Origin of the sequence: Hyphomicrobium sp. 2TAF46, from assembly GCF_052114865.1 — a bacterium.
GTDB lineage: Bacteria > Pseudomonadota > Alphaproteobacteria > Rhizobiales > Hyphomicrobiaceae > Hyphomicrobium_B.
The window spans coordinates 53885-169227 of sequence record NZ_JBFRFO010000007.1 but is presented as its reverse complement, the minus strand read 5'-3'; the positions used below and the strand labels follow the sequence as shown (position 1 = coordinate 169227).

The 115343-nt window shown below is 58.4% G+C and carries 95 protein-coding genes and 2 riboswitches (2 of these 97 running past the window's edge); of the genes, 45 read left to right on the top strand and 50 right to left on the bottom strand.

Annotated features, from left to right (window positions below):
- The 5 genes in view from AB4Z24_RS15775 to AB4Z24_RS15755 are tightly spaced (at most 48 nt apart) and all read left to right on the top strand, a layout consistent with a single transcriptional unit that may run on beyond the window.
- A protein-coding gene (locus AB4Z24_RS15775; RefSeq protein ID WP_441709752.1) for a DUF2946 family protein crosses the window boundary here: on the top strand, window positions 1-214 show its 3' portion. Its footprint begins 179 nt before the window's first position; the window shows 214 of its 393 coding nt (coding positions 180-393); its start codon lies off the left edge, out of view; its stop codon occupies window positions 212-214.
- Window positions 215-262: 48 nt separating this feature from the next.
- Window positions 263-1201: a hypothetical protein gene (locus tag AB4Z24_RS15770; RefSeq protein ID WP_441709751.1), complete on the top strand. Its 939-nt coding sequence runs from the start codon at window positions 263-265 to the stop codon at window positions 1199-1201.
- A gap of 11 nt (window positions 1202-1212) precedes the next feature.
- On the top strand, window positions 1213-1572 hold the full coding sequence (locus tag AB4Z24_RS15765) for a copper resistance CopC family protein (RefSeq protein ID WP_441709749.1): 360 nt from the start codon (window positions 1213-1215) through the stop codon (window positions 1570-1572).
- A 14-nt stretch (window positions 1573-1586) separates the two neighbouring features.
- Window positions 1587-2501 carry a copper homeostasis membrane protein CopD gene (gene copD / locus AB4Z24_RS15760; protein WP_441709747.1) on the top strand — a complete coding sequence of 305 codons (915 nt, stop codon included), beginning with the start codon at window positions 1587-1589 and terminating at the stop codon, window positions 2499-2501.
- Between the two features lie 24 nt (window positions 2502-2525).
- Entirely contained in the window at window positions 2526-3044 is a 519-nt protein-coding gene (locus AB4Z24_RS15755) for a copper chaperone PCu(A)C (RefSeq protein ID WP_441709745.1), read from the top strand.
- 314 nt (window positions 3045-3358) lie between these two features.
- Here AB4Z24_RS15755 and AB4Z24_RS15750 read toward each other — a convergent pair whose 3' ends face one another.
- The 4 genes from AB4Z24_RS15750 to AB4Z24_RS15735 form a co-directional block, all read right to left on the bottom strand.
- Window positions 3359-4132 (bottom strand): ferredoxin--NADP reductase, encoded by a 774-nt coding sequence (locus AB4Z24_RS15750; RefSeq protein WP_441709743.1) that lies wholly within the window; start codon window positions 4130-4132, stop codon window positions 3359-3361.
- Window positions 4133-4134: 2 nt separating this feature from the next.
- Window positions 4135-4845 (bottom strand): pyridoxamine 5'-phosphate oxidase family protein, encoded by a 711-nt coding sequence (locus AB4Z24_RS15745; RefSeq protein ID WP_441709741.1) that lies wholly within the window; start codon window positions 4843-4845, stop codon window positions 4135-4137.
- Between the two features lie 140 nt (window positions 4846-4985).
- Entirely contained in the window at window positions 4986-6461 is a 1476-nt protein-coding gene (gene pdxR / locus AB4Z24_RS15740; protein WP_441709739.1) for a MocR-like pyridoxine biosynthesis transcription factor PdxR, read from the bottom strand.
- Window positions 6462-6607: 146 nt separating this feature from the next.
- A complete protein-coding gene (locus AB4Z24_RS15735) occupies window positions 6608-7669 on the bottom strand; it encodes an AraC family transcriptional regulator (RefSeq protein WP_441709737.1) in 1062 nt (353 codons plus the stop codon).
- Window positions 7670-7783: 114 nt separating this feature from the next.
- Between AB4Z24_RS15735 and AB4Z24_RS15730 the strand changes: the two genes are divergently transcribed.
- Window positions 7784-8857: a class I SAM-dependent methyltransferase gene (locus AB4Z24_RS15730; protein WP_441709735.1), complete on the top strand. Its 1074-nt coding sequence runs from the start codon at window positions 7784-7786 to the stop codon at window positions 8855-8857.
- Here AB4Z24_RS15730 and AB4Z24_RS15725 read toward each other — a convergent pair.
- The gene (locus AB4Z24_RS15725) at window positions 8854-9102 is read right to left on the bottom strand and encodes a hypothetical protein (RefSeq protein WP_441709733.1); all 249 of its coding nucleotides are present in this window, start codon (window positions 9100-9102) and stop codon (window positions 8854-8856) included. The two genes, AB4Z24_RS15730 and AB4Z24_RS15725, sit on opposite strands and share 4 nt — an antisense overlap.
- 193 nt (window positions 9103-9295) lie before the next feature.
- Window positions 9296-10822, bottom strand: coding sequence for a hypothetical protein (locus AB4Z24_RS15720; protein ID WP_441709731.1), 1527 nt, complete (start codon window positions 10820-10822; stop codon window positions 9296-9298).
- 218 nt (window positions 10823-11040) lie between these two features.
- Here AB4Z24_RS15720 and parS point away from each other — a divergent pair, with 218 nt between their 5' ends.
- Window positions 11041-11517, top strand: a complete 477-nt coding sequence (parS, locus tag AB4Z24_RS15715; RefSeq protein WP_441709729.1) for a type II RES/Xre toxin-antitoxin system antitoxin — start codon at window positions 11041-11043, stop codon at window positions 11515-11517.
- Window positions 11514-12017, top strand: coding sequence for an RES family NAD+ phosphorylase (locus AB4Z24_RS15710; RefSeq protein WP_441709727.1), 504 nt, complete (start codon window positions 11514-11516; stop codon window positions 12015-12017). The genes parS and AB4Z24_RS15710 overlap by 4 nt, the downstream gene beginning before the upstream one ends.
- Before the next feature lie 230 nt (window positions 12018-12247).
- Here the strand turns inward: AB4Z24_RS15710 and metE are convergent, their stop codons facing one another.
- Genes metE through aceA form a run of 4 tightly spaced genes read right to left on the bottom strand, consistent with a single transcriptional unit; the run spans window position 12248 to window position 16581 of the window.
- Complete coding sequence (gene metE / locus AB4Z24_RS15705; RefSeq protein ID WP_441709725.1) at window positions 12248-14605, bottom strand: 5-methyltetrahydropteroyltriglutamate--homocysteine S-methyltransferase; 2358 nt, start codon at window positions 14603-14605, stop codon at window positions 12248-12250.
- Window positions 14606-14637: 32 nt separating this feature from the next.
- Window positions 14638-15024 carry an acyl-CoA thioesterase gene (locus AB4Z24_RS15700; protein WP_441709723.1) on the bottom strand — a complete coding sequence of 129 codons (387 nt, stop codon included), beginning with the start codon at window positions 15022-15024 and terminating at the stop codon, window positions 14638-14640.
- A 2-nt stretch (window positions 15025-15026) separates the two neighbouring features.
- Window positions 15027-15272 carry a hypothetical protein gene (locus AB4Z24_RS15695; RefSeq protein ID WP_441709721.1) on the bottom strand — a complete coding sequence of 82 codons (246 nt, stop codon included), beginning with the start codon at window positions 15270-15272 and terminating at the stop codon, window positions 15027-15029.
- Window positions 15273-15291: 19 nt separating this feature from the next.
- Complete coding sequence (gene aceA / locus AB4Z24_RS15690; protein ID WP_441710056.1) at window positions 15292-16581, bottom strand: isocitrate lyase; 1290 nt, start codon at window positions 16579-16581, stop codon at window positions 15292-15294.
- 150 nt (window positions 16582-16731) lie between these two features.
- Here aceA and AB4Z24_RS15685 point away from each other — a divergent pair, with 150 nt between their 5' ends.
- The 6 genes from AB4Z24_RS15685 (at window position 16732) to AB4Z24_RS15660 (ending at window position 25195) form a co-directional block, all read left to right on the top strand.
- On the top strand, window positions 16732-18150 hold the full coding sequence (locus AB4Z24_RS15685) for a short-chain fatty acyl-CoA regulator family protein (protein ID WP_441709719.1): 1419 nt from the start codon (window positions 16732-16734) through the stop codon (window positions 18148-18150).
- Window positions 18151-18173: 23 nt separating this feature from the next.
- Window positions 18174-18668, top strand: coding sequence for a ribonuclease E activity regulator RraA (rraA, locus tag AB4Z24_RS15680; protein ID WP_441709717.1), 495 nt, complete (start codon window positions 18174-18176; stop codon window positions 18666-18668).
- 174 nt (window positions 18669-18842) lie between these two features.
- Window positions 18843-20027, top strand: coding sequence for a bifunctional 2-methylcitrate synthase/citrate synthase (prpC, locus tag AB4Z24_RS15675; RefSeq protein WP_441709715.1), 1185 nt, complete (start codon window positions 18843-18845; stop codon window positions 20025-20027).
- 95 nt (window positions 20028-20122) lie between these two features.
- Window positions 20123-20342, top strand: a riboswitch (cobalamin riboswitch).
- 104 nt (window positions 20343-20446) lie between these two features.
- Window positions 20447-23305, top strand: a complete 2859-nt coding sequence (locus AB4Z24_RS15670) for a ribonucleoside-diphosphate reductase subunit alpha (protein ID WP_441709713.1) — start codon at window positions 20447-20449, stop codon at window positions 23303-23305.
- Window positions 23306-23331: 26 nt separating this feature from the next.
- Window positions 23332-24456, top strand: a complete 1125-nt coding sequence (locus tag AB4Z24_RS15665) for a ribonucleotide-diphosphate reductase subunit beta (protein WP_441709711.1) — start codon at window positions 23332-23334, stop codon at window positions 24454-24456.
- 481 nt (window positions 24457-24937) lie between these two features.
- The gene (locus AB4Z24_RS15660) at window positions 24938-25195 is read left to right on the top strand and encodes an EF-hand domain-containing protein (protein ID WP_441709709.1); all 258 of its coding nucleotides are present in this window, start codon (window positions 24938-24940) and stop codon (window positions 25193-25195) included.
- A gap of 99 nt (window positions 25196-25294) precedes the next feature.
- Here the strand turns inward: AB4Z24_RS15660 and AB4Z24_RS15655 are convergent, their stop codons facing one another.
- Window positions 25295-25936, bottom strand: a complete 642-nt coding sequence (locus AB4Z24_RS15655; protein ID WP_441709707.1) for a Hint domain-containing protein — start codon at window positions 25934-25936, stop codon at window positions 25295-25297.
- Window positions 25861-26406 (bottom strand): hypothetical protein, encoded by a 546-nt coding sequence (locus tag AB4Z24_RS15650; RefSeq protein ID WP_441709705.1) that lies wholly within the window; start codon window positions 26404-26406, stop codon window positions 25861-25863. Before AB4Z24_RS15650 ends, AB4Z24_RS15655 begins: the two co-directional genes overlap by 76 nt.
- A gap of 628 nt (window positions 26407-27034) precedes the next feature.
- On the opposite strand from AB4Z24_RS15650, the gene AB4Z24_RS15645 reads away from it, so the two are divergent.
- Window positions 27035-27520, top strand: a complete 486-nt coding sequence (locus AB4Z24_RS15645) for a hypothetical protein (RefSeq protein WP_441709703.1) — start codon at window positions 27035-27037, stop codon at window positions 27518-27520.
- Between the two features lie 775 nt (window positions 27521-28295).
- Here the strand turns inward: AB4Z24_RS15645 and AB4Z24_RS15640 are convergent.
- Window positions 28296-29180, bottom strand: a complete 885-nt coding sequence (locus AB4Z24_RS15640) for an alpha/beta fold hydrolase (protein ID WP_441709701.1) — start codon at window positions 29178-29180, stop codon at window positions 28296-28298.
- Between the two features lie 368 nt (window positions 29181-29548).
- On the opposite strand from AB4Z24_RS15640, the gene AB4Z24_RS15635 reads away from it, so the two are divergent.
- The 3 genes from AB4Z24_RS15635 (at window position 29549) to AB4Z24_RS15625 (ending at window position 35431) form a co-directional block, all read left to right on the top strand.
- Window positions 29549-32215 (top strand): hypothetical protein, encoded by a 2667-nt coding sequence (locus AB4Z24_RS15635; protein WP_441709700.1) that lies wholly within the window; start codon window positions 29549-29551, stop codon window positions 32213-32215.
- 85 nt (window positions 32216-32300) lie between these two features.
- Window positions 32301-32876 (top strand): hypothetical protein, encoded by a 576-nt coding sequence (locus AB4Z24_RS15630; protein ID WP_441709698.1) that lies wholly within the window; start codon window positions 32301-32303, stop codon window positions 32874-32876.
- Between the two features lie 281 nt (window positions 32877-33157).
- Window positions 33158-35431 carry a TonB-dependent receptor domain-containing protein gene (locus tag AB4Z24_RS15625; RefSeq protein WP_441709696.1) on the top strand — a complete coding sequence of 758 codons (2274 nt, stop codon included), beginning with the start codon at window positions 33158-33160 and terminating at the stop codon, window positions 35429-35431.
- Between the two features lie 41 nt (window positions 35432-35472).
- Here AB4Z24_RS15625 and AB4Z24_RS15620 read toward each other — a convergent pair whose 3' ends face one another.
- Window positions 35473-35787 (bottom strand): hypothetical protein, encoded by a 315-nt coding sequence (locus AB4Z24_RS15620; RefSeq protein WP_441709694.1) that lies wholly within the window; start codon window positions 35785-35787, stop codon window positions 35473-35475.
- A 229-nt stretch (window positions 35788-36016) separates the two neighbouring features.
- Between AB4Z24_RS15620 and AB4Z24_RS15615 the strand changes: the two genes are divergently transcribed.
- On the top strand, window positions 36017-39379 hold the full coding sequence (locus tag AB4Z24_RS15615) for an AAA family ATPase (protein ID WP_441709692.1): 3363 nt from the start codon (window positions 36017-36019) through the stop codon (window positions 39377-39379).
- A gap of 69 nt (window positions 39380-39448) precedes the next feature.
- Here AB4Z24_RS15615 and AB4Z24_RS15610 read toward each other — a convergent pair whose 3' ends face one another.
- Entirely contained in the window at window positions 39449-40060 is a 612-nt protein-coding gene (locus AB4Z24_RS15610; protein WP_441709690.1) for a MarR family winged helix-turn-helix transcriptional regulator, read from the bottom strand.
- A gap of 254 nt (window positions 40061-40314) precedes the next feature.
- Here AB4Z24_RS15610 and AB4Z24_RS15605 point away from each other — a divergent pair, with 254 nt between their 5' ends.
- The 4 genes from AB4Z24_RS15605 to AB4Z24_RS15590 all read left to right on the top strand — a co-directional run bounded on the left by AB4Z24_RS15605 (window position 40315) and on the right by AB4Z24_RS15590 (window position 49764).
- Window positions 40315-42147 (top strand): putative bifunctional diguanylate cyclase/phosphodiesterase, encoded by a 1833-nt coding sequence (locus AB4Z24_RS15605; protein WP_441709688.1) that lies wholly within the window; start codon window positions 40315-40317, stop codon window positions 42145-42147.
- 996 nt (window positions 42148-43143) lie between these two features.
- Window positions 43144-45936, top strand: a complete 2793-nt coding sequence (locus tag AB4Z24_RS15600; RefSeq protein WP_441709686.1) for an autotransporter domain-containing protein — start codon at window positions 43144-43146, stop codon at window positions 45934-45936.
- A 989-nt stretch (window positions 45937-46925) separates the two neighbouring features.
- Window positions 46926-49211: a TonB-dependent receptor gene (locus AB4Z24_RS15595; protein WP_441709684.1), complete on the top strand. Its 2286-nt coding sequence runs from the start codon at window positions 46926-46928 to the stop codon at window positions 49209-49211.
- 271 nt (window positions 49212-49482) lie between these two features.
- Entirely contained in the window at window positions 49483-49764 is a 282-nt protein-coding gene (locus AB4Z24_RS15590; protein ID WP_441709683.1) for a phosphopantetheine-binding protein, read from the top strand.
- Here AB4Z24_RS15590 and AB4Z24_RS15585 read toward each other — a convergent pair.
- Window positions 49751-50692 carry a hypothetical protein gene (locus AB4Z24_RS15585; RefSeq protein WP_441709681.1) on the bottom strand — a complete coding sequence of 314 codons (942 nt, stop codon included), beginning with the start codon at window positions 50690-50692 and terminating at the stop codon, window positions 49751-49753. The two genes, AB4Z24_RS15590 and AB4Z24_RS15585, sit on opposite strands and share 14 nt — an antisense overlap.
- A gap of 212 nt (window positions 50693-50904) precedes the next feature.
- Here AB4Z24_RS15585 and AB4Z24_RS15580 point away from each other — a divergent pair, with 212 nt between their 5' ends.
- Window positions 50905-51993: a hypothetical protein gene (locus tag AB4Z24_RS15580; RefSeq protein ID WP_441709679.1), complete on the top strand. Its 1089-nt coding sequence runs from the start codon at window positions 50905-50907 to the stop codon at window positions 51991-51993.
- A 4-nt stretch (window positions 51994-51997) separates the two neighbouring features.
- Window positions 51998-52789, top strand: coding sequence for a hypothetical protein (locus AB4Z24_RS15575; protein WP_441709677.1), 792 nt, complete (start codon window positions 51998-52000; stop codon window positions 52787-52789).
- Window positions 52790-52886: 97 nt separating this feature from the next.
- Here AB4Z24_RS15575 and AB4Z24_RS15570 read toward each other — a convergent pair whose 3' ends face one another.
- Window positions 52887-54545: an arylsulfatase gene (locus tag AB4Z24_RS15570; RefSeq protein ID WP_441709675.1), complete on the bottom strand. Its 1659-nt coding sequence runs from the start codon at window positions 54543-54545 to the stop codon at window positions 52887-52889.
- Between the two features lie 413 nt (window positions 54546-54958).
- Here AB4Z24_RS15570 and AB4Z24_RS15565 point away from each other — a divergent pair, with 413 nt between their 5' ends.
- On the top strand, window positions 54959-55825 hold the full coding sequence (locus tag AB4Z24_RS15565; protein WP_441709674.1) for a hypothetical protein: 867 nt from the start codon (window positions 54959-54961) through the stop codon (window positions 55823-55825).
- 61 nt (window positions 55826-55886) lie between these two features.
- Here the strand turns inward: AB4Z24_RS15565 and AB4Z24_RS15560 are convergent, their stop codons facing one another.
- Window positions 55887-56708: an LssY C-terminal domain-containing protein gene (locus tag AB4Z24_RS15560; RefSeq protein ID WP_441709672.1), complete on the bottom strand. Its 822-nt coding sequence runs from the start codon at window positions 56706-56708 to the stop codon at window positions 55887-55889.
- Between the two features lie 201 nt (window positions 56709-56909).
- A riboswitch (cobalamin riboswitch) is annotated at window positions 56910-57133 on the top strand.
- Between the two features lie 239 nt (window positions 57134-57372).
- Here AB4Z24_RS15560 and AB4Z24_RS15555 point away from each other — a divergent pair.
- Window positions 57373-59391 carry a TonB-dependent receptor plug domain-containing protein gene (locus AB4Z24_RS15555; RefSeq protein WP_441709670.1) on the top strand — a complete coding sequence of 673 codons (2019 nt, stop codon included), beginning with the start codon at window positions 57373-57375 and terminating at the stop codon, window positions 59389-59391.
- Window positions 59392-59475: 84 nt separating this feature from the next.
- Complete coding sequence (locus tag AB4Z24_RS15550) at window positions 59476-60027, top strand: hypothetical protein (protein WP_441709668.1); 552 nt, start codon at window positions 59476-59478, stop codon at window positions 60025-60027.
- 3 nt (window positions 60028-60030) lie between these two features.
- Here AB4Z24_RS15550 and AB4Z24_RS15545 read toward each other — a convergent pair whose 3' ends face one another.
- Together AB4Z24_RS15545 and AB4Z24_RS15540 are read right to left on the bottom strand one after the other, a co-directional pair.
- Window positions 60031-60780, bottom strand: coding sequence for an adenosylcobinamide amidohydrolase (locus AB4Z24_RS15545; RefSeq protein ID WP_441709666.1), 750 nt, complete (start codon window positions 60778-60780; stop codon window positions 60031-60033).
- Window positions 60781-60929: 149 nt separating this feature from the next.
- On the bottom strand, window positions 60930-62243 hold the full coding sequence (locus AB4Z24_RS15540; protein ID WP_441709664.1) for a lipopolysaccharide biosynthesis protein: 1314 nt from the start codon (window positions 62241-62243) through the stop codon (window positions 60930-60932).
- A 288-nt stretch (window positions 62244-62531) separates the two neighbouring features.
- Here AB4Z24_RS15540 and AB4Z24_RS15535 point away from each other — a divergent pair, with 288 nt between their 5' ends.
- From AB4Z24_RS15535 to AB4Z24_RS15525, 3 genes are all read left to right on the top strand, one after another.
- A complete protein-coding gene (locus tag AB4Z24_RS15535; protein ID WP_441709662.1) occupies window positions 62532-63644 on the top strand; it encodes a glycosyltransferase family 4 protein in 1113 nt (370 codons plus the stop codon).
- An 18-nt stretch (window positions 63645-63662) separates the two neighbouring features.
- A complete protein-coding gene (locus AB4Z24_RS15530; protein ID WP_441709660.1) occupies window positions 63663-64424 on the top strand; it encodes a WecB/TagA/CpsF family glycosyltransferase in 762 nt (253 codons plus the stop codon).
- Window positions 64425-64587: 163 nt separating this feature from the next.
- Window positions 64588-65694 carry a hypothetical protein gene (locus tag AB4Z24_RS15525; RefSeq protein ID WP_441709658.1) on the top strand — a complete coding sequence of 369 codons (1107 nt, stop codon included), beginning with the start codon at window positions 64588-64590 and terminating at the stop codon, window positions 65692-65694.
- Here the strand turns inward: AB4Z24_RS15525 and AB4Z24_RS15520 are convergent.
- The 3 genes from AB4Z24_RS15520 to AB4Z24_RS15510 are packed head-to-tail and all read right to left on the bottom strand — an operon-like array spanning window position 65691 to window position 69372.
- On the bottom strand, window positions 65691-66947 hold the full coding sequence (locus tag AB4Z24_RS15520) for a polysaccharide biosynthesis/export family protein (RefSeq protein WP_441709657.1): 1257 nt from the start codon (window positions 66945-66947) through the stop codon (window positions 65691-65693). The genes AB4Z24_RS15525 and AB4Z24_RS15520 overlap by 4 nt on opposite strands.
- On the bottom strand, window positions 66944-68617 hold the full coding sequence (locus tag AB4Z24_RS15515; protein ID WP_441709655.1) for a nucleotide-binding protein: 1674 nt from the start codon (window positions 68615-68617) through the stop codon (window positions 66944-66946). Before AB4Z24_RS15515 ends, AB4Z24_RS15520 begins: the two co-directional genes overlap by 4 nt.
- Before the next feature lie 41 nt (window positions 68618-68658).
- Entirely contained in the window at window positions 68659-69372 is a 714-nt protein-coding gene (locus AB4Z24_RS15510; protein WP_441709653.1) for a sugar transferase, read from the bottom strand.
- A gap of 549 nt (window positions 69373-69921) precedes the next feature.
- Between AB4Z24_RS15510 and AB4Z24_RS15505 the strand changes: the two genes are divergently transcribed.
- Complete coding sequence (locus AB4Z24_RS15505) at window positions 69922-71043, top strand: glycosyltransferase (protein WP_441709651.1); 1122 nt, start codon at window positions 69922-69924, stop codon at window positions 71041-71043.
- 28 nt (window positions 71044-71071) lie between these two features.
- Here the strand turns inward: AB4Z24_RS15505 and AB4Z24_RS15500 are convergent, their stop codons facing one another.
- The gene (locus AB4Z24_RS15500; protein ID WP_441709649.1) at window positions 71072-72067 is read right to left on the bottom strand and encodes a glycosyltransferase family 2 protein; all 996 of its coding nucleotides are present in this window, start codon (window positions 72065-72067) and stop codon (window positions 71072-71074) included.
- Window positions 72068-72537: 470 nt separating this feature from the next.
- Between AB4Z24_RS15500 and AB4Z24_RS15495 the strand changes: the two genes are divergently transcribed.
- Window positions 72538-74316 (top strand): glycoside hydrolase family 5 protein, encoded by a 1779-nt coding sequence (locus AB4Z24_RS15495; protein ID WP_441709647.1) that lies wholly within the window; start codon window positions 72538-72540, stop codon window positions 74314-74316.
- A gap of 54 nt (window positions 74317-74370) precedes the next feature.
- Here the strand turns inward: AB4Z24_RS15495 and AB4Z24_RS15490 are convergent, their stop codons facing one another.
- On the bottom strand, window positions 74371-75276 hold the full coding sequence (locus tag AB4Z24_RS15490) for a glycosyltransferase family 2 protein (protein WP_441709645.1): 906 nt from the start codon (window positions 75274-75276) through the stop codon (window positions 74371-74373).
- Between the two features lie 212 nt (window positions 75277-75488).
- Here AB4Z24_RS15490 and AB4Z24_RS15485 point away from each other — a divergent pair, with 212 nt between their 5' ends.
- Together AB4Z24_RS15485 and AB4Z24_RS15480 are read left to right on the top strand one after the other, a co-directional pair.
- Window positions 75489-75677 (top strand): hypothetical protein, encoded by a 189-nt coding sequence (locus AB4Z24_RS15485; RefSeq protein ID WP_441709643.1) that lies wholly within the window; start codon window positions 75489-75491, stop codon window positions 75675-75677.
- Window positions 75678-75698: 21 nt separating this feature from the next.
- Window positions 75699-75983: a hypothetical protein gene (locus tag AB4Z24_RS15480; RefSeq protein ID WP_441709641.1), complete on the top strand. Its 285-nt coding sequence runs from the start codon at window positions 75699-75701 to the stop codon at window positions 75981-75983.
- Between the two features lie 106 nt (window positions 75984-76089).
- On the opposite strand, the gene AB4Z24_RS15475 is transcribed toward AB4Z24_RS15480, so the two are convergent.
- Window positions 76090-76461: a hypothetical protein gene (locus tag AB4Z24_RS15475; RefSeq protein WP_441709639.1), complete on the bottom strand. Its 372-nt coding sequence runs from the start codon at window positions 76459-76461 to the stop codon at window positions 76090-76092.
- Between the two features lie 514 nt (window positions 76462-76975).
- On the opposite strand from AB4Z24_RS15475, the gene AB4Z24_RS15470 reads away from it, so the two are divergent.
- Both AB4Z24_RS15470 and AB4Z24_RS15465 read left to right on the top strand, forming a co-directional pair.
- Window positions 76976-79495 carry a TonB-dependent receptor gene (locus AB4Z24_RS15470; RefSeq protein WP_441709637.1) on the top strand — a complete coding sequence of 840 codons (2520 nt, stop codon included), beginning with the start codon at window positions 76976-76978 and terminating at the stop codon, window positions 79493-79495.
- Window positions 79496-79935: 440 nt separating this feature from the next.
- The gene (locus AB4Z24_RS15465; RefSeq protein ID WP_441709636.1) at window positions 79936-80607 is read left to right on the top strand and encodes a DUF2076 domain-containing protein; all 672 of its coding nucleotides are present in this window, start codon (window positions 79936-79938) and stop codon (window positions 80605-80607) included.
- A gap of 12 nt (window positions 80608-80619) precedes the next feature.
- Here the strand turns inward: AB4Z24_RS15465 and AB4Z24_RS15460 are convergent, their stop codons facing one another.
- The gene (locus AB4Z24_RS15460) at window positions 80620-80784 is read right to left on the bottom strand and encodes a hypothetical protein (RefSeq protein WP_441709634.1); all 165 of its coding nucleotides are present in this window, start codon (window positions 80782-80784) and stop codon (window positions 80620-80622) included.
- Window positions 80785-81043: 259 nt separating this feature from the next.
- Here AB4Z24_RS15460 and AB4Z24_RS15455 point away from each other — a divergent pair, with 259 nt between their 5' ends.
- Window positions 81044-81277 (top strand): general stress protein, encoded by a 234-nt coding sequence (locus AB4Z24_RS15455; protein ID WP_441709632.1) that lies wholly within the window; start codon window positions 81044-81046, stop codon window positions 81275-81277.
- Between the two features lie 65 nt (window positions 81278-81342).
- On the opposite strand, the gene AB4Z24_RS15450 is transcribed toward AB4Z24_RS15455, so the two are convergent.
- From AB4Z24_RS15450 to AB4Z24_RS15420, 7 genes are all read right to left on the bottom strand, one after another.
- Window positions 81343-81780 (bottom strand): diacylglycerol kinase, encoded by a 438-nt coding sequence (locus AB4Z24_RS15450; RefSeq protein WP_441709631.1) that lies wholly within the window; start codon window positions 81778-81780, stop codon window positions 81343-81345.
- Window positions 81781-81864: 84 nt separating this feature from the next.
- Window positions 81865-83289 (bottom strand): coniferyl aldehyde dehydrogenase, encoded by a 1425-nt coding sequence (locus AB4Z24_RS15445; protein ID WP_441709629.1) that lies wholly within the window; start codon window positions 83287-83289, stop codon window positions 81865-81867.
- Between the two features lie 456 nt (window positions 83290-83745).
- Window positions 83746-84987 carry a response regulator gene (locus AB4Z24_RS15440; RefSeq protein WP_441709627.1) on the bottom strand — a complete coding sequence of 414 codons (1242 nt, stop codon included), beginning with the start codon at window positions 84985-84987 and terminating at the stop codon, window positions 83746-83748.
- A complete protein-coding gene (locus tag AB4Z24_RS15435; RefSeq protein ID WP_441709625.1) occupies window positions 84968-87613 on the bottom strand; it encodes an ATP-binding protein in 2646 nt (881 codons plus the stop codon). The genes AB4Z24_RS15440 and AB4Z24_RS15435 overlap by 20 nt, the downstream gene beginning before the upstream one ends.
- 4 nt (window positions 87614-87617) lie before the next feature.
- A complete protein-coding gene (locus AB4Z24_RS15430) occupies window positions 87618-89015 on the bottom strand; it encodes a class I SAM-dependent methyltransferase (RefSeq protein WP_441709624.1) in 1398 nt (465 codons plus the stop codon).
- Window positions 89016-89151: 136 nt separating this feature from the next.
- Complete coding sequence (locus AB4Z24_RS15425) at window positions 89152-90285, bottom strand: response regulator (RefSeq protein ID WP_441709622.1); 1134 nt, start codon at window positions 90283-90285, stop codon at window positions 89152-89154.
- Window positions 90286-90588: 303 nt separating this feature from the next.
- The gene (locus AB4Z24_RS15420; RefSeq protein ID WP_441709620.1) at window positions 90589-91989 is read right to left on the bottom strand and encodes a glutamine synthetase family protein; all 1401 of its coding nucleotides are present in this window, start codon (window positions 91987-91989) and stop codon (window positions 90589-90591) included.
- 510 nt (window positions 91990-92499) lie between these two features.
- Between AB4Z24_RS15420 and AB4Z24_RS15415 the strand changes: the two genes are divergently transcribed.
- From AB4Z24_RS15415 to AB4Z24_RS15395, 5 genes are all read left to right on the top strand, one after another.
- Window positions 92500-93612, top strand: a complete 1113-nt coding sequence (locus AB4Z24_RS15415; RefSeq protein ID WP_441709618.1) for a polyamine ABC transporter substrate-binding protein — start codon at window positions 92500-92502, stop codon at window positions 93610-93612.
- A 97-nt stretch (window positions 93613-93709) separates the two neighbouring features.
- Entirely contained in the window at window positions 93710-94906 is a 1197-nt protein-coding gene (locus AB4Z24_RS15410; RefSeq protein ID WP_441709616.1) for an ABC transporter ATP-binding protein, read from the top strand.
- 8 nt (window positions 94907-94914) lie between these two features.
- Window positions 94915-95817 (top strand): ABC transporter permease subunit, encoded by a 903-nt coding sequence (locus tag AB4Z24_RS15405; protein ID WP_441709614.1) that lies wholly within the window; start codon window positions 94915-94917, stop codon window positions 95815-95817.
- Window positions 95814-96638: an ABC transporter permease gene (locus AB4Z24_RS15400; protein ID WP_441709612.1), complete on the top strand. Its 825-nt coding sequence runs from the start codon at window positions 95814-95816 to the stop codon at window positions 96636-96638. Before AB4Z24_RS15405 ends, AB4Z24_RS15400 begins: the two co-directional genes overlap by 4 nt.
- Before the next feature lie 55 nt (window positions 96639-96693).
- Window positions 96694-97971, top strand: a complete 1278-nt coding sequence (locus AB4Z24_RS15395) for an NAD(P)/FAD-dependent oxidoreductase (protein WP_441709610.1) — start codon at window positions 96694-96696, stop codon at window positions 97969-97971.
- A 6-nt stretch (window positions 97972-97977) separates the two neighbouring features.
- Here the strand turns inward: AB4Z24_RS15395 and AB4Z24_RS15390 are convergent, their stop codons facing one another.
- The 7 genes from AB4Z24_RS15390 to epmA form a co-directional block, all read right to left on the bottom strand.
- Window positions 97978-98619, bottom strand: coding sequence for an NrsF family protein (locus AB4Z24_RS15390; protein ID WP_441709608.1), 642 nt, complete (start codon window positions 98617-98619; stop codon window positions 97978-97980).
- Window positions 98616-99173 carry a sigma-70 family RNA polymerase sigma factor gene (locus AB4Z24_RS15385; protein WP_441709606.1) on the bottom strand — a complete coding sequence of 186 codons (558 nt, stop codon included), beginning with the start codon at window positions 99171-99173 and terminating at the stop codon, window positions 98616-98618. Before AB4Z24_RS15385 ends, AB4Z24_RS15390 begins: the two co-directional genes overlap by 4 nt.
- A gap of 161 nt (window positions 99174-99334) precedes the next feature.
- A complete protein-coding gene (locus AB4Z24_RS15380) occupies window positions 99335-99721 on the bottom strand; it encodes a DUF3307 domain-containing protein (protein ID WP_441709605.1) in 387 nt (128 codons plus the stop codon).
- Window positions 99722-99913: 192 nt separating this feature from the next.
- Window positions 99914-102061, bottom strand: a complete 2148-nt coding sequence (locus AB4Z24_RS15375) for a molybdopterin-containing oxidoreductase family protein (RefSeq protein WP_441709603.1) — start codon at window positions 102059-102061, stop codon at window positions 99914-99916.
- Window positions 102062-102217: 156 nt separating this feature from the next.
- Complete coding sequence (locus tag AB4Z24_RS15370) at window positions 102218-103288, bottom strand: lysine-2,3-aminomutase-like protein (protein WP_441709602.1); 1071 nt, start codon at window positions 103286-103288, stop codon at window positions 102218-102220.
- Window positions 103285-103761, bottom strand: coding sequence for a GFA family protein (locus AB4Z24_RS15365; protein ID WP_441709600.1), 477 nt, complete (start codon window positions 103759-103761; stop codon window positions 103285-103287). Before AB4Z24_RS15365 ends, AB4Z24_RS15370 begins: the two co-directional genes overlap by 4 nt.
- A gap of 33 nt (window positions 103762-103794) precedes the next feature.
- Complete coding sequence (gene epmA, locus AB4Z24_RS15360; protein WP_441709599.1) at window positions 103795-104817, bottom strand: EF-P lysine aminoacylase EpmA; 1023 nt, start codon at window positions 104815-104817, stop codon at window positions 103795-103797.
- A 151-nt stretch (window positions 104818-104968) separates the two neighbouring features.
- Here epmA and efp point away from each other — a divergent pair, with 151 nt between their 5' ends.
- The gene (efp, locus tag AB4Z24_RS15355) at window positions 104969-105538 is read left to right on the top strand and encodes an elongation factor P (RefSeq protein WP_441709597.1); all 570 of its coding nucleotides are present in this window, start codon (window positions 104969-104971) and stop codon (window positions 105536-105538) included.
- Between the two features lie 244 nt (window positions 105539-105782).
- Here efp and AB4Z24_RS15350 read toward each other — a convergent pair whose 3' ends face one another.
- From AB4Z24_RS15350 to AB4Z24_RS15320, 7 genes are all read right to left on the bottom strand, one after another.
- Entirely contained in the window at window positions 105783-106622 is an 840-nt protein-coding gene (locus AB4Z24_RS15350) for a transglutaminase-like domain-containing protein (RefSeq protein WP_441709595.1), read from the bottom strand.
- Between the two features lie 157 nt (window positions 106623-106779).
- Window positions 106780-107991, bottom strand: a complete 1212-nt coding sequence (locus AB4Z24_RS15345; RefSeq protein ID WP_441709593.1) for a molybdopterin molybdotransferase MoeA — start codon at window positions 107989-107991, stop codon at window positions 106780-106782.
- A 3-nt stretch (window positions 107992-107994) separates the two neighbouring features.
- Window positions 107995-108489, bottom strand: a complete 495-nt coding sequence (moaC, locus tag AB4Z24_RS15340) for a cyclic pyranopterin monophosphate synthase MoaC (protein ID WP_441709592.1) — start codon at window positions 108487-108489, stop codon at window positions 107995-107997.
- On the bottom strand, window positions 108486-109289 hold the full coding sequence (gene trpC / locus AB4Z24_RS15335; protein ID WP_441709590.1) for an indole-3-glycerol phosphate synthase TrpC: 804 nt from the start codon (window positions 109287-109289) through the stop codon (window positions 108486-108488). Before trpC ends, moaC begins: the two co-directional genes overlap by 4 nt.
- A gap of 2 nt (window positions 109290-109291) precedes the next feature.
- On the bottom strand, window positions 109292-110290 hold the full coding sequence (trpD, locus tag AB4Z24_RS15330) for an anthranilate phosphoribosyltransferase (protein WP_441710054.1): 999 nt from the start codon (window positions 110288-110290) through the stop codon (window positions 109292-109294).
- A 54-nt stretch (window positions 110291-110344) separates the two neighbouring features.
- Window positions 110345-110941, bottom strand: coding sequence for an anthranilate synthase component II (locus AB4Z24_RS15325; protein WP_441709588.1), 597 nt, complete (start codon window positions 110939-110941; stop codon window positions 110345-110347).
- Window positions 110942-111071: 130 nt separating this feature from the next.
- Window positions 111072-111689 carry a SixA phosphatase family protein gene (locus tag AB4Z24_RS15320; RefSeq protein WP_441709586.1) on the bottom strand — a complete coding sequence of 206 codons (618 nt, stop codon included), beginning with the start codon at window positions 111687-111689 and terminating at the stop codon, window positions 111072-111074.
- A gap of 5 nt (window positions 111690-111694) precedes the next feature.
- Here AB4Z24_RS15320 and AB4Z24_RS15315 point away from each other — a divergent pair, with 5 nt between their 5' ends.
- Window positions 111695-112087 carry a hypothetical protein gene (locus AB4Z24_RS15315; protein WP_441709584.1) on the top strand — a complete coding sequence of 131 codons (393 nt, stop codon included), beginning with the start codon at window positions 111695-111697 and terminating at the stop codon, window positions 112085-112087.
- 20 nt (window positions 112088-112107) lie between these two features.
- Here AB4Z24_RS15315 and trpE read toward each other — a convergent pair whose 3' ends face one another.
- Together trpE and AB4Z24_RS15305 are read right to left on the bottom strand one after the other, a co-directional pair.
- Window positions 112108-113691 carry an anthranilate synthase component I gene (gene trpE / locus AB4Z24_RS15310; protein ID WP_441709582.1) on the bottom strand — a complete coding sequence of 528 codons (1584 nt, stop codon included), beginning with the start codon at window positions 113689-113691 and terminating at the stop codon, window positions 112108-112110.
- A gap of 7 nt (window positions 113692-113698) precedes the next feature.
- Window positions 113699-115343, bottom strand: partial view of a SurA N-terminal domain-containing protein gene (locus tag AB4Z24_RS15305; protein WP_441709581.1) — the 3' portion only. 245 nt of this gene lie beyond the right edge of the window; 1645 of the gene's 1890 nt are visible here — the last part of the coding sequence; the start codon falls outside the window, past its right edge; the stop codon is at window positions 113699-113701.

Genomic DNA, 115343 nt, shown 5'->3' with positions numbered 1-115343 from the left:
CACGGGGGCGCCGGACGAGAAGCCGGCATCCCAGAAAAGCTGTCCTATTTGCTCCGGCTTGGCTGCCCTCGACTTTGGGATTGCTAGCGAGCCGTTGCTGCACGTTGCGCCGATGGCGGTCGGCGGCGTTCAAATCAGCAACACGAGCGACGAACTCGTCGCCGATCATCGTCCGGAGCAAATCCTCAACCGAGGACCACCTCGCCTCGTCTGATTGTAGCACACGCTTGTAGATCAGTCGTTCAAACAGGAGAGTGGTCCCATGGCTCGCATGCCCATGCGGGTGGTCGCGGTTGCGACCGTCGTCGCCTGCCTACCCGTATCCCACGCATCAGCGCATTGCTTCGTGGGCAATAGATTTTTCCCAGCAACACTCAATGTTGACGACCCGTGTGTCGCCGACGAACTATCCCTTCCGACGGTCTCTGCATTTCGCAATGGAGATGATCCGTCCGCACGCGAAGTCAATATTTCGGCTGAAATCTCCAAAAGAATAACGGAGACCTTCGGAATTTCCGTGGGGGATACGTGGGTGCATCTCAAGGGCCCCAGCGGCGCGACGGCTCAGGGTTTCGACAATCTCGAAACGAGCTTCAAATTTCAGTTTGTGACCGATCCCGCCGATGAGTTCGTCATGTCGGCCGCTCTCGACGTTGATTGGGGAGGCACCGGCAGCAGTGCAATCGGCGCCGAACCCTTCACAACTTTCGCGCCAACGCTCTTCGTCGGGAAAGGCTTCGGATTTCTACCTGAGGAGTTGAAGTACTTGAAGCCGCTCGCGATCACTGGCCAAGTCGGCTACGCAATTCCGACTGAATCCATGACGATCGAAGATGGTGAGACGACGTTCAACCCACGCTCCATCGTGTGGGGTGGATCGCTTCAATATAGCATGCCCTATCTGAAGTCGGCCGTCGAAGACGTCGGCTTACCGGATTTCGTCAACCGTCTGATCCCCCTCGTGGAGTGGAACCTGTCCACGGAAACGGACCATTTCGTGGAAGGAGAACGGACGACGGGCACCATTAATCCCGGGATCATTTATGTGGGTGACAAGTTTCAGATCAGCGGTGAGGCGATCATTCCTGTCAATCGCGCGAGCGGGGACGGCGCTGGCGGCATGGGTCAGCTTCATTTCTATCTCGATGATATCTTCCCCGATACCTACGGGCGGCCTTTGTTTGCCGCTGCAAGTCAATAAGGAATACAGCAATGATAAGGAATCTTCTCGCGAAATTCGCGATCATCTCGCTGGCGGTTGTCGCGACTGCGTCGTTCGCCGAAGCCCATGCGAGGCTTGATAGTGCCAGCCCAGCGGTTGGAAGCACTATAGGCAGCTCGCCCGGACAAGTGACGTTGCGCTTTACGGAAGGGCTTGAGCCAAAATTTAGCGGGGCTCAGGTACACAATTCGACGGGCGCTCGCGTCGATACAGGTAGTTCTGTTTCCGGCAGCACGATGCGTATTGGCGTCAAGAATCTTGGCCCAGGCGCCTACACCGTCGAGTGGCATGCGCTGTCGGTCGACACTCATAAAACGCAAGGAAGTTTCTCCTTCCACATCGGAAAGTAATTCGAGGCCGAGGCGTGGACTATTCGCTAATCTTTTGGCGTACGCTGCATTTCCTAGCCACGTTCCAAGCCGCAGGCTCAGTGCTGTTTTGCGGCTTGGTCGTGCGCGATCTTTCGGCCCTCCGAATTGTCCGATCGTTGAAATGCGTTTTCTGGCTCAGCCTAACACTCGCATTTGCATCTGCGCTCGGCTGGTTCCTAGCCGTGGCTGCAGCCATCGATAGCTCCAGTTACTTGGCGACGCTATCGGACGGGACTGCTGCGGCCGTCATTTCCGATACGCAGTTTGGTAAAGCCTGGCTCATTCGATTTATTGCGGGCGCGCTGCTTGCGGTGCTTGTGGCGTCCCCCAAAAGCGACAGTGGTTGGCTCGGGACGGTGATCGTCATCACAACGGCAATATTGGTCGGGGGCCTGGCGTTTGCCGGACATGCCGTGAGCTCGCCCGGTTTGAGCATTCATCTCACGGCCGACGTTCTTCATCTGATTGCAGTCAGCGCATGGCTCGGAGGATTGCTGCCTTACCTGATTTTTCTTCGGAGGCCAAAGTCTCAAGCGGGTCAGCATTCGAATGAGAGAGCCCGTGAGATTACTCGACGATTTTCCGACGTTGGTGTCTTCGCCGTTCTGACAATTGCAGCGACAGGTATCATCAACACATGGAGTCTCGTTGGCAGCTTTCACCTCCTCATAACCACTGACTATGGCCGATTGCTTTTGCTGAAAGTGTTTATCTTTCTGATCATGGTCGCGATCGCCAGCATCAACCGATTTCGTCTCGCTCCCCGACTTGACGAGGGGAGTACAATCGACGCGCTCAGACGCAATGTGATGATCGAAGCCGTATGCGGCGTCGCTGTATTAGCGCTGGTCGCGGCATTGGGCACGATGCCTCCGGCGCTTCTGGGTTCTTCTGCAATGCAAAATTGATCTTAGCCAGCGGAGAGAAAGAAAATGAAACGAGCGATCGTTGCCGTAACGGCCTTGTTCGCGTTGTTTGGCATGGCTTCGGCGCACCAATTCGAAAAAGGCGGTCTCCTCATCGCGCATCCCTGGACACGCGCGACGCCCGAGGGCGCGACCGTTGGTGCCGGCTACCTCACAATCACGAATAACGGCAAAGATGCCGACAAGCTCAACGGCGGCACCTTCGAAAACGCCGATCATGTCGAAATCCATGAGATGAAGATGGACGGAGACAAGATGATAATGCGCCAGCTTAAGGACGGCCTGGAGATCAAGCCCGGCGAGACCGTAAAATTCAATCCCGGTGCGTATCATCTGATGTTTGTCGGCTTGAAGAAGTCCATCGCTCAGGGAACAAACATCAAGGGTTCGTTGACTTTTGAGAAAGCGGGCACGGTCGACGTCGACTACAAAGTGGAAGCAATCGGAGCAATGGACAGTTCTGATGCAGATCACGCCGGGATGCAGATGGACGACTCCGAGATGAAGCACGATCACGCGCAATAGCGACGAGCTATCAATGGCAGAACGTTCGTTTCGATTTCGACAAGCTCTATTGCCTGCCCCTCGGCGGCGCCGACGCTCGTAGCGGAGGCAGGGACGTTCGTTCTCAATGCGGACGTGACGGTAAGCTTCTAGTCAGAAAGCAGCGTAGCCGGCGATGGGATTCGTCAGCTACGCAATACTCTCGATCAGGAGTTCAGGCATCAGCCGCACACGTCGATCCACGCGCGACGGTGATGCGCTGGGTCCCAGTCCGCTTCACATAGAGCCTGACGGCTCCCGGCATTCGATGTCCTGAAAGCGCCCGGCAGAACGGCTCATTTGTCAACGAAAGCCCGTTCGATGACATATGCTCCCGGGGTGCTCGTATTACCTTCCGAAAAATCGCGCTCCTTCAAGAGTTGCGCGATATCCATGAGCATCGAGGGGTTGCCACACACCATGATCCGATCATGCGCCGAATCTAACTCGGGGACGTTCAATACCGTACGCAAAGTGCCGTCATGAATGGCAGTCGTGATACGACCCTGATTACGAAAGGGCTCGCGGGTGACTGTCGGATAATAAAGCAGCTGGCGGCGGGCGAAGTCTCCGAGGAACTCGTCATCCAAAAGGTCTCGTGTGATATAGTCGTGATAGGCGAGTTCCGCGACCCACCGCACCCCATGCACGAGAATCACTTGTTCGAACCGTTCGTAGGTCGCTGGATCCCGTATGATTGCCAGGAACGGCGCGAGGCCCGTTCCCGTTGCCAAAAGATAGAGGCGTTTCCCCGGTAGCAAATAATCAAGAACAAGCGTTCCTGTGGTCTTGCGTCCGATGACGAGCCGATCGCCTGCGGAAATACTTCGGAGTTGCGATGTCAGCGGACCTCCCTCGACCTTGATGCTGAGGAATTCGAGATGATCGGCATGGTTGGCGCTGGCGATGCTATAGGCACGCTGCAACAGTTTTCCATGGATCATCAGACCGAGCATGGTGAACTGACCATTGTTGAAGCGAAAACCGGCGTCGCGAGTTGTCGTGAAACTGAAAAGGCGGTTCGTCCAATGATGGACGCTCAACACCGTCTCCTCGTGATGCGTAGCCAAATTCAGTCGTCCTTCAAAGGAGTTGTTGTCCAGGCCGATTTATCGCCGGCTACACTTGCATAACAAAAGTGTGTCACGCAATCGGGCGTCGCTACTGTGCTCGCCAACCGAGGATCTGCGATGGGAGCCTTCTGCGACAGTTCCAATGGCACCATTCCTGCCCACCGGTCGGATGCGAGGTCTGGATCTTCATCGCCAGGAAGGGCATCGTTCACTTTCGCGGCGACTTCATCGAGCTTGAGCTTGACGACCTTCGTCGCTTTCCATTCCTGTTCGCTCGGCTTTCTTGCATAGTCCCAAAGACCCGGTGCCAATCTGTTTGTGAAGACCGAGAGAACATGCCGCTTCTCGTCCTCTTCGGTCAACGACGCATTTCCGAAGGCCATGACGGAACGATAGAGAACATTGTGGTTCATGGCTGCGCGCGCGAATACGATGCCGTCGATGTGCGTCACGCTGAAGCAAACAGGGATATTTTTTTCCTGAGCCCTCAGCATCCGGCTCGCCGATGACCCGTGCCAGTAGACGTGGTCATCGATACGCCAATGGCTCGTTGGCGTCACATAGGGCGCCCCGTCGAAGACGTATCCCACCTGGCAAATGATGCCCGCGTCGATAATTTGGTTGATGCTCTCGCGATCAAATTTGGCGAGCCAGTGATAACGCCGTAATTTCGTGCGGTCGGAAGGTGGGGAGAGGGCGGGTTTGTCCATGGTGCGCATCCGTCAGATTCGTGCTCAAACGACGAAAAACCGTACTCACGAAGTGGAATGTTGCATTCATCCACTTTGGCTATACGGTGCAGACCACATTGGAAGGGTGCAGTCGGTGCCAAGGAAAGGCGGCAGCACACTTATTTTGGCCGGACGTTTTTGATGATCCGGGCGAGCCGCTTGACGGCCGCATCGCACTCTTGAGGCGTCAATCCGCCAAAGCCGAGGACGAATCCGGGGGCATTCCTCCGCTTTATGAATAGGTTGCCGAGCGAAGGGAGGATGATGCGCTCTTGTTCGGCTCTTCTCCTCACCTCATCTTCCAGGTGCCCATCGTGAAGATACCAGGTCGCCTGAAATCCCCCGGCCGGCACCCGCAACGCGCCGAAGGGCGCGAGATGGCGTTCTGCCGACTCGACGAAAGCGTCCCGTCTTGCTTTGAACAGTTGGCGCATACGTCGTATGTGCGCCGTAAATTCTCCCGTCGCCATGAACTCCGCCAAGACGGCTTGATTGAAGACCGCAGAATGACCGTCGACGAGCGTCCGCATCCCGACGAACGCCGGCACGAGATGATAGGGAGCAACCAAATAGGCGAGACGAACTCCCGGAAAAAGCGTTTTCGTGAAAGTCCCGACGTAAAGGACGTTGCCTGAAGTATCCAATCCCTGAATGCAAGAAATCGGGGCGCCGTCATAGCGATATTCGCTGTCGTAATCGTCCTCGATGATAAAGCTTCGATGCACTTTCGCCCATTCAATAAGGGCCAGGCGGCGCTCCAGGCTAAGAGTCGCCGTGGTTGGATATTGGTGCGAAGGGGTCACGTAGGCGCCGCGCGGGGCTGGCGTCCGCCGTAACAGCGTCTCGACGACCATCCCGTTGTCGTCAACATCGATAGGTACGGGAACCGCTCCAGAAACTGTGAGCGCCGAGCGGATACCTGGATAGCAGGGATCCTCGACCGCGACGGCATCTCCGGCATCGAGCATCATCGTCGCGATGAGTAACAGGGCTTCTTGGGAACTCGTGAGGACAACGATGTTATCAGCATCACAGCTGACGCCGCGATGAGCCCCGAGGTAACGGGCGATCTCCTCCCGCAGATGGTAAAATCCCTGAGGATCGCAGTAAGCGAGCGCATTCGATCCGAGACGGCGCGAAATCCGGGAGGCGGTTTGCTGCCAAAGCCGGATCGGAAATGATCTCACATCGGGAAAAGCAGCCGAAAAGGGTAGTGGAAGTGGGTCCTGAACGCCTCCCGCACGCTGAATTTTCTTGCCCCTGTCGGAGAGATGCAAATTGCGTAATTTTCGACCTGGTGAGGCCTGGAATATCGCCAGCTGGGCGCCGGTTTCAGAAACGAATGTGCCGCTTCCCCTTTCACGGATGAGATAGCCCTCAGCTTCGAGGTGCTGGTAAGCGAACTCCACTGTCTCACGCGCCACCGCAAGTTCTTTCGCCAGGAGGCGGGTCGACGGCAAGCGATCGAATGCCTTGAGGCTCCCGTTTCCGAGTTGCCGGCGAATGGCGTTTTGAATGCGGATACTAATCGGCAGTTCGTCAACCGCATGCTCTTCCAGCAACGCAATAAGGGTTCCGCTGAACTGACTTCGCATTTTTCAAGTGGCCTGTAGGTATCGGGTAAAATGGCGGGATCTGCGATCCACCCATGCTACTATTTTAAGGCCGCGGAAGGTATAGCGGATCGGAAAATTCGTTCGCCTGCCTTCTTGACGTAGCAACGCGAAGAAATGAAAGCAGCTTACGACTTGGTTCGGCGTCGGCGATAATCGCTAGGCGATTGGCCGGTCCAGCGCCGGAAGGCGTGATTGAAGGCGCTGACTTCGGAGTAGCCGAGGGCGAAGGCAATTTCGGCCAGTGCCATCGTCTCGTTTTCCAATAGGTTCAGCGCCAGCGTCTTGCGCACATCATTCTGCAAGTCAGAGTAGCTGACGCCGGCTTCCTTTAGCCGCCGCTGAAGCGTCCGCACGGAGACGCCGGTCGCTTCGGCGATGTGCTCGATGCCACTTTCGCCTTTAACCAGCACGGAGGCTATTTCGCGACGCAGTTGTTCGATCCGGCCACGTTGGTCCGGCAGTGCAGCGAGCCGAAGATCACCATAGTGACGCATCAGACTCCCGATCACGGTGTCGGCCGTCACCATGGGCCGCTTCAACAAACTGGCATCGAAACGGATGCCCGCCCAAGGATGGCCGATCCGGATGCTATTGCCCATGATGTCCGCACGTGTGCGCCGTTCCACAGGCGTCTCGTCTGGCAAATTCGGCAGCAGGACTTCATGCGGGACCCAACGCGGATCTGCAATGCCGACACGCACGAGATTACACGCGAAGGCAACAGCCCAGTCCCCTTTCTGCCGATATGACATCATCAGCGGGTCGATATAATAGAAATACACAAACGCCATGCCGTCGGAGACTTCCATACCGTGCACGGCTGCGTCGACGACCGTCGGCAAATACCGCCCTATGGCTTCGAAAGCTTCGCCAACCGTACGTGAGGCCAGGGCGACATTACCGATCACACCGGCGTGTCTCAGCTCGTACTGCGCACCAAACTTTAGTCCGAATTGCGGATCGGACAGGCGCCCGGCACAGATTTCCAACAGCTCGAGATAGCGGATGAGCGGCACGCGCCGATCAGGATCGGTCAGATCTCGGACCTCGAGACCGGCTCGGCGCAAAGCATCCTCCGCGTCGACCCCACGCKAGCTTAAGTAAGAGTCGAGACCGTAGACGACGCTCGCCAGGTTGATCGTCGGCAGCCCGATTTTCTTGGTTGGAGCGCGTCCCTTCGTTGTCATTGGCGCCAACTCGCAAGCTTTTGGCGGATTATATCAAGACCGCCTGAATTTTTGCCGACTATTCAGACCGCATAGACGTTCGCTTTCGGCGATGCCATGCGAAGGGACGAGACCATGACGCAACCTATACCACCACCATCACAGCGCGACATTGAAGCCTTCATCGGCCGGGTCATTTGCGATCTAGGCGCCGCTTTTTCAGGTGTACTGGTCAATGTCGGGCGAAAGCTCGGCCTCTATGAAGCAATGCTCGATCTCGGCGACTGCACGACGGCGGAACTCGCCAAGAAGACCGGCGTTCGGGAGCGCTATGTGCGCGAGTGGCTCGCCAACCAGGCAGCCGGCGGCTACGTTGTGTACGATCTCGAGAGACAGACTTACAGCCTGCCGCCGGCGCAGGCGATGGTGCTGGCGAACGATCAAAGCCCCATTTTTATGGTGTCCGCCTTTGAGGTCGCGTCTTCGTTTTGGTTGGACGAGGACCTGATCGTCGAGACGTTCCGGTCGGGCGAAGGTCTAGGCTGGCACGCCCACAACCATCGCCTGTTCTGCGGCACCGAAAGCTTTTTCCGCACCGGCTATCGCGCGCATCTGGTCAACGATTGGCTGCCGGCGCTCGATGGCATCATCGGGCGTTTGCAAAGCGGCGCCCGCGTTGCAGACATTGGCTGCGGACACGGCGCCTCCACCATTATGATGGCGCAGGCCTTCCCCAAGTCGAGCTTCTTAGGGGTCGATTATCATGATGCGTCGATCGTGACCGCCCGCAAGCGCGCCACTGAGGAAGGTGTGGTCACCAACATCGCTTTCGAGGTCATGACGGCGACCGAGTTCCACGGCCGCGACTTCGACCTGATCTGTTTCATGGATTGCCTGCACGATCTCGGCGATCCGGTTGGGGCGCTCGCGTCTTGCCGCAGGGCGCTCAAGCACGATGGCAAGGTGCTCTTGGTTGAGCCTTATGCCGGAGACCGGTTGGAGGAAAATCTAAATCCTATAGGCCGGATGTATTACGCCGCATCCGCCATGGCGTGCACGCCAAACTCGCTGTCGCAGAATGTTGGGCTCGGTCTCGGTGCCCAGGCGGGCGAACAACGCCTCCGCGAAGTGGCACGGCAAGCCGGATATTCCAATCTGCGACGGGCGTCGCAAACGCCCGTCAACCTGATCCTCGAACTAACCCCTTAGTTTGCACGCGGACCGGCCGCGGATTTGGGTCCGTAGAGGTGCCGAAGCATAGCTCGTATGGCCGACGGGCTCGTTCTGAATGGTACGAAGATCTCTTGCCGGCGTCCTGAAGTGTCCTTGAAACGGAAGTGCAGTGCATCACGCAAAATCGATGATGGTGCGATCTCCAGCGTGTCGATGCCGAGGCTGTTGGCGGCCTGGCGGACGAGTTTTTCGTATTGGATGACTTTCAGGGTGTTCTGCATGTCCGCGCTCCCATGTGCGCCAAAAAGGGACGACATGTGACTGGAAGCAAAACTCAAGCCACTTACTTGCTCGGAATATTAACCTGTGTCGAAATCGGGCCGCGCACATCCCATTGGGACCGAGCGTTGACGTGCGAAGCACGCGGTGAACCTCACGCTCTACTCCAGCCAATTTGACCAGACGTCAACACAACTACTCCGGTTTTATCGGCGCACCACCGACACCGGGCGTGCCGAACACTTGGACAGCGCCGATTGCCTTCTGTTGCAAGCGCACCCACTCGGCGAGCTGAACGCACAGCATCGGACGGGGCAGAGTTGCATCCTTCGCGCAGCGGCGCGATGCGAAGTTCTGTAGCCCCATAGCAAGTTGAAGTGAATAATCGCTCGAATAGAGCTGCGTATCGCTGAAGACCGAGCCACCCGGGACGTTGCCGAAGTAGGTCATTCGGAGACCTTGTGCCGTTTCAGGCTGCTTTTCCGCGTCGAGCTTAAGCACGCTGCCGTTAGGAGCGAATTCCGCGAGGATTGGAACCATCGGAAAGCCAGCCGTCTGATGGCAACCCATACAGGAGCTCTTGGGATTGTCGACAGGACCAGCAAGGCGACCGCCGAAGCCCAGATGATTGAAGCTCAGCGGCGGAGTTGCCAAGTCTTTCACAGCTTGGCGATTGATCCACTGTTCGGTCAGCTTATCGTAATCGCATGGACCGTTCGGACCCTTGCAGGATTCGGCGAACGTCACTTTCGGATTGTTGCCCCATTGCAAACCGAGCGGCGTCATCCGCGCCCATGGTGTTTCGCCCTTCGCGTTTCCGTCGTAGCCGTATGTTCCGAGTAGCCATCCCGTCGTGCTGCGCTCGTCGCGAACCTGAAGATCGATCTGGATAAGGCGCACCTTACCAATGCGGCGTTCGTAGCGGGACAACGGGCCCTCGTTGCGGAAGTGAGGGCTCTTGTTGACGAAGATGTCGGCATCCCATTCCAAAGCGCCCTTGACCGTGGGCAGTTCTGCCTCGGTCACGGTCGAAAAGAGAAGTTTGATGACGAAGGCACCGTCCGGCATGGTGTTCAAGCCAGTCGGGTCAGGATTAAGCGCACCCGGCTTTGGGTCGTCGGGATCGCAATAAACCTGGCCTAACGCAAACGCGTATCGATCATTGACGTAAGCCTGTGCCCAAGTATCGACGAACTCCAATTGCTTTTCGCCGAAGGTATTGCCGGCGGAGTCGAACTCATGAGTCAGGCCGTGAACAAATTCGCGGCCGTCGGTTCCAGGCCAGTCGGACGCGACTTCCGTGTTCCAGTCCATCCACGGCGAGCCGTACCATTTACGCGTCTTGTTGTCCTCGACGTAGAAATCGACGGCGACGTTGCCTTCAAGGCCATATTCTAACAGCGCACGAAGATAAGCGGCTGGGTCTACCGGACCGCCGTCTTTGAAAGGGATCTTCAGCCATGGATACGCTTCCTTGGCGGGAAGCTCGGTGGGATAGTCCTGGCTGAGTTTATAGACGCGACCTTTGTAATCGGCAGGCGGATCGCCGCCTTCGCCCTGAAGGTAATAGTCCTTGAAAGTTCCGCGCTTGCAGTCCTTTCGTGCCAGAGTGTTGCGCACGGCATCGCTGGTTGCAGCTGCTGACGTGGGTAGCAGGGCTTCGCTCGCGTAGCCGAGGATGCCGACGACGGCTACTACTGAGAGACGCGCGAACAATTTCATTGCTGATCAACCCTCACTCACTTGGCCCCGCGCCAATATCGCGACCCGTGTATCCGAATCTTGCTGGCCTCCTGTTAAAATGATTGCGGCCTACGGACTCGCCTCCAAACGCGGTTAGGAAACCGTAAAGAGGCAAGAAGTCTTCGATCGAATAGCGGAGATCTTGAAGTAGACGACACATGTCGCTAAATTCACGACACGTGTCGAGGAGGCCGGTGATGCCTGGGCAAGCGCATGTAAGTAGAACCGATGAACTCGTCCTCCAGCGAACAGCCAAACTGCTCGGCGGTCGATCTCTGCTAAAGAGAAAGCTAGAAAATCCCATTGATGTTCACGAGATCGTAAGGAAGGGGTTGCCGCCCGGGTCTCTCACGCATCTGCTGAATGCGCTTCGCGTCCTAAGGCGTGACGCCGACCTTGAGCAGGTCGTCGGAATGAGCGTGCGGACGATGCAACGTCTCGGCGGGAGATCGAAGCCGTTAAGCCCCGAACAGAGTGGGCGCACGGTCGAGTTCGCCAAAGTTTTAGCAAGAGCAACTGAGATCTTTGGGTCTCAGGATGAGGCCGAGCGGTGGATGAAGCGGCCGGCACTGGGCCTCGATCGCAAACCGCCGATAGAGCTACTGACGACGAATGCCGGGGCCGACCTTGTCGAAGACTATCTCACGCGACTTGAGTACGGCGTCTACACATGACGCCTTTGCCGACCCTACTAGAGAATGGCAAGTTGGTAGCGTGGCGATTGGACGAGACACGTCATGCAAGTACCTGGAATAGCGGTGAGGGCGCATTCCGAGTTGGCGGCAGATGGAACAATAAGGGAGTGAGAGCTGTCTATTGCGCCCTCGATCCAGGCACGGCGATACTGGAGGTTGCCGCGCACAAAACATTCTACACGCTCGACCGCGTACCGCACACGTTGACCTGCTTAGTGATCGATGACGCCACCGCGGTTCACATTGTTCACCCGACGGATGTTCCGAATGGAAATTGGCTGATACCGGGGATCCCTAGTCGTGCCCAGAAGGACTTTGGCGATGAACTTCTCCGGGCGCACAAATTTATAGCGATCCCCAGTGCCGTCACCAAGTATAGTTGGAACCTTATTTTTGATCCCAGCGTTGCGGCTGGCGCTTACATTTTAAAACTTCAAGAACCCTTCGCGCTGGATACCCGTTTAAATCCGTCAAAATAAAAAAGGCGTTTGACTGGCCGCCTGCGCCCTGCATCCCCGCATCGAATGCGCTATCTATCCGTGGCAGGATGAAAGACTAATAACAAAAGGGCTCAGCCGCGTAATTGATCTCCAGCACGGATTTATACGAAGGCAGGTGCTTGGGGAAGCAGTCGTTGCGTCCGTCAATTGGAAGCCGTGCGGATCGAGGCAAGCGCGCAGGTCTCGACGCGCACGGCAAGACTTTCTGTTTACGCGCTTTCGCGCATCTTCTTGGCTGCTTCAACCATATTCTTGAGGGCGGGCAGCACTTCCTCCCACTTTCGGGTTTTAAGGCCGCAGTCCGGGTTGATCCAGATCTGCTCTGGCACCAGATGGGCGCGCGCTTTGCCGATCAAATCCGTCATGTCGTGGACATGGGGACAGCGGGGCGAGTGGATGTCGTAGACGCCCGGGCCGATCTCGTTCGGATACCGGAAATCCGAGAACGCTTCGAGCAATTCCATCTGCGACCGCGAGGTTTCGATCGAGATGACGTCGGCATCGAGTGCTGCGATCGACGGCATGATGTCATTGAACTCACAGTAGCACATATGCGTGTGAACCTGGGTCTGATCGGCTGCGCCGCCTGCTGCGAGTCGAAAGCACTCGACCGCCCAGCGGAGATAAGCATCCCAGTGTGCGCGTCTGAGCGGCAGGCCTTCGCGGAGCGCGGGCTCATCGATCTGGATAATTCCGATCCCGACTTTTTCGAGATCGGCAACCTCGTCGCGGATCGCGAGTGCGATTTGCCTGCATGTCACCGAGCGGGGTTGGTCATCGCGCACGAATGACCATTGTAGGATTGTCACCGGACCCGTCAGCATGCCCTTAACCGGCCTGCTTGTGAGCGACTGGGCGTAAGCCGACCAGCCGACGGTCATTGGCTTCGGGCGGGAGACGTCGCCAAAAATGACCGGCGGCTTTACATAGCGCGAGCCATAGGACTGCACCCATGCGTTTTGGGTGAATGCAAATCCGGAAAGCTGCTCGCCGAAATATTCGACCATGTCGTTGCGCTCGAACTCGCCGTGCACCAGCACATCAATGTCGAGCTCTTCCTGGATGCGGATGGCCTTCTCCGTCGCCTCGCGCAAGAAAGTATCGTAGGCGGTGTCGCCAAGTTCGTTACGCCGATGGGCAGCGCGGGCCTTGCGCACCTCCTCGGTTTGAGGAAACGAACCGATCGTCGTCGTCGGGAATTTCGGCAACGAAAGCCGCTTCTGTTGCGTATCATGCCGTGTGGCGTACGGGCTTGCACGCTGCGCGTCTCGGGGCGTTACTGCCGCCAGGCGAGCTGCAACGTTGGCATCGTGAACGCGAGGCGAACCCGAACGCGATTTCACAGCGGCATCGCTTGCATCGAAGGCCTCGGCGGCTGACCTGCATTGGCTCGCGGCACGCGTCAGCGCCTGTATCTCGATGAGCTTTTGCTTTGCGAAAGCGAGCCAGGACTTCAACTCGGCGTCGAGTTTGGTTTCGCTGGCGAGATCGACGGGTGCGTGTAGCAGCGAGCAGGATGGCGCAATCTGGAGATTGTCGCGGCCGTGCGAGGCGATTGCTTTTTCGACGAGCTTAAAGGCTTGGCTCAGATCGGTGCGCCAGATGTTCCGGCCATCGACGACGCCAAGCGAAAGAACGCGCGTGCGCGGCCAGACGGATAAAACGGCATCGAGCTGCTCAGGCGCGCGTACGAGATCGACATGAAGCCCTTGCACAGGAAGTGAGGCCGCGAGCGCCAAATTATCGTCGAGCTTTTCGAAATACGTCGCGAGCAGAATTTTCACGCGACCGCGGGTGAGGGCCTGATATGCAACACCAAGCGCCTCTCGCTGGGCATCGGACAAATCGAGCGCAAGAATCGGCTCGTCGATTTGCACCCAGTCGGCACCAGCATCAGCGAGGTCTGCAAGTACTTCGCTGTAGACAGGAAGCAGACGATTGAGAAGGGTGAGCGGCTCAAGATCGGGGCTCTTGGCCTTGCCAAGGGAAAGATAGGTCACGGGTCCGATCAGAACCGGACGCGTATGGATGTCGAGCGCTTTGGCTTCCTTGAATTCATCGATCGGCTTGCGCGAGGCGAGGCGGAATTCCTGCCCCTCGTAAAACTCAGGTACGATGTAGTGATAGTTCGTATCGAACCACTTCGTCATTTCCATTGCGGGCGCGGCGGCCGATCCCCGCGCCATGGCGAAATAGGTATCGAGATCGACGGAGCCAAGAATCTCGGCGGTCTCGGCAACATCAGCCATCATCGCGTAGGCATTCGCGGTGCGTGCCGACGACGCAATCCGCCCGCCGTTCGCAGCGCCGCTAGTGCGATACCGCGGCGGTATGGCACCGACCATCGCGGTGGTGTCGAGGACTTGGTCGTAGAATGAGAAATCGTTCGAGGGAATGACCTCGATGCCGGCGTCCCGTTGCAGACGCCAATGGCGTTCACGTAGCTCTGCTCCGGTCTTGCGGAGCGTCACATAATCGATTTCGCCTTTCCAGTAAGCTTCCGTGGCCTTTTTCAGCTCGCGCTTTAGGCCAATGCGGGGGAAGCCAAGGTTTGCAGATTGAACCATGGGCGTTTGCCTTTCGGGAGATTTAAGGGGAATTATTCGGCGTTCGGTGGTGCTATGGCCAACGGCCGCCCGTTTTCATCGACGGCGACCATCTCGAAGCTGCCGCGCATCGCGACCTTGCGATCTTTCTTGCCGAGCGTTTCGGCGACGACTTCGACACTGACGGTCATCGAGCTGCGTCCAACACGTTCGACGCGAGCGACAAGCTCGACGAGCTGGCCGACCGCGACGGGCATGTGGAAATCGACACGGTCTGATCGCGCCATCACGACGCTGCCGCCGGCCCGGCGCGCGGCGGCGATGGCCGCGGCCTTGCTCATCAGATTGAGAGCCGTGCCCCCGAACAGCGTGCCGTAGTGATTAGCCTGCTCGGGAAACACGATTTCGGCGAAGCGCGTTTCTGCCTGATCGAGGGACATGCTCATTCCTTTGTGGGAGCGTCCGGAACCCTGACGATCGGAACCATCTGATCGCCCCACTGGCCGCGCCCATTGTGAACGCGGTGCGCCCGCATCAACTCGATGGAAGCACCGGCCTCGACGGCTTGATGGATTTGCAGATTGAGCCTGTGGAGCGTGTCGGCAACCTTGCGAATGGCGACGTCGACATCCTGAGTCTTGGGTCCGTTGAAGGGTTCGACCATTTGAATTATGTCCGCTGATTTCAAGGAATTTGCTCCTGTCGCTCTATTCCGCTGCGGGAACCAGCTGTTCGGCGTGAAACTGTGCGGTTTCAGTTGATTCCGACATCGCGGTCGTCGAGGATTTGCCGCCAGTTATGGCAAGCGACACGGCATCGAAATAGCCTGTGCCGACCTCGCGCTGATGGCGCGTTGCCGTGTAGCCATCGGCTTCGCTTGCAAATTCCGCTTGTTGCAGTTCGGAATAGGCGGCCATGCCACGATCGCGATAGCCACGCGCCAATTCGAACATGCCGTGGTTCAGCTGATGGAATCCGGCAAGCGTGACGAACTGGAACTTGTAGCCCATGGCGCCGAGCTCTCTTTGGAACTTGGCGATGGTCGCGGGATCGAGCTTCTTCTGCCAGTTGAAGGATGGCGAGCAATTGTAGGCGAGCTTCTTGCCGGGGAACTTCGCATGTACCGCTTCGGCGAAACGGCGCGCATCGGTTAGGTTCGGCGTAGACGTCTCCCACCACAATAGATCGGCGTAGGGCGCATATGCGAGGCCACGCGCGATGCAGGCGTCGACGCCGTGGCGCAATGTGTAGAAGCCTTCCGGCGTGCGCTCGCCCTTGACGATGAATTCCCGGTCGCGTTCATCGATGTCTGAGGTGATGAGTTTCGCCGATTCCGCGTCGGTGCGGGCGATGATGAGGGTCGCGACGCCCATGACATCAGCGGCGAGCCGGGCTGCGACGAGATTTCGGATGTGCGCGGCGGTCGGGATCAAGACCTTGCCGCCAAGGTGCCCGCACTTTTTTTCCGATGCTAGCTGATCCTCGAAGTGCACGCCGGCGACACCAGCCTCGATGTAAGCCTTCATGATCTCAAAGGCGTTGAGCGGTCCACCGAAACCTGCTTCCGCATCGGCGACAATTGGTGCGAACCAAGTGGCTACGCTTGTCTTGCCTTCCATGTGCTCGATCTGATCGGCGCGCTGAAGTGTCCGATTGATGCGACGCGCCAGCTCCGGCCCGGCGTTCGCCGGGTAAAGGCTTTGATCGGGATACATGGCGCTCGCCGTGTTGGCGTCAGCTGCGACCTGCCATCCGGAAAGGTAAATCGCCTTCAGGCCGGCGCGCACCATCTGCATCGCCTGGTTGCCGGTGACGGCGCCGAGCGCGTGGACGAAAGGCTCGGCATTCAGAAGATGCCAGAGGCGCTTGGCGGCGAGGTCCGCGAGCGTGTGACGGATCGGGACGGAGCCCCGCAGTTTTTTGACGTCGTCAACCGAGTACGGCCGCTCGATGCCATGGAACCGGTCGGGGGCGGCGTCGATCCCGAGTTGAATCATTTCCGACGTCTTCATGGCTTGATCCTCGCTTGCCAAATGATCCGATATTCGCAATATCCGCATTATTGAAACGCGCGAAACGCCTGAATTTGCGGAGATTTGCGAGGGCATGGCTGCGAATTTGCGAATTTTGCGAATGCGGAGGCAGGCATGAGAAAAGCCTTCATGGGTGTCCGCCTGAAACGGCTGCGTGAGGAGCGTGGCTTGACGCAGGTCGCCTTGGCTAGGGCGCTGGAGCTCTCTCCTAGCTATCTCAATCAGCTCGAAAAAAATCAGCGGCCGCTGACGGTTCCGATTCTGCTCAAAATCAACGCCGTGTTCGGCGTCGACGTGCAGCTCTTCTCGGAAGACGAAGAGGCGCGATTGATTGCCGACCTGAAAGAAGTGTTGGCCGATCCGGGGCTTGGCGAGCAGATCGCGTTGACTGAAATTCGCGAGATCGCATCGAACATGCCGGCCATTGGGCGTGCGCTGGTCGCTCTGCACACGCGCGGCCAGCAAGCATCTGAGCGCGCCGATGCGCTCGCATCACGTTTTGGACTTGAGGCGAGCGACATCGAGCCCGCGCCTCTGATGCCCTACGAGCAGGTACGCGATTATTTTTACGCGCACCACAACTACATCGCCGAGTTGGATGAAGCAGCCGAGAAACTGTTTGGGCGTGCGAAGCTCATCGTCGGCGACGTGGCGTCCGGGCTCAAGGACTATCTTCGCGTCAAGCACAGCGTCGATGTCATCGTCGCGCCCGCGACCGATGCGCTCTCGCCGCAACGCCGGTTCCATCGCGCACGGCGAACGCTCGAACTCGCAGCAAATCTCTCTCCCGGACAACAGGCGTTCGAGATGGCGACGCAGCTCGCCTTCATCGAGATGGGGGAGGTTCTCGACGCGCTCGCCGAGGATGCTGCGTCGGGCAGCGAAGAGACTTCGCGCCTGGCGCGCATCGGTCTCGCCAACCACTTTGCCGGCGCGCTTTTGATGCCCTACAAGCCATTTCTCGAAGCAGCGGAAGCGATACGATACGATATCGATCTACTGGGACAGCGGTTCGGTGTCGGCTTTGAAACGGTCTGCCACCGCCTGAGTACCTTGCAGCGTCCGGACGCGCGCGGCGTTCCTTTCTTTTTCGTTCGCGTCGATCGTGCCGGAAACATTTCAAAACGGCAGTCGGCCACGGATTTCCACTTCTCGCGCGTCGGCGGTTCTTGCCCGCTGTGGAACGTCTATGAGGCGTTCTCAACGCCGGGCCGCATTCTGACCCAGCTCGCGCGAATGCCCGACGGGCGGACCTATCTTTGGATTGCTCGCACCGTTTCGCGCGGGCACGGCGGCTACGGGGCCCCGGTTAAGACCTTTGCGATCGGTCTTGGCTGTGACTTGAGCCACGCAGGCCGCCTTGTTTATGCGAAGGGACTCGACCTTTCTGACGCTGAGGCGGCAGTTCCAATTGGTGCTGGCTGCAAGGTGTGCGAGCGGCCGAATTGTCCGCAGCGCGCGTTCCCTCCGATCGGGCGCCGAACTGCCGTCGATGAGAACGAGCGCCGTTTCACGCCCTATCCCGTTATCTAATTCCTGCCAGTCGAGAGATTGCGATGCTTTCAGCGACGACCGATATCAGCGACCGTTTCGGCGACGAGGCACGCGTATTAAGTCCTGATCTTCTCGATTTCGGCGGCAGAACGCGCTTTCGCGGTTTCGCCGTCACGATCAAATGCTTTGAAGACAACTCGCGCATCAAGGAAACGCTCGCAACTCCTGGTCACGGCAAGGTTCTCGTCGTCGATGGTGGCGCGAGCAACCGTTGCGCGCTGCTGGGAGACATGATCGCAAGAGACGCGGTCGCAAATGGCTGGGAAGGCGTCGTCATCAGTGGGTGCGTACGCGATATCGCCGCGCTGAAGACGCTGGATATCGCAATCAAAGCGCTCGGGGCGACGCCGCGCCGTTCGACCCGCCGTGGTGAAGGCACGCGCGATATTCCAATAACCATCGCGGGTACGGCGATAAACGCTGGCGACATCGTCATTGGCGACGAGGATGGTGTCGTCATCCTGACGTCTGAGCAAGGCAAAGAACTGACCGCGTAGTAAGCGTGTGCTCTTCTTCTGTTTGCCGATTTACCGGGCCGGCTTCGCAAATCTTCGCATTTTCAGCGCTTTCGTAAATCGTCGCCGTCGCTTGTACTTCGTGAAACGCATACGCCCCCGGCGGTTGCGGCTGGCAATTTTGCCCAACGTCACGACAGCTCATGGAGAACATCGATGGCTTCTGATCTCGCGAATCTTGAACGACCGGCTCAGAAAAAATCGGTTGCACTCTCGGGTATAGTTGCCGGCTCGACCGCCGTATCCTCGGTTATTCCCGGTGGTGATCATCTCAGGTACCGCGGCTATGACGTTCGCGACCTGGCGCTGGGGTGCTCGTTCGAAGAAGTTGCGCATCTCCTCGTTCATGGCACGCTGCCATCTGCGGAAGAGCTCGCGACGTATCAAAGGAAGTTGCGTTCGCAGCGCAATCTTCCGCTCGCGGTGCGTCGCGCGCTCGAAGCTCTGCCAGCCGCGGCGCACCCGATGGACGTCTTGCGCACGGGCGTATCAGCGCTTGGATGCGTCTTTGCGGAAGCGCCAGATCATAAGGCCGAGAACGCGCGCGCGATTGCGGATCGCTTGATCGCATCGGCGCCTTCGATGTTGCTCTACTGGTATCATTTCTCGGGCAGCGGGCGCAGCATCGACGTCGAGACGGACGACGACACCGTTGCCGGACATTTCCTCACGCTCTTGCACGGACGGGAGTCGCACCACCATCAAGTCCGCGCGTTACAGGCTTCACTGGTGCTTTACGGCGAGCATGAGTTCAACGCATCGACGTTCACCGCGCGCTCGATTGCTGCGACGGGTTCCGATTTCTATTCCGCAATCACCGGCGCTATTGGTGCGCTGCGTGGCACCAAGCACGGCGGTGCCAATCAGGCCGCATACGAGGTTATCGTGCGCTATCGGACGGCGGATGAAGCTGAGGTCGATGTGCGCAACCGCGTGGCCAATAAGCAGGTCGTGATGGGGTTCGGCCATCCGGTTTACCGGATTTCGGATCCGCGCACCGAAGTTCTGCGTACGTTGGCGAATGAGCTGGCCGATCGCTCGAACGATCACAAGGTGATGTCCATCGCCGAACGGATTGAGGTCGTCATGGCGGACTCCAAGAACATGTTTGCCAATGTCGATTGGTACAGCGCCGTGCTTTACGATCTTCTCGGCATCCCGGCTTCGATGTTCACGCCGATTTTCGCAATGGCTCGTATTGCCGGTTGGAGCGCTCACATCATCGAACAACGGGAGGACAACAAGATCATTCGTCCGACTGCCAACTACGTCGGCCCGGAAAGCCGAGCCTTCGTCGCGCTTTCCGAGCGTGGAATGCCTTCCCGCTGGCGCGCCGCGTGAGTGCGCGACGTCTTGCCCTTGGAGAAACGCAACAAGACCTGGGGTAACTTTAAAATCCGCGGCACCACATATTGCGTATGGTCAGTGGAATCTGTCTTAATGAGGACATCATAGGTCGCTGGACTTCAACATTCAGCGCTAAGAGGGAACCCGGTGAGCGTCGCTTTTCCAGCGGTGCAATCCCGGGACTGCCCCCGCAACTGTGAGCGGCGAGTTCCTGTCGGACAAAGGTCACTGATGCTCTGCGCATCGGGAAGGCCAGACAGAGAACAACGACCCGCGAGTCAGGAGACCTGCCTGTGATGGTGTTTTCACGTCCTCGGGCGGGGTGTCCTGATGGATTGGTTCATCCCGCCATCGCGCGTGGATGAATGCGCGTACCATGCGGCCCAAGCCCCCTATTATTCAGGGGTTTGCCGATGTCTATCGTAATCGAAGCACGAAGCTCTCAATCCAACCACGTTTCGGGTATCGGCGCACCGAAGGCCTCTACGGAACAGATGTTCCAGGTCATCCGGCGCAACGGCGGCGTGACTCCATTCGACGCTCGCAAGATCACCGTAGCGCTCACCAAGGCATTCCTTGCCGTAGAAGGCGGCCGCGCGGCGGCGTCAAGGCGCGTTCACGAGACCGTCGAGGGATTGACCGAGCAGATCGTTGCGGCGCTGACGCGCCGCGGGGCTCAGGGCCGCACGTTCCATATCGAAGAGATCCAGGATCAGGTCGAGCTTGCGCTGATGCGCAGCGAGAACCACAAGGTTGCGCGCGCCTACGTCCTTTATCGTGAAGAGCGCGCACGCGAGCGTGCTGCGGCCGTGGAAGTCTCGAAGGCGGAATCTGTTCCGTCGATCAACGTCAAGACGCGGGATGGATGTCTTTCTCCACTCAACGAAGACCGGTTGCGTCTGCTGATCGCCGAAGCCTGCGAAGACTTGCAGGATGTATCGGCGGAAGCTGTGCTTTCCGAGACCCAACGCAATCTCTACGACGGCATAACGGTCGATGAGTTGGCGGAAGCGCCTGTGCTTGCCGCACGGACGCTCATTGAAACGGAGCCGAACTATACCTTCGTCGCGGCGCGATTGCTGATGGATCGTTTGCGCAGCGAAGCGCTGTCGTTCGTGACCGGCCGTGAAGAGTCGGCGCGTCAATCGGAAATGGCGGCGCGTTACCCCGAGTACTTCGCGGCGTTCGTCGCGAAAGGCATCGCCGCCGAGCTGCTCGATCCGGAACTGGCGCGCTTTGATCTGGTGCGTCTCGGACGCGCGCTGAAGCCCGAGCGCGACGGCATCTTCCAGTACCTTGGTCTGCAGACGCTTTACGATCGCTATTTCCTGCAGACGCACGGTATCCGCTTCGAGCTGCCGCAAGCCTTCTTCATGCGTGTCGCCATGGGTCTTGCGGTGCGTGAGATCGACCGCGAGGAGAAGGCTATTGCCTTCTATGATCTCATATCTTCGTTCGACTTCATGTGCTCCACGCCGACGCTTTTCAATTCCGGAACCCCGCGTCCGCAATTGTCTTCGTGTTTCCTGACGACGGTGCCGGACGATCTCGATGGCATCTTCAAGTCGATCAAGGACAATGCGCTTCTCGCCAAATACTCCGGCGGTCTCGGCAACGACTGGACGCGGGTGCGAGGTCTTGGTGCGCACATCAAGGGTACGAACGGAGAAAGCCAGGGCGTCGTGCCGTTCCTGAAAGTCGCCAACGATACCGCGATCGCGGTCAATCAGGGCGGCAAGCGCAAAGGTGCGGTCTGCGCCTATCTCGAAACTTGGCACATCGACATCGAAGAGTTTTTGGATCTCCGGAAGAATACCGGCGACGACCGCAGGCGCACGCATGATATGAATACGGCGCACTGGATCCCTGATCTTTTCATGAAGCGCGTCGCAGAAGACGGAGCCTGGACGCTTTTCTCTCCGGATGAAGTTCCGGATCTTCACGATCTCTACGGCACGGCGTTCGCGGCGCGTTACGAAGAGTATGAGAAGAAAGCCGAGCGCATGGAGATGAAGATCGCGCGGCGCGTCCGCGCGGTCGATCTCTGGCGGAGGATGCTGACCATGCTCTTCGAGACCGGTCATCCGTGGATCACGTTCAAGGACCCATGCAACCTGCGCTCGCCTCAGCAGCATTGCGGCGTCGTGCACTCGTCGAATCTTTGCACGGAAATTACGCTTAACACCTCAAACGACGAGGTTGCAGTCTGCAACCTGGGTTCGATCAATCTCTCCGCCCATGTAACGCCGCAAGGTCTCGATCACGAGAAACTTGCGCGCACCGTCAAGACGGCGATGCGCATGCTCGACAATGTCATTGACATCAATTTCTACACGATCCCGGAAGCGCGGCGCTCGAACCTTCGTCATCGTCCGGTTGGTCTCGGGCTCATGGGGTTCCAGGATGCGCTGCATGCGCTTCGCATTCCCTATGGCTCGGATGATGCCGTAGCCTTTGCCGATAGCAGTATGGAGGCGATCAGCTATAACGCCATTTCGGCGTCGGTTGATCTCGCAGCGGAACGCGGCCGTTATCCGTCGTTCGAAGGGTCTCTGTGGAGCAAGGCCATCCTTCCGATCGATTCCATCGACCTTCTTGGCGACGCGCGCGGTGCAGATCTTCGGCTCGACACGTCCGCCACACGGGACTGGGCCACACTTCGCGATCGCGTGCGGACGACCGGAATGCGCAATTCGAACGTCATGGCCATTGCACCCACCGCGACGATCTCGAACATCTGCGGCGTGGCGCAGTCGATCGAACCGACGTTCCGCAATCTTTACGTCAAATCCAACATGTCGGGCGACTTTACAGTCGTGAATGCGTTCCTGGTTCGCGATCTCAAGGCGCGCGGTCTTTGGGACGAGGTGATGGTGTCGGACCTCAAGTACTTCGACGGTTCGCTCGGCACGATCGACCGCGTCCCGGATGATCTCAAAGAGCTTTATGCCACCGCGTTCGAAGTCGATGCCCATTGGCTGGTTGATGCAGCAGCACGCCGGCAAAAATGGATCGACCAGGGTCAGTCGCTCAATCTTTACATCGCGGCGCCCAATGGCCGAAAGCTCGATACGCTTTATCGCCTCGCATGGGAGCGCGGCCTCAAGACGACCTATTATCTGCGAGCCCAATCGGCGACTCACGTTGAGAAATCGACGCTCAAACGCACCGACGGCAAGCTCAATGCGGTCGCGAACCCTGTTTTGCTTGCGTCGCCAGCCGAGGGCAAAGCCTGCTCGATCGACGATCCGACTTGCGAAGCCTGCCAGTAAGAAAATTTTAGAAACGGAGACATTCCATGCTCGACTGGTCAGAGCCAGCCGCCCCTTCGCCGTTGGCCCGCAAACCTGCGCCGATCCTCAACCCGGAAGTTGCGACCGGCCTCGGCAACATCGATCGTCATGGCGGCCGCGTGCGCGTCGACGACAAGGCGATGATCAACGCCCGCGCCGACGTCAATCAGCTCCTTCCGCTCAAGTATCGCTGGGCCTGGGAGAAATATCTGGCTGGCTGCAACAATCACTGGATGCCGACCGAAGTTTCCATGCAGGCCGACATCGCGCTCTGGAAAGCCAAGGACGGCTTGACGGAGGATGAGCGCCGCATGGTGAAGCGCAACCTCGGTTTCTTTGCGGCGTCGGAATCGCTCGTCGCCAACAACATCGTTCTGGCAATTTATCGCCACCTCACCAATCCGGAATGCCGGCAATATCTATTGCGGCAGTCCTTCGAGGAAGCGGTGCATACCCACACGTTCCAATACATCGTTGAAAGCCTCGGCCTTGATGAAGGCGAACTCTTCAACATGTACCGGGAAATACCTTCGATCACCGACAAGGCGGCCTGGGCGCTGGCGTACACCAAGCATCTCGATGATCCGGCCTTCAAGACGGGCACGAGGGAAACGGATCAGGCGTTCCTTCGTGATCTCGTTGCCTTCTATGTCGTCTTCGAAGGGATGTGGTTCTACACGGGCTTTGCGCAAATCCTGTCGCTCGGACGGCGCAACAAGATGGTGGGCATCGCCGAGCAGTATCAGTACATCCTGCGCGACGAGAGCATTCATCTCAACTTCGGCATCGACGTCATCAATCAGATCAAGGTCGAAAATCCCGATCTCTGGACGAAGGCGTTTCAGGATGAAGTCCGTCAGATGCTTCGCGACGCCGCCGGTCTCGAAGCCGCTTACGGCCGCGATACGATGCCGACGGGGCTTCTCGGTCTTAATGCCGCGCTGACAGAACAGTACATGGAATTCATCGCCAACCGCCGTTGCGCGCAGCTGGGCCTCATGCCGGTTTTCAAAGAACGGGAGAACCCGTTTCCGTGGATGTCGGAAGCGATGGATCTGAAGAAGGAGAAAAATTTCTTCGAAACGCGCGTCATCGAATATCAGAACGGAGGGGCGTTAAGCTGGGAATAGGCATTCGCCTAGTCCTACGCCACAATGAAGCGATCACGGATCAGTATCCGGGGTGGCATTCGCCGAAGCGCAATAAGGCGCGGAAAAGCTCGTCAGGTAGCTCCTCGCAATTCCACTCCCGCGTGTCGTGCAGCCCAAAGATTGTTTTGGGCTGCTCACCTTATATGTCGAGCAGGTATCGCCTGTGATCGATGGCCGGTCGCGCTAGCGATCTCCAGCCTTGAAGCGCCGGTCTCCGGGGCGCTGGTCGCGAACCCGTGACGCAACGGGTGTGCAGCGTATCGTCGACCCTTAGCGTGAGGGATTCGAGAAATCGAAAGGCAGACCCGTTCAATTTAACCCAATTCGTTTTCGCCGCTCTTTGAAATCGGCAATCACAATCAGACAACGCTAGTGCGCGATCGTCGCTTCCCGGCATCTACTCGTAGCATGGGCGCCTGAGATTTGGCTTGGGCGTACTTCCCCTAGGTAGGAGAGTTCCATGCGTAGATCCCTCATCATCTGGTCTCTAGCCTTGCTGCCCTTAGCCGCGGGCGTCGGCACGCAAGCCAAAGCTGGTACTCCATTGAACGATGCCGATTGCGCCGCTGCCTGGAAGGAGGCGGGAGGTGCCGACCTCAGCCCCGACAAAGCGAAACCGTTCATCGCGAGCTTCGATCAGGTGGACGTTGACCACGACGGTGCGATCAACTGGGAAGAGTTCAAGGCCGGCTGTTCGAAAGGCCTGGTGACGAAGTAACCTGGCGGGATGGCATTAAGCGCTGTTTTCTGATCGGAGCGCGAATGTTCGCGTTCCGATACATTGAATGGTGGCTAGGCGGCGCCTTAGGCTAATGCACTACGCAATCGCAAAGCTGGGTTCTGATTGTTCCTCAATGCGATCGCGAATCTTATCAAATTGCGTGCGGGTATCGTACCAAGGTGAGATTGCACTTCTCAGCCGCGAACTTAATTCGAAGCGACGGCCTCCACTCCAGAGTGGTGCGAATGGCGTCATCGTTTCTGCAAGCCGAGACTCGACCGGCGCGCCATTTGCCCAAATCACTTGATGATCTTCCAACTCGATGTGGAAATACGTGATCAAATCGCCGTCGTAATCCGAGCAACGCACGATCGATCTGCCATTGACCAAATTGCCGACCGATATAAGGACGCCATCGACGTATAGAGCGTGATTGGGTGAGAGGTAGAGGTCTCTCTGTGGGACGTTCGGACCGAGCGCACCCCGGCACACCTTGATCGGAGCAACGTCGTCACTCCATTTCTCGTCGGCACGACGTTCAGCCGTCCAACTCCGAATTTTCTTAATCGTCCGAGTGCCTCCCGAAATAGTCGGGAGCGTATCTCCCGCACGAAGGTCCTCGACCGTTCTTTCGAAGTCTGCCGTGAGGATCTTGGTGCCCGCTAGAAAGCAAGCGACGCCACCGCCTCCACCCCAGTTAGAGCCACCGCCGCCGGAACCAGGGCCATCGCCTCCCAAACCCCAGTCCCAGCCATTACCGCCGCCGGAATTCCCGCCGCCACCTGCGTTGCCACCGCCGCCGGAATTCCAACCGCCACCGCCACCGCCACCACTGCCGCCGCCAGCACCGCCACCGCCGGAATTCCCGTCGCCACCGCCGGAATTTTTGCCGCCAGCGTTGGCATCGTCACCGCCAGAATTTCCGCCACCAGTATGGGCACTGTGGCCGCCGGAATTTCCGCCAGCACCGGCACCACTGCCGCCTCCGGCACCTCCGCCGCCTCCGGCATCTCCGCCGCCACCGCCGGAACTCCCGCCACCAGCGTTAGCACCGCCACCGCCGGAACCTCCGCCTCCGCCGCCACCGCTGCCACCACCACCGCCGCCTTGGCAGGCGCGGGGGGAAGAGTTGCAAAACCGATTATCAGCGCCATTCCCAGGACCGTCGGCCGGAGGGCTCCAGCCGGCGAAGGCGCTTTTCGCTGCAAAAGTCGATGCGAGAGCCGTCGAAGTAACTATACCCGCAATTGCAATGACGTTGCGCCTAGTTCTTCCACGGCCAACGTTCGTCGCATCGCTTGACTGAGCCATTTGCGTTTCACTCTGAGACATTACACATTACTCGCGACAACTTCGGTGCTCGCCTTGCAAGATGGGTGACAAAGTAGGGCTCGGTTGCAATTTGCGCACTGTTTAACCCTATTCGCGCGATATAACCCTATTAAGGAGCCCCCTGCTGGGCCGCACGATATCAGGAATAAGCCAGACTTGGCATCTTTTTCGATTAACCGACTTCTAACCGGCCATATTGCGACGCACACAGAGTTTTTCCGGCCCTTGGCGGCTGCGGGCGCCGAACTTCCGATAAGCGCTGATCCAAAGTCAAACGCGGTAATCCCGGACAGAGGCCGAGCGGTCGGTGAAACCGACAGGGCTGGCTGCGGCGACGGCTTGGTTTGCGAGCGTAAGTGTTGGAAATGTCTATGACGGAACATCGGTGTACGCGGCATTTATGTCCGTATCACTTTGCGCCCGATTCTAAGCACATTGTGATGTTCAACGTTGGAGAAACCACGGGGGATTTCTCTAGTGAAACATCGATTTGTGCTGATCTTAATGGCGGCAGCCATTGCGAATGTCTGTGTGCACCGCGCCGAGGCGGCGTCGATCAAAATTGCCGGCCAGTCAATGAGCTGCGGCTCCACGCCTGTGTTTTCGGATTCCACCCTTCCGATGGAAGGACGGTTCGTGCCGGGCAGGGGAATCTACGTTAACCAACAACTCATGCAGCGTCAGCCGTCGGCGGTCCGCATGTTCGTGTTCAAGCACGAATGCGCGCACAAAACCGTCGGCGGGAATGAACTCGCCGCCGACTGTGGCGCTGCCCAATCGGGTGCGCGCGAAAAATGGCTGACGCCGGCCGGCGTCGACGCTGTGTGCAAAGCGCTAGCGGGTGAGCCCGCGGGTGGAGGATATCCGTCCGGGGCCACGCGGTGCGCGAACATACGAAAGTGCTACGCCAATTCGTCAGCACAGTTTGCGTATCAGAAATCTACTGTACAAAAATCGGCGGGTAGCGGCCGACTACAGTCCGCGAATTAAAACTCGCGAAGCATAGAAAGTGGCTGACGGAATTTTTTCTGTCAGCCACTTCAATTCGTTTTAGCGGCGGAGACCAGCTCGGAAGCCGCCACGGAAGCCACCACCTCTCCAACCTGCACCGCGCCAGCCCCAGCCGCCACCTCTCCAGCCGACACCACGCCAGCCCACGCCGCGCCAGCCCCAGCCAGCTCCTCTCCAGCCCCAGGGTCTGCGCCAACCCCAGCCAGCGCCTCTCCAACCCCAGCCAGCTCTCCAACCCCAAGGTCTGCGCCAGCCCCAGCCATAGGCTGGGTATGCTGATCTCCAGCCATAGCCATAGCCAGGATATGCTGACCTCCAACCCCAGCCGGCTCCTCTCCAGCCCCAGCCGCTGCGCCAACCGTAACCCGCAGCTACCGGAGCTACTGCTGCTGCGCGCCAGCCATATCCTGTGCCCCAGCCCCAGCCGCAGGCTTCTGCTGATGTAGCAACGGTGCCGGTGCCAAGTGCCAGAGCCATTGCGCATATTGCCAATTTGTTTTTCGAAGCATTTCCGATAGCCATTTGTTTCCTCCTTAAGCTATCCGAGCGCTCGAACGCTCTTCGCGCCAACCGGTGCTGTGCGTTGCAGTTCCATCGTACTTTTTCGTATGCTTAACCAATTGAATGCTTGATAATTCGCGGCGAAATCATCCGTGCAGCAATCGTGGCCCACGACTGTTCGACAAAGCCTGCTGATGTCTGCTGATGGGATCCAGTAGCCGGTCAACGCCCGGATGCTTTCGTCAGCACAATGTCAATCGGCGAAGAACTGCAGAAGAGCTGCGAGCGTCGCCTGAGGCGCTTCTTCGGGAAGGAAGTGTCCGCAATCGAGCGCTTCGCCCTGGAGGAGACCACACGTTTTCTCCCGCCAACATGCGAGCACGTCGAATTGACGTCCCACTGTTCCGCGGCTTCCCCATAAGACAAGCATCGGCGCGCCGATCCGATGCGCCGCGAGGTCGTCTGAGCGGTCGTGCTCGAGATCTATGGTCGCCGCCGCGCGATAGTCCTCACAGGCGGCATGAACAGCGCCTGGAGCGGTGAATGCTTTTATGTAGGCGGCCATTGCCTCATCGGTCATCGCCCCGTCGTTCTTGCACCAGCTGCTCAAGGTTCGGCGCAAGTAGAATTCGGCTTCCGCGCCAATGAGGCGTTCGGGCAGATCGAACGGTTGAATGAGAAAAAACCAGTGGTAGTAGGCTTCGGCGAAATCGCGGTTCGAGTTCGCGTACATGGTTGCCGTTGGTGCGATGTCGAGGACAGCAAGCCGGAGGACGCGCTCGGGATGATCAAGCGCGAGGCGGTGTGCGACGCGACCGCCGCGGTCGTGCCCGGCGAGGTAAAAGCGCTCGAAGCCGAGTGCCGACATCGCGCGTACCTGGTCTACGGCCATCGCGCGTTTCGAATGGTTGAGATGGTTGGGTCCGTCGAGCGGTTTGCTCGATGCACCATAGCCTCTGAGATCAGTGGCAACGACCGTGAAGCGCTCTGCGAGAGGTTTGGCGATCTTGTGCCAGCAAACGTGGGTTTGCGGATAACCGTGCAATAATAGAAGCGGCGGTCCCGATCCTTTGTAGCGTGCGAATATTCTTATATCGTCGCCGGCGTCAATCAGTTCTGATTTGAAGCCTTCAAACATGCTGCTCGATAATGTTTCGGCTGGCGGGGACGACTGTGAAATCGGCGCGGTCTAACTCGTCGATATATGTCGATATATGTTGTGAGTTCTAGGAACAATGGCCGTTTCATCTGCAGGCTGCAGCCATCGAAGATTACCCGTCGTGGCGACAGCCGTAGCGTGAACACTGTTCTGAGTCTGCAACACGACCTCAGAAAGAGCTGGGCATGTCAATCGCTCTAGGCTGTTTGGCCTAAGCTTTATCCACTTGTCATTTTTGTAAGTTACGCGGTCGCTCGTGAGCTTCGGGGGGACTTCGAAGCTCCGCGGCGTGACCCGGCCGGGCGTGCCCTTTCGTTCTGCGTAATTGGGGCAACAGGAGATTCCTCGTGTTTAGTAATGCGTTCATGGCCGGCGCCACGCGCCGCGCCAACTGGCTTCGTGCGTCCGCAAGCGTGCTTGCGATCTCTGCTGTCATGGGGGCAGTGCCGAATTCAGCCTATGCAGATGCGTGCACTGTCGGGCCCTTCGGAATGTCGCTTGCTTGCGGCGATGGCGCCTCGGCAGGCGCTCAGGGCGCGACCGCCATCGGCAATGGAGCCACGGCCGACTTTAGCAACGCAACCGCAGTCGGCGACGGAGCTGTTGCGGGCACCGAGGATACCACCGCGGTTGGCGCGGGGTCTTTGGCTGAAGGTCCGGAATCGACGGCCGTCGGGCAAAACGCCAAGGCTACGGGCGGCTTTTCCACGGCCATCGGAAAGGACGCGCTGGCCGACAAGATCAACTCGACTGCGACGGGACAGGGCGCGCAAGCGACCGGCAACAACTCTACCGCTACCGGTCAGGGCGCCGTGGCGAGCCAGCAGAACTCTACCGCCAACGGCCAAGGCGCCGAGGCCACGGGCGTTGCTTCGACGGCTGTAGGACAGGGCGCCAAAGCGTCCAACATCCAGACGACTGCGGTCGGACAGGGTGCGGGTGCCTCGGGCCTCTACTCGACCGCTGTTGGCGAAAACGCGCAGGCGACGAAGCAGTCGTCTACGGCGCTCGGCACCGACTCCAAGGCGACGGGTGACTATTCGAGTGCGCTGGGCAAGCAGGCGACGGCGTCGGGCAGCAATTCGACGGCCTCCGGCTATGCGGCCAATGCAACCGGCAGCTCGTCGACGGCAACCGGCTCGTTCGCTCAGGCGACGGCCGACCGCGCGACGGCGACGGGTGTGCTGGCTCGCGCTACGGGTGTCGGTTCGACGGCGACCGGTCAGAACTCGAGCGCCAGCGGAGCTCTTTCGACCGCAAACGGTGACGGCTCTCAGGCCAGTGGCGAGAACGCGACAGCGCTCGGCCAAGGTGCCGTAGCCGACAAGATCGACTCCACGGCAACGGGGCAGGGCGCGCAAGCAACCGGCAACTACTCCACAGCCTCCGGCCAGGGCGCGGTCGCGAGTCAGCAGAACTCCACGGCCAATGGTCAGGGAGCGCAGGCGACCGGCGTCGATTCGACCGCTGTAGGACAGGGCGCCAAAGCATCCAACATCCAGACGACCGCAGTCGGACAGGGTGCGGATGCCTCGGGCCTCTACTCGACCGCCGTTGGCGAAAACGCGCAGGCGACGAAGCAGTCCGCGACGGCGCTCGGCACCGACTCCAAGGCGACGGGTGACTATGCGACGGCGCTCGGTAAGCAGGCGACAGCGTCGGGCAGCAACGCGACGGCGTCGGGTTATGCGGCCAACGCCAGCGGCAGCTCGTCGACTGCAACCGGCTCGTTCGCTCAGGCCACTGGCGATCGCGGAACGGCGACGGGTGTGCTGGCTCGCGCTACGGGCGTCGGTTCGACGGCGACCGGTCAGAACTCGAGCGCCAGCGGAGATCTCTCGACGGCAAACGGTGATGGCTCTCAGGCAAGTGGCGAGAACGCGACGGCACTTGGCCAGGGCGCCGTAGCCGACAAGATCAACTCAACGGCAGCGGGGCAGGGCGCGCAAGCAACCGGCAAGAACTCCACCGCTACTGGTCAGGGCGCCGTGGCGAGCCAGGAGAACTCCACGGCCAATGGTCAGGGAGCGCAGGCGACCGGTGTGTGGTCAACGGCTGTCGGTCAGGGTGCAGAGGCGTCGAACCTTCGCACCACTGCCGTCGGCCAAGATTCCAGCGCAAGCGGCCTCTACTCGACCGCCGTCGGCCAGAACGCGGAGGCGACGAAGCAGTCTTCGACCGCGCTCGGCTCCGACTCCAAGGCGACGGGCGACTATTCAAGCGCGCTCGGCACTCAGGCCAAGGCATCGGGCAGCAACGCGACGGCGTCGGGCTATGCGGCCAACGCCAGCGGCAGCTCGTCGACGGCAACCGGTTCGTTCGCGCAGGCGACGGGCGATCGCGGAACGGCGACGGGCGTTCTCGCGCGCGCAACTGGTACCGGCTCGACGGCCACCGGCCAGAACTCCGCCGCAAGCGGGGATCTCTCGACTGCGATCGGCGATGGGGCGCAGGCCTCCGGCGAAAAATCGACTGCACTTGGCCAAGGCGCCTCTGCTACGCACGCCAATTCAACGGCGATCGGACAGGGCGTTGCGACCACGCGCGACAATCAAGTGGCGATCGGCGGCGCGAGCAACACCTACACACTCGCTGGTATCTCGTCGGATGCGAGTCGCGGGGCCCAGAGTGGGCCGGTTAATTTCGTGACCTCCGATGCATCGGGGAATCTCGCGACGCGTACGGCCGCCGACATGGGTCTTGCGACATCGGGCGACATCAGTGCGATCAATGCGCAGATCGGCGGACTGCAGAAGCGCGACCAGGAGCTGGCTGAGGGCATCGCCGTTGCGCTCGCTCTCTCGCCGCCGATCTTCCAGGGCAACCAGACGTTCGCCGCGCGCGTCGGCTGGGGCAACTTCGACGGCTCGAGCGCTCTCGGTGTCAGCCTTGCGGGCGTTCTCAACCGCGGCGGATTTGGCGCTGGCAGCTCTGTCGTCGTCGACGGCGGCATCGGCTTTGGTACCTCCGAAGGCACCGTCGCCGGCAAGGCCGGCGTAACCTTCGGCTTCTGATCGCCGAAGACAAGAAGCATTAGGAACGGTGGCGGCCCGAAGGCTGCCGCCGTTCGCGCACGTTCATCACGAGGGCTCATCATTCATGCGTATTACCCAGGCGATCGCGTTGGCAGCGGCGCTGCTCGCGACATCTCCCGCGGCGGCACAGGTTTCCACGCCGCAAAAGCCTGCAGCAACCAAGCCGAAGGCCGCGACAGCCGATCAGAAACAAAATGCCGGACGCCTTCCAGTGCCCTCCGCCGAAAAGCTGGTTCTCCTGGTGCGCCTATCATTGTTGACGCTCAACGACGCGCTGCAGACTGGCAACTACACCGTCTTGCGCGATCGCGCCGGGCCATCCTTCAGCCACAATAACACTGCCGCCCAACTTGGACGCATTTTCGCACCGCTGGAAAATCAGAACCTCGATCTCTCGGCTGTCGCCATGCAGATACCGACCCTGACCGCTGCGGAAGTCTCAGACGCGGAGCCATTGTTACACATCGCTGGAACTTTTCCGGGTCAGGCTGGCCAATTGAGTTTCGATTTGACCTACGAGGCGTCAGCTGGCCATTGGCGTCTGTTCGGAATTTCAGTTTCTGAGCTACCGGCAACAGTTGCGGGCGCTCAGGCGAAGCCAACAAATCCCACAAAAGACACGAAGAGCGGGAAGCCATAGCTCGCGGAACATCGCCGCGATTGGATTGTGCCCACTGCGCTGGGGGCTCATCCGAGAAGCAACCTGGCGTCTGGCCGCGGCGTAGCTAGCCAACGAACTTCAGCAGCTCATCGCTCATGGCGCTGATTTGCGCTTCGCCGATGTTCGCTCGGTTGCAAACTTTTCTTCGATCAAACCCTGAACGGTCCCAAAAATCGGACGAATGGAAGGCTGTTGAACTTTATAGGATGTTATATTATACGATTCCGAGATGCAGGCGTTTGCTGTTGGGGGCGTGGGGAATGAAGAGTCATATTTCTGTTGCGGCTGTTGTGTCGCTCGTATCGTTCAGTCCAACGTTCGGCCAAGAGGCGGGGCACGAGCCACAGCCATCTTCGGCAAGTGGTCAATCGAACTCAGTTTCAAATTCGGCGAACCTTCCGCCAGTCATCGTTGCGGAACCCAAGAAGGCGCCGGCACCTACGACAAAGCGCGTCTCCAAAAGGAACAACGCGTCGCAGACGGGGACGGGCGCACAAAAGACAACTGCGAAACCTGCTCCGAACCCGGAGGCATCTCTGCCGACGGCTTCGGGTGACAATTTCTTGCCGCCTCCGGGGACGCTCATCACGCCTCAGGCTGGTCTAAACGCAACCACCGTTACGACGGCGCCGAATTTATTGCCGACTCACGGTGCAACGATCACGGATACCTTGGACCAACAGCCAGGCGTTGCCGGGTCGGCGTTCGCGCCGGGGGCCAATCGTCCCATCATCCGCGGTCTCGATAACAATCGCGTACGGATCCAAGAGAACGGGATTTCGACGGGCGACGTTTCCGATATCAGCGAAGATCACGCTTATCCGATCGATCCCTACAGCGCGGATAGCGTGACGGTTATTCGGGGGCCGGCGACGATACGCTATGGTTCTCAAGCTATCGGCGGCGTCGTGAGTGCCGAAAATCAGCGCATCCCGACATACATTCCATATAACGGCTTCAGCGGCGAGATCATGGGGGGATTGAGTTCCGTCGATGGTGGCCGCGACGGCGCCTTCAAGGCAACCGCAGGGTCGCAGGGCTTCGCGATCCATGCCGACGGATTCGATCGCAAATCGAACGATTACGACACGCCCGACGGCAAACAGGCGAACTCCTTCGTCGACAGCCAGGGCGCCTCTATCGGCGGATCGTTCATTTGGCACGATGGTTTCTTCGGCGTCAGCTATACGCGGTTCGACAGTCTCTATGCCATTCCCGGCGTTGAATCAGCCGAAGCCAAATCGCGCATCGACATGGGGCAGGATAAAATCAACGCCAAGGGCGAGTGGCGTGCTCCGGAACTCGGACTTGCGGCAGTCAGAACTTGGTTCGGATGGGACAACTACGCGCATAATGAACTCGATTTCGATGCCGCAGAGAATGCGGATACCGTCGGCTCTCGCTTCACCAACAAATACACGGAAGGTCGGCTCGAAGCTGAAACAGTGCCGGTTGCTACGGGCATTGGCGCGCTCACCAGTACAGCTGGCATTCAGATCAGTAACCGAAAGCTCGTGGGCACGAGTTTCGAGGGTGACAGCTTGCTTGAGCCCAGCACGACCGATGTTATCGGCGGCTATCTGTTGGAAGAGTTGCGCGTCACAAAACCGTTGAGGTTTCAGGCGGGCTTTCGCATCGAGCACGATAGCGTACACGGGACGATGTATGACGATATTTTCAATCCGACCTCTTCCGATCTCGTCGGACAACACAAAACGTTCGACCCGAAAAGCGCGAGCCTTGGCCTGTTGTACGACCTTCCCCTCGGAGTCGTTGCGCGCTTGACCGGACAGTATGCGGAGCGGGCTCCCGTGGCGCAGGAACTCTTTTCCAAGGGCGCGCACGATGCGACGGGCACCTTCGAAATCGGCAATCCCGACATCGGCATTGAAACGTCGAAATCGATCGAGCTCGGTTTCGGCAAGACGACAGGGCGGTGGCGCTTCGACAGTTCGGTCTATTACACGAAGTACGACGGATACATCTTCCGCGATCTCACCGGTGCAATGTGCGGTGCGACCATCGACACGTGCGGGAGCGGCGATCCTGGCAACGAGTTTCATGAGGTGATCTTCAATCAGCGTGACGCGACGTTCTATGGCGTCGAACTCGCAACGGAATATGACGTCGGACACGTCCTCAGGGGTGTGTGGGGTGTGTCAGGCCAATATGATTTTGTGCACGCCAGATTTTCCAACGGCGAGTACGTGCCGAGGATGCCGCCTCATCGTCTTGGCGGCGGGCTTTACTACCGCGACGACGCCTGGCAGGCCAAGATTTCGTCTCTGTACGCGTTCTCGCAGGATGAAATCGCGCCGAACGAGACCCCGACTGCCGGCTACACGCTGGTCAACGCCGAGGTGAGTTACACGATGGCCTTGGACGGACGCGGCGCCGTTGCTCCCAGGATGACCATTGGCATCAAGGGCGAAAATCTTTTGAACGATTATGTCCGAGACAGCACATCGTTCAAAAAGGACGAGGTGCTGCAGCCGGGCGCGAATGTGCGCTTGTTCGGCAGGCTCGCATACTAGGCGATGTATGTGGCGGCGGGGGGAGCGTTTGACCGCCGCCGCTATTTCTTGGGCGGTTGGCAGACAGCGCCGTTGGCCTTTGCAACTTTGATGACATCTGGCGCGGCGGTAACGATACCGCTGATCTTCCCCCGTGCCAACGCGAACGGCGCGCTTTCCGTATCGTAATCGCGGATGGCTTCGGCGCCGAAGGATTCCGCGACCGCGCATCCTGCATCGGAATAGCAGGCCACTGTGGTGTCAGGTCCCGGCGGGTCGTCCTTGGGGTTGATGCAGACGATTTCGGCATCGCTTGCGTGCACGGCAGGGCAGGAGAGTGAAGCGAAGACGAGGAAGAGCAAAGGCAACGTCCGCATGGAGACCTCGCAGCTGTGAGCGACGCATTATGCCTCGTGCGCGCCGAAAGGACAGGGCGATTCATCGCGAATTTGACCAGCATGGTATACAGGGCCTGCGGGCGGACGAAAGCGCACCCTGGTGACGGTTGACCGCCTTTTGGAGAGGGATCTTGCGCCGACCCGTTGACAACAGCGGGGTCGCTTCTGCTTGTTCTCTAACCGGAGTGAGAGGCGGTGGGAGAGCCCAATGGATCAGATCCTTGTGCTGTTGTTGTGGGCGATCATCGGAGGGGTGATTGTCTTCCGGCTGCGTGGTGGCACCTGGGCCGATCTCAAAAAATTCCGGCTGTTTAGAACCCTTGCGCCCAAGCAGTCACTCGGCACCGAGCTGCACACCATCAGCAAAACGCTGGAACCCTTTGCTCGCGATTCCGCGCACACGAACGAACTTGCTGAGAACGCCGACTTTAAAAGCGCGGTGGCGCTTCTTGCTGATCCAAAAGTGCCGCTCGAGACCGTGTTCGACTATGCCTTTGGGCAGAACTGGCCGCTGTCGTGCGCGGCATTTGCCGCCTTGAAGCAGCGGCCCGATGCATTGAGCTCCGCTTCGAAAGTGCTGCCGCGTTTCGACGGGTTGTCCGTCTGGCAAATGACGTTTGCATTCCAATATTTCTTGAAGGCCTATGCGCGCCCGCCTGCCGGAGCGTTTCTCGTGGGGCTTCGCGACTGGTGGTCGGAGAACGTTCTTTTGCGTCACCTCCTTTCGGATCATTTCACGGCGCTCGGCGAGGACGAGCCGGCCGAAGTCGGTCCCGAGGTCATGGCGTTGCCGCTCTGGAAACGGGAGCAAATCAGGGATTTCCTGGCGCTCGTCAGTCACCCGATGGCGGTACGTCTCGCGGCGAAGGTCGTGCCTGCCGGTCCTCAGCAGGAGACATCGTCGACGACGTCACCATCCACATCATCGTTCCTGTCATCGATCGGCCGCTTCTGGGCGAACAACACCGAAAATGGACTTCTGATCGAACCTCAAGGCTGGAAAGACGCACTCGGCGCCGCCCAACGGCTGGTGGACAGCGGGTCGTTACGCATCCTCTTGGTCAGCGGCGAACCGTATGTCGGGAAGACGTCGTTCCTGAAACTTCTAGCCGACCGCATAGCCGCGAAAGAGTGGCGCGTCTTTCAGGCAAGCGGCGCCGATCTTCAAGCCGGGCAGATGTACATCGGCCAGCTCGAGGGACGCATCCGCGAGGTGCTCCAGGAACTGGATGCTGGCAACAAAGTGATTTGGTACGTGCCAGACCTCCTCGGCTTGGCGCTCAGCGGGACGCACCAAGCCCAGAGCGCGAGCATCCTGGATCAGATCATGCCAGCGGTCGCGGCGGGACGTCTTCTGATCTGGGCTGAAGCTTCGCTCGCGGCGACGACGAAGCTGCAGCAGCTGAAGCCCGCGGTGAGGCGCCATCTCGAAATCGTCCGCATGGAGGACATGGACGAGGAGGAGGCAATCGAACTTGCCGAAACGCTCGCCGCACGCTTGGAAAAGACGACACGGACGCCGATCGATCCGAGTTTCGCCCGGACATCGGTTGATGTCGCTCAGAGCTACCTGACAGCGATGCATCTTCCGGGCTCCGCGCTGTCTCTCATGAAAATGACGGCCGTTCGGTCGGAGAAAGAGAAAGTCAAACGTCTTGGCAGCCATGAGATCCTGGCGACGCTCTCGCAACTTACGGGGCTACCGCTGTCGATCCTCGATGGTGCGGAACGCTTGAGCCTCGAAGAGGTTCGCGGTTTCTTCCAAGCCCGCGTCATTGGTCAGCCGCACGCCGTCGCGGCATTGGTCGAGCGCATTGCGATGCTCAAATCGGGCCTCAACGATCCAGGGAAGCCGATCGGCGTTTTTCTGTTTGCGGGCCCGACCGGCACCGGCAAAACCGAGCTTGCGAAGACCGTTGCCGATTACCTTTTCGGCGCGGTCGATCGCATGATCCGGCTCGACATGAGCGAATATCAGACTTACGAGGGCGCGCAGAAAATTCTGGGCGGCGGCAATCTTCCTGCCGATGCCGAGACGCTCGTGGCGCGAATCCGGAAGCAGCCGTTCTCAGTCGTGCTTCTGGACGAGTTCGAAAAGGCGCACCCGCAGATCTGGGATCTCTTCCTCCAGGTCTTCGACGAGGGCCGGCTGACGGACGCTACTGGACAGACCGCGGACTTTCGTCATTGCATTATCATCCTGACGTCGAACCTCGGCGCGACCACGCATCGCGATAGCGGCAGCATTGGTTTCAAGCCATCCTCTTCAGGTTTTACGGACGAACAGATTCACAAAGCCATTTCGCAAACATTCCGCCCCGAGTTCCAGAACCGGCTCGACAAAATCGTCGTATTCAAGCCGCTGACGCGCGAATTGATGCGCGGAATTCTCATGAAGGAACTCGCGCACATTTTCGAGCGGCGCGGTTTGAAAGACCGCGCATGGGCCGTCGAGTGGGATGCCAGTGCGCTCGAGTTCCTTCTCGAAAAAGGCTTTTCACCGGAGATGGGCGCGCGGCCGCTGAAGCGTGCGATAGATCACTACCTGATAGCGCCGCTCGCGGAAACGATCGTCGAGCGGCGTTTCCCTGAAGGCGATCAATTTGTCTTCGTACGCCGCGATGGCGGTGCACTTCGTGCCGACTTCGTCGACCCCGACGGCAAGAGCGACGTCGCGGTTGCATCGTCGGTCTCCGCCCACACGCAGGCGGGTGCGCCTCAGAGCCTGTTCGACATGATGCGCACGCCGTCAGGCGATGCGAGCGAGATCGCAAGTCTTGCTGCCGCTCACGAACCGATCGCGCAGCGCATCGAGTCGGTGGAATGGGCAGCGGCGAAGGCGGAACTAACCCGGGAAATCGGATTGCCCGACTTCTGGTCGCGGGCCGATAGATCGCAAACGCTCGCCCGTCTGGAGTTGATGGACCGTATCGAGGTCGCAACGGAAACAGCCACCTCGCTCGAGGCGCGTCTGGCGCGGCAGACCGGAAAAAGCATGCGCGATCTGATCGCGCGGCTCGCCATGCAGATTCATCTCGTCAATGAGGGGCTGAAGGATCTTGACGAAAAAGCACCTGTCGAGGCCGCGCTCATCGTTGAACCGGCTTTCGTGATGGACGCCGATGATGGTGAGGCCGCGACGGCATGGTGTGCGGAACTCGGCAGCATGTACCGCGCCTGGGCCCGCAACAGGAACATGTACGCAAGCGAGATCGACGCCATTCCGGGTGTGGATGCGAATGCGCTGATCGTTGGCGGTTTCGGAGCTTATCGCGCCCTTGCCCGCGAAGCCGGTCTGCATATTCTCGAGAAAAGCGAGGTTGGAGGCAGCCGCGTCACGGCGCAAGTCCTCATTGCTAAGCTGCCGCTTGGCGACGCGTCGAAGGCCGAGATCCGCCAAACGCTTGCGGGAGCATTCGGAGCCAAAGCAAAACGCGGCACGAATATCGTCCGCCGCTATCGGAAGGGAGCGACACCGCTCGTTCGGAATGGGGACGGCAGCGTTCGCAGCGGCCGGGTTGAAGATGTGCTGCGCGGCAACTTCGATCTCTTCGCGCTTGAACAGAATTAGGCGAGGCGATCAAGGGGAGCGGTGTCAGTTCGATTTATTCGATGGCTCAAGTTGCCTGAGGCGCCGGGGTCAAGAATTAGGCTCCCGCCGGCGGGGCTTCTGCAACTGCTGCGACGCCTGAAAATTCCTGCAAAGGCAATCGAGCTCCGCCTCCAACAGGAAGAAGTTCAGAAGCTTGCAGACATATTTGCTCTCTCCGGTTGTGCCGCCGCTTCTCGTGCGGCGCGTCAATAGAAACGCGCAATCCCGGCATGTTCCAAATGGATTTCGCGGCTGATCGCCTCCGACATTCGCTAAAAGATAACGCAGAACGTCGCGAAAATGCAGAAGCTCGGCGTTGCTCAGGTCCTCAACTTCCGCCGCAAGATGCGCGAGAGGATCCTCCCCCATGACTCCACGACCGGCATCCGTAATCGTGAAAACTGAGCTTCGCGCATCTCGGGAAGAGATATCGCGTTCGAGAAATCCCGCGTGTTCGAGGCTCTTGATCGTCTGGGATGCCGTGCCCGCAGTCGTTGCCTGATATTGCGCAAGTCCAGAGAGCGTTCGGCTATACGGATTTGCGCGCGAAAAATAACGAAGCGCAATCCACTGTGCCGGTGTTAGTCGATCTCCGTCATTTTCCGCTAGCAGCATACGGCTCAATTGCAAGAGTACGTCGACAACTTCTTTCGCAACCATTCAACCCTCGTAGGACAGACCCCACACCCGTATCGGAAATGGGCAAGTCAACAAATTGTTTTCATGGGAAAATATCGCCGGAAGTAGCGAAGCGATAGAATTTAGTTTCGGAGCGCAAGTATCGATTTCTGGATCGATTCAATCTTTGCGGCCAAGCGATAGCGTCGAGCCAAAATGCCCGTCAATTTAGCGTTTGCTTCATCATCCTGCTCGCACACTGCTCAAAATAACAAAATCCGAACGAGAACTGCCAAATGAGCATCAAGCCAAGCGCAGAGCACGATCAGGAAAGCAACCACTCCCTTTCTTCCGAGACGCAACCACGAAACAGATCGCTGACCATCGATCAAGGCCTCGCCCTAACCATCCTTTCATGCACGCAAGAGGCGGTGGTCATAACGGATGCCTGCGGCACCATCATCACGGCAAATGCCGCGTTCTCGCGGATCACTGGCTATTCGGTCGATGAAATCTCGGACAAGAACATGCGCGTTCTTCAGTCCGGCGTCCACTCGACAGACTTTTATGACGCGATGTGGGACGGTATACGGGCGAACGGCTATTGGCAGGGAGAAGTTTGGAATAAAAGAAAAAGCGGAGAACTGTACCCTGCTTTTGTGACCATCAGCAGCGTTCATTCCGAGACTGGCCAGCTCACGCATTATGTCGGAAGCAGCGCCGATCTTAGTTTGCTCAAGGCATCGGAGCGCGAACTCGAGCATCGCGCTCACCATGACGATCTTACCGGTCTTCCCAATCGGAGGTTTCTTTCGTCCCGGCTTGACTCGGCATTAGCCGGTTCCGGAAAAAATCAATCAACGGGCGCGGTGATCTTTGTCGATCTCGATCGGTTCAAGCTCGTCAACGACAGTCTCGGGCATGGCGCCGGTGACGAAGTTTTAGTCTGGGCGGCCGACAGGCTAAGGTCGTGCATTCGCGGGTCCGACATGGTCGCGCGCTTCGGCGGCGACGGATTCGTTGTGGTTTGCGAGAATGCCAATCGTGCTTCAGCCATCTGCCTTGCCAATCGCATTCTCGACCAGCTTTCTCAACCCTACATTCTTTCCGATGGGCAGCAGGTTTGCTTGGGTGCCAGCGCGGGAATTAGTCTTTTTCCCGAAGACGGTTCCGACACGACGTCACTCATTCAATACGCGGATGCCGCTCTCTATCACGCAAAGGCAGCAGGCAAGGGTACATACCGGTTCTTCTCAACGGGCCTCACTCAGGCGGCAAACACGCGGCTCTCGGTGGACCTTCACCTGCGGCGTGCTCTCGAGCGCGACGAGTTTGTTCTCCACTATCAGCCCTTGGTCTCGATTCCAGACGGCAGGGTGACGGGCTTCGAGGCCCTCATCCGGTGGAAGACTGCGAACAACAACATTGTGTCTCCGGCGGAATTCATCCCGATAGCGGAGGAAACGGGGCTCATCGTGCCGCTCGGCGAATGGGCCCTTCGTACCGCATGCCGCGACATGAAATGGCTTCTCGCCAATGGTGCGCAGATATCCACGATGGCGGTGAACGTCTCTGCGCAGCAGCTGCATCACGTGGGTTTCGTCGATGTGCTTGGGCACATTCTGAAGGAATGCGATCTGAACCCGGCTTGCCTCGAGTTCGAAATCACGGAAGGCACCTTGATGGGCCAGGGTAAGGCCCCTGTGACATTGCTCGAGGCCATCAAAGGATTGGGCGTGCGCTTGGCCGTCGACGATTTCGGCACCGGTTACTCATCGCTATCGTATTTGCAGAAACTGCCGATCGATAAGCTCAAGATCGACCGGAGCTTCGTTGCTGAACTGGAGACCGGCGGCGCGTCACAGGCGATTGCCGCTGCAATCATAGGGCTCGCGACAAGCCTGAATTTGGAGGTCATTGCTGAGGGTGTCGAGAGTAGCTATCAGATGGATTTTCTGGTCAAGCATGGCTGCCGAGAGGCGCAAGGATTTTATTTCGGAGCCGCGGCACCCATCGCGTCTCTCAAGTCCTTGCCGGGATTGACATGGAGGAAAGACGGCGAGTGCTGGCGCTATTCCAAAGACCCCTCCGGCACTTCGAAGCCCATTCAAGCTATTTCGCTACAATGAACGAACCGGCCGGGCCGGCGGCTTCGATCCGGAAATTATGCAGCGCGCTGATTGAAAGACGGCAGCACGGCACTCAGGTCAAGGAGGCCTATCATCCGACGCTCGATTGGGATGACACCTCGCACATAGGACCGGGCAACGATATGGTTGACCCTCGAAACAAGATGCGTGTGTACGGCGATCGCCCGCATGTTTGCCTGATGCCCGGCCATTGATTGTTGTTTCGGAGGCCGCGCAAATTCCATCAGCAACTCTTGGCGAAGGCTTTGAGACAATCTTTGGCGGAGCTCCTGCGCGTCGCCAATATATCCCGAGAGAAGGGCAGGGATTGAGCATCGGCTACGGGGCTATTTGGGTCGACTAGCGGGAATCTTCTCGCCATGAGCGCGCGGTCGCGCGGCTTCGTTCAGAGGATCGAGCTGCGTCGACGTCCTAGAGAATGCCATTGGTGAGCGGCCGAATTTCGCGGCTCAGGCTTTTTCTAAAGGCTTATCGAACAGTTTTGGGTGTGGGCCGAGCTGCGGGTGGCACAAGCAGGAAAGATTGCTGCGATCGCCCGGCGCAAATGTAAACAAATTGGGGCGAATTGCCTGTTGCAGGCGGAAATTGGCAGTCTGTGGCGGCTTTGCAACGTCAGTAGCATTTTGACGGTATGCAATTGGCGCAGGAAATACTCCCATTTTCGAGCAATGCTCACGCCGATAACAGTGGGATAGGAAAGCAAGTCCTTGGCTTTCTCCTTTTCGCGGCGAATTGCGCAGAGGGGAATTCCGGGAAAATCGCCTGATGCCGGGAAGGGGAGCGATTTGAGTAAATTTTCGCGCGTCCGACGCCAAATGGCGTTTCCAGAAGAGATCGTCGTTATTTCGATCCGGCGAACGGAGTCTTAGCGCGAGCTATCTGTCTGCAGCTTAGCGTCAGCTTCGAAGTACCCGAACTACTCAAGCCAATAATCAAAAGAAAACTTCCAAACACGATTTGGAGGGGGGAGAAGTCATGTCTTCATCGAACCAAGTTTTGGGCCGTCCCGCTGCAAAATTGCTACTTGCTTCCCTTGCGGCAGCGCTCAGCATGGGTGTGTCGCATCAGGCGCTCGCCGCTTGTGCTGCCGGCAGCGCGCCAAATCAGCTTTCATGTGAAGGCACGAGTTCAAACTCGCTTAACATCACGGTGGGACCGGGCAATCTTCCCGCGACGACAGGTATAGAGATCGTGCCGTTGGGCGAGGTGGGACGCCTTACGAATAGCGGTAACATCACTATCAACAACAACACCTTCAATGCTGTGAACGTTATCGGTATCAATGCTGACGATGCGGGTGAATATGTCATCAACAACTCAGGTAATTTAGCGATTACGAGCTTCGGTCGTGGTCAGCTCTACGGTATTGCTGCCAACGGCGACACTGAAGAGATGACCGTCAACAATACCGGTACGATATCCGTCACGCGCGGTCCGCTGACGCTGACTACTGTCACCGCCACGTCTTTGCAGGCAAGCGGCGGCAACTTGTCGGTCGCTGCGGGCATCTTCTCGGAAGAGGAACCCGAAAGCTTCGTTGTTAATAACAGCGGCACCATCTCCGCGTCGGGGCAATTGGCGACGGGTATCTATAGTCGCGCGGGAGAATTCGAGCTCCAAAACGACGGAACGATCGAGCATACGGCGGGGCGCGGCGCTGGTATTGCCCTTGGCATCGTATCGGACAGCGGCGAGATCCGGACGGCTACGATCGAGAACAACGGAACAATCAGCGGCGATATCGTTGCCGTAGGTGGCGTCGCGGTTCGCTGGTGGGCTCTTTCAAATGGCCTGGGTACTGGCGGTGCGCAAACCGACTCTCGACTGAACATCAACAGTCAGTTCGGCCAGCTCGATTCCGAGATCACGAACCGGGGAACGATCGACGGCAATATCTATTACGGCAACGGCGAGCATACGCTCGTCAACGAAAAGGGCGCGACACTGACTGGCAACATTGATGTTGACCAGCGCATGCAGGTTGTTACGGGGCGGACTTGTACGATCGGTGCTTCCGGTTGCTTTGCCACTGCGACAACCACAGGCACGACAACTCTAGGCAACCCTGCTGCCGAAGAGTTCAATGGAAATTCAGCATCTACGATAACGACGGGCGCAGCTTCCGGTACGACCACTTACACATTGAATATGTGGGGCGCGAAGTCCTTCACATTCGACAATGCTGGAACCTATGTTGGAAATCTAACCGTGGAGACGCAAGCGGCGACAACCGTCGGTTCGTTTGCGGTTCAGGATAGCCAGGTCATCATTGCACCTCACATCTTTGGCGGAGGCGGGGCAAGCGCCAATACTGCAACCGGCGCAGGCACAATCGCTTTGATCGATGGCACGCTGAAAATCGCAGATGGTATCGTCAACGGTGCTGGCGGAACGTCTTCGATCGCCCGTACGACGACACTCGCGCCCTTCATCGATGCCACCGTAAGGAGCGGTGAATGGTACACGGTCGCAACGAACCTCTTCGGTACGGCTCTTCCGGAAGTTGAAGGGTCGGCACTCGTCAGCTGGGAAGCGGTCAAAAACTCGAGCAACGCGCTTGTCATTGGGGCCGAGGTCAAGGACGCGTCCGACATCGACGGGATATCCAGACCGGGAGCGGCGGCGATCAATGCATTGATGGATGCTGCGGGCGCAGATCCGGTTCTCGACGCGCTTGGCGGCGCAGTGCAGCAGCTGGCGGATGACTCCGATGTTGCGAAAGCCGGCCGTCAGCTTGCGCCCGAAACGAACTTCGCAACCCAGCAAGCGGCGATTACGCTCAATTCCGCGATCGGTCAGCATATCGACGGCCGTTTGGCATCCGTCGGCGCAACGGGCTCATCGGGATATAAGCCGGGGCCGTCGGGTCTCGGCATGAAGCAGAGCGATCCAAACCGTTCGAACCTCGGAGGCCTCAAGGACGACAACGATTTCGTTGCGCCTCGGAGTGCTGCTCTGTGGGGCCAGGCATTCGGCGCCGGCATGAACCAAGATGAGCGGAGCCTCGTCGATGGCTATTCTGCCCGTCTCTATGGTGTGCTGGCTGGTTACGACAACTGGATTTCTCCTGGCGTCCGGGTCGGTGTTGCGGGCGGTTATGCAAATACCCGCATCAATGGCGACGGTGACACGTCGCGGAATAACACCGACATCGACAGCTATCTCGTCGAGGCTTATGGCTCGATCAAGAATCCAGGCTGGTATGTGACGGGCCGCACGGGCTTCACCTGGCACAACTACGATACGAACCGTTTCCTGACGGTGCCGTTCGAGGATCACGCAAAGGGTAGCCACGACGGACGTCAGTTCAATGCCTCGGTCGAACTTGGTGCACCGATGCGCTTCGATGGTGCCATCGTCACGCCGATCGCATCGCTCACGTATTCAAACCTGCATCAGGATGGCTACACCGAGGAAAGCGATGCTGGGATGGCTTTGAGCATCAAGAGCCAAAGCAACGACTCGGTCGTATCGGCCCTTGGCATCAAGGCGCTCATTCCGATTGCAGAAGATACGGTCGTTGAAGGCCGCGCAGCCTGGCTGCACGAGTTCGCGGATACGGCTCAGGTCGTAGGCGCCGCCTTCGCAGCGGGAGGCGGCACGTTCACCGCAGCCGGCCCGGATGTCGGTCGTGATACGGCGGCTCTCGGTGCAGGTATTCAAGCGCAGTTCGCCCCGAACTCGACCTTCGAGTTGAACTACGATGCCAACGTCCGCCAGGATTATTTGGCTCACATCGGGTCGGCTCGTGTGAATATCGACTTCTAATCTAGCGGCACTCGCCGGATATTCTGGCGGGCGCTCCGATCCTCGCTCCTCGTCGTTGGTGATCACGGTCTCCCGCCGTGGTCACCATTTTCATTTGAGGTGCAGCGCGCATTTGTATTCTTTTTGCCTCAGGCCAAGCATATATTTATGTTATTTTGCGAGATATCCTGACGTTCTTCCCAAGCTCAGCTGGCGTAATTTCCCGATGTATCGATTGTTTTTTCTATTGTTGAATTTTTCGATGCTCGAACGCCTCTAGGTGTCGAGAAACGATCAGCGCTCAGACGAATTTCCTCCGATTCGGGTGACGGGATGCCGGAGAATCGCGCCTCTCCTAGATGTTCGCATCGCAATAGGGGGGTGGGAGCATGGTTGGATCGCGGCGGATATGGCAACGGACTATTGCCTCGGCGGTAGCTGCTGTCTCGCTCATCTCTGTGGGGACAGCGAGCTGCGTGATGGCACAGAGCGAAGGAGGCGGCGGCGCGGCTGCCCCAACTCAGCCCACGAATCCTCCAGCACCATCTGCATCGCCAACTCCGTCTCCGCCTCCTGCGGCCAGTCCTCCAGCGCCAGGGACGGCGAACCCGCAAAATGGTGTTCCGGCTTCGCCTCCAGCGACAAGTCCTCCGCCGCCGCAGACGATGACCCCGCCAAATAATGTTCCGGCGCCGGCGACTCAAACTTCGCCGAGCGCTCCGCTTCCCGAGGTAAAAATCATTCAGGGACGGACGAAGCCAAAGGCCAAGCCGACGAAGGAAGTGCATGCGCCAAAGAAGGCGCCGTCCGCGCCAGCGCCGGAAGCTCCGCCCGCGGCGGCCAAGCATGTTACCAAGGCGCCTACGCCCGCAGCCGCAGGGCCAGCTGCCAAGGCGGCTGTGCCGGTGCAAGCCAGTCCTACCGCGGCGGCGCCAGCCGTCCCATCGCAACAAGCACCGTCCGCTACTGAGTTTGCGAGCTCGGTGTCTCCTCCGTCGGATGACGTGAAAATGTCGCCGATCGGCGACGAAATTCCGATTGGGAAGGTGCCGAGCGGTGTCAGCGCGGTCTCTTCCTCCGAGATTGCCCGAACGCGCAGCGACTACACGGCGGACGTTCTTCAGGCTTACGTGCCGGGCATTATCCTGAGTGACTATCAAGGCAACGGCTTCCAGACGAACGTTGATTATCGCGGTTTCAATTCGTCGCCCGTCGACGGCGTTCCGCAGGGATTGGCCGTCTATCAGAATGGCGTTCGCATCAACGAGTCTTTCGGCGACACCGTCAACTACGATTTCATCACGCCGATCGCGATCAACAGCATGACGGTCATGAGCGGCAATCCCGTCTTCGGCCTCAATGCCATCGGCGGCTCGATATCAATCGATATGAAGGACGGATTCAAATATCAGGGGTTCGAAGCCGATACGCGTTTCGGATCGTATGGACGCGTGCAAGGATCGATTCAGGACGGAATGAGGTTCGGTAACTGGGCGACCTATATCGCGATGGACGCCATTCGCGACGAAGGTTTCCGCGATCAGGGCACATCGGACATTCGCCGCTTGTATGCCGATCTCGGCGTAAAGGGCGATGGGTCGGAATTCCATTTGAACTTCACCGGAGCCGACAACACCGTGGGTGTCGCCGCAGCTTCGCCGGTCGAGCTGCTCGATGAGGGTTGGGGAAAGGTCTTCACCACTCCGCAGTCGACGACCAACGAGATGGAAATGGTGTCGCTGAACGGAAACGTGCAGGCGACCGATACGTTGCAACTCTCCGGCGTTACCTACTATCGCCATTTCAATCAGCAGCACATCGACGGCAACATTTCGAATGCTACGCCGTGTGCGATCAACCCGCCCGGACCGTCAGCGACCGGAGCGTGTCTCGACAATCTCGATGGTACGACCATTCTCCTTCAAGATACCACCGGCAAACTCATAAATGTCGATCCCGATGTCGGTCTCGGAGAAATCGACCGTACCTCGGTCAACGCGAACAGCTTCGGCGGCTCGCTGCAAGGCGTCGATAAAACACCGCTCTTCGATCATCACAACCAATTCCTCCTCGGCGGCAGCATCGATCATGGCGAGGTGTCGTTTTCTTCTTCCGCACAGCTCGGCGTTCTGCAACCCAACTTCGTTGTCGAAGGAGGCGGACCGTTCGTCGGGCCATTCGGCCAAATCTGTACAGTGGAAGCCGATGGATCGTGCACGCCGACCGGCGGCACGGATCTCTCCGATATTCGTCCGGTCAGCATCTCGACCAGAAACACGTACTATGGGCTGTATTTCCTCGATACGTTCGATGCAACCGACCGGCTTACTTTGACGGCCGGCGGCCGATTCAACGTCGCAAATATCGAAATTCATGACGAGACGGGGTTGGCGCCCGACCTCAACAGCAACAACACTTATTATCATTTCAATCCGGTTGCAGGCGGCACTTACAAGCTTTTCGACGGAGTTTCGCTTTATGGAAGCTTCTCGGAAGCCAACCGTGCACCGGTTGCCGCCGAGCTTGCTTGTGCAGATCCCAACAATCCCTGCCTGCTGCCGAGCTTCCTGACATCGGACCCGCCGTTGAAGCAGGTCGTCTCGTACACGTGGGAGGCAGGCCTCAAAGGCAGCAACACCGATGTCCTCTCTCACCAGAAGACAACATGGAGTCTGGGATTCTTTCACACTGTGAATACCGATGACATCATCAACGTCGCATCGTCGATTATCGGCCGCAGTTCGTTCGCGAATGCCGGGGACACATTGCGCGAGGGCGTCGAGGCGCAGGTCAATTACTGGTCGGGACCATTGTTCGTGTACGCCAACTACAATTTCGTGGACGCGACATTTCGGAGCAACTTGACCCTTCCGTCGCCATTCAATCCGTTTGCGGATGAAAATGGCAATATCTTCGTCCATCCCGGAGACCGGCTGCCTGGCGTGCCGGCGCATAAGTTCAAGACCGGTGTGGATTACGCCTGGACGCCGCAATGGAGGATTGGTGCGGACCTAGTCGCCGCAAGCAATCAGATCTTTTTCGGCGACGAGTCCAATCAGAACGCTCCTCTCGGCGGCTATGCCAAGGTCAATTTTCATACGTCGTATGATGTCACGGACCACATCCAGATTTATGGCCTCGTAGATAACGCGTTCAACGCGCACTATGGCGTCTACGGGACGTTCTTTGACATCAATGCCACTAATGACGCGGCGGGCAGCACCTTCCTCGATCCACGAACGGTCGTACCAGCGGCGCCGATTACGGCCTACGGCGGGCTGAAAGTGAAGTTCTGAGCGCGAAGCGTATTCGCCAAGCGTCTGCCCACTGCTGCGGCGGAGGGACATTGTTGGGGCGTCAAGCTCCATGCGCCTCAGGCTAAGATTGGGATGAAAGATCCGCTTGGGTCGTTTCGGCCACAGATCGGCCGAATGATAGTCTCTATGCGGGAACAACTGTGGACTTTACGGCGAACACGTAGGTGGGCTCTATAGATTCAAAAGGGGACGTGAGTTATCAAAATTGGCGAGCGGCGTGTGCGAAATGTAGCCGAATGGCGAGGGGCCAATGACGTCTCAGGTAACTTCACTTTTGCTGGATACCATCCAGGCCTTGCTGCCCGTGAATGCTCCCCGGCTCGACGCTGAGAGCGCGCATGTAGTCACGCTGCAATCCTTGAACCTCGATAGCCTGGATACGCTCAAGCTCGCCATGGATCTCGAGGAAGCTCTCGATATGGACATCGAAATCGTGAATTTCCCTGAAACGCTGACGCTTGCGGAATTGGCGGATCGGCTGTCGGCCATGAGAGAGAGAAAGGTGCGTCGCGCCTTGCTCAATGCAGTCTGATTTCGATCTTGATGGGCATTTTGAAGGGGTCGTCGTGAGGGCTCATCTCAATGCCGACGCACTCGCCTCGCAGGTCGCTTTTTGAGAGCCTGTCGGTGACGAGCGACCAAACGCGCTCGGAAATAGATTTTCCGAGGCAGGTATGAGCGCCAAAGCCAAACAAAGCTCGCCTGTTCTCATCGACTGAATACAACGGACTTTGCGTGACGCAGCGGACACGGTCACCCTTTTCCAACTGTAAGCCCGTATAGTCGGTCGTGGCTTGGCACATCCGGTCAACGTAGGTGAGGGAACTCGAAGGAAATGCTTCAGGCCAACTCACCTCGCACATGGGTAAGTTCGGGTGGCTTCGAAAAATCTCATAGAGAGAAAGACTGAGGGTGCCGACGAATGGTCTGGCTCCCAGCGACACCAGACAAAGAAGGATCAGGCACTCATCTTCATCTTCGGCGTCGAAATTGCTTTGCAAGAAAGTCGCGATTTTCTCGTTGATTTTCGCCCGCTCGCGAATGGACAGTATCGGGCTGAATAATCCGGGAATCTCGTCCACAAGGTCGAGAATTTTATCGTCACGTGGAACAATGGACGCTGAAACAGATCGCCATAGGGGCTGGGCGAAATCGGCGACCAAGTCTATTTTTGCAGCGGGACGGAAGCAGTGCTGGAAAAGGTCACCAAGCGACTGGTGAACTGCCGTGAGCTGGCTTTCTTTCGTGCGAGAGATCTGCTTTGCCATGACTTTGCGAATTCTCTGATGATTTTCGCCACCAATGAAGACGGGCAGATGTTCAAGAAGTTTGATGGTGGCGGAAAAATCCATCGCCGTACGCCGAGAGAGTTCGCGATACCTGTTCGCCATCGAATAGGTTTCGAAATCTGGGGACAAAATGATGGCTTTTGCGATTTGCGCATCTTTGACCAGTTCCATGCGAATTATGATTTCCCCCTTCGAATACCGGCGGCAAACTAACAAATCCCTGCACGAAGTAAACGGCAGCTGTTCGCGAATGGCGTTTTCGGGCTTTTAGAATTCATATGGTGCAGAATCGGAATCGTCTTGTCGTCGATGTTGCCGCGGCCGGCAATGAAGCTGTTCTTAAAAGCTCCGTTGGTTGCATCAGAGTCGTTACCAGTGATGCCGTGACGGCAAGTATCGGAACCGCCCGCGACTATGCCGCGTGGTACTTTCTGCCCATTGCCATGCGCCTCGACATGGATCTGCATATTTGCGGACGGGGCAGTCCAACGACGGCTCTCAACGCCCGCCGGATCAGCGAAATCTGGCAGTCGTGGCTTCCCAGACATCTCAGCAGAACGGAGGTCAGCTTTTCGGAGGAGGGAAGGCGCGATGAGCCGGCAAGTGACCGGGAGTTGGTGTACCTCTCGGGCGGACTCGATGCGGCATATACGGCCCTCAAGAGATTGGCGAATGGTCGATCACAGGACGTCATCACGATTCAGGGAATGGACTACACGCTCGATGATGAAGCGCGTTTTCACGCTCTTGTCGCGAAGACAGCGCCACTGGCCGAATTGCTGTCGGGACGTCGGATCATTGTGAAGTCCGACGCTTATTCGCTTTACGAGAGGGTCGAACTCAATCTCAAGCGGCACCATCTCGGGCACATCTTTGCCTTGGCAGGTGGGGGTTTTGTGCATGCGCACGGCTACAATCGACTTGTCCTTGCAGCCGACGAGCTGCTTGACGGGCAGTTCCTTACGTTTCCATGGGGGTCGAATTCGGCAACAAATTTCCTGTTCGACGACGGCAGCACACGGTTGTGTTCCGACTCTGAAGATATTGCTCGGTCCGAGAAAATCGCGCTCGTTCGAGGCTCAGAAATTGCGCTGAAGTCGTTGAGCTTTTGCTGGAACAGAAAGGTTCAACCGCAGAACTGCGGGATTTGCAAAAAATGCCTGAGGACCAAGCTATTGTTCCTCGCTGTGACGGGCGGCGTTCCGCCGATCTTTTCCGTCGATGAAATTCCGACGAACTGGGCCGAGCGGCTTCGATATAAGGAGCCGGGAGGGCTTCATGCGGTCCACGAGATTTTCAACGAAGGTCTGGCCTCGGGCTACTGGAGCCTGATCCCGAAATTCGAGAATTCGCGGGTAGAGGTTCGTGCGTACTATGCGCGGGACCCATATCGCAGATGGGAAAAGGAGAGAAGGAAGCAGAAGGGAATGCGCTCTTCGATCATTGAAATCATTCGACGCCTGAGGCGCTAGTCGCATGAATTACCGAGCGCGGCTCAGAGTCATCCGCAGACGGTTTCGTCCGCTTCGCCCCAAAGGCCGGCTGTTGCTTTATATCGTGCGAAATTGGTGGCGTCCTCCGAAGGAAGTTTTTCGTGGTGCCTGGAAGATCGTTGACGAGGCCACTGCTGGAACGAGCGTTCGGCGAAACTTCCGTAAGATGCCGGTCCGGCATATTCAGCATTACAACCTTCGTCAGGTTATCAAGTCCGTTTATCCGGATTTCGTCCCGCAAATCTCGATAGACCCGAACGTTATCGATGCTCTTCGGACTGGGCCTTCGGTCATTGCAACGATTCATTCGCGAAGTGAGTATGCGATCTGCGCGGCGTTGGATAGGGCGGGGCTCGCCAGCGCCGTTATCACAGCCGGCCGCATGAACCCCGTCGATGTCGATAACTACGGATTCGGAACTGCTCCCAAATGTATACAGCGAGATCGTAATGTATTTTTGGAAATGCGTGTTGCCTTGAAAGATAGTTGCACAATCGTCTGCGATGTCGACTACGTCTTGGATAAACACGGGCCTGCGCCCGCTCTCTATGTCTCGGCGTCCCTTTTTGCATTTCAGCAAGCCGTTAAAGCGAAGCTATATTTCGGCTACACGAATATTAGCGATGACGGGCAGATCGAGTGTGTTGTCGTACCGGCCGGCGGCGAGGGAATTTCGCCCGAGGATACGGCACGAGAGTTCATCGAGTTCATCGACCGCATGCAGGGAACGAAGTTGGGTCTGCGGATCGGTACCTGGCGGCCGGAGAGCTGCTGAATACCCGCTCTTCTGAGGGCATGTATACGCGGATATTTTCGGTATGCACTCAGCGGAGGCGCGTTCTGCGCGCGAACGCGCCCGCTGTTGTCTGCGGTTATTGACTTGGGCCCTTGCTCGCGGCTTCAGCCTGGGCCATCCGCTTCTGCATTTCCGCTTTGACCGCGTCAAGGTTGAAGCTGGCGCCGCGCTGCATTGGCGGGAAGTCGAGGAACGTCTGTAGCTCCTTGCCGACGACCTGCTGAACGAACACAAAGCGCCAGAACTGGTACTTGAACCAGTCGAAGTATTGCTGGCCGCCTTCCTTCGTGCCGTTGTTCGGCCAGCCCGTGCGTTCGAACGGATCGAGGCGCAGGTTCGTGATGTAGGGAACGTCGGGATGGGTCTTTTGGCCTACCCAGCCTTCGGGCTGATCGATAAAGCGGAACTTGTAGTCGTCGATCCGCAAGGCGCCGACCGTGCTTTCACCTAGGTAGAAAATTTCGTGGCGTGCAGAGGGGCCTTTGCCTGTGATGCAGTCAACCTGATTGTAACCGTCGAGATGGTTCTTGTACGTCCTGTCTCCGATCTGCTTACCCTTCAGAAGCTCTTCGGTGATGTTTGGATTGCCGGCGATAGCCGCGAATGTTGGCAACCAGTCCAGTCCTGAGAAAATTCCGTTCTGGACCGAGTCTGCGGGTACATGTCCGGGCCAGCGGATCATGGCTGGAACGCGGAATCCGCCTTCAAGGACCGTTCCCTTGGATTGGGCGAACGGCGTCTGGCCGCCATCGGGCCATGTGAAAACTTCGGTGCCGTTGTCGGTCGTGAAGACGACGATGCTGTTGTCGTCGACGCCCATGTCCTTCAGCTTCTTCATCACCAAGCCGACGTCGTCGTCGAGTTGGGCCATGCCGGCTTCTTCTTCCGACCAGCCATTCTCGGAATTGCGCATCGCCTCATACTTGGGAGACAGGTGCGTAACGATGTGCATGCGCGTCGGGTTCAACCAAACGAAGAACGGCTTGCCGTCGTTTTTGGCTTTTTCCATGAAAGTGAGCGCGAGATCGCGAATCTCGTTGTCGACCGTCTCCATGCGCTTCGGATAGAGAGTACCGGCATCCTCGATCCTCTGCTTGCCGACGCGTCCCCAGCGAGGCATTTCGGTCGGATCGTCGGTGTTGGTTGCCCAGCTGTGGACCATATTACGTGGGCCGACGACGTTCAGGAGGTTCTGCGGATAGTTCGGATGCGCGGGATCCTCCATCGCATCGAGATGATACAGATAGCCGAAGAATTCATCGAAGCCATGAACGGTTGGCAGAAACTCATTTCTGTCGCCCAGATGGTTCTTGCCGAACTGGCCCGTTTCGTAGCCCATCGATTTCAAGACCGTCGCGATTGTCACAGCTTCGGCTGGCAGGCCGATCGCTGCTCCGGCTTGGCCGACCGTGGTCATGCCGGTGCGAATTGGGAGTTCTCCGGTGATGAAGTTTGCGCGGCCCGCCGTGCAGCTCGCCTCGGCGTAATAGTCGGTAAAGAGCATGCCTTCCTTGGCGATCTTGTCGAGGTTGGGTGTGCGGCCTGCCATCAAGCCGCGATGATAGGCGCCGATGTTCCACATGCCTATGTCGTCACCCATGATGAAGACGATGTTGGGTTGCGCGGGCTGTGCGAAGGCAGGCGATGATCCTTCAAAAACCTGCGCGGCGGAGATGATCAACAACGATGCGCCAACTCCTCCTAGCAACGACGAAACATTTTGAGCGAGCTTCATAACTCAGCCTCCTATGGTCAGGGTGCACACCATTCGGCCTGTGGTTGCGGCTGAGCATTTTAGGCCTCGCCACGGAGTCACGAAGAAAATCCGGAGAACTTTGCTTTCGAGAAGTTACTTCTCGACCATTGCATCAGTGAGCGGAGTAATTTACGTTTCCATCTGGAGAATATTTCATCGATTTTGATTGATGAGGTTGCTTTCGACGCCGAGGGGAATCGAGGGGCTTATTTCAAATTCGCAAAATGTTTTGCGTGCCAAATTTTGTTGGTCGTGTCGCAGGTGACATAGCCGTGTCCGGTCAGAGTCAGATATTCTGCGTTGATATTGCTTGCTGATAGCGTCCCTCAAGTCTCGCGTTAGACTTAAGCTCATTCTTTCAAATTTATTCCTTCGTCATTTGGGGCGCATCGATGTTTCACATCCTCAGACATGCCATTCGCGCATTGTGCGTTGCTCTGATCGCCAGCTTAACAATACCGCCAGCATTTGCCGCCGATCTTGGCGGGAAGAACGTTGAGCCTGCGCCTGACATCGGTCCGTGGTCTTTCGCATTCACGACCTACGGCTGGATTCCGTGGATTTCGGGAGACATGACAATCAGGGGACGCTCGTTTGACGTGCAGGCGGACCCGTCCGCGATACTCGGGCATCTGGATTGGGATACGATACCCGCGTGGATGAGTTATGCGGAAGCTCGCAACGGTCCGATTGGGTTGTTCAACGATATTGTTTACGCCAACGTAAGTAACTCGAGGGACTTTCAGAAGGAGCTTCCGGGCAAGCTTCCGCCGTTGGCAGGAGGCGTTTCAACCGACTACGAACTCGTGATTGTCGAATTCGGCGGGGCCTATGAACTCTGGTCGGGAACGAACTCCGCAATCGGCGCCCCGGCTGCATTCGATCTCGTAGCTGGAGGCCGCTATTGGCATCAGGGTGTGACGGCTGCTGCTGCTCTTGATCGCTTCGATACCGTCAGATCCGGTTCGATTGATTGGGTCGATCCGTTTGTTGGCGGACGTCTCCGGCAGCAACTCGGACAGAATGATTCCTTCGTGGTGAGCGCCGATGCCGGAGGGTTCGGTGCGGGCAGCAATGCTTCCTGGCAGGTGCGCGCGACCTACAACTGGCAGCTGCCCGTGATGTGCAATCTGCTGCTCGATGGATACATCGGTTACCGTGCTCTTTCGGTGGATTACTCGCAGGGTTCTGGAGATACGCTTTTCAAGCAAGATGTGCTGATCCAGGGGCCTGTCATGGGTACGACCTTGCATTTCTAACGGCGATCAGTGGACCGCTGTGCGGCAGTTTACGCGCCGCATTTCCTGGCGCTTCCTTTCATCAGGTCGCTTCGATCTCGGCGACTGCGATATCGCCATCGGTGACGTAGTGATTGACGTGTTTTGTGATCAGTTCGTCGCCGGTCTTGTAGTTGGTCACTTTTCCGATCACGCCGCAGTTGCTCAATTCGTCGACGATGTAGTTGCGTTCCGCATTGGTGTCGGAATCGGTGGCGTGCGTCATTTGAAACGTCATGCGTGTCAAAGAGAGGCCGGTATCTTTGGTGCCGGCTCCGACCCAGAGCACATGTTCGTCATTCGCTGGACGTTCATCGTTCAGCCAGAAGGCGACTGAATTCCAGTTCGTCTCTGCATTCGAAAGGTTCTGAGCCCAGAAGCGAACATGGTGCCGCTTGCGCGGGCTATTATCGATCGCCTTTTGAAAGCCGATGTCCTGACCGCGTCCAAAGAGATAGAGCGTGCTGAATGGCGCGGCCGGGTATGGGGCGTTTAAGACAAAAGCGCGAACCATTCGGCAGGCGCTGGAGAAATTCAGCGGGTCGGCTTCCACCCAGCCAGCAGTCGCGAACGCAGAGCGGAGCTGAGCGGCGGTGCCGGCCAGCGCCAGGTTCACCGGATCGCCGGGCAGGCCATCTCCTGTGATCGTGAAGCTCGGGACATGCTGTCGTTGAAGGATTTTCAACCCCATGCGCACGGCGCGAGGAAGAATGAGATATGCGCCGATGACGTACGTGGCGCTCACTGCGAGGATCCACGGCAGCCGGCGGTCCACCAATTCAAAGACGTCGACGATCAACCAGACGCTCAAGACGCCGAGGCCGAAAATAGCTATCCGCCGGAGTGTACGAATTGCCAATCGCATGTTTTCTCCCGGCGGTTATTCCTACCCTAGCGGGCTTCGAGCGAGGATGACACGGTGCTCAATTCGGGAAGCAATTAGAAAATCGGGCCAAGCAGTCGCGAGCCAGTGGCAGCGGTACGACATTCGGCGATCGGCGTTCGCGCGGCATCGCACGATGCAGTGTGACTGCTTTGCAGCATTGACTCATTATCATCGAATGTGTGTTTATGGCAGCGTGATGGTTCCACCGGGGTGAAGTCGCCCAGGTGGTGAAAATGGGAACACGGTGCGACGCCATTGGCGTCAATGCCGAGACTGCCCCCGCAACTGTAAGCGGCGAGTCTGCTCCGAATAAGCCACTGACGATCTCCATTGAGATCCTCGGGAAGGTCGGAAAGGACGTCCGAGCCGCGAGTCAGGAGACCTGCCACCACAAGCTGCCCATCTTCCGTGCGTGGGGCGCGGCAGGACGGAATCCCGTAGCGGCGGCTGATGTGTCAACCGGTGGGGAGCCACGTCAGGTCATGCAGGTCGTTGCGCTGAGCGGATAAAATTCTGCGCGCAAACGTCAATTCGAACGCGATCCTGGGGGGATCGTGAACGGTGATGTGTGCGCGTGTCCACGAGGCGCTGCCAGTAAGCCTGGGCGGCGGTCCACCCTCATCGTCCAGCGACGGGGGTCATTATGCTACGCGTCTTCATGTGCCGTGCTTCGAGTGCGACGCTTCTGTGCGCGCTTTCATCATTCGCTGCGATCGAGGCGCGGGCGCAGGTGCCGGTGTCGCCTGACACCGAGCTTCCTGCAGTCTCCGTGATCTCGGATACCGATGCGCAATCGAACAAGAAGGCGCCCGCCGCCGCTCAACAAAGTTCGACGCCCCAGAATTCCGGCGGCGGCGCTCCGCAGACGGCGCGCGGCCCTGATAATTCGGACGTAACGGTCGCGCCCACGGGTATTGCCTCGCCTGTGGAGGAGATCGCGAGCTCCGTCACGGTGATCACGTCAAAGGAAATTCAGGCCCAGCAGCGCCGCACGCTGCCGGATGTGTTGCGGAGCGTGCCGGGTCTCAACGTCGTGCAAACGGGCGGCCCCGGTGGGCAAACGTCTGTGTTCATGCGCGGCACCAACTCGAACCATACCAAGGTCTTGATTGACGGTATCGACGTCAGCGATCCGAGCAATCCCAACCGCAGTTTCGATTTCGGGCAGATGCTGACGACCGACATCGAAAGGATTGAGGTCTTGCGCGGTCCGCAGAGCGGCCTTTACGGCGCGGATGCATTGGGTGGCGTCATCGTCATCTATACGAAAGCCGGCAAGGGACCGCCGAAGGCCACGGGGATGGTGGAAGGCGGCTCGTTCGGTACCTTCAATCAAGCGGCGAGCATCAGCGGCGGAGGTGATCGATACAATTACTCGTTCAACGTCTCGCATTTTCGCGCCGACGATACGCCGGTGACGCCATTCGATCTTCTGCCGCCAGGCACAATGGCCCACAGCAATCGTTACGATAACTGGACGTATTCAACGAAGATCGGCGTTGATGTCACAAAGGACGTGACGGTCAATTTCGTCGCCCGCTATACGGATGCGACCCTCTATTTCACAGGCAATCCCGGTGAAAACCTTTCGCGTTCGGATTTCGACCAGTTCTATACGCGTGGCGAAGTCGTGTGGAGGACTCTCGGCGGCAACCTGACAAACTACTTCGGCATCAATTACGCCAATCTCCAGACTGACAACTACAGTGTCTCATCTGGCAGAAGCTCAAACGATGGTGAACGCGTGAAATACGATTGGCGCAGCGTTCTTCGCGTGGCGCCGGGTTATACGATCGTGACCGGAGCCGAGCATCAGAACGAGCAACTCGATACCCCGGCGCTCTTCGCCGAGGAATGGAACCAAGCCGGGTTCGTGGAGCTGCAATCGGAAATCTTCCGCAACTTCTTCCTCGTCAGTAACGTGCGCTATGACGATAATGAAAACTTCGGTGGTCACACGACTTGGCGCGTTGCGCCGGCGTACGTAATCGATGCGACAGGTACGAAGCTGAAGGCTAGCGTTGGAACCGCGTTCAAAGCACCGACGCTGAGCCAGCGGTTTCAGGATTTTCCACCATACTTCTTCGGAAATCCTAACCTTGCGCCCGAGGAAAGCCTGGGTATGGACGCAGGATTTGAGCAGTCCATCTTCAAAGGCCGGGCTCAATTCGGTGCGACTTATTTCTATAACGACATTACGAACCTGATCGATTCCAACGATACGGGTACGTCATACGCCAACGTTGGCAAAGCGAGGACCTCGGGCGTCGAGGCCTTTGCATCTGCGGATATCACGGCGAACCTTCGCGTTCGTGCCGACTACACGTATACGGAAGCGACCAACGAAATCAAGCACACTGAACTTTTGCGCCGTCCTCGCAACAAGGCAAGCCTGTCGGCAGGATGGACACCTTATGATCCGCTTTTGCTGACTGCGTCGCTTGTCTACATCGGCGAGACGGCGGATATCGATCGCGCGACTTTTGCCAATATCACGCAGCCGGGGTTCACGCTCGTTAACGTCGCGGCCGATTACAAGCTCAAGGAGGGGGTCAGCCTGTTTGGGCGGATCGATAACCTCTTCGACAAGCACTATGAGAACCCGAACGGGTTTGAAGGGACCGGCATTGGCGTCTACGGCGGTGTTCGGTTCACGAACTGAAAATTGGGGCGAGAGGGCCGTTACACGCCCTCTCGCCTTGGGTTGTTTCTGTGCTAGGCTATGAGCAAATATTGGAGACATGGCATGACGTTGAAACCGCTCACTAACGACAATACCGCGACCGTGCTTTGGGTTGCTTTGATCGCCGCCCTCAGTGTTGGAGGCAGCTTGGCATTCGCATGTGCCGCGCCGCTGGCGGCTGTCGCTGCACTCGCTGGCTCAAAAATGAAGAGTGGTGAAGGCGTGGCGCTGGTGGCCGTGGCTTGGCTCTCGAACCAAATTGTCGGTTATGGACTTCTCAATTATCCGATGACCGCGGATTCCTTTGCCTGGGGCGCAGCCATCGGAGTTGCAAGCATCGTTGCATTCTACGGCGCGCGTGCTGTCTCCGGAACTGCGGGCGCATCGGCTCTCGCTCTCGCGAGCGCGTTTCTCGCGGCGTTCGCCGTATACGAGTTGGCGCTCTACGGAGCCGGGCTGGTTCTCGGATCCTCGGATGAGGCCTTCTCTGCTGCCGTCGTGGAACGCATTCTTCTGATCAATCTCGTATCGTTCGCGGGATTGCTTCTATTGCATCGTGCTGCCGTTGCGCTGTCCTTGATCCGGACCGGCGCAGAGGCGCCCGCAACAGCGTAAGCGCTAACGTTCAAAGCCGACGGCTAGCCGCATGGTCTCCGTATCCTGGAGCCAGGTTGCTATGCCGTCGCGCATTGCGCTGTAGACGGCCGCTCCGATCGCTTCTCCGATAGCGGTGTGTAGACCGGCGAAGCGCACTGAGCCACCGAGCGCTGCCGACACGACGATGCAATCTGTCCCCGTGCCGGTGATGGCAACGCCCGATCGGCTCACACGAGAGTCCAGAATTGCGGTTGTCCGCGCTTGTGCCGCGATCGTGATTGCCTCGACCAGAGCGGCGCCGGACAGCGGCTCAGATACGTTCACCAGCGTGTTGATGGTTCCGAGCGGCGTGCTCGGCGGCGCGAAGCGCTGTCCAATTCTCTCGCCGTTCGCGAGGCCGACTGTGCTGACGCACGTTGCCACCGCATCCTCTACCGCGACTTGCGACAGGTGGTGCCTCGATACATCGCGCGACGTGATGAGTGTTACGGCTTCTGTCAACTTGGCCGCGGCGATACGGCGGACAACGATTTCCTCGGCATCCTGATCGGCGGGCAAATCGGCGTCGCGGATTTCGATCCAGGCCACTTGGCTTGCAACCTGAAAGCCGGGCTTCGTCAGTGACCAACTCAGCATCTGCTGGGGCTCGCTGAAGGTTGCGAGCAGTACACGAGGCTTCTGCGAGAGTTCGAAAGGAAGACTTTGGGGATGCACCGCTCGAGCGCCAGTCTCTTCGGCTAGCTGGCCTGCCGCATATTCTATCTGCCGCATTGAATGGCGCCCCCAGGTATACATGCGAATTCAGTGTGAACTGGCTCATGCCGTTCGAAGCTCATCGCGCAATGCGTGCAGAAGGATCTAGCTGTGCTTCCGCTCGTTGCCAAGCGCGGAGGAGGAGCGATCAGGCCGCCGCGCAGAAGTTAGATAATCCAAACTCCGATCAGCCGCCGGGCCATCAGAACTCCGACCGCTGCGATGACGATGGCTTCGAAGGCATTGAAGAGTGCCAATTCCAGTAGCCAGCCTTGGCTGGCGAAGCCGATCTTCGCGATGGTGCCGATGACGAAGATGATCATTCGAGCGCGCGAGTACTCCCGTTCCAGTCCGCACATCGGCGCGACGAGGCTGTGCAAGCCGCCGATTGAAGACGCCAACGGGCCGAGGGCGAGTGCTGGCAGAAGGATCGCGAACTCGGCAAATTCGGGCCGGAAGAGCGACATGATTTGCGTGCGGAATAAGAAAAGGACAAGCGCCGATACCACGACGGCCGAGCTGACAGTGCGAGAAATTTGCCGTGAAAGCCGCGCGATTTCACGAGGATTGTGTTCACTGAAGGCCAGTGGAATGCGCGGCGCGTTGGTGATCGCCGCTCCATAGGGAAGCAGAAATAGAATCTGAACCGTGCGTTGCGCCGCGTAGTACGCGCCAAGCTCGAGGCTGGATACGGTCGTGGTCATGAAGCCCAAAACAAGAATATCGACCTGGGTTCCAGCTTGACTGATGAAGTTCAATGCGAAGAACGCCCAACCGCTCGGCTTCGGAAGTTCCGGCAGCGTGCCGGCCCCGGTTTCTGGTGCGCCATGCCAGTGGCGCACCACAAAAGCCGATGAGATCGCTATGGGTACGAGGAGCGCGACCAGAAAGAGCCATCCCAACACCGTGACATTTGTATGTGTTTTACAGAGAACAACGATGACCAATCCGGTCGCCAGGATGAGCTTCCAAGCGATCTCCTTAACGAACACCGCCGGCAATGTATTTCCGCATCCGCGTTGGATCGCAAAGTTCAGCTCGTTCAATCCGCTCATGATGACGAGGCTCGCGAGAAGCGCGAGGATCTCGGCATCCGGAGACCGGAATGAGTGATATCCATAGAAGACACCGATGAGAGCGAAGAAGAGCAGGCCGCCGCCCGCAATTCGGATGCTTCGCCACACGAGCGGGCGAAAGGCGCGACTACCGCTTGCTGTTACGAGGGGGAGGTCGCGGAGTAGTATCGACTCCTGACCTATCGTTGCGACGGTGCCGAACAAAGCGGCGGAGGACATCAGAAGAACGAAATCGCTGAAGCCTTGCGTGGTGGTGGCGCGGGCGGCGAGCGCGATGATGATATAGCCGAGACCCGCGCCGCATATGCGCATCAGCAATACCGCCGACTGTTCAACGCGCTCTCGGGTGGCGAGGTTTGCGAGCAGCTTCCACTCTGCGAAAGTCGAATATTTCGCGGTGCTCATTTGCCCTGCTGTGTCGTTACGCTTGCGAAGCCGATCACCGGCGCGATGAGGAAATAGATCGATGAGACGAGCAACGGGACATTTAGGCGCTAGCTTGGACTCCGAGCTTAGCAGTGTGGTTTCCTAAAAGTGATGCTCCGCTTTTGATCTGCTTACGGATCATTTTTCTCAAGTGGTCGAAGGACGCAAAACCCTGCGTCAGCTCTTCACGGTTACTCTCACTTCAATTGAAGCTACGGTCTCTTTCGGGTGGGCAGCGCGTTTGAATTTTTTGCGCGAGTGGCTGCCATGGATGCGTACTCGAAGCCAGCACTGCGCGTGCTGCATGTTGTTCGTCAGTATCCCCCCTCCGTCGGAGGGCTGGAAGAATACGTAAGCCAACTTGTCGAGCGGCAGTCTGGTTCCTCGAGGGTGACTGTGCTCACCCTGGATCGCGTCTTCGGATCATCTCGTAAGTTGAAATCAATCCAACGCGTCAATCACGCGATAGTTGTGCGCGTACGATACGTTGGATTTAGGCGCTTTTTTATTCCGTTCGTGTCGCCGCGATTGTTGCGCCGGTACGATCTTATCCACTTGCACGCATTAGATCAGTTTACGGATCTGATCAGTCTCTATCGCTGGCTCGGAATTCCACCGATCGTAGTGACGTCGCACGGCCTGTTCTTTCACACGCGCAAGTTCGACGCGGTCAAAGAATTTTACTTCAAGACAATTTCGCGGATGACGCTGTCGCGGGTGAAGAGGATTTTCGCCGTAAGCCGTAACGATCAGGTCAAGCTCGGCGAGATCGGCATCAGGTCCGAGATCTTACCGAACCCCATCGAACCTTTCCCATGGCTCTATGCGGGGCGTCGGAACCTCGTCTATTGGGGCCGAATTGCAGAAAATAAGTCCGTCGATCGTCTGATTCCCTTTTTCAGGCAGGTCATCAAATCCGACAAGAATAGGAAGCTTTTTATCGTTGGTTCCGGAACGTCTTCGGATATGCAACGTTTAAGCGAGGGTATCCGCTCCGCGGAATTGCCTCAATCCATTATCCGGCTCGGGTATCTCGATCGCGCTGACCTTCAGGCCCTGATCGAGGACTGCGGATACACCATTTCGGCTTCCCGCTACGAAGGCTACGGAATGGTGCAAGTGGAGGGTATGTCTGCCGGCCTTTTGCCGGTGATGCAGAAGAATTCAGCTTTTGAAGAGCTTTTCGAACGTTCGGGGGCCGGTTTGCTGCTCGATTTCGGCAATCCTGTAGCCGCGGCCGAACGCTTTCTCGATTGGGAAAGAACTCTGCAAGAGCAGGAGCACGATCGGGCACGGAATTTTGCATTGAAATGTGCCTGGCCGCCTGCTGCCGCTCGAATTGAAGCGATGTACCGGGACATTATTGCAAGCGAATGTTGACGCCGAGGAGTTGGGATATTGCAAACTGTTTTGCCGCAATTTCCTAGCCGAAAGATATTAGGTGTTCCTGTCGCCATTCTCAGCAAGTCGGAAGCTCTCGAGGTCATCATTGAAAACCTCCGTGCTTCCCGATCCGTCGCCGTGGCTTTTGCGAACGCCAATCTACTGATGAAGGCCCGGCGTGACGCACGCCTCCGCCGGCAGCTCAATGGTATGCTCATTTTGAATGACGGTGTGGGCGTCGATATCGCTTCGCAAATCTTATACGGCGAGCGATTTCCCGAGAACTTGAACGGTACCGATTTCACTCCCGAATTGTTGAAACGGCTGCCGAAGAGAACGCCCGTGTTTCTTTATGGTTCGAGGCCGGAGGTCGTCAGCCGGGCGGCTGAAAATCTTATTCGCAAGTACGACGCGGCAATCTGCGGGATCCGGGATGGGTTCCATGATGATCCTGATGCGGCAGCGGAGGCCGTCAAGCGCGTAAATGCGAAGGTCGTTCTGGTCGCGCTCGGTAATCCAAAACAGGAACAGTGGATGTCGGAGAAATTATCGGCTTCCGGGGTTCTCGCCTTGGGTATCGGTGCGTACCTGGATTTTGAGGCCGGCATGGTGAAGCGGGCGCCACGTTGGCTTCAGGATGCCAGGTGTGAGTGGCTATTCCGTCTGGCGCATGAGCCATTGCGCCTTTGGAAGCGATACACCCTTGATGTCGTCTGCTTTCTTGCTGCAGTCGCCCTAGAGCGCATGATGAGCTCTCCGCCACGAAGGAAGTCGTAGGGTGAGTTACGAGCGATATGATGCACAGGCGGATTTTCAATCGGGTGGGCTATCGCGCGAAGCCGTAGATCGCCTAATTACCGGCATCATGATCGTAACGCTGCTGTTCAATGCGGTGCTTGCCGTCATGAACGCACACGTCACGCCGGTGACGACCGGCGAAGTGATTGCGGCGGAATTGATGATTTTTTTCTTTAGTACTCTTCTTTTGGTTTTGACACTCGGCCCGCCTGACCGCCCGTGGCTGGTGCTCATGTTTTCGTTCGTCGGCTTAGGCCTCATCGTAAGCTTATTCAGGGACGAGCTGGCCGCAAAGAATATCCGTGACGTGCTGTCGATCCCTGTCTTTCTGATGCTGGGGTTGCGATATTCGAGAAACCCCGTATCGCTGTTTCTCAAGCTTCACCTCATAATCGTGATTTTTGCTGTCTTGGAGGTGGCCAATCCGGACCTCTTCTCGGATATTTTCGATGTCAGAAGCTACTACATAAATTCGCGCAATTTCGCTTCGGACGATTTCTGGAACTCGGATTCCTCCCTCTTCATCAGTGCGACACGGCCAGGGGAACGATTTTTTTCATTCATAGATATTCACCGCGTTTCCTCGATCTTCCTCGAGCCGGTTTCGCTTGGGAATTACGTCTGCATCATCGTCATCCTGCTCATTAGCTTTTGGCCAGTGATCTCGCTGCCAATGCGGGCCTGGTTCATCGGGTCGACGGCCTTCTTGTTGTTTGCATGTGACGGCCGTTTCGCCACCGTCACATCGCTTCTGGTACTTGCCTTGTTTCCGATCGCTTCGAAATTACCTTCGCGGTCAGCGGTATTTTACTTGCCGGGCGTTGTGATACTTGGCGCTATCTCTACTCATCTTTTCCATCCAGATCCGTTGCAGGATGACTTTGGCGGTCGCGTCGCCAAGACGATGGCGCTGGCGCGTAACCTCAATTTTTCGGACGTGATTGGCATGGCCGAGTGGGGCAGGATCAGCCGGAATCTGGATAGCGGACTGACCTATCTGATTGTCACGCAAACTCTGCTTGGAGCATGTCTGGTCTGGTTTTTCACAACACTCGTGGCAAGCGATCGTGTGCCCGACTTAGAGCGCCAGTTGCGCATCCGGCGAGCGACACACGCCGTTGCTCTCTTCATAGGGCTCAATCTTCTCGTCAGTTATTCGCTTTTTTCGATCAAGTCCGCGGCGTTCCTCTGGTTCCTCTACGGGGCGGCGATCAAACCCGAGGCCGAAGATGAGTTGGCTCACGCCTAATTCTGCGCAGCTTGCCTTGCGCTCGGTTGGTTGACGACGGCTTCCGCTGGAGGTCCGCCGTAAGTGCGTTCGACGGTGAGGACGTCCCCCGGTTCCAGCGGCGTGCCGGCGCCTACCTCAGTCGCTTCTCCCTGTCCTTGTTTGGCGACGAGAAACCGTGCCGTTTTGGTGTGAGAAATTGTATCCGGCGTCGCAATCTGGGCTTCATACACCAGTCGCTTTGCTGTCTCGATCTTGGCTTTGGTGCTGTCGATTTCAGCACGTGTCAGCTGCGTGTCGCGATTGATCCGTTCCGATCTTTGCACGAGCAGATCGAGCTTTGCCTGCTCAGTTTGGCTGATGTTTTGCTGGGCTTGAAGTACGAGGGTGTTGAAGCCTTGGATATTTCCCGAGACCTGCGCCAATGTGCGTTCAAGGGATTGCTTGCGTGGCTTCTGCGTCAAGCCTTGTGCGACGAGGCTCGTAACGCTCGTCAGCTCGTCCTGCACAGACCTATATTGCTGGCGTTCGCTTTCGATCTGCTGTTTGATCGAGGTGACCTCGCCTTCATAAATTTCGTGAAAGCGATCGAAAGTCGCTTTGCGCTGTGCGAAGCTATCGTTGTTCGTCGTAAATATGGCTTGCTCTTCGGCGACGAGGCGCGTTTCGGGCGAAGACCTATCCTCTTTCATCCATTCGGATGGAAATGCGAGTTCCATAGCTCCGCTTTGCTCAGCGGACAGTCTTATCTGGCGCGCTTGGAGTTGCTTCATGCGCGTCTGCAAGACCTCGATGTCGCCTTTGGCGGCAATGGCGTCGCGCTCGAGGCGCAAGGACGCGACATCGACGAGGCGATAGTATCCGCCTGCGACGCTTACGGCCTGCATCACGGTCAAGCCCGGTTGAAATGGAAAAGACCCTGGGCTTTGGACGTCGCCAAGGACGTAGAAGGGGCGGAACTGAATAATTTCCGTGGTTGCGCTCGGGAGGTCGTTCAATTTCTGTCGTTGCTGCAACTCTGTCGCGATCTTGGTCGCGACTTCAGAGGCGGTAAATCCTTTCACCGGAACTTCGCCAATCACCGGCAAAAAGATCGTGCCTGTTGCCGTGACGTTGAATTCTCCTGTGAGATCCGGCCAATCGTGGACGGCGATATGGAGTTTATCGCCAGTATCCAAGGCGTAGTCGGCTGCGCACAGCGGTGTCGCCAAACCGCCGGTGAAAAGCAGCGTTAGTCCAAATGCGATCCGCATGAAGGCCCTATGCATGGTCATTCTCCCGCTATCCATTCGACATGAGCGACCGGTGAAGACGTCTGTTCGGCGCCCGCTGCTGGCGCGTCCGTTTCAGCCTTTCGCGGCTTCGGACTGAATTTTTTTGTCTTGCGAACCGCCTTCTTGAGTGGCGGAGACGATGAGCGCTGCTTGCGAAACATCTTTTCGCCGGCCTTGTTGAACAGCACGCCGATGAGCTTCGACCTTACGGGGCCCGCAGAATCCAAGAGCATCTGTAGCCGGCCGGCCGAGATTTTATTCCATTCGAGAACGAGCAACATTCCCTGAATGAGTGGCTGAGCTTCGCGAACGTCGGGAACGGGATCGAGCGGCGGCAGATCGAGAAAGATCCAGTCGTACTCTTGCGCGAGCTTGCTGAAGAATTCCTGGTTGGCAGCACTGAGGGAATAACCGGGACGCGAACGATGATCGCCCGCGGGGTTAGGAAGAAATTGCAGGCCCGTCCGATCGCAGGTCCAAAGCATGTCACTCAGATTGCGGCCGTCGAGCGCTTGCGCCAGTCCTGCGACAGCGGTTGGCGCGAGCAGCGCGGTGAGGCCGGAGCCGTAGGGATCCGCATCGATGAGGAGCACTTTCCGATTTGCAATGGCCATCAGCCGCGCAAGATTGGCAGCGACGACAGACTTTCCTTCTCCGCATGCGGGAGAGGTGATGCCGATGATGACGGGATTACTTTCCTTTTGCTCGAGGATTGCAGCACGAGTATTTCTCAAAGCGTGAACGAAGTGGCTCTGCGGATGATCTACCGCCCAGAGAAGCGAGGGTTCGTCTTCCACAGTCTGACGCCCAGGAAGCGCAGAGTCGGCGGGCTTGTTCAGCCCAAGTCTTGCGTACCACGGCTTTTTCTTCATGCAGGGGAGCATGCCGAAGCATTCTGCGCCGCATACTTTTTCGACCGCCTCGCGCGTTTTTATCCGGTTATCGAACCAGTCGAGCGCGAATGCCAAGGTGAATCCGAAGATCAATCCCGACGCCAATCCGAGCACCAGAATAAGTCTGTTGGGCAGCTGGTCGCGTTTCAGCGGCGGTGTCGCTTCGCTGACCACACGCGCCGTTGTCCCGAGTGACGCGACTTTGTTGCGGAGCCATGGGCTGACGGCATTTGCAACGTCGGCGTTGGAACTTGTCTGATCATCGAGATAGGCCTTCACCAGGGCATTGGTGATTTTGGCGGCCTTAACGGGATCGGTGGACGTAGCGCGTACGTCGATCAGATAACTTTCGCCGATGCGGCTTGCATGAATTTTGTTCTGAATATTCTCGAGAACCTGCAGTTCCTTCTCTTCGTCGGATCCGGTGAAGTTTGGCGGCAGGAACTCAGGATCTCTGGTCAGACCCAATGCCCTGATAGCGCTCAACGCAATCTTGTCGGACTGAAGGATTGCAACCTGACTCTGCAGCAACGGCGCGCTGATCGACGACGTCGGAAGGAATGCTTCCTGCGGGTTGAATTGGAGCACGCGATTGTCCACGACCAATCGTGAGGTTGCCGTGAAACTCGAACCTCTCATAGAGACGTAGATTGCCGATAAGCCGAGGAACAGCAGCGGAAATGCGATCAATATGGGCCGATGGCGTGCAATCGTGTCCCACAGAAATTGGCTGGAATGGGCCGAGGCCTTTTGAGCATCGTGGTTCCGAACCAGCATCAAATCGCCTTTCTATTCCCGAGTGCCACCGAAGTCCTTGGTCAGAGGGCATTGGGCCCGAACAGGGAAAGAGGCGTGCGCGCCAAAATTTTGAGATCCAGCATGAACGACCAGCGGCGCACATAAGCGCGATCTCGTCCTAAGCGCTTTGTAATGTCCTCGATCGTGTTCGTGGGGCCGCGGAAACCGGAGATCTGTGCCAAGCCGGTAAGGCCGGGTCTGACGAGCAGACGATCGGAATAGCGGGGAATGATGCGAGCATAGTGCTGGTCCATCGCCAGGGCATGAGGGCGCGGACCGATCAAGGACATGTCGCCTCTCAAGACGTTGAAGAGCTGAGGCAACTCATCAATACTCGATCGACGAAGCCAATGGCCAATAGGCGTGACGCGTGGATCGCAACTTCGGGCTTGAACAAAGGAGCCATCGGATTCCTGCACGCGCATGCTGCGAAATTTGTATAAAATGAAAACTTTGCCATCACGACCAAAGCGCCTCTGTAGAAACAGTGCGGGTCCCTCGGATTCCAGGCGAATGAGAATTGCGATTATGGCAAGCGAAGGAGCCAGAAATGCTAGCAAGCCAGCCGATACGATGATATCCAATGAGCGTTTCAGAATAGAGGTATTGGCTAGAGCGGCCCGCAAATATAACGGTGCTTGCGCAGTTGATTCCGACGAGTTGGGCAGGGCGCGATGCCGATAATACTCAGTGAGCGGAGCAGTTGCCGGATCAGAGATTGTGCGGAAATGCATGCACGATCCTCCAAATTTATATAAACAGCGCAGATGTGGAATCTGCTCAGGCAGTAGAAAAATGAAATCCACTCAATCGGCGATCAATTCCAGCGACCAAAATAAGTGTGCTGCGGAAGAGAAGATCCGGCCGTCTTCTGACGCCGCCAAGCTGGCAGCTTCTGCTCACATCAACAGAGGAAGAATTCGCTTATATGCGTTTCTTCTGCTTGCCGTCGTGTCGCTCGCAATTTGGTTTTGCGTCTTCAAAATATTTTCAAAGTAAGCCAAGTCGGTTCTTCGTATTGAAACTGACTCAGCGGAGGTTCACGGTTGCACCGCAAAAAACCTAAGCTAACAACAACCGAAGTTAAAGCTTGGCTGATGCGTCTTTTTGTCCATTGAGCCGGTGCATTAAATAATCGCACGACAGATGATCCGCGTGCGTAGCGCTACTGCAGCGAAGCGACGCGTGAAGCGGGTTTCTGCATTTTCAGATGATTGATCTTGCGACGTGAACTGATCAGAAATTCCTTTCGCTTGGCCCGCAGGCACATTCTGCCGAGAGTCATGCCGGCTGCGCACGGAACTCTTCGAGAGACGCCGGCGAGAATCCGAGTCGTCGGACTTCTGTCTTCAGCTTCAGGATTGGGCCGGTCCGCGCGTCTCTGCATTCGGCAGCTTGCGGACTACGGCTGGGAGTTTTCAACGCGCGACGTCTCGGATCTTTATGCGACCGGAGACGATGTTGCTTACGCGCGCGGACATCGTGATCTGCCAGCGACGGTTTCGATTTTTCACTTGAATGCGCCGATGCTGCTGCCGGGAATAATCAAGGCCGGGCTCAGCTCATATTATCGATCCTACAATATCGCCTACTGGGCATGGGAGCTGGAATATCTGCCAGGAGATTGGATCGACGCCATGCGATTTGTAGACGCCTTCATGGTGCCTAGCACGTTTTGCCGGCGGACGATCGAGCGATACACCACAAAGCCGGTGCTGACCGTTCCCCATCCTATCCAACTGGAGATGGACAAAGTTCTTTCGCCAAAGCCTGGCGATCAAGTGTTCCGCGTCTTGTCCATTTTCAATTTGGGATCTTCGTTCGAGAGGAAGAATCCGCTCGCGGTTATACGTGCGTTCAGAAGCGCATTCGGCAACGATGCTGGCGCCGAACTGACCTTGAAGACCTCGCAAGGCAAGCGTTACCCGCAGGATCTTGCCATCATCAAACAAGAAATTGCGCGGGGCGGGAATATCAAAGTCATCGACGAAATCTGGACGGACGAGCAGCTTTGCGGACTTTACCGCTCATCCGATGTCTATATCTCACTGCATCGGTCGGAGGGTTTCGGGCTGACGATCGCGGAGGCAATCCTCATGGAAGTGCCCGTCATCGCGACGGGGTGGTCCGGTAACACCGATTTTTGTTCGGCGGACACGCTGTCGGTTGTCCCTTACGACCTCATCGCGTTTGCTGACAACGATCCCGCGTATCACGGCGTTTCTGATGCTTTGTGGGCGGAGCCCTCGATCGTGGCCGCGGTGCACGAACTGCAAAAGGTCAGATCCGATATGAGCGCTTCGACGGCGCGTGCTCGCGCGGCGAAAGCGGAATTCCTGTCGTATCTCGGTCGTCATACTTATGCGTCGGCGCTGAACGATCTGGGTCGCCGAAACGGTTTGTAACGCCGCCGCTTCAGAGCCGGAGTGTCGGTCAGGCTTTCGCCGAATTCCGGTGCGCAAATCGCCGGTTGCCGCTGATCGCGTATGGCACGCGGACGACTGACGGCGGCAATCGCAGATGGGCGGCAGCGGTGTGAAAAATGCCCATTGGGCGCCAGCGCGTGGATGCCGGATAGTCCTCAGAGAGGATCAATTCCCGTGCGGTCTCAATGTCGCCTCGGCTCAGCCGTTCGTTGATTGCGGCAATCAGGAAAATAGCCAAGCGCCGCTTCCGAAGGTCGTTATAAGCGTCGGGGACTGTCATCTGCTGCAGTATTGTGAAGATAGGAAGATGATCCAAGCGTTCCGTTTCAGCGCCTGGCGTCAAGCGATAGCGATGCGTTGTAACGGAGCTGACGAAGATCGATGCGTCGCCGCTTACGTCAGCCAGGCGCAGAGCAAATGCGACATCGACGGCTGATCCGGGTGAGGGCGGTAACGTCGTTGCAGCCTGCTTCGCCAAGCTGGTCTTTAGAACGTAGCCGTTACTCGGCAATTGCAATGAAAGCACAGAAAACCAAAGGCTTTGGATGCGGTCGAGATATTCCGGGGTCCTGAGGTACGTTTGATTGAAATCCGCAGTCTCGGCGTTCAGGACCGTGCCAGCCGTGTTCACGACTTCCTGAACGCCGAAGGCTCCAACGCTAGATGGATATTCATATGCAGCCTGGATGGTCGCATCGAGTCCCCCCGGTGCAAACAGATCATCATCGTGCAGCAACGACACGTATCGCGTCGTGACGTGATTGAACAATCGGATAACGTTCTCGCGCTGAGCGGCGATCTCTGGCCGCGGCAGATAATCAAACGTAACGCCCTCCGGAACAGGAAGGGCCCGGAGCGCATCGGCCGTTTCGGCCGAGCGTGAATTGTCTCCGACAACGATGTGCAGCGGGCGATACGTTTGGGCGAAGCATGAATGGATCGCAGCTTGAAGAAGCTTGGGCCGTTCATAAGTCGGTATGCATACGCTGACTTGTTCTGGCATTTCGGGCTCCATAGCGTCTGCGGCAACGTGCGGCAGGGTTCTCGGGGCTCTCGGGTGGCCGGCCGTCTTCGGCGCCGATGATGCTGGTTCCGCGGCTCATATCAATGTCGCATAAGCGGCGCGCTTCAAGTTGTGACTTTACTTTCGGCTGCCGGAACTTCCCTGAAGAGCCGGAGTAGTGCCGTGAGTGTATCGTGAAATGTTAGGTGGGGAGGCGTCGCCTCTTGCGCCAGATCGTCAGTGTCCTCCTCTTAGTCGCAAGCGATCCCGATTTCTGCCAAGGCAAGTTGAACCTCGATAAGTGGAGAAACTGAAAGCGGGTTTTCATGGTTCGGTGCTCTGGAATTTTCGAATCCGTCTCTGTGCTGACGATGTCTCTGGCCTCGATGGCTGGGATCGCTTCTTCGCGGGCCGTCGCGGCAGGCTCAGCGCCTGATTTCTGCCAGGGAAAAAGTGACGGCGCGTACATTGTGAGTCCCGATCCTCTCGTCTTGAACGAGGGTGCGAATTTCGAAGTCCATCTTTTTGCCTGCCGTGTCGCCGACGGGCAGACCGTTCGGATGCGGGTTTCGGGAGCGGCAAGTGACGACAATCTCCTGGAGGAGACTTACGACGTCGTTGCGCAGAAAGCGCTGTCAGCGCGGCCCGGGTTATCATTTACACCGGTGACCTCGAATGAGTTTCAATTTCGTCTGGCTGCTGGCACGTATGAGCTGAATTTTCCTTTCAAATTTGCGCGTGGTCGGAAATTTACCGGAAGCGAAGCGGCGTCGTGGGCGCCAGGGAAGCATGAGCAGGTCGATTTCGTGATTTCCGGAGGATCGGAAAATCCGGCGGCAATTCGCGATTCATCGACGTTCAAGCTGATCACCGAAGGCCCACGTTTCGCTGGCGGTGATGACCGTGCGGCCCGCTGGTCGATTTTGCGTTCGGTGCCGGCGATCTCATCGGGTGAGAGCGTCAAATTTGAGATCGATGAAAGCGGCGCTGCGATCAAGAAGCCGGTAAGAATCCGGATCGGCATTCATCCGAGCAGTAAGGTCAGCGAAAGCGCCTTCCAGCATGGCATGGCAGATGCCATCGCTGCGGCAGTTCCTGCCGGTACGTTCGATCCGAAGAGTGGTGTGTTGACGGTCGATGGCAACACGACGTTTCCCATCAAGTTCGCGCTTAGCGCAAGAGATGCTTCCAGATCGGGTGATTTCGTTCTCGAACTCAAGGACAACGAGATCGGAGAAATCGATGCCGGTCGCGCTGGTGTTCATATCGGCCAGTGGACTTTGCCGCCGGCTCAACCGGCGATGGGCGTCAACATGGCAAGCGGGGAATTCGGTACCGGTACCACGTTCAACAAAGATTATGTCTATCCGGAAAACGCGCGGATCGATTGGTCCAAGGAGCAGGGGTTCAAGATCCTGCGCATTCCCTTCAAGTTTCAGAACATCCAGCCCGGTCCGCAGGCAAAACTTCGTGCGCAGGATTTGCAGGAGCTCAATCGCGTTGCGGTAAGGTGCGCGAGCGACGAGATCGTGTGCATTCTAGATATGCACAACTACGGTTCCTATTACACCGACGACGGCAAGAACACGGGGCTGGCGGGGTCCAACGGCGTTTCGAACAAGAACTTGGCTGCGCTCTGGGCGAAGCTCGCTGTGCGTTTCAAAGACAATCCGCACATCTGGTTCGGCTTGATGAATGAGCCGCATGAGCAATCGGCGCTCGACTGGGTGAAGAGCGCGAATACCATCGCGTTGGCCATTCGAGACACGGGCGCGCCCAACAAGATCGTTTTCCAAGGTTCGTATTGGGATGGAGCACATTCGTGGGATTCGTCGGACAATCAGGTTCAGGTCCTCAAGGCCTACGATCCGCTCAACAACTTCGCGGTCGAAGCTCACCAATATCTGGATGTGGATTCCTCCGGCACGTCATCGGTCTGCGTGCCGCTCAGCGGTTCGCGACGGATTGAGCCATTCACGGCTTGGCTGAAGAAATACAAAATGCACGGCATCCTCGGGGAGGCGGGCTGGGCCAATAATTCTCTCTGTCTGCAAGAGGGCGACGACATGCTGCGCAGTTGGCAGAGTTCGCTCGCGACGCCTTCCGAGGGCGGCTACATCGGTTTCACGTATTGGGCTGCCGGTCCTTGGTGGGATAAAAACTATCCCTATCTCGCCGAGCCGCGGCCGTTTCCCGGCGGCACGCCACCACCGATGCTCGACCAACTCAAAAAGCACATTCCGGACTGAAATTCGGGAGGGACCGGGTGAGGGAGACGAAGCAGAAGCGGGATCGATCGGAACCTATTGCTTTTTCGCGTGCGCGCGTTCAACCGCGATCGATAACTTCGGATTGCCTCTGCTGTATCCGTAGAGCACGCCATTTGCCCAAGCAAGTCTGAGCCGTGCCCCCCCGAAATCGCCGGTCGCGAGGCACCAAGCGCCGCGAAGAGCGGTTTTTCCAATTTTTCCTAAAATGTAAGACGGGGGGTAGTGGTACTTGCGAATGAGGTAGCCGAAGCCTCGCGCATAGGCGGTTGTTCTGCGTGCTCTCTCGGCGAGAGGGGCGCCGTTATCGATCGGGTCATGAAATATGGTGAGGTCCGGAAAATACCATCCGGCGGCTCCCTTACCGAGGGCTCGCAGAAGAAAATCCGTTTCTTCTCCTGATTGGAATTCGCTTGCTGCGCCGAGGCCCAGTCCTTCATCGAAGTTGAGCGACTGTGCGAGCATGCGTTCGATGAAAATCGTATTCGAGTTACCCGCCTCAAAAATGTTTTCGCGCGTTATCAGTGCCTCTCCAGGCAGCGTGACGGTTACGCCGCGTCCTAGTGGATCGATCGAGCGCCCCGTGATGATGTTCAGTTTCGAATTCCTCCGGAAGATATCCAGAACCTCTTCCACAACTGAGGGTCGATACCAGACGTCATCGTCAGGGAACCCGATGTATCGGCCGGAACTCGCTGCGAGGCCCACGTTTCTTGCGTGGGAAAGGCCCGGCCGCGTGCGCAAATGATTTATGCGGAGAGCGGGGAATTTCTGTATCGTCGAATCCAGGAACCCCTCGGCATTTTGATCGACGATAACGACTTCAAAATTCTTGAGCGTTTGCGCATTCAATGAGTGCAGCAGGCGCTCGAGCGGTTTCACGCGGCCTAACGTGCAGACGAGGAGCGTAAGAAGAACCGCTTGCGGTGCATCGTTTGCCATCATCAGCTTTCCCGTAGTGCCGGCAAAGATATGAGGTTCTCTGAGAGCCGCTTCAACCTAACTCAAGCATCGTTCGTTGCCAGTAGACCTAACGACTGACCGTTAGCTGAAGATGTTGCCGGGCAGAAGAGGATCTATGTGGCTTGATAATGGGAGATCAACGTTAAGGAGCGTTCGCCCTGGTTGCTTCAAAATTGGCGCAACGTTGAGTGATGAGCATCGAAGCGAGCCGGCGAAGCGCCGTTGATGATGCCAACTGTTTTGTAGCGCCGACGGATATGGGCTCGCTGCACGATGATGGCCGGTTTGCGGCGAACTTCCCAATGGCGGATAAACCTCCCGTTCAGCCTGGGTTCCGGGCCGCTGATGTTGAATGCACCTCTATTCAAGCGGCCATGTGAGCGCGCTTGAGGGAGGAAGTCATGAAACGCACTCTTGCGCTTTTGCCGGTTGCCCTTGCTCTGACGACGTTCGGAGGTCTCACCGCCGCGAAGGCCGACACACATCGCGGCGGTCTAACCGCGCAGCTCGTCCACGACGACGGATATTACAACGGTGACCGTCGCTGGTGGCGGCGCGAGCATCAGTGGCGCCGTCACGAAGGTTGGCGCCGTCGCTGGTGGGACGAGCGCCGCTTCGAACGCGATCGGGACCGTTACGACTGGAACGACCGGCGCGATTGGCGCGGCGATGGCCGTTGGCGATAAGAGACCGTCGGAAAAGCGACGCGAGTAGCCTAAGGATAGCGGCAGGGGTGCACAGTCCTCCTGCCGTTCTGTTTGCTTCAGCGGTCGTTATGCACGCTGTTGTGGATCAGGGAAGGAACGGGCAATAGAGCGAGCGAAAGCTCACCTCGCCGCCTTCAACGGAAAAGCCGCGCCAGATTGGGAAATCGCTTGAGGGGCTGCGTTCCTTCACGCAGCCTTGGACGGCGTATGATGTCCAGGACTTGACGCGTTCCTCAGCGACCCGGATTTCGGCGAAGGCGGCGCTCTCAGGATTTGCAAGGCTATTGAGGACTTGCCGCTTCGCGGCGGTCACCATTCTGTCTTCGTGCGACGGCAGGAATAGGCTGACCAATGCAGCAATCAAGATGCCGGCGCCAAGAAGCCCAGCGATTGTCTTGGGAGACGTGCCGGAGCGATTGGACTTATTGGATGCTGAACTTGCGAGGGAGAGAGACACCAGATTTTCCGAACGGATTTGACGCACAACAGCGAACGAAATCGATCACAGCAGGTCGGCCATTAAGCCTGCGTAAAATATTGCATTGGGATTGTGAGCGTCGGGAAAAATTGCTGAGGGAAAGGAATTTTGACGCGGGTTTTTCCGCCCTGTTTACGACAATTGAGCCTATTGATGAATCGCTCTGCTCGATGCGGTCGCCGATCCTTGCCTTTCTCCGACTCGATAATCGTAGCCGTTGGGCTTTCCCGGCCACACACAGGCGCAGCATAATTCCCGTGGCGAGCGGGAAAAATTCCCATTCTTATTGCTTCGTTGCTGCAAAGCCACTTGTGCTCAACGAATAGCACCTTCGGGAAAAAGTCCTGCCGATCAACGGATTGATTCCTCTCCCCTTAAATCCTCTTCCTAGTCCCCGGGCAGTAGTCAGAGTCGAGATTACTGGGATGTTCGTGCTGCAACTCGATGCGGGCAGGCATCGGGGGCGCAGTCAAGAAAAAGGGGAAGTTCGGGGATGAAACGTGAGTTACTGGCTTCGGCGGCGGTCGTTGCGCTTCTGTTCGTCGATTTGAGTCCCGCAGTTGCTCAAGATGCGGCAAACACCAATCAGAATCCTCCACCGGCCGGTCAAAAGCTTCCTGAGGTTCAGGTTATCCAGGAGCAACAGAAGGCCAAGCCAAAACCCGTCAAGCACACAAAGAAGCCAACCCCGGCTGCAGCGCCAGTTGCCGTGAGTGCACCTCCGGTCGCGGAACCGGTAGAAGCGGACGCCGTGAAGATGTCGCCGCTGGGAGGCAGTGAAATTCCGGTGAACAAAGTTCCCGGCAGCGTCTTCCAGATGAATTCTTCGGACATCAAGAGAGACGGAACGGTCATCATTCAGGATGCCCTTCAGAGCCAGGTTCCTGGCCTGATCGTCACCGACGTGCAGGGCAACCAATTCCAGACCGACATCCAGTATCGCGGCTTCGAAGCTTCGCCGGTGAACGGTGTCGCGCAGGGTCTTGCCGTCTATCAGAACGGCGTTCGGATTAACGAAGCGTTCGGCGATATCGTCAACTGGGATTTCCTGCCCTCGAACGCGATCAACAACGTTGCTCTGGTGACCGGTAATCCGGTTTTCGGTCTCAACGCGCTGGGTGGTTCGATCGTCATCGACATGAAGGACGGGTTCAACTACCAGGGCGCGGAGATCGATACGCGCTTCGGCTCATTCGGTCGTAAGCAGGTCTCGACAGAAGCGGGTTATCGGAGCGGCAACTGGGGCATCTACGGAGCATTCGAAGCCATCAACGATGATGGGTTCCGTGACTTCTCGGATGCAGAGGTTCGCAGAGGATACTTCGACCTTGGCGTCAAAGGCGACAGGGCCGAGTTCCATTTCAACTTTACGGGTGCCGACAACCATGTCGGCGTGACGGCCGCGGCGCCTGAGCAGCTTCTCGATATCGGCAGGAACCTGACGTTCACGTCACCCCAGACGACCGACAACGAGATGCAGATGTACTCGGTGAACGGTAAGGTCAAGGCAACCGATACGCTCACCTTCTCGGGTGTCTCTTACTATCGCCATTTCAATCAGAAGCACGTAGACGGCAACCTGTTTGACGATCCGGAAAATTGCGGCGGAAACCTCTGCTCTGGCGATGATACTGTCGTGAGGGATGCCGCCACGGGCAATCCGATCCCGTTCACGAACGGCGTTTCTTATGCTTCGCTCGATCACACGTCGCAGAATGCCGATGGCGCCGGTATCAGCTTACAGGCCACGGAGACGGCCAAGCTCTTCGGCCACAATAACCAGTTCGTCGTCGGCGCCAGCTACGATCGAGGCCGAGTGGACTACACCGCGAAAAGCGAACTCGGGTTCATGCAGCCGAAGTTCGTTGTCGCCGGACAGGGCGTTATCATGGGGGGAACGGACGATTTCAATCCGCGCTCGCTGACGACGACGAACGATTATTTCGGAGCCTTCTTCGTCGATACATTCAACATCACGGATAAGCTCGCGTTGACGGTCGGCGGCCGTTACAATTACGCTCGCATCGAGATCGAGAATACCGGTGATGCGGAAAACGACTCTCTCAACGGGGTCAACAAGTACAATCGTTTCAATCCGTCGGCCGGTCTGACTTATTCGTTCAATCCCGCGCTCAATTGGTACGGTGGGTATTCGGAAGCGAACCGTGCACCGACGGCTGCGGAGATCGCATGCTCCGATCCTGAGAAGCCGTGCCTCATCGAGAGCTTCCTGACGTCCGATCCGCCGTTGAAGCAGGTCGTGTCTCGCACGTGGGAAACGGGCTTCCGTGGTACGGTCAACAATTGGTCGGGATCGCAGTGGAACTGGGGCGTCGGCTTGTTCCGTACCGAGAACTCTGATGACATCTTCAGCGCTGCCTCTACGCAGACTGGCCGCGGTTACTTCCAGAACATCGGCACAACCTTGCGTCAGGGCGTTGAGGCGAACCTCTCCTACCGTTCGAACCGCCTCTTTGCGTACGCGAACTACACCTATACCGACGCTACGTTCCAATCCGGGATTCCGTACTTCCCGGCTCCCAACCATCCGCTGGGTCCTGGCGTCTTCGACTGTCCTCCGGATCTTGAGGGTGAGGCTACGGGAAACTGCACCTCCGTCAGCAAGGGTGATCGCATTCCGGGCGTTCCGGCTCACACCTTCAAGGCAGGTTTCGATTACTGGATGACGCCGAAGTGGAAGTTCGGTGCCGACGTTATCGCCGCAAGCTCGCAGTTCTTCTTCGAGGATGCAGCGAACCTTGAACGGCCGCTTGCGGGCTACGCCAAGGTCAATCTGCACTCGTCTTACGACATAACGGACCACATCCAGGTCTACGGATTGATCGAGAACCTCACGGACAACCGCTACTCGCTCTACGGCACCTATTTCAGCGTGGACGATGCCAACAATGTATCGGGGGCCACTGGCGTCACATTCGACGAGAACAACCCGCGTACCGTCGTGCCTGCCATACCGTTTGCGGCCTATGGCGGCGTGAAGGTGAAATTCTAAAACCTGCGTACCTCACCCAGAAAATGCGAAAGCGGCCCTCAAGGCCGCTTTTTGCTTTTCAAGGTCAGGTCGCAATGCTGCCCATATGGTGGAAAAGGGTCGAGCAGACGATCACCAGCAAGAGGAATAGAAAGCCCAGGGCGACTTTATCCATCAGCGTTCTCCCAACGAAAATCCGCGCCCGAGAGATATAGAGCTATCGCAGGACATTTTATCTAGTGCGAACGGCCGATGTGAGAAGCCGGCCACTTTCTGGCACACGCGTCAAAAATCAATGTCCCAGGCGGCCGGCTGTTCATGACGCCGAACCGCCGAGGATGTGCAACCTTCGACAGCCATAGCGAAAAATTAATCTCAGCCCCCATGTCACTCAGAAGATCCGGTTCCTACATGCGTTGCACAACAGTCGGCATAGACGTCTCAGCAAGGAGGCTGGCCCCATGAACGCGGAAGAAAAGCAGCTCATTGAAGATTTGTTTGCGCGGCTCCGCAATTTTGATGGAGGCGATAAGGATCTGGAGGCGCAAGCGCTTATCCAGGATCTGATCCGGCGCTCTCCGGATGCGCCATACTATCTTGCGCAGACCGTCATCGTTCAGCAGCAGGCCGTCGAGCGGGCGGAGGCTCGCATCAGAGAGCTCGAAGCCGTCGTTCGGCAGCAACAGCAGCCGGGACGGGGAGGAAGCTTCCTCGGCGGATCGTCCGTCCCTCAAAGCGGAAGCCGGTACACGCCGCCGCCTCCGCAGCCTGCACCACCGGAAGCCGTGGCGCCGTCCCAACCCAATAGCCCATGGGGTTCGCCGGCACGTCCCGGTGGCGGCGGCTTTTTATCTTCAGCGCTCTCAACGGCAGCCGGCGTCGCGGGTGGCGTGTTCCTAGCCGATGGAATTCGAAGCTTGTTCGGAGGCGGACAGGCCTGGGCGGGCGGTGGCGGCACCGGCGCGGGTGATCAAAAGACGATCGATAATCTCCAGGACCAATTGCAGGACGCGGAGGACGATCGGGATAAGGCGCAGCGGGACTTGGGGGCCGATGACGCGGCGCAGGACGATATGCAGGACGCTCAGGACGACGGCGACAACTCTTGGGGTAACGACGACTTCGACGTCTAGTCGCCGTTCGTTTTACCGAAAGTAATAGACTGCGAGAGCGGCGAGCGGCAGGAGAACGGCTGCGGCGAGGCCCGTCATGAAGACGATGCGTTGCCACGGCTTCCTAAGGATGATTTTGCCCTGGGTCACTTGTTCTGCGGAATAGGTCGGTGGACCTTTCTGTTGGCTGTCACTCATCGCTTCTCCTCAAAATTCGCGCCTATTGGAAATCCGTTCAAACGAACGAGGTTGCGGGGCGCGGTATGCGAAGCTTCGCTTCGTGAATATTCTTGCGAAATCGTCATGTTCGCGGGTGAAAATCGCCGGAACCCTCTCGGCAAAGAGAGGTTCTCTGTGAGTTGCCGCGTAGTCGTCGAGCGGCGCCTGCATTTCCTGGCAACGCCAACGGCCTCGAATTTTTCGAGGCGCAAATTTTCACTCCAAAAAGGTAATCCCCATGGCTCAAGAGGACAGAACATCAAAACGCGGCTTCGCATCCATGGATGCCGAGAAGCAGCGTGAGATCGCCCGCAAGGGCGGCGCAAGCGTTCCGGACAATGAGCGAAGCTTTTCGCGAAATCACGAACTTGCGTCTCAGGCCGGCAGAAAAGGTGGCCATGAGAGCGGCGGAAATTTTCGGAATGATCCGCAAAGAGCGGCCGAAGCCGGCCGCAAGGGCGGTCAGCACTAGCCGTTGAAAATTACTTGCATTCAGAGCTTGGGCCGGACGCGTAGAACGCATCCGGCCTTTGTTTTTCAGACGGAGGCAACGGCGCCGTGCGGGTTCGCATGGCTGAAAGCCGTCAACCAATTTGGATTGAACCAACGGTCCGCCGGGCCATCGTACGGAAGGCGCGTGATGTCCCAATGGCTAACGAAACGCGCATAAACGTCCCAGACCGGCGGGCCTCCACCGATGAATACGACACGGCCGGCGAATTGCTTGAGCGTTTCTTCAGGGTCCATGTGCGAGCGCAAAACGAAGAGCGTGCGATCCGTGCGCGCGAATTCCGGCACTGCGCCAATGGTCTTTGGGCCGGCCATCAAGACGTGGCCTCGCGTAATGTCGAAAAAGCGGGCGACGTCGGCAACGTATTCAGGGTCCCGGTTGCCTTCCCACGGCAGCTCTCCATTGAGGCCCAGCTGACCGGACTGGCCGATCGCGCAAATGACCCTGACCACTGTTTGCTGCATTCGAGTTCCTTTTTTGGTATTTCAATAGGGCCGCCGCGCCGTGGCGATCAGCGGCGCCGAATACAGGCGATTTGGCAGGGAAAGTCACCACCGTTGAAGATAGCGGATGACGAGATCCGTCATCCGGTTGAACGGCGGGTGCAGGAGCCAACCCAGGTTCCATTTACTCTGTTCGAAAACGCCCTTGGCGTGGCTCAGCGATTTGAAGCCTTCGTGTCCGTGATAGGCACCCATTCCCGACATGCCGATGCCGCCGAACGGGATATCGTTCTGGACGTAGTGCATCAAGGTATCGTTGATGGTGACGTTGCCCGATGTCGTGCGGGTGAGAACCTTTTGCCGGTCTTCGCTGTTGTGGCCGAAGTAATAGAGGGCCAGCGGCCGGGGCTTGCGGTTGATGTAGCTGATCGCATCGTCGAAGGCGCGATAGGTCATCACGGGCAGCGCGGGCCCGAAGATTTCCTGCTGCATGATCGCCATGTCGTCTGTGACGTTGAGCACGAGCACTGGCGCGAGTTTGTGCGCGGCTTCTCCTGAGGCGGCCGCGACTTCAATCACCTTCGCGCCTTTTCGCTTCGCATCGTCGATCAGCTTCAGCATGCGATCGTGATGCTTCGCATTGACGATGGACGTATAGTTCAGGTCGCCGTTTCCCTGCGGATAGAACTTGCGCGCCACCGCGTCGTAGGAGGCTACGAATGCCGCCGCGTCTTTTTCCGGCACCAGGACGTAATCCGGAGCGATGCAGGTTTGACCGGCGTTTGCGAGCTTTCCAAAGGCGACGCTTGTCGCGGCGGCCTCGATGTCGGCGTCGGGTCCAATCAAAACCGGCGACTTGCCGCCGAGCTCCAATGTCACCGGTACGAGATTTTCGGCGGCTTCCTTCATTACCGAGCGGCCGACATTGGTGCTGCCCGTGAAGAGGAGATGATCGAAGGGGAGGCGTGAAAACGCTGCGCCGATCTCCGGACCTCCGGTGACGACCGCGACCTGTTCCGCGGGGAAAAGCTCGCGCAGCACCGACTTGAGAAGCTCGCTCGTTTGCGGCGTCAACTCGGATGGTTTCAGGATGGCGCGATTGCCCGCGGCGATGGCGGTTGCGAGCGGAGTCAGAGCCAGCGATATCGGGTAATTCCACGGCGAGATGATGCCGATGACGCCGAGCGGCTGATAGACGACGCGATTGCGTCCCGGACGGAAGTGGAGCGCAACACGGCGGCGTTCGGGACGCATCCATTTCGTCAGATTGCGGCGAAGGTAGTTGATCGTCTGGATGACCGGCGCGATTTCCATGATCCGCGTTTCGTAGGCGGAACGGTAGCCGAAATCCCTGCTCACGGCCGCTTCGAACACCGTCCGGTGTTTCAGCAGCGCCTGTTTCAGCTTCAGCAAATCCGCGCGTCGCATCGCGGGGGATGGCGGCCCATCGCTCAAGAACGCGGCGCGCTGCTTGCTGAGCAAGGCGGTCAGAACAAAGCCGTCATCCTTGACCGAAACATGAGCTGTCATCAAAAAAATCTCCTGATGCAGACGGGGGAGACATGCAAGATGTTTTCCCGGTCAACACATGTCATTTCTGACAACTTGGTCCTTTTCGTGCACGAGACGCCCGAACGACCATACCGTCGCGGGGATCTCAAGCGCGTATTGGTGGAAAACGCACAAGTGGCGTTAGGGAAGGGCGTGGCATTTCACCCCGCGCGAAGTTGCGCTGCGTAAGAATTCCGAGCGCAGCCAATTGATTGCTCTCGCAAATGGCGATCTGAACCTTCGGTCTTTCGCCCCTCAAGCCAGGCCTAGGGCGGTCAAGCAGTCGTCTACTTATAGGAGCTTGGATACCCCCACGGCTGGTCCCCGACTTCAAACGAAGCTCAGTCTGCGCTAGCAGCGGGCAACTCGCCGTTGCCTAAACGGCTCGATACTTGGCCATGAGGCGAGGTTGTGGAGGCCCGGCGGAACGTCCGTTCACGCCGCGATTTCGAGCGTGCCCAAAACCCACTTTTCGTATTCGTCGCTCAAATCCTGCAGCCACTGCTTGGGCAGCGCATTGATCTTTGTGCCGCTGGTTTTTGCGCGCGCCGGCAGTGTGACGTGGATTTGCTTGTAACCGTTTTCCATCGGTGGGGAACTCATCGTTCCCCCGATGTGGCCGATGGCAAGCGCTGCCTTCAGATAGTCGCTGGCGCGCTTCGGCGCCGTATGCAAAGGCGGATTGAAAAGAACGCAATCCTGCATCGATCTCTGTGGTTCGCAGTTACGGAGTTCGAAATGGATGCTCACGTCACCGCCGGCGCTCTCCTGCGCGACATTGACGAGCAGGGTGCTGCCCATTGCGGCCCACTGGCTCATCGGGTCCATCAGGCCCGTAATGATCTTGCCGATCGCTTCCGGATCGGTGGAAACGATGATTTGCGGGCGGTTTGCATTGATGACGACCTGTTTGGCGCCGAGGTCCTTGTTGATGGCTTCGGCGCAGGCCGACAGGGCGGCAATCAGGTCGACTTCAGCAACCTGAGCATCCGCCAAAAGCGGCGGCGTCGTCAGCTCTTCGGATAGATCGACCGCGCGCTGGGTTTCTTCGACCGGAATGCGCCAGTGATCGCGGATACGGAGCTGCGACCAAGCCTTCTGCGCCGCCGGTCGCCAGGACGTCTCGGCGATCGAGTCTTTCAGGTACTGATACATCGTCAGCGGCGCGTTGTTGTAGGGCAGCAATTTCGAAAGCATCGCGAGATTGTTCATGCGATCGCGCAAAAGGGTACGATGCAACGCGCTGAGCTTGTCGCGCAGGAGCATGTCGTATTCATTCTTCAAGAGATAGAAGGTAATCGCCTGCTCGATTTCGGCTTCGAGCACGCGGAGATCCCACGGCTTCGAAATATAGCGAAGGATCTCGCCCTTATTGACGGCGTCGATGGCGCTGTCGAGATCGGCGTAGGCCGTCGTCAGCATGCGGATGATGTCGGGCCGCTCATTGCGAATGCGGTTGAGGAGGCTGACGCCGCTTCGACCCGGCATCCGCTGGTCGGAAATGACGAGCGCAATGTTGTGGTTGCCGGAGAGAATGAGGGATTCGGCTTCGTCGGCGCTCGTCGCAGTCAACACGTCGTAGCGCGTGCCGAACGCTTTCTTGAAATATTTGACGGCCTGCGGCTCGTCGTCGACGATCAGGATCTCGACCGGCTGATCAGGACGAAACGACTCCATGGAAGACCTGGTTCTCTTTATCCGAATCCGACGAGATCGGGAGGTTGAAACGGAACTCGGTCCACTCTCCAAGACTACTCTTAACACTCAATGAACCACCATGGTTCGAGATGATGCGGTGACTGACCGCAAGTCCGAGGCCCATGCCTTCGCCGACGTCTTTTGTCGAGAAGAACGGATCGAAAATCTGAGATTGGATCTTGGGATCGATGCCGGTTCCGTTGTCCCGCACCGAGACAATGAGTTCCTCGCCCTCAACGACTGACGTGATGGTGATCTCGGGCTTACGCTCTTCCTCGACCGCGCGGACTGCGGCGACGGCGTTGACGATGAGATTGACGAGCACCTGAGCAATCGTCGACTGCGAGCCGACGACTGTATCATTCGGTGCGTCGTGCCTTGTGATCGTGATGCCCTTCTGAATATGCGCCGTAAAGCGGAGCGCATGGTCGATGGCGGCTTCCATATGGAATGGACGCGGATGCTCGGGGCGATGCGGCGCTGTAAAGCCCCTTAGGTCGGTGACGACGCGGTGAATGCGCTCGTAGCCGGCGTGGATGTCTTTCAGCGTATCGGCAGTATCGGGATCGGCTTGGATTGTCGGGTCGCGTGCGGCCAATTGCAGCGCCGTGCCCATGAAGTTCAGCGGGTTGCCGATTTCGTGGAGAAGGCCGGCTGCCATCGTACCAAGCGCGCTCAAACGGGCGTTTTGGACAAGGGCGGCTTCGGTCTCGCGCAACTGTTGCAGGCTTTGTTTGAGTTCGGCGTTCGTCCGGTGAAGGTCGGTTTCGAGCTGCGAGGCCCTGATAAGATTGGCGATGCGCGAACGGACTTCCAAGCCGCTGAACGGCTTGATGAGGAAGTCGTCGGCGCCATGCTTCAGCGCGGTGATTTTCGCTTCTTCGTCGGCACGCGCGGTCAAGATGATAATCTTGATAGCGCGTGTCTCGGCTCTTTCCTTCAGCGAGCGGCAGACCTCGAGCCCCGTGACGCCCGGCAACATGACGTCGAGCAGGATCAGATCAGGCTTTTGCCCCTTGGCCTTTTCGAGGGCGGTGATGCCATCGGGGGCTTCGATGATGCGATAGTTCTCACGCAGCATGGATACCAGATACCTGCGCATGTCCGGTTCGTCGTCGACGACGAGCAGGAGCGGCAACTCGGCGCGACCATCCTCAGCCTGCGGCGCACTCGGATCTTTGATTTCGGGCGCCGGATTGTCGCTCGTCATGAGTGCACGCGCGGACGCCTTGCGATCGAAAGTGCGCAGCGGGTCGTCTGCTAGTCCGTCCGGTTTGTCTTCGGAATCGCTCATATCGGATTGCGTAACCCGGAGTGCGTGAGGAAAACGTAAAACGAATGTCGTTCCGTGCCCTGAATTGCTTGTCGCCGTGACACTGCCGCCATGCCGCGTGATCAGCTCACGGACGAGGGCGAGGCCAAGACCCAGGCCTTGATGGCGGCGCGTCGCGGAGCCATCGACCTGATAGAAGCGATCAAAAATGTGCGGAAGCTGTTCGGCCGGGATGCCGATGCCCGTATCGGAAATTTTGATCGTCACCATTTCATCTTCGCGCTCGGCGGAAATATCGATCCGACCTTCCGGCGGCGTAAACTTGATGGCGTTGGCGATAACATTGCTGACAATCTTCTCGAGCGCGTCAGGATCGGCGTTGATCAGCAGATCGCCCGTCGGCTCCGCCAGCTCGAGATTGACCCCCTTCAGGGTCGCGAGATGCTTCATCGAGGCGGCCGTGTGCTTCATGAAGTGCGCCATATCGACCGGCTTCTTCGAAAGCGTGGCGCGGCCTTCCTCGAGGCGGATCAGGCTTAGAATGTCGTTCACGAGACGCAGCAGGCGAAGCGCGTTGTTCTCGATGACGTCCAGCAGTTGCTGTGCCGATGGGCTCAGGGACGCGACGTCGGTTTTCAGCCGCTCGACGGGAGCCAGAATGAGCGTCAGCGGCGTTCTCAGCTCGTGGCTGACGTTGGCAAAGAACTGAGACTTCAGCCGGTCGAGCGCCGACAGCTCCTGGTGCTGCGCGGCGAGCTTATACTTCAGCCGGAATTCGTTGAAGCGGCGCCGATAGTTGAAATGGACCGCCGTCACCGAAATGATGCACGTGAGGACCAGAAAGTAGAGGTTGTTCATCAACGTCTTGGTCATGTCGCCAGCAGTCGGCACCTGCAAGCACGCGATGATGTAAATCCCGAGGGTCGAGATACAGAGAAGGGCGGCTTCCATAGGCTGCATCGGCGCCAACACGCCGACAGCGAACAGGATGAGGAAGAGGCCGTTGTAATAGGTCGAGTCGGCACCGTTCGTGATGCCGATCATCACCGCAATCGAGGCGACAGCGATCAGCAAGCCCGCCATCGTCAGATAGCGGACGTGTACTGCCGTCCTGTCCCAGAAGTGCAACGCATAGATGCCGGCAATCAAGCCCGCAGCAACGAGCCGGATGGCGGTCAGCGTTTTGACCTGATCAAAATAGCTGATGCGGTCGAGGACGATCCCTGCGGGGATTAAAACAATTCCGAGGATACAAGCGACCTTCGACTGCCTTAGCCGAAGCTCTTGTTCTTCAGCCTCGAAGGCGCGCCGTAAGTCGTTCTTCTCATCCATGCCGTCAAACGGGGGGTTTATCTATCTCCAGAAAGACGTTGATACCCGTCTCATCTGTATAAATCTTTAGCGGCCCAAGGTCGGGCGCGAGCCGGACCATATCCGACTCGTCACGCATCACGAGGTGCCATTCCATAATATGCTCCATCAAACCTTTCACAGGGTTTGACGAATGCACATTTGTAACGATCACGCGGCCGCCGGGTTCACACCACTGATAAAACAGGCGTACCAGTTTGGTGCAGACGCGATCGGAAAGGTAATCGAAGAGGCCGGCACAATAGATGATGTCGTAGGTCTTGGAATTCTCCGGAAGCTCAATGGCTTGACGCAGAAGGTCCTGCACGGTCTTCAGGATATACGTCACCTTCGGCGCATTTTCGCTGTCGGCCGTCGCGGCCTCGATCTGGCGCTTGGCGTAGGCGAGCGTTTCGGCGTTAAAGTCAAGTAAATCAAAGGAGAAGCGGTGTGCTTCCTGGTTCTTTGAAAGGAATAGCTGCAGTTCCTGCACCGGGCCGCAGCCGACATTCAAGATCCGTAGCTCTTTGTTTGCCGCTGCCGCTTCCGTGGCTGCCTGATCGAGCATTTTGCCGAGCATGTAGATACGGTTGCGATGCGCCTCGGGCGGGCCGCCGTTCAGCAACCAGTCATTAATGATCTGGCCATAGGTCGTCTTTCCGCGACGCTCCTTGCGGAACATCATGTTGACCATTTCATAATCGCCCGCGTACCCGAGGGGCTTGGAATAGACGCGGTTGAAGAAGGGCGAGGCCATCATCAGCGGCAGAAGATCGCGCTGGGCCAGCTGCTTGTGATTTTCTACTTCGTCGACTTCGAGCTGGCGGCACGCTTCCTCGAGCTCGAGGAAAAGCTCGGTCAAGCGCGGCATCACCGGCGCCTTGATCTCTTCATATCTCGCGGTGTCGAGAACGGCGTGGTTGGCGCCCGGTTCGCCTTCGATCGCCAAGTCGACCTGATCGAGCCAGAAGCTCAAGTCGCTTAGAAAGGACCGGAGATCGGCGACCTTGAGCTGATAGTTCGGCTGCAGTTTGTTGGCCCGGTCCCATTCATCGACGAAACGGGCAACTTCGGATCCGAGACCGGCAGGATCGGAGATGATCGCGTCTACGGCGGACCACTGATTGACGAGCGTCGCAGAGACAACCACGAGAATGCTCGTGGTGACGACGCCGGTTACGACTGCATCGCCTTGATAAACGAGGTTCTTGCCGCGACGCACTTTGAGGTCGCTCAGGACCTCGCTCGTCTGAACGGGTGAAAATGGATTGTAGATCTCGAAGACGATATTGCGTCTTGAAAGCTTGCTCAGGGTTCCGCGAAAGACGGTGCCTTGGCTGCTCCTGAAAGAGACCGTGCGATCAATATCCCGTTCGATGCGCAAGGGGACTGCTCCATAACTGAACCGACGCCAACGTGTATAACGAACGTTATCATACTGGTTCAGTTTGGTACTGCGGTATTTAGAAAGCGTTTAGATGAATCAGAATAACCAATGCCTTGGAGATACACCTTAAGAATTATGCCTTCGGGAGGCACATTGTCAGCGTGGATGTGCCCAATGTTTTATCAGTTGATGACAGAAGTTCGCCTCCGAAGGCCCATAAGGCGCAACGAACCGTCCGCCATGACTGATTATTCTCCAATGTCAGCGGCTCGCGATCCGAAACCGACGTGATTCGAACTTCATTATGTTCGACTCCGGAAACCAATTCCACTCTCGGGAATGTATCGAGATTGTGACTCAGACCCTTTGTTGCGCCGCGGAGCAAATTCGTCAGGACGAACTTCATGATTTCGCGTGGCATGCGGTAGGCGAAGTCCTGACCGATGCCGGGGCCGCCGAAGACTCTGCCGGAGTGACCGATGACGGCCTGCTCGGCAACTTCGGAAATGGTGTCGGCCATCGACGATGTTTGCGCAGTCACTGGATCGGCGAGGCTCCGGGCGAGGTTGCCAATAGAATTCGCGAGGGACTTGCAGTGCTCGACATCCCGGCGGATCTGAGCGGCGGACGCGGCCATCTTGCCGAGCCGGAGCTTGGAGGCCCAGGATGCAAGATACGATCTCGGGGTGGAGGAAGGTTCCAAAGAGCCCGGCAGGCTGAATTCAGCGAGCCGTTCGGCCTCGGTATCCAGCGATTTCAATGGTGCTTCGAGCCCGCTGGCAAGAATGGAGAGGAGTGCGAGATTCGCGCTTTCCGCGTCTCCGCCTGTACTTGGACCGAGCATAGGCTCGGTCAAGGCGGCTGCCTTTCGCTCGACATGCAATGCGTCATCCATGGCCGCGCATAATTCGTCGAGGTTCCACGGTTTCGGCACAAAGCGATAGATCGCTGCCCCGTTGATCGCCTGCTGGAGATTATCGATATTTGCGTAGGCGCTCGTCAGTACACGGACGGTTGAGGGCCATGACTTGCGGACTTCGCTCAAAAACGACACGCCGCTGTCGCGAGGCATTCGCTCGTCACTGACGACAACCGAAATGTCGTTGCCGGGCGTCGCCAGAATTTGAAGGGCCGCTTCGGGACTGCTGGCCGTTACGACATTGGCGTATTTGCCAATCGAGCTTTTGAAGTACTTCAGCGAAAGCGGTTCGTCGTCGACGAAGAGGATGGTTTCGCTCTTCCTATCAGCCAAGGTCTTTAATGTCATGGATTCGAATCCGCGTCCTGCTCGAACTCATGCCCAGTCATGTGTTCAAGGCTCGCGAGATAGCCGTCCCGCTTCAATTATTTTGCTCTGCAGTATTTGAAATCAATCCAAGATTGGGCAAAATTTGAAACTTGTTTCAGGGCAGTATTAAAAATTTCTGACCGGCACCAATAAAAAGAGACACGAGTTAGATCTTCTTCGGCGAACGGTGCCGGTTGTCGCGCCAGGTTAGCATCCTGTCGCAAAAAAATATGCCCTCAAGAGAGGGCCGGCCTTCCCACATCGGCAGGAAGGCCGCTTTCATTAGACACTCAGCAGGAGATGCTCGCGCTCCCACGGACTGATGACGCGCATGAATTCTTCGAATTCGCTGCGCTTCAATGCGAGGTACACGTGGCAAAAACGTTTGCCCAGAATGTCGTGCAGTGCCGTGTTCTCCTCGAAATCCGTCAGAGCTTCGAGCAGGCCGCGCGGCAACTGATGGTCGTTGCGGTAGGCGTTGCCGACGACCGCCTGCCGCGGCTCGAGTTCGTTCTTCATTCCGAGATAGCCACAAGCGAGGCTCGCTGCGAGCGCGAGGTAAGGATTTGAGTCGGCGCCAGCGAGACGATTTTCCACGCGCCGCGCCACCGTCGGGGAGATCGGTACTCGTAACCCGGCCGAGCGGTTGTCGTATCCCCATTCCACGTTGATCGGTGCGGCGCCATTCGGTACGAGGCGGCGATAGGAATTGACGTAGGGTGCGATGAGGCACATCGCGGCCGGAAGGTATGCCTGCTGACCGGCGAGGAAGTTGAAGAACAGCTTGCTCGGTTCGCCATTCGGCTGCGTAAAAATGTTCTTGCCGCTCTTCGCGTCAACGACGCTTTGATGAACGTGCATGGCGCTGCCCGGCTGGTTGGCGAGGGGCTTGGCCATGAACGTCGCGTAACAATTCTGCGCGAACGCGGCTTCGCGAATGGTCCTCTTGAAGAGGAAGACCTGATCCGCGAGATCGACCGGATCGCCGTGCAGCAGATTGATTTCGAGCTGCGCTGCGCCGCCTTCCTGAATGATCGTATCGATCTTCAGATATTGCCGCTCGGCAAACTCGTAGATGTCGTCGACGATCTTATCGTATTCGTCGACGGCGCCGAGGCTATAGGCTTGGCGACCGGCACCCGGACGACCCGACCGGCCCATCGGCGGTTCCAGCGGATAATCTGGATCGGGATTGGTCTTCGTCAGATAGAATTCGAGTTCGGGCGCGACGACCGGCACCCAGCCTTCCTTGGCGTAGAGATCGACGATGCGCTTCAGAACGTTGCGTGGAGCGATCTCGACCGGATCTCCGCTCTGCCATTGAGCGTCATGAATAACCTGCGCGGTCGGGCTCGATGCCCAGGGAGCCGGACGGATGGTCGAAAGATCCGGCACCATCATCAGGTCGCTTTCGGCGTAGAGTTCCTGTCCGTCCTCTTCGAAGCCGACGTAGTCGCCCGTTATCGTCTGATGGAAGATCGAGATCGGAAGATGGACCGGGTCCAACTTCACGAATTTTTCGGCGGGCATTGTCTTGCCGCGCGCAACGCCTGCGATGTCCGGCACGGCACAATCGATTTCCTCGATGCGGTGCTGGCGAAGCCAATCGCGTAGCGCTTCCGGCGTCGATCCAACGCCGAAGTCACCGTCTTCGTTTAGGATCCGTGCGGGTGGGGCAGTCATAAGGACACCTGAGTGATTTGCTTTATTCGTTTCTGTTTTCGCGGCGCGTCGTGGTCTGAGCGATCGAAGCCATGCTTCACGGTTTTTCGAGGCGTCTGCCGGTCCACGATCGGCCGAGGCTCTGCACTTTGCTTCCGGCGACCGTCAGACATTTTGGATATTCGGGTTCGGAAAGCCAACAGACTTAACCCGGCAAGCGAAGCGACCTCAATAGGCGCAGTGCAGCATAGCGCTATCTCATCCCCGTTTCGCTTAAATCGTGGCCTTGCCTAACGGGGCAGCGTCATGACCCCAGAACGTGCAGCTCAAGCAGTTTAATATGACGGTTAAGGGCTTTTTCTTGACCCGGTCACCCAAAACATTTCTTCGATGATCCGTTGTGCTTCGGAATTTAATTGAGCAGTATGGTCAGTGCTTAGCAAAACGCCGATTGTGAGAGACCGGCGCTTTGCCAATCTTAACCGGGCCGTCGCTGACACCCGGTGAGGGACTGGGTCTGGAGGAATTCTGATGTTGACGGTTGGAAAAGTGGTGCGTCGCGCCGCGTGCTCTATTATTGCCGCTGCAGCAGTGCTGGTGGGTCCAATGGCACTGGCCGCAGATAGGGTCGTTAAGGTCTACAATTGGTCGGACTACATTGATCCGGAGATCCTGACGGATTTCACGAAAGAGACTGGTATCAAGGTCGTTTACGACGTTTTCGACAGCAATGAGGTTCTAGAGACGAAGCTTTTGGCGGGGGGCAGCGGATACGATGTCGTCGTTCCGACCGGATCGTTCCTTTCGCGTCAAATCAAGGCGGGTGTTTTCCAGAAGCTCGACAAATCCAAGATCCCCAACTTCGCGAACGTCTGGCCTGAAGTCTACAGCCGGGTCGCCCAGTATGATCCGGACAATCAGTATGCGATGAACTGGATGTGGGGCACGACCGGCGTCGGCTACAATGAAGCCAAGATCAAGGAACGCATGGCGGATGCGCCGGTCGATTCTCTGGACATGATCTTCAAGCCTGAGATCGCCGCCAAGTTCAAGGATTGCGGAATTTATGTGCTCGATTCACCGGAAGACATTCTTCCGGTAGCGCTCAACTATCTGGGTATCGATCCCAACACCACCAAGGAAGAGGACTTCAAGAAGGCTGAGGATCTGATGATGAAGATCCGGCCCTATATCAAGAAGTTCCACTCCTCGGAGTACATCAATGCGCTTGCCAACGGCGACATCTGCATGGCGCTGGGCTGGTCTGGCGACATTCTTCAGGCCGGTACGCGCGCAACCGATGCCAAGAACGGCCAGGTGGTCAAGTACCATATCCCGAAGGAAGGCACACAGATGTGGTTCGACATGATGGCCATTCCAGCGGATGCCAAGGATGTCGAAGAGGCGCATATCTTCCTGAATTATTTGAACCGGCCGGAAGTGATGGCGAAGGCGTCGAACTTTATTCAGTACGCCAACGGCAACCTCGCCTCGCAGAAGAACATCGATGAGAGCGTTCTCAAAAACTCGGCGGTCTATCCCGATCCTGATACGTTCAAGAAGCTCTACGTAAAAACCGCGTGGGACAACAAAACCCAGCGGATCGTCACACGAATGTGGACGAGGATCACGACAGGGCAATAACCTACAAAACCGCGCCAGAACAAATCTGGCGCGGTTTTTTCTTTCACGCTTGCTCTCCTAGACGGAGAGCCATTTGCAAAACTTCAGGGACACGATCATGGCTGTTGTGACTGCAGGCAATCCACAGGCAAACCATGCCTCCTCGCAGCGTGCGGGTCCACGCACAGCGGCGCCGCAGTCGGGTTTCGCTCCGTGGAAAAATCCAAGCCAGCCGCCGATCGTTCGCTTCGAGGGCATAACCAAGCGGTTCGACGATTTCGTCGCCGTCAACGATGTGACGCTCGACATCTATGAAAGAGAGTTCTTCGCGTTGCTCGGGCCGTCGGGGTGCGGAAAGAGCACGCTGCTTCGTATGCTCGCGGGTTTCGAGCGGCCGACGCAAGGCAAGACGATCGTCGCCGGGCAAGACATTACGGGCCTTCCTCCGTATCAGCGCCCCGTGAACATGATGTTTCAATCGTACGCGCTTTTTCCGCATATGACGGTCGAGGGCAACATCGGCTTCGGGCTTCGCCAGGAGGGGATGCCCAAAAACAAGATTGCCGAACGCGTCGACGAAGCCATGGGCATGCTGGAGCTTCGCCAGTTCGCAAAGCGTAAACCGAACCAGCTATCGGGCGGACAGCAGCAACGTGTGGCGCTGGCACGCGCGATTGCCAAGAAGCCGCGTATCGTTTTACTCGACGAGCCGCTCGGCGCTCTCGACAAGAAGCTGCGGCAACAGGCGCAGTTCGAGCTGATGCGCATTCAGGAAACGACGGGCACGACCTTCATCATCGTGACCCACGATCAGGAAGAGGCGATGACGGTCGCGAGCCGCATTGCGGTGATGGAGAAGGGTGTTCTCGTCCAGGTGGCGACGCCCGGCGATATCTATGAGAATCCGAAGACGCGCTACATCGCAGGCTTCATCGGCGACGTAAATATCTTCGAAGGAACGGTCGCGGCGATCGGCGACGGTTGCATCGAGATCAACGCGAAGGACGGCTACCAATTCAAAACCCGGAGCTCGGAGCCGGTGACTGTCGGTCAACAGGTATGGCTGGCACTCAGGCCGGAGAAGATCCGCATCGCGCATGAACAGCCGGTGAGCGCGGTCAACGCCATTCCGGGCAAGGTCGAGGACATCGGCTATCTCGGCTCGATCTCGCATTACCATGTCCGCACGGCGCCGGGCGAACGCATAACGGCACTGCGCGCCAATGCTGCGCATACCGTCGAGCGGCCGATCAGCTGGGAAGACAGCGTCTGGCTCGACTGGCCGATCGACGCCGGCGTTGTTCTGACGGGCTGAGGCAAACGATGAGTGCAAAGAGCAATAGCCTCGGACGCTGGTATGTGATTGCGGCCCCTTATTTGTGGCTGCTGATCTTCTTCCTCATTCCGTTCTTTATCGTCTTCAAGCTGTCACTTTCCGATGTGGCGACGGCTATTCCGCCCTACACGCCGACGTTCAGCTGGTCGACGGGCATCGGGCCGTTCCTCTCGGCGCTCGACTTCGAGAATTACAGATTCATTTTCGGCGATCCGCTCTACGTCAACGCTTACCTCTCGAGCTTGAAGATTGCGGCGATCTCGACAGTTCTGACGCTGCTTGTCGCTTACCCGATGGCATACGGCATGGCGCGAGCGCCAAAATCCTGGCAGCCGACGCTGATGATGCTCGTCATCCTTCCGTTCTGGACTTCGTTTCTGATCCGCATCTACGCCTGGATCGCGATCCTGAAGCCGGAGGGGTTCCTCTCGATTTTTCTCATAAAGCTCGGCATCATCAGCGAGCCTCTCCAGATCATGAACACGACGACGGCGGTCTACATCGGCATCGTCTATTCGTATCTGCCGTTCATGATCCTTCCGCTTTACGCGAGCCTCGAGAAGATCAATCCGTCGCTGCTCGAAGCGGCGCAGGATTTGGGCTCGCGGCCGTGGCGTGCCTTCTGGCAGGTCACGTTTCCGCTGTCGCTGCCCGGTGTCTTCGCGGGCTGCCTCCTCGTTTTCATTCCGGCCGTCGGCGAGTTCGTGATCCCGGATCTCTTGGGTGGCTCCGATACCTTGATGATCGGCAAGACGCTGTGGAACGAGTTCTTCAACAACCGCGACTGGCCTCTTGCCTCGGCGGTGGCGGTCATCCTGTTGCTGGTGTTGACGATCCCGATTGTACTCTTCCAACGCCAGCAGCAGATTGAGCGGGAGAGTGGTCGATGAATAAAAACTTCTCCTGGTTCAATCTGACGTCAATCACGTTCGGCTTCGCGTTCCTTTACATTCCGATCCTGCTCCTAGTGATATTCAGCTTCAACGAGTCGAAGCTCGTTACGGTATGGGCGGGCTGGTCGACGAAGTGGTACAGCGCGCTTCTCGAAAACCAGGCTTTGAAGGATGCCGCCTGGGTGACGATCCGCGTCGGGCTTGTGTCTGCGACTGTTGCGACGGCCCTTGGCACGCTCGCTGCGATCACGCTGGTGCGGATGGGGCGGTTCCCCGGCCGCACGCTTTTCTCGGGCATGATCTTCGCGCCTCTCGTCATGCCGGAAGTCATAATCGGTCTGTCGCTGCTTCTGTTATTCGTCGCCATGGGGCTCGACCGTGGCTTTTGGACAATTACGCTGGCCCATATCACTTTCACGATGTGCTACGCGGCCGTCGTCGTGCAGGCGCGATTGCAGGACTTTGACAAATCCGTCGAAGAGGCGGCGATGGATTTAGGTGCAACGCCGATCAACACCTTCTTCCAGGTGACTTTGCCGATCATCGCGCCCTCCGTGATCTCGGCATGGCTGCTGTCATTCACGCTATCACTCGATGATCTCGTGATTTCGAGCTTCGCAACGGGGCCTGGCGCGACGACGCTGCCTATGAAGATCTACAGTCAGGTTCGCCTCGGCGTGACACCGGAAATCAACGCCATTTCGACAATTCTGATCGGCGTTGTCACAATCGGGTTGCTCCTGGCATCTTACGTTACGAAGCGACAGACGGAACGTGCGGAGCGCGAGCGGCGGAAAGCGTTCGGAGCTGCGGGCTGAGGATGTCACGTGGGATTTGTGTTTCGCCGCTCGGCGCGCTAAGCAGCGGCTTATCGTGACAGCTCAAGATTACATACGCTCGTATTACGCAGCGACCGCAAACGACCAGACGCGCTTTCCGGCGCTCGAAGGTACGGTCAAGGCGGACGTGTGCGTTATCGGCGGCGGCTTCTCGGGAGTCGCGACGGCGCTGACAATGGCCGAGCGCGGCCGCTCGGTCGTGCTGCTCGAAGCCAAGCGTATCGGTTGGGGCGCGTCGGGTCGCAACGGCGGCCAGATGATCGGCGGCATCAGCGGGGAAGCGACGATCAAGCAGCAGCTTGGCGCGGCGGGTGCAAAGCTCGTTCGCGACATTCGCTATCGCGGTCACGAGATCATCGAAGGCCGGATCCAGAAATACGGTATCGCCTGCGATCTCAAATACGGCTGGATGGAAGTTGCGGCGCGTCCGCGTCACATGGATCATATGCGCGCCTACGTCGAGGAGCGCATCAAGGATGGCGACGGCGGTGGGCTCGAGATCGTCGAAGCCGCCGGAATGCCAAGCGTGCTCGGCACCAATTCCTACTACGGCGGCTACATCGACCGGCGCAGCGGGCATTTACATCCGCTCAATCTCTGCCGGGGTGAAGCCAATGCTGCGGCGGCGCTTGGTGCGCGGATCTTCGAAAATTCCGAGGTCATCAGCCTCGGTGGCGGCGCGAAGCCCTGGGTTCAGACCGAGCGGGGCCGGGTCGAAGCGGGGTCCGTCGTCATCGGCGGGGAAATCTTCAATCGTTTCGGGCAGCGGGGGCTCAAGGGACTGATGCTGCCTGCCGGCAGCTATATCATCGCCACCGAGCCGCTAAACGGCAGCGAGATGGCGACGGTCGATCCGCAAAACCTCGCCGTCGCCGACAGCAACGTCGTGCTCGATTATTTCCGGATGTCGGCGGATCGGCGGATGCTCTTCGGCGGCCGCTGCAACTATACCAACCGCGATCCGCCGGATATCGCTGCCGTGATGCGCCCGCGTATGGTCGAGATCTATCCGCAGTTGAAGGATGCGCGGATCGAGTTTTCGTGGGGCGGGACGATCGCCATCGTGGTCAATCGCGTGCCGGCTATCGGGCGGCTCGAGCCGAACCTCTATTATCTGCAGGGGTATTCGGGGCACGGCGTCAACGCCACGCACATCGCGGCGGAAATCGTTTCGGATGCGATCTGCGGGACGACGGAGCAGTTCGATCTGTTCGATCGGATCAAGCACGTGCGGCTGCCGCTAAGCGAGGTCGCGGGCAACTACATGCTGGCGCTGGGCATGCTCTATTACCGCATTCGCGATCTGCTTTAGTTCACCTCACCAGCGCAAGAAGCGCGATCCGACGAGTGCGCCTATGGCGGTCATCAGGACGGTGCCGATCGTGTACCAGGCTGCGAGAAACAGCGGGCTGTCATCGGGGCAGTGGCTGGCGTAGAGCGTCGCCGCGATGCCTGCGGATAGCAGGCCTCCGACGGCTCCTGCGATCGCCGGGTTCGCCGGGCCGCCCTGATGGAGCGCATAGAGCACGGCCGCCAACGGTGCCAACGATAGAAGCGGGATGACGATGAGGCACGCCATGGAGTTCTGGCCGATCATCCGCGCGTGCCACTGATCAGCGGGCACAGAGACCAGCTCGAGGAGAATGGCGATTAGAAGCAGCGCGGGCGCCAGCGCCAGCCACCAGAGTTTCTTGCCGGGCTCAAAATCCGGTCGCGACAGTCCGCGAACGAGGACGTAAGCGGGAATTGCAAGGCTCAGAGTCAGCACGAATTTGAAGACGAAGCGAAGCGAAGACACCATCGATTCCGCAAAGTTGTCACGAACGCCAAGCACCCAGAGAAAGAACAGGGCGGAGATCAAGGCGCCTATTCCGACCGCGATCGCAACCGTCCGGGCAATCGGCGGCTCGACGCTTTTGGCATCGGCAGCAAGGGCATTGATTAGGTCGTCCGTCTTCATAATTTCTTCTCTTGATAGGTATCGGCAAGCGCCTTCAGACTTCGGTGCAACGCGACGCGAACGGCGACTTCGCTCATTCCAAGGCGCTGGGCGACGTCGCGGGCCGATTGCCCGTCGATGCTGATCGATTGGACGATGTCGCGGTTCTTGCCGGAAAGGCGGCCGAGGACACGCTCGACATCGTGGGCATCGATCGAAGCCTGCTGATCTTCGCCTTCGAATTCGAATTCACTCAGATCCACCGGAACTTCGGGCCGACGGCCTCGACGCCGCAGGTCGTCGATCATCTTGTTGCGGACAATCGCAATCACCCACGGGCCGAGCGACATCGTCTGGTCCCAAGTGTGCCGCTTCAGATGGATCGCGAGCAGCGCGTCTTGCACCACGTCCTCCACATCTTCGCGCGGGACGCCGACGCCCGCGAAGCCTCGGCGGACCACGCCTCTCAAGACCGGCGAAAGCTCGGACAGCAGCCGGCGATAGGCTGCTTGATCGCCCGCAATTGCGGAGCGCATCAAGTCGGTCCACTCAGCGTCGCGAGCCTTCCGGTCCAAAATTACGCCTTCTCAGTTGTCTTCGACGGCTGGCGGAGGAATGTTACGTGCGACCAAATATTATTAATGCGATGTCCAGGTCGGCACGCCGATCCGCTCGCTCTGCCGCATATGGCAGGGGCGGGACATAGTGCGCAAGATGCGAAAAACAGCGCGCCGGGTCAGCCGGGAGGCAGCCAGATCCAGAGGATGGCGACATAGGTGAGGCCATGCAGCAGCTGATCGAGTCCAAGCGCCCACCAGAAGTATTTGTCCTTAGGCGTCCAACCTTCGCGGCGGACGATTTGCTCTTTCGTCCAGTCGATATGATAGTGAAGGACGAATTCCCCGGCGAGCAGGGCGGCCGCGAGGCCCAGGCCACCGCCCGGAAAAAGCAAAAAGACAGGCGCTGTCAACAGGATGTGGATGAGCGCATGCCAGAGCCCGCCCGGCGCGCCGTAGGATCCTTTCTGGCGGAAGATCAGGTCCGTCTGCAGGATAAAATCGGCGACCGCGTGCTTGACGAGAAGATATGTGATCGCGGCCAGCGCCGCGTGAACGGGTGACATGGGCTTCCATCGCTGCCTAGCCGGCAATCAGAGCGCCCGGTCGTTCCGGAAGTTCGCTGCTGGTTGCCAACCTACTTCCCCGGGGTCTTTTTAGCCTAATAGGGTTCCGGGAGATGTCACCTAGGGAACAGCGGTCTGCACAACTGGGTGCCGTGCAGACCTATTTTCCTGTTTGACGAGAATTGCGCCGTTTTAGTTCACGCGCAGAACTTCGACGAGATTGTCCGAGAACGTCGGGGCGCGGCCGAGGCCGCTCCAGGCGTCGGACGAGATGGAGTTCACCGACCCGTCAGAGCGGTTGAGCGACCGCCAATAGCCGAGTGTCGCGACGACGATGCCGGGCGTGACGTCATCCGTCACACGCGCGACGCCTTCGAAGTCGCCACGCTCGTTCTGCACGCGGACCGGATCGCCTTCGCGGATGTTCCGCTTCGCGGCATCGACCGGCGAAATCATGACGAACTGCTCGCCTTGGATTTTAATCTTGTGTGGCTCGTTGGCGTAGCACGAGTTCAGGAAGGCGTGGCTCTTCGGTGAGATGATGTTGAGCGGATAGCGCTTTGCCAGTTCCGGGTTGGTCTCCGGAGATTCGCGAACCGGCACATAGCCGGGCAGCGGATCGACAGGCTCGCCCGATTGCTCACCCTCGTACATGGCCCGGAAGGGACCGGCGACGAAGTTCTTTGCATCGTGCAGCAGGAACTCGACCTTGCCTGACGGCGTCGGGAACTTGCCCTCGCTGTGCGGCGTGCGCGTGTCCGCGGAGCCGACATCGATTTTGTAGTACCCGTGCTTCTTGAAGTACTCCATGTCGACGCCGCCCATCTTGGGGTCGGTCCAGTTGATGTATTCGGCGCAGAGCTCGCTGTCGGTCATTTTGAAGACGGGGTCGTCGAAGCCCATCTCCTTGGCGAGCAGGCGCCACATCTCGCTCGTCGGCTTGCATTCGCCGGGCGGGTCGACCGCCTTCTCATTGTACGTCAAATAGAAGTGGCCCCACGACCACATCATGTCCTCGGCCTCGCCCGCCATGGCGGACGGCAGGATGATATCGGCATATTTCGCCGTGTCGGTGATGAAGTGTTCGGCAACGACCGTGAACAGGTCTTCGCGCTTCAACCCTTCGACGATCTTGTTGGTCTCGGGCGACTGGCTGACGGGATTGGTGCAGAAGACGAACATGCTCTTGATCGGCGGATCGAGCTTCATCTCGCCGTTGAGCGCCTGGCCGAGCCGCAGATTGTTGACGACGCGCGTGCCGGGCTGGATCCAGTCAGGCCGTGCGGCCTTCACCCAATCGATCGGGAAGTCCCACAGCGGCAATTGCAGCATGCCGCCGCCGACGTGTCTCCACGAACCGCAGACTGCCGGGATGGCGTAAACCGCACGCGCGGCCTGCGCGCCGCCTGCCGAGCGCTCGATCGCAACGCCAATGCGGATGGCGGACGGCTGCGAGGTCGCGAATTCGCGCGCGAACTTGGCGATGTCGGCGGCTTTGACTCCGGTGACGCGCTCGACGTAATCGAGCGTGAAATCAGCCGCTCGGGCTTTGAGCTCGGGGAAGCCGTGCGTGTGATTATCGACGTAGTCCTGGTCGATCAGGCCTTGCTCGACCATCGAATTGATGATGCCGAGCGCCAGCGCTCCGTCGGTGCCGGGCTTCGGGCAAATGTGCCAGTCGCCTGCCTTTGCGGTGCGGGACTTGTAGGAGTCGACGACGACCACCTTGGCTCCGCGCTTCTGCGCTTCGAGCACGAAGGGCCAATGATGCAGGTTCGTCGAGATCGAATTGCAGGCCCAGATCACGATGTACTTGCTGTGCACGAAGCTTTCCGGGTCGACGCCGCCGGTGGGCCCGTGCGTCAGAAGCCACGCGGTCGACGAACCCGACGTGCAGTAGGTCTTCTCGTTCACCGTCGAGCCGAGGCGGTTGAAGAATGGGTCGCCGGAGTTGATGCCCTGCACGAGGCCCATATTGCCAAGGTAGCTTTGCGGCATGATCGCCTGAGCGCCGTACTTCGCGATGATCTCGCGCCAACGCGTGCCGATCTCGGAGATCGCCTCGTCCCAGGTGATGCGTTCGAAGTTGTTGCCGCCATTTGGACCCGAACCCTTCGGGCCGACGCGGCGGAGTGGATACATCAACCGATCCGGGTTGACGTGATGATCGGCGAAATCCTTGAGCTTCACACACAGACCGCCGCGGGTGATGGGGTGGTCTTTGTTGCCGCGAACATCGACCAGCCGGCCGTCCTTGACCTCGTAGATCATTGCGCATGTGTCGGGGCAATCGTGCGGACACGCACCGAAAAACTTTTCGCGGGCTGGTTCGTCGTTCATTCACTTCCTCCAGTGGATGCCAGCCGTTTTCCGGCCTGTTCTGATGCGGCAATCTGGCATCGAATTGGGGGAGCGTCCAATCGAAAGAGCGTCTGATCAACCTCTAAGGGCGAGCTTGGCCGCAGTCGGGCATTTTGCCCAGATAAGCTATAGTTTTCAGGGAATATCGGGTGTGGCGCAGGCATCCTCATAGCGATGATTTCTGCCGTCGCGGTCGGTGAACGTGTTGATGCCGTCATCGTCCGCTCCAGAGTGGCGTTCGATTGGTACCTTGCCGAAAGCGCCGGGGAGATCGAGAACGTAGGTTGGAAGCGCCAAGCCTGAGATCCGCTGGCGCAAAGCGGCCATCAAGGCGCGTCCTTCGGCGATGGTCGTGCGGAAGTGCGCGGTGCCTGGCGCCAAGTCGCCGTGATGGAGATAGTAGGGCTTCACCCGTAGCTCGACGAGGCGGCGCATGAGGGCTTCGAGCGTCTCGACATTGTCGTTGACGCCCTTCAGCAGCACGGTCTGGCTGACGAGGGGGAGGCCCGCATCGGCGAGACGGGCAATCGCTTGGCTTGCCGGGCCTTCGAGTTCGCGCACGTGGTTCGTGTGTAGGCCGACGAAAACTGTCTTCGCCGTCGCTTTCAAGGCCGCGATGAGTTCGTCGCTGACGCGCTCGGGATCAACGACGGGCACACGCGTATGCCACCGCAGAATTTTGACGTGCGGGATCGCGGATAAAGCCGTGGTCACTTCGCGGATGCGACGCGGCGAGAGGATAAACGGATCGCCTCCCGTCAATATGACTTCCCAGATGTTCGGGTTGACGGCGATGTAGTCCAGGGCTGCCGCAAGGTCGTCGGCTGACAGCGTTTCACCGTTCGCGGGACCGACCATTTCGCGGCGGAAGCAGAAACGGCAATAGACGGGGCAGACACTCGCAATCTTCAGCAGAACGCGGTCCGCATACCGGTGCACGATCCCGGGCACCGGGCTCTTGAGGCGATCGCCTATCGGATCGGCTTCCTCCCTCGGATGCGTCGTAAGTTCATCGACGCTCGGGACGAACTGGCGGGCAATAGGATCATCGGCTGCGGTCGGATTGATCAGGTTCGCGACGTCGGGTGTCAGGGCGACGGCATAGCGCACAGAGACATCCATCAACGCATCGCGCTCGTTGTCCGGAACGAGTTTTGCTGCGATCAGATCATCGATGGACGTGAGCTTCTTGTCGATGAGCGTCATTTCGGCGGCCAAACATGGGTGTCGTGGTCGGGGTGCTGATAGGAAACGAGCGATTTCAGAAAAAGTGCCGCGTTTGCATCCGCCAGGGTGTCGCGCCCGGGAAGAGTGGGAATTTCGTCCGTAAAGGGAAGCTTGCCTTCGACGCCCCACTGGATTTTCGGCGCGAGGCCGGTTGGGTCGTCGAATGCGCCGATGGCGAGGGCGACACCATCGGGCGCTTCATAGGTCAGCGGCGTGCCGCAATCCGCGCAGAAGCCGCGTTGCGCGGCGTTCGACGATTGAAATTTCTTTGGCTGTCCGCGCGTCCAAATGAGTTCGGCGCCCCGTACGCTGACGAGGGGTGCATAAAGCGATCCGAATGCCTTCTGGCACATCCGGCAGTGACAGACGGAGGCGTCGGCGAGCGTGCCCTCGACACGAAAGCGGACCGCTCCGCATTGGCATCCGCCGCTATGCGTCTCTTTGGAAGACATCGGTCATTCGTTCCTTTCGCCGGTGCTCAATTCTCAGGTGCTCAAGGGCGTCCAGATAACTTGATCGACCCGCTCGGCGCCCGTTGCAAGCATGGCGAGACGATCGAAGCCGAGGGCACATCCGGAAGCCGGCGGCATTTCGCTCAGCGCCGCGAGAAAATCCTCGTCGAGCGGATAACGTTCGCCATAGATGCGCTGTTTCTCGGTCATCCAGGTTTCGAAGCGACGGCGCTGCTCGGCCGCATCGGTCAATTCGCCGAAGCCGTTCGCCAGTTCAACGCCGCAGGCGTAAAGCTCGAAGCGCTCGGCGACCTTTGGATTGTCCGGCACGGGGCGGGCGAGCGCCGCTTCCTGGACCGGGTATTCATAGAGGATCGTGGGAACGGGCGTTCCCAGATCGGGCTCGATCTTTTCGACGAGGACGCGGCTGAACACATCCGTCCAGGTATCGTCGGGCTCGCAGCGGATGCCGGCGGTTTCTGCGCGCCGCATGAGCTGATCTCGGTCCGCGCCGTTCAGAGTGACACCCGCCAGCCTTGCAAATGCCTGATCGAGGGTGACGCGGTCGAATAGAGCGCGTGGATCGCAGGTTTTGTCGCGATAGGTCCAAGGCGCATGTCCGGTTGCCTCGGCGGCGATCGTCAGAATGGCGGCGCAATCCTCCCAAAGCGTCTGGTAGGGCTCGTTCGCCCGATACCATTCGAGCATGGTGAATTCGGGCGCGTGGAGGTTTCCCTGCTCGCGATTGCGGAAGACGGGGGCGAAGGCGAATATTTTCGTTTCCCCGGCCGCGAGAAGCTTTTTCATCGCAAATTCGGGGGAGGTATGCAGATAAAGTTCCCGGGTTCCAAGATCAGTCCGGATCAGGTCGGTCCGAAACGCATGAAGATGCGTCTCGTTACCGGGGGAAACCTGCAACAGGCCCGGTTCGACTTCTAGAAACCCTTGCGAAAGAAACCAACTTCTTATCGCGGTCTTGATGCGGCCCCGGCCAATGAGAAAAGGCCTGCGGTCGGCATGGCGATCGGGTCGCCACCAGGGGGAAAGCTGCGACATGCTTGCAAATTGAGGGTTGGGCACAGGGTTGCCGCACTTGGCGGCAAACAACTAAGCGGGTATGAGACGCGACAGATTCCCTGAAGGCTTCCGCCGGCCGGCCGCCCCATGAGGCGGCCGTAGCGCATGGATTAATGATCGGAGACGTTACGTGGTGAAGGTTATCGCAAGCTCGGTCCGCAAAGGCAATGTGCTCGATCTCGATGGCAGGCTTGCCGTCGTGATGCACGCCGAAAACATCCATCCGGGCAAGGGCACGCCCGTCACGCACCTCGAAATGCGCCGCATCGCCGACGGCGTGAAGCTTGTCGAGCGCTACCGCACGACGGATCAGGTCGAGCGCGCCTACCTCGACGAAAAAGACTTTAATTATCTTTATGAAGACGACATGGGCTTCAACTTCATGCAGCCCGAAACCTTCGACCAGATCACCATTCCGAAGGACATTCTCGGCGACAGCGGCCAGTGGCTGCAGGAAGGCATGACGTGCCTCGTTTCGCTGCACGAAGGCAATCCTATTTCGGTCGAGCTACCGCAGCGCGTAACATTTGAAATTGTCGAAGCGGACCCCGTCGTCAAAGGGCAGACGGCGTCGTCGTCCTATAAGCCAGCGAAGCTTTCGAACGGGGCTCGCGTGATGGTACCCCCGCACATCGGCGCGGGAACGCGGGTCGTCGTCATGACGGCTGACGGTTCCTACGTCGAACGCGCGAAGGACTAAACGCCCATCCCCTCATCCGGCCTTCGGCCACCTTCTCCCCAAGGGAGAAGGAAGGAGGAAGCTTTTCCTCTCCCAGGACGGGAGGGGATGCCCGTCGAGTCGGAGGCTGACCTTCGGCGAGGTGGGCAGGTGAAGGACTTGATGCGCGACGAGGAGGTCTGCGCAAGCCCCTCATCCGCCCCTGCGGGGCACCTTCTCCCGAAGGGAGAAGGAAGGAGGGTTTCCCGGGACGGGACGGAAGATCTTAGGCGGCTCGGGAGGTCAGTTGCTCCGCGCGCTGCGGGGCAACTTCCTCGCAGATGACTTTGAATTCTCCCAGATAGTGCTGGCCGAACGATGTGATCATTGCCACATCGGCGGCATCGCGTCCGCGTGCGATGACGATGCGACCGATCCGCGGCTTGTTATGGCGCGCATCGAACGTCACCCAGCGGTGATCGATGTAGGCTTCGAACCAGGCGCTGAAGTCCATCGGCGCCGGGTCGGGCGGCACGCCGATATCGCCCAAATAGCCATTCACGTATGCGGCCGGAATGTTGAGGCAGCGGCAGAACGATATCGCGAGATGCGCGAAATCGCGGCAAACGCCGATGCGTTCCTTATAGGCCTCGGCGGCGGTGCGGGTGGAGCGCGCGGCCTGATAATCGAACTTGATGTGGTTGTGAACGAAGTCGCAGATCGCTTTGACGCGTGCGTATCCGGGAGGCACGTTACCGAAGAGCTGCCAGGCGAGCGGCGTCAGCTCGTCGGTTTCGCAATAGCGGCTGCCGCTCAAGTAATGCATCGCATAGTTCGGCAGATCGGCGACGGGAATTTCGCGAGCGTTGAACGGCTGCTCTTCGAGAACTCCTAAATCGCGGACGACGGCGCGATAGCTGAGTTTTAGTGGCCCTGTCGGGGCGACGAGCCGCTGCGTCCGGTTTCCGTAGAGATCAAGCCCGTGCTCGAGCGGAATGTCGGGAACGCTCAGCGCGTCCTCATAAATGATATCGCGCCGGCGGCTCGGATGGACGTCGAGAAGCAAAAGAAGCGGGGTCGGCGCGGAAAGCTGCAAACCGATTTCATAACCCACGTGAATGAGCATCTACGTTGCCCTCGGCCCGAGTACTGAAACTGAAAAACGCCGAGGTTGGCTCGAATGTTCCAGGGACGAGTTACGAAATCGCGGGAATATCGTGGAAAATCCGATGTGCTATGGAATTTTCGTTCGTGTGCAGCGGATTTTTCGCGGTGTGGACGCGTCAAATATCGAGCTTCAGAACTTTCACCGGCGTTCCCGCGCTCTGAGCGGGCGCGTCGGCCGGTACCACAACGAGACAATCGGCGCGCTGCAGGGATTTGATCAATCCGCTGTCCTGGCTTTTGAACGGCGTCACTCGGGGCGGAGCGGAGCTCATATCCAATAGTCCGCGCATGTAGTGTTGGCGTGGCCCGTTCGCTGGAATCGGTTCGGCGAGCACGGCTTCGATTGCTTGGAATGGCGTTTCCCGTCCGAGCAGGCGGCCGATGAGGGGCACGAGGAAGACACGTGCGCAGATCATCGACGAAACCGGGTTTCCGGGAAGGCCAAGGCAGTATTGCGTCTTGCCGTCCGCGGCACGCAATCCGAAGAACAACGGCTTTCCCGGACGCATTGCGATCTTGTAGAATTCCAGTTTCGCGCCAGCCTTTTCGAGCGCCGGGCGGACCAGATCGTGATCGCCGACGGAAGCTCCGCCGCTCGTGACGAGGATGTCAGCTCCGGCGGCGGCGCTGATGCGATCTTCGAGCGAAGCAAATGTGTCGCGCGCAATTCCAAGAAAGCGGGCTTCGCCACCGGCCGCTTCCACGACCGCCGCGAGGCCGTAAGCATTCGATGCCGATATCTGTCCAGGTCCGAGCGGGTTCCCGGGCGAAACGAGTTCATCGCCCGTCGACAGGATGGCGACGACCGGCTTCCGGACGACCGGAAGTTTTCCGTGACCCGAGGAGGCGCCGATCAACACGTCGCGTGCGGTCAGACAGCGGCCAGCTTCGATCAGGACGTCGTCCTTCCGGAAGTCCTCGCCTTGGGGCCTGATGTTGGCGCCAACGGATGCGGTCTCGCGCACCGTGATGGTCGGTCCCGATGCGTCGACGTTTTCTTGGATGACGATGGCGTCGGCGCCGTCGGGAACGCTACCGCCCGTGAAGATGCGAATTGCTTCACCCTTGCGAAGTGCGCCGGTGAACGGCCGGCCGGCGCCAGCCTCTCCTACGACGTTCAGCGACACCGGAACGCTGGCGACGTCCTCCGCGCGCACGGCGTAGCCATCCATCGCGGAGGCGTCGAACGGCGGATTGTTGAGCTTGGAAACGACTGGCGACGCGAGGGTTCGGCCGCGCGCCTGAAGAAGATCGACGTCTTCCGTCTCGAGTGTCGTCGCGACATCCAGAATGCGCGTCAGCGCTTCGGCGACGGGCAGCAGCGACATGTGTCAAGCGCCTCCGGCGCGCTCGCTAGAACGATACGCGCCCGATTTGCCGCCGTCCTTTTCGATGAGCCGGACGCCTTCGATCGTCATTGCTTTGTCGGCGGCTTTCAGCATGTCGTATAGCGTCAGGCAGGCGACCGATACGGCGGTCAATGCTTCCATCTCAACACCGGTCTGACCCGAGACTTTCACTTCCGCCTTTACGTGGATGCCGGGTGGTGACTGGGAAAGTGTGAAGTCAACCGTCGCCTTGGTGATCGCGAGCGGATGGCAAAGCGGGATCAGCTCATGCGTGCGCTTGGCGGCCATGATGCCGGCGATGCGGGCCGTGCCGATGACGTCGCCTTTGTGGGCTTCGCCCGCTTCGACGAGTTTCAGCGTGGCAGGCTGCATGGCGACGAAGCCTTCGGCGACGGCGCGGCGGGCTGTCGAGGTCTTCTCCGAGACATCGACCATCCGGGCTTCGCCCTTTTCGTTGATGTGGGAGAGCTTGGTCATGACGTTGTGGTGGGCTGAAGCAGGGCCTTCGTCGCAGCAGTTACATCGGCTTGCCGCATCAGGCTTTCGCCGACGAGGAACGTCGCGACGCCGACCTTGGAGAGCCGGGCGATGTCGGAAGGGGTGAAGATGCCACTTTCACCGACGACGATTCTTCCGGCGGGAATTTGCGGCGCAAGTTCTTCGGTCGTCTCGAGCTTCACGTCGAAGGTCTTGAGATTGCGATTGTTGATGCCGATGAGACGGCAATCGAGTTTCAGCGCCCGCTCAAGTTCCGCTGCATCGTGGACCTCGGCGATGGCGTCCATGCCCCAGTCGTTGGCTGCTGAGGCGAGGTCGTGGGCGGTCGCGTCGTCGACTTCGGCGAGGATGATCAAGATGCAGTCGGCGCCCCAGGCGCGCGCCTCGGCGACCTGGTAGGTGTCGATCATGAAGTCCTTGCGCAGGACGGGCAGCGATGTGGCTTCGCGCGCCGCTGTCAAGAATTCGGGTGCGCCTTGAAATGACGGACGGTCGGTGAGGATAGACAGGCAAGCCGCGCCGCCTTCCTCATAAGCCTTGGCGAGCGCCGGGGGATCGAAGTCGGCGCGGATGAGGCCCTTCGAGGGCGATGCCTTTTTGATTTCGGCGATCAGTGCCGGCTGCTTTTTCTGATGTTTCGCTTCGATGGCACCGGCGAAGGAACGCACCTTCGGCGCGGAGCGCGCATATTCGGCGATGACGCGGAGGGGCTTCAGCGTTTTGGCGCGCGCGACCTCTTCGCGCTTATAGGCCGTGATCTTGTCGAGGATGTCAGCCATCTTCAAACCCGCTCGTTGGTGACGGCGACAAGCCGGTCGAGGGCGCGTGCGGCTCGTCCGGTATCGATCGATGCTTCCGCCTTCTCGATCCCGTCCGGCAGGCCATCGGCTTTGCCGGCGACGACGAGTGCTGCGGCGGCATTCAGTACGACGATATCGCGATAGGGGCCCATTTCGCCCTGCAGGAGCGCGTGAATGGCGGCCGCGTTGGTCGCCGCATCGCCGCCCTTCAGCGCCTCGATATCGCTGCGTGCAAGGCCTGCGTCTTCCGGCGTCAGCTCGAAAGCGAAGATATCGCCATCCTTCAGCTCCGCGACGTGGGTGACGCCGGTTGTCGTCAGTTCGTCCATGCCGTCGGCGCCGTGGACGACCCATGCATGGACCGAGCCGAGCTTTCGGAGAACTTCCGCGATCGGCTCGACAAGCTTGCGGTCATAGACGCCGAGGACTTGCCGCGTGACGCGCGCCGGATTGCAGAGAGGTCCGAGCAGATTGAAAATCGTCCGCAGTCCAAGGTCGGCGCGGATCGGCGCCCACGTCTTGAACCCCGGATGATAAAGCGGTGCCCAGAGGAAGCCGACGCCGGCGTCGGCTATCGCGCGCGAAACGACGACGGGCGGAACGTCGAGCTTGACGCCAAGGGCCGCGAGAACGTCGGAGGCGCCCGAAAGCGATGTGACGGCGCGGTTGCCGTGCTTCGCAACGATCGCACCGGCTCCGGCAGCGACGAACGTCGCGGCCGTCGAGATATTATAAGTGCCGCGGCTGTCGCCGCCCGTACCGACGATGTCGATGGCGCCCGGCGGTGCATCGACGGTCGTCATGCGTCCGCGCATGAATTTCGCGGCGCCCGTGATTTCTTCCGTGGTTTCGCCGCGGACGCGCAGCCCCATGAGGAACGCGCCCATCGCAACCGGCGGAGCGATGCCGGACATCAACAGATCGAGCGCCTGCTGCATGCCCTCATCGCCGAGGGTTTCGCCATCGGCAATGCGATTCATGAGGCTCTTCAGTTCGCGAGCCGGATTGGCAACGGTTGCTGCGGTTGTCACGGGTCAGGCCGCCTTACGGCTTTTCGGTGAGAAGCCAGCCAGCGAAAGGAAATTGGCAAGGAGCGCGTGGCCCTGCTCGGACGCGATGCTTTCGGGGTGGAACTGAACGCCGTGGACGGGATGCGTCTTGTGCTGCAGCCCCATGATTATACCGTCGTCCGTTTCAGCCGTGACCTCGAGGCTCTCGGGGAGCGTCGCGCGGTCAACGATGAGCGAGTGATAGCGCGTGATGTCGAAGCGCGGCGGCAAGCCTTTGAATATACCCTTGCCGGTGTTGGAGATCGTCGACAGTTTCCCATGCATCGGAGCGGGAGCGCGAATGACGTTGCCGCCGTAGGCTTGTCCAATCGCCTGATGGCCGAGGCAGACGCCGAGCAGCGGAATAGTGGGCCCGGCCTTCTTGATGAGGTCGAGGCAAACGCCGGCTTCGTTCGGCGTGCACGGGCCGGGCGACAGCACGATCGCCTGAGGCTTCTTCGCGAGCACTTCGTCGGCTGAAATCTTGTCGTTGCGAATGACGACGCTTTCGGCCCCCAGCTCGCCCAGGTAATGGACGAGATTGTAGGTGAAGCTATCGTAGTTATCGATCAGGATCAGCATATTGGCCCTTGGTCTGCCGGCGCGCATTCAATGCGGACTTAAGCCCTTCTAGCAGACCCCGGACGCACCGCGACACGGAAAATATGGCCCTCGAACGGCTTGTTTCAACGCGGGACGGGGTTTCGGCGTTTCACGCCCGGTCGCGGGGGGTGACAAACGCTTCGAGGTGGCCCGATGCCGGCGTCAGGTCGCGCCAAGCGACCTGCGGGAAGGAGAACGTCGCGAGCGCGGCGGTTGGAAACTTATCTTCCAGTCGCGATATCGACTTGGCGTCGCCGGTGCCCGCCAGCATCAGCGCGAGGCCGTGCATGCCAGGATTGTGGCCGATCATCAGCACTTTTTTGACGCCGACCGGAACGGCTTTCAGACGTGAGAGAAGTGTCTCTTGGCTTGTTAGATACAACTGTTCGTCGAACGTCACTTCGGCGTCTTTAACGAATGGTGAGATCAGCGTCAGCGTTTCTTGGGTTCGCTTCGCCGGAGAGCAAAGGATGCGGTCGGGCGCGAAATTCAGTTCCTGCAGAACCGCTCCCATGACCGGCGCGGCGGTGCGCCCCCGGTCGTTCAGGGGACGGTCGAAATCGTCGATGTCCTTCGCTTCCCAGCTTGATTTGGCGTGGCGGAGGAGGGCAAGAGAAAGCATTGCGGCCTTGGGCTGGCGTTGCGCGACGAACGGACCATATAACAGGCCGTCGATGCCGTTAAGCGATAGGCCATAGATTCGCGCTGCCGTGATGACAAGGTCCATCCGCAATGGATTATCTACTGGCGCCGATTTTTTGGCTTCTTGGCCTCCTCCTAAGCATCATCTGGTGGATTTTCACGCAACTCCTCTGGATTGTGCTCTGGCTGCTGCTGCCGATCGCGGTCGTTGCTTTCATCGCGCTCAGGGTCGCGGAGCGCGTGCTCGGCCCGGAACGGGTCAGAGCATGGGTGAAGGCGCGCAGTCAGAAATACGGCGCGGCCGCATCGAAGCGGATCCGGCGGCTGGCGTTCGCACTCGGCGTGTTGCCCCTCCGGGTGCTTTTCTGGTTTCCGATTTATGCGATCTGGCACAGCGTCGTCAGCCTGCTGTGGCGGCCGAAATGGACGCCGTGGCAGCGAGCCTGGGCCAAGAGGTGGCGCGCGGAGGCGAAGGTTCGCTAAGCGCCCAGCTGGTGTTGCTGTTAACGAGTGTTGGACGAGCGTGAAGCGAAGCGAACGGCTTCTTCGGCGGCGCGCACCACGGCTTTCGCCTTATTGATGCACTCCTGCTGTTCATTCTCGGGAATGCTGTCGTGCACGATGCCGGCGCCGGCCTGCACGTGGATCATGCCGTCTTTGAGAATGGCAGTTCGGAGCACTATGCAGGTGTCCATTTCCCCGCTTGCCGAGAAATAGCCGACACAGCCCGCGTAGGGTCCGCGCTTGGCTTTCTCGAACTCGGCGATGATCTCCATCGCGCGCACTTTCGGCGCGCCTGAAACGGTGCCTGCCGGGAAGCCCGCCATCAGCGCATCGATCGCGTCGTGATTTTTCTCATCGAGCTTGCCGATCACGTTCGACACGATGTGCATGACGTGGCTGTAGCGCTCGATGACGAATTTATCGGTGACGGTGACAGTGCCGGGTTCGGAGACGCGGCCGACGTCGTTGCGGCCGAGGTCGAGCAGCATCAGATGCTCGGAGCGCTCCTTCGGATCGGCGAGGAGGGCTGCTCCCAATGCCTTGTCCTCGGCGTCGGTGGCGCCGCGGGGTGCTGTTCCGGCGATGGGCCGGATGGTGACAACGCCGTCGCGCGCGCGAACGAGGATTTCGGGCGACGATCCGACGAGCTGGAAGCCGCCGAAATCGAGATGGAACAGGAAGGGTGAAGGATTGAGCCGGCGCAAGGCGCGATAGAGCGCGAATGACGGAAGTGCGAACGGCGCCGAAAAGCGCTGGGAGAGCACGACCTGAAAGATATCGCCGGCTTTGATGTATTCCTTCGCCTTCGTAACCATCGCCATGTAGTCGGCAGGGGACGTGTTCGATTGCGGTTCAGGCAGCGCAAGCGTCGGCTGAGGCGCCGAAGCCGTGTGCTGAAGCGGGGTATCGAGGGCCTTGATGGCCCCCTCGATGCGCGCCAGAGCTGTGGCGTAGGCGTCGGCGACGGTAACGCTCGCGCTTGGGCGGACTGGCGTCACGAGGATCATCTCATCCTTGACGTTGTCAAAGATGAGCATCAGCGTCGGCCGGATCAGGATGGCATCTGGCACGCCCAGCGTGTCCGGCGTCATCTCCGGCAGTTTTTCAATTAGCCGGACGGTGTCGTAGCCCATGTAGCCGAAAATACCGGCAGCCATCGGCGGCAACGTTTCGGGGAGAGCGATCGCGCTCTCGGCAAGCAATTTGCGGAGCGACTGCAGTGCCGGATCAGTATCGCGTGTAAACGCGTTCGGATCAGCTTCCGGCGATCGATTGATTTCCGCCGTGTCGCCGTTGGCCCTCCAAATCAGGTCCGGGGCGAAGCCGATGACGGAATAGCGCCCGCGGGCGGAGCCGCCCTCGATCGATTCGAGAAGGAAGTTCATCGCGCGCTGCTCGCCGAGCTTCAGATAGGCCGAGACCGGTGTTTCGAGATCGGCGATGAGGCGCGTCCAGACGACCTGCGAGGTGCCGGCGCCGTAGATCTTGGCGAATTGATCGGGCGCGGGGAAAATATCCGCGCGCCCTGAGTTTGCGTCCGACGAAGTTTTTGCCGATGCCGGCGCTGCCGTTGGGGCGCTCACGTCAGTCTCACTCTTCGCTTATGCCGATGGCGGCACTCATCTCCGCAGCGTTTACGGATGTGCCGAGGCGCTTTTTGAGTGCTTCGGTATATTCGGTGAGCGACTGGTTTGCGAGTTCGGCATTGAGTTCGCGGGTCAGCTGATCGGTTTCGGTCAGAGACGCTTCGGGCGCGGCGATCACGTCGGCGACGCGATAGACGATTTCCGTCGTGTGGTCGGGCGAATCCCCGTGGCTCGCCTTGCCCTTCGGCAAGGCAAAGGCCTGCACGACGATCCCGTCGGAAAGGCTCTGCGGGATGGTCTTGCGCGTCAGAGGATCGGTTTTTTCGACTTTGTTCTTCGCTTCTGCTTCGAGAGCGGTCATCGGCTCACCGGCGTTGACGCGGTCCGCGAGCCTCTTTGCGAGCTCATTGATCAGGCGGTGGCGTTCGGAGGAGGTGTAGTTCTCCTTCACCTGATCCTTCACCTGATCGTAGGGCTTCTGTTTCGGTGCTTCGGTCGAGAGCACGTTCACCCAGGCGTAGCCGCCGTCCGTCAGCTCGATGGCGGTGTCGTCGGAGCTGTTGTCGGGCGCGAATGCACGGGTGACGATCTTGCGGAGGTCCGGCGTCTCCAACACCGGCTTGCCGTCGGGCGAAAGGCCCGTTGCATCGGTTGCCGGAATTTCCTTGAAGGCCAGCTTCGACGTATCCGCAATTTCCGACAGTGACTTGCCAGCTATGCGGTTGTCTTCGATCTCGTCGTGCTTGTTCTGCAACTCGGACTTGGCTTTTTCCGTCGCAAGCTTATCGCGCACCTGATCCTTGACGTCGGCGAGCGTGCGGGTGATCCCCGGCTCGATCTGCGTGACGCGCAGGATCACCGTTGCGAAGCGGCCTTCCACGACGTCGGAATATTTGTCCTTTTCGAGCGCGAACGCGACGTCCGCAATCTTCGGGTCGATCAGGGCCTTCTTGGTGATCAAGCCAAGATCGACGTCGGTATCCTTGGCGCCGGCTTCCTTGGCGACGTCGGCGAAGGTCTTCTTGCCGTCGCGAAGATCCTTCAGCGCCGCTTCGGCGGTCGCTTTGTCCTTGAAGGCGATCTGCTGAATGCGCCGCTCTTCCGGTTTGTTGTAACTTTCCTTCGTCGCTTCGTAGGACTTCGCGATGTCGTCGTCGGAGATGGTGATCTGCTTCTTCAGTTCGTCGACGCCGAGCGTCAGCACCTGCACCTTGCGGTACTCCGGCGTCATGTATTTCAACTTATCTTTCTCGTAGAGTTCCTTGAGCTTGTCCTCGGACGCATCGGGGACGGTGACGGCATCGGGATCGACCTTGACCCACTCGATGACGCGCTTCTCGTCGTTGTAAGCGTGCATGAGGTCGAAAAGCGGCTTCGGAACCGTCTGTCCCGTGATGAACGATCTGACGATCGCGGCGCGAAGTTCATCCTTGCGGCGCAGATTGAGGAAACCTTGCTCGGTCAAGCCGATCTGACGGAGCAGGGCGTCGAAATTCTGCTTCGAGAATTTGCCGTCGATCTGGAAATCGGGATCGGACTGGACGCCTTCGACGAGGGTCTTGTCGGAGAGCGCTAGACCCAGCTCGTGAGCGTGGGATTCGAGGGCCGCGCCGCTGACGAGCTGCGCCAGGACTCTTTTGTCGAGGCCG

Bases quoted from the DNA above. Each gene is read 5' to 3' on its own strand.
- AB4Z24_RS15770 (WP_441709751.1), top strand. From the start codon at position 263: ATGGCTCGCATGCCCATGCGGGTGGTCGCGGTTGCGACCGTCGTCGCC.
- AB4Z24_RS15765 (WP_441709749.1), top strand. From the start codon at position 1,213: ATGATAAGGAATCTTCTCGCGAAATTCGCGATCATCTCGCTGGCGGTT.
- AB4Z24_RS15755 (WP_441709745.1), top strand. From the start codon at position 2,526: ATGAAACGAGCGATCGTTGCCGTAACGGCCTTGTTCGCGTTGTTTGGC.
- AB4Z24_RS15745 (WP_441709741.1), bottom strand. From the start codon at position 4,845: ATGGACAAACCCGCCCTCTCCCCACCTTCCGACCGCACGAAATTACGG.
- pdxR (WP_441709739.1), bottom strand. From the start codon at position 6,461: ATGCGAAGTCAGTTCAGCGGAACCCTTATTGCGTTGCTGGAAGAGCAT.
- AB4Z24_RS15730 (WP_441709735.1), top strand. From the start codon at position 7,784: ATGACGCAACCTATACCACCACCATCACAGCGCGACATTGAAGCCTTC.
- AB4Z24_RS15725 (WP_441709733.1), bottom strand. From the start codon at position 9,102: ATGCAGAACACCCTGAAAGTCATCCAATACGAAAAACTCGTCCGCCAG.
- AB4Z24_RS15720 (WP_441709731.1), bottom strand. From the start codon at position 10,822: ATGAAATTGTTCGCGCGTCTCTCAGTAGTAGCCGTCGTCGGCATCCTC.
- parS (WP_441709729.1), top strand. From the start codon at position 11,041: ATGCCTGGGCAAGCGCATGTAAGTAGAACCGATGAACTCGTCCTCCAG.
- AB4Z24_RS15710 (WP_441709727.1), top strand. From the start codon at position 11,514: ATGACGCCTTTGCCGACCCTACTAGAGAATGGCAAGTTGGTAGCGTGG.
- metE (WP_441709725.1), bottom strand. From the start codon at position 14,605: ATGGTTCAATCTGCAAACCTTGGCTTCCCCCGCATTGGCCTAAAGCGC.
- AB4Z24_RS15700 (WP_441709723.1), bottom strand. From the start codon at position 15,024: ATGTCCCTCGATCAGGCAGAAACGCGCTTCGCCGAAATCGTGTTTCCC.
- aceA (WP_441710056.1), bottom strand. From the start codon at position 16,581: ATGATTCAACTCGGGATCGACGCCGCCCCCGACCGGTTCCATGGCATC.
- AB4Z24_RS15685 (WP_441709719.1), top strand. From the start codon at position 16,732: ATGAGAAAAGCCTTCATGGGTGTCCGCCTGAAACGGCTGCGTGAGGAG.
- rraA (WP_441709717.1), top strand. From the start codon at position 18,174: ATGCTTTCAGCGACGACCGATATCAGCGACCGTTTCGGCGACGAGGCA.
- prpC (WP_441709715.1), top strand. From the start codon at position 18,843: ATGGCTTCTGATCTCGCGAATCTTGAACGACCGGCTCAGAAAAAATCG.
- AB4Z24_RS15670 (WP_441709713.1), top strand. From the start codon at position 20,447: ATGTCTATCGTAATCGAAGCACGAAGCTCTCAATCCAACCACGTTTCG.
- AB4Z24_RS15665 (WP_441709711.1), top strand. From the start codon at position 23,332: ATGCTCGACTGGTCAGAGCCAGCCGCCCCTTCGCCGTTGGCCCGCAAA.
- AB4Z24_RS15660 (WP_441709709.1), top strand. From the start codon at position 24,938: ATGCGTAGATCCCTCATCATCTGGTCTCTAGCCTTGCTGCCCTTAGCC.
- AB4Z24_RS15645 (WP_441709703.1), top strand. From the start codon at position 27,035: ATGGCGGCAGCCATTGCGAATGTCTGTGTGCACCGCGCCGAGGCGGCG.
- AB4Z24_RS15640 (WP_441709701.1), bottom strand. From the start codon at position 29,180: ATGTTTGAAGGCTTCAAATCAGAACTGATTGACGCCGGCGACGATATA.
- AB4Z24_RS15630 (WP_441709698.1), top strand. From the start codon at position 32,301: ATGCGTATTACCCAGGCGATCGCGTTGGCAGCGGCGCTGCTCGCGACA.
- AB4Z24_RS15625 (WP_441709696.1), top strand. From the start codon at position 33,158: ATGAAGAGTCATATTTCTGTTGCGGCTGTTGTGTCGCTCGTATCGTTC.
- AB4Z24_RS15620 (WP_441709694.1), bottom strand. From the start codon at position 35,787: ATGCGGACGTTGCCTTTGCTCTTCCTCGTCTTCGCTTCACTCTCCTGC.
- AB4Z24_RS15615 (WP_441709692.1), top strand. From the start codon at position 36,017: ATGGATCAGATCCTTGTGCTGTTGTTGTGGGCGATCATCGGAGGGGTG.
- AB4Z24_RS15610 (WP_441709690.1), bottom strand. From the start codon at position 40,060: ATGGTTGCGAAAGAAGTTGTCGACGTACTCTTGCAATTGAGCCGTATG.
- AB4Z24_RS15605 (WP_441709688.1), top strand. From the start codon at position 40,315: ATGAGCATCAAGCCAAGCGCAGAGCACGATCAGGAAAGCAACCACTCC.
- AB4Z24_RS15600 (WP_441709686.1), top strand. From the start codon at position 43,144: ATGTCTTCATCGAACCAAGTTTTGGGCCGTCCCGCTGCAAAATTGCTA.
- AB4Z24_RS15595 (WP_441709684.1), top strand. From the start codon at position 46,926: ATGTCGCCGATCGGCGACGAAATTCCGATTGGGAAGGTGCCGAGCGGT.
- AB4Z24_RS15590 (WP_441709683.1), top strand. From the start codon at position 49,483: ATGACGTCTCAGGTAACTTCACTTTTGCTGGATACCATCCAGGCCTTG.
- AB4Z24_RS15585 (WP_441709681.1), bottom strand. From the start codon at position 50,692: ATGGAACTGGTCAAAGATGCGCAAATCGCAAAAGCCATCATTTTGTCC.
- AB4Z24_RS15575 (WP_441709677.1), top strand. From the start codon at position 51,998: ATGAATTACCGAGCGCGGCTCAGAGTCATCCGCAGACGGTTTCGTCCG.
- AB4Z24_RS15570 (WP_441709675.1), bottom strand. From the start codon at position 54,545: ATGAAGCTCGCTCAAAATGTTTCGTCGTTGCTAGGAGGAGTTGGCGCA.
- AB4Z24_RS15565 (WP_441709674.1), top strand. From the start codon at position 54,959: ATGTTTCACATCCTCAGACATGCCATTCGCGCATTGTGCGTTGCTCTG.
- AB4Z24_RS15560 (WP_441709672.1), bottom strand. From the start codon at position 56,708: ATGCGATTGGCAATTCGTACACTCCGGCGGATAGCTATTTTCGGCCTC.
- AB4Z24_RS15555 (WP_441709670.1), top strand. From the start codon at position 57,373: ATGCTACGCGTCTTCATGTGCCGTGCTTCGAGTGCGACGCTTCTGTGC.
- AB4Z24_RS15550 (WP_441709668.1), top strand. From the start codon at position 59,476: ATGACGTTGAAACCGCTCACTAACGACAATACCGCGACCGTGCTTTGG.
- AB4Z24_RS15545 (WP_441709666.1), bottom strand. From the start codon at position 60,780: ATGCGGCAGATAGAATATGCGGCAGGCCAGCTAGCCGAAGAGACTGGC.
- AB4Z24_RS15540 (WP_441709664.1), bottom strand. From the start codon at position 62,243: ATGAGCACCGCGAAATATTCGACTTTCGCAGAGTGGAAGCTGCTCGCA.
- AB4Z24_RS15535 (WP_441709662.1), top strand. From the start codon at position 62,532: ATGGATGCGTACTCGAAGCCAGCACTGCGCGTGCTGCATGTTGTTCGT.
- AB4Z24_RS15520 (WP_441709657.1), bottom strand. From the start codon at position 66,947: ATGACCATGCATAGGGCCTTCATGCGGATCGCATTTGGACTAACGCTG.
- AB4Z24_RS15515 (WP_441709655.1), bottom strand. From the start codon at position 68,617: ATGCTGGTTCGGAACCACGATGCTCAAAAGGCCTCGGCCCATTCCAGC.
- AB4Z24_RS15510 (WP_441709653.1), bottom strand. From the start codon at position 69,372: ATGCATTTCCGCACAATCTCTGATCCGGCAACTGCTCCGCTCACTGAG.
- AB4Z24_RS15505 (WP_441709651.1), top strand. From the start codon at position 69,922: ATGCCGGCTGCGCACGGAACTCTTCGAGAGACGCCGGCGAGAATCCGA.
- AB4Z24_RS15500 (WP_441709649.1), bottom strand. From the start codon at position 72,067: ATGCCAGAACAAGTCAGCGTATGCATACCGACTTATGAACGGCCCAAG.
- AB4Z24_RS15490 (WP_441709645.1), bottom strand. From the start codon at position 75,276: ATGGCAAACGATGCACCGCAAGCGGTTCTTCTTACGCTCCTCGTCTGC.
- AB4Z24_RS15485 (WP_441709643.1), top strand. From the start codon at position 75,489: ATGAGCATCGAAGCGAGCCGGCGAAGCGCCGTTGATGATGCCAACTGT.
- AB4Z24_RS15480 (WP_441709641.1), top strand. From the start codon at position 75,699: ATGAAACGCACTCTTGCGCTTTTGCCGGTTGCCCTTGCTCTGACGACG.
- AB4Z24_RS15470 (WP_441709637.1), top strand. From the start codon at position 76,976: ATGAAACGTGAGTTACTGGCTTCGGCGGCGGTCGTTGCGCTTCTGTTC.
- AB4Z24_RS15465 (WP_441709636.1), top strand. From the start codon at position 79,936: ATGAACGCGGAAGAAAAGCAGCTCATTGAAGATTTGTTTGCGCGGCTC.
- AB4Z24_RS15460 (WP_441709634.1), bottom strand. From the start codon at position 80,784: ATGAGTGACAGCCAACAGAAAGGTCCACCGACCTATTCCGCAGAACAA.
- AB4Z24_RS15455 (WP_441709632.1), top strand. From the start codon at position 81,044: ATGGCTCAAGAGGACAGAACATCAAAACGCGGCTTCGCATCCATGGAT.
- AB4Z24_RS15450 (WP_441709631.1), bottom strand. From the start codon at position 81,780: ATGCAGCAAACAGTGGTCAGGGTCATTTGCGCGATCGGCCAGTCCGGT.
- AB4Z24_RS15445 (WP_441709629.1), bottom strand. From the start codon at position 83,289: ATGACAGCTCATGTTTCGGTCAAGGATGACGGCTTTGTTCTGACCGCC.
- AB4Z24_RS15440 (WP_441709627.1), bottom strand. From the start codon at position 84,987: ATGGAGTCGTTTCGTCCTGATCAGCCGGTCGAGATCCTGATCGTCGAC.
- AB4Z24_RS15435 (WP_441709625.1), bottom strand. From the start codon at position 87,613: ATGGATGAGAAGAACGACTTACGGCGCGCCTTCGAGGCTGAAGAACAA.
- AB4Z24_RS15425 (WP_441709622.1), bottom strand. From the start codon at position 90,285: ATGACATTAAAGACCTTGGCTGATAGGAAGAGCGAAACCATCCTCTTC.
- AB4Z24_RS15420 (WP_441709620.1), bottom strand. From the start codon at position 91,989: ATGACTGCCCCACCCGCACGGATCCTAAACGAAGACGGTGACTTCGGC.
- AB4Z24_RS15415 (WP_441709618.1), top strand. From the start codon at position 92,500: ATGTTGACGGTTGGAAAAGTGGTGCGTCGCGCCGCGTGCTCTATTATT.
- AB4Z24_RS15410 (WP_441709616.1), top strand. From the start codon at position 93,710: ATGGCTGTTGTGACTGCAGGCAATCCACAGGCAAACCATGCCTCCTCG.
- AB4Z24_RS15405 (WP_441709614.1), top strand. From the start codon at position 94,915: ATGAGTGCAAAGAGCAATAGCCTCGGACGCTGGTATGTGATTGCGGCC.
- AB4Z24_RS15400 (WP_441709612.1), top strand. From the start codon at position 95,814: ATGAATAAAAACTTCTCCTGGTTCAATCTGACGTCAATCACGTTCGGC.
- AB4Z24_RS15390 (WP_441709608.1), bottom strand. From the start codon at position 98,619: ATGAAGACGGACGACCTAATCAATGCCCTTGCTGCCGATGCCAAAAGC.
- AB4Z24_RS15380 (WP_441709605.1), bottom strand. From the start codon at position 99,721: ATGTCACCCGTTCACGCGGCGCTGGCCGCGATCACATATCTTCTCGTC.
- AB4Z24_RS15375 (WP_441709603.1), bottom strand. From the start codon at position 102,061: ATGAACGACGAACCAGCCCGCGAAAAGTTTTTCGGTGCGTGTCCGCAC.
- AB4Z24_RS15370 (WP_441709602.1), bottom strand. From the start codon at position 103,288: ATGACGCTCATCGACAAGAAGCTCACGTCCATCGATGATCTGATCGCA.
- AB4Z24_RS15365 (WP_441709600.1), bottom strand. From the start codon at position 103,761: ATGTCTTCCAAAGAGACGCATAGCGGCGGATGCCAATGCGGAGCGGTC.
- epmA (WP_441709599.1), bottom strand. From the start codon at position 104,817: ATGTCGCAGCTTTCCCCCTGGTGGCGACCCGATCGCCATGCCGACCGC.
- AB4Z24_RS15350 (WP_441709595.1), bottom strand. From the start codon at position 106,622: ATGCTCATTCACGTGGGTTATGAAATCGGTTTGCAGCTTTCCGCGCCG.
- AB4Z24_RS15345 (WP_441709593.1), bottom strand. From the start codon at position 107,991: ATGTCGCTGCTGCCCGTCGCCGAAGCGCTGACGCGCATTCTGGATGTC.
- moaC (WP_441709592.1), bottom strand. From the start codon at position 108,489: ATGACCAAGCTCTCCCACATCAACGAAAAGGGCGAAGCCCGGATGGTC.
- trpC (WP_441709590.1), bottom strand. From the start codon at position 109,289: ATGGCTGACATCCTCGACAAGATCACGGCCTATAAGCGCGAAGAGGTC.
- trpD (WP_441710054.1), bottom strand. From the start codon at position 110,290: ATGAATCGCATTGCCGATGGCGAAACCCTCGGCGATGAGGGCATGCAG.
- AB4Z24_RS15325 (WP_441709588.1), bottom strand. From the start codon at position 110,941: ATGCTGATCCTGATCGATAACTACGATAGCTTCACCTACAATCTCGTC.
- AB4Z24_RS15320 (WP_441709586.1), bottom strand. From the start codon at position 111,689: ATGGACCTTGTCATCACGGCAGCGCGAATCTATGGCCTATCGCTTAAC.
- AB4Z24_RS15315 (WP_441709584.1), top strand. From the start codon at position 111,695: ATGGATTATCTACTGGCGCCGATTTTTTGGCTTCTTGGCCTCCTCCTA.